The 113,127-nt window shown below is 67.1% G+C and carries 100 protein-coding genes (1 of these 100 only partly in view); 45 read left to right on the top strand and 55 right to left on the bottom strand.

Features of this window, described 5'->3' with window-relative positions:
• Positions 1-176 carry the beginning of a DUF4274 domain-containing protein gene (locus C1926_RS19675; RefSeq protein ID WP_108760372.1) on the bottom strand. Its footprint begins 928 nt before the window's first position, so only the first 176 of its 1,104 coding nucleotides appear in the window; its start codon is at positions 174-176; its stop codon lies off the left edge, out of view.
• Positions 177-400: 224 nt separating this feature from the next.
• On the opposite strand from C1926_RS19675, the gene tssI reads away from it, so the two are divergent.
• From tssI to C1926_RS19630, 9 genes are all read left to right on the top strand, one after another.
• Positions 401-2,914, top strand: coding sequence for a type VI secretion system Vgr family protein (tssI, locus tag C1926_RS19670; protein ID WP_159095165.1), 2,514 nt, complete (start codon positions 401-403; stop codon positions 2,912-2,914).
• Entirely contained in the window at positions 2,911-3,744 is an 834-nt protein-coding gene (locus tag C1926_RS19665; RefSeq protein WP_108760370.1) for a DUF4123 domain-containing protein, read from the top strand. The genes tssI and C1926_RS19665 overlap by 4 nt, the downstream gene beginning before the upstream one ends.
• Before the next feature lie 100 nt (positions 3,745-3,844).
• Positions 3,845-4,279, top strand: a complete 435-nt coding sequence (locus C1926_RS19660; RefSeq protein WP_108760369.1) for a hypothetical protein — start codon at positions 3,845-3,847, stop codon at positions 4,277-4,279.
• A gap of 200 nt (positions 4,280-4,479) precedes the next feature.
• Complete coding sequence (locus C1926_RS19655; RefSeq protein ID WP_108760368.1) at positions 4,480-5,058, top strand: DUF3304 domain-containing protein; 579 nt, start codon at positions 4,480-4,482, stop codon at positions 5,056-5,058.
• Positions 5,051-7,078 (top strand): DUF2235 domain-containing protein, encoded by a 2,028-nt coding sequence (locus C1926_RS19650; protein WP_159095164.1) that lies wholly within the window; start codon positions 5,051-5,053, stop codon positions 7,076-7,078. Before C1926_RS19655 ends, C1926_RS19650 begins: the two co-directional genes overlap by 8 nt.
• Entirely contained in the window at positions 7,075-8,577 is a 1,503-nt protein-coding gene (locus C1926_RS19645; RefSeq protein ID WP_108760366.1) for a DUF2875 family protein, read from the top strand. Before C1926_RS19650 ends, C1926_RS19645 begins: the two co-directional genes overlap by 4 nt.
• Positions 8,574-9,086 (top strand): META domain-containing protein, encoded by a 513-nt coding sequence (locus C1926_RS19640; protein ID WP_108760365.1) that lies wholly within the window; start codon positions 8,574-8,576, stop codon positions 9,084-9,086. The genes C1926_RS19645 and C1926_RS19640 overlap by 4 nt, the downstream gene beginning before the upstream one ends.
• Before the next feature lie 4 nt (positions 9,087-9,090).
• Positions 9,091-9,360, top strand: a complete 270-nt coding sequence (locus C1926_RS19635; RefSeq protein WP_108760364.1) for a PAAR domain-containing protein — start codon at positions 9,091-9,093, stop codon at positions 9,358-9,360.
• A 61-nt stretch (positions 9,361-9,421) separates the two neighbouring features.
• Complete coding sequence (locus C1926_RS19630; protein ID WP_159095163.1) at positions 9,422-10,135, top strand: hypothetical protein; 714 nt, start codon at positions 9,422-9,424, stop codon at positions 10,133-10,135.
• Positions 10,136-10,272: 137 nt separating this feature from the next.
• Here C1926_RS19630 and C1926_RS19625 read toward each other — a convergent pair whose 3' ends face one another.
• The 3 genes from C1926_RS19625 to rsgA all read right to left on the bottom strand — a co-directional run bounded on the left by C1926_RS19625 (position 10,273) and on the right by rsgA (position 15,945).
• A complete protein-coding gene (locus C1926_RS19625) occupies positions 10,273-12,561 on the bottom strand; it encodes a TonB-dependent receptor (protein ID WP_108747334.1) in 2,289 nt (762 codons plus the stop codon).
• A gap of 473 nt (positions 12,562-13,034) precedes the next feature.
• Positions 13,035-14,288 (bottom strand): flavohemoglobin expression-modulating QEGLA motif protein, encoded by a 1,254-nt coding sequence (locus tag C1926_RS19615; protein WP_108760361.1) that lies wholly within the window; start codon positions 14,286-14,288, stop codon positions 13,035-13,037.
• Between the two features lie 556 nt (positions 14,289-14,844).
• Positions 14,845-15,945: a ribosome small subunit-dependent GTPase A gene (gene rsgA / locus C1926_RS19610; protein ID WP_234458277.1), complete on the bottom strand. Its 1,101-nt coding sequence runs from the start codon at positions 15,943-15,945 to the stop codon at positions 14,845-14,847.
• A 123-nt stretch (positions 15,946-16,068) separates the two neighbouring features.
• On the opposite strand from rsgA, the gene C1926_RS19605 reads away from it, so the two are divergent.
• Genes C1926_RS19605 through C1926_RS19595 form a run of 3 tightly spaced genes read left to right on the top strand, consistent with a single transcriptional unit; the run spans position 16,069 to position 18,683 of the window.
• Positions 16,069-17,343: a pyridoxal phosphate-dependent aminotransferase gene (locus C1926_RS19605; RefSeq protein WP_108760359.1), complete on the top strand. Its 1,275-nt coding sequence runs from the start codon at positions 16,069-16,071 to the stop codon at positions 17,341-17,343.
• Positions 17,344-17,345: 2 nt separating this feature from the next.
• On the top strand, positions 17,346-17,963 hold the full coding sequence (locus C1926_RS19600) for an SGNH/GDSL hydrolase family protein (protein WP_108760358.1): 618 nt from the start codon (positions 17,346-17,348) through the stop codon (positions 17,961-17,963).
• A gap of 3 nt (positions 17,964-17,966) precedes the next feature.
• Positions 17,967-18,683, top strand: coding sequence for a class I SAM-dependent methyltransferase (locus C1926_RS19595; protein ID WP_108760357.1), 717 nt, complete (start codon positions 17,967-17,969; stop codon positions 18,681-18,683).
• A gap of 76 nt (positions 18,684-18,759) precedes the next feature.
• Here the strand turns inward: C1926_RS19595 and C1926_RS19590 are convergent, their stop codons facing one another.
• Positions 18,760-19,539 carry a polysaccharide deacetylase family protein gene (locus C1926_RS19590; RefSeq protein ID WP_108760356.1) on the bottom strand — a complete coding sequence of 260 codons (780 nt, stop codon included), beginning with the start codon at positions 19,537-19,539 and terminating at the stop codon, positions 18,760-18,762.
• A gap of 60 nt (positions 19,540-19,599) precedes the next feature.
• On the opposite strand from C1926_RS19590, the gene grxD reads away from it, so the two are divergent.
• Positions 19,600-20,526 carry a Grx4 family monothiol glutaredoxin gene (grxD, locus tag C1926_RS19585; RefSeq protein ID WP_079223271.1) on the top strand — a complete coding sequence of 309 codons (927 nt, stop codon included), beginning with the start codon at positions 19,600-19,602 and terminating at the stop codon, positions 20,524-20,526.
• Positions 20,527-20,632: 106 nt separating this feature from the next.
• On the opposite strand, the gene C1926_RS19580 is transcribed toward grxD, so the two are convergent.
• Together C1926_RS19580 and C1926_RS19575 are read right to left on the bottom strand one after the other, a co-directional pair.
• Positions 20,633-21,172 (bottom strand): DUF924 family protein, encoded by a 540-nt coding sequence (locus C1926_RS19580; RefSeq protein ID WP_108747341.1) that lies wholly within the window; start codon positions 21,170-21,172, stop codon positions 20,633-20,635.
• A gap of 43 nt (positions 21,173-21,215) precedes the next feature.
• Positions 21,216-21,992, bottom strand: a complete 777-nt coding sequence (locus tag C1926_RS19575; protein WP_079223275.1) for an AMP nucleosidase — start codon at positions 21,990-21,992, stop codon at positions 21,216-21,218.
• Between the two features lie 151 nt (positions 21,993-22,143).
• On the opposite strand from C1926_RS19575, the gene C1926_RS19570 reads away from it, so the two are divergent.
• From C1926_RS19570 to C1926_RS19550, 5 genes are all read left to right on the top strand, one after another.
• On the top strand, positions 22,144-23,550 hold the full coding sequence (locus C1926_RS19570) for an amidohydrolase (RefSeq protein WP_108747342.1): 1,407 nt from the start codon (positions 22,144-22,146) through the stop codon (positions 23,548-23,550).
• Positions 23,550-24,812, top strand: a complete 1,263-nt coding sequence (locus C1926_RS19565) for an amidohydrolase family protein (RefSeq protein ID WP_108760355.1) — start codon at positions 23,550-23,552, stop codon at positions 24,810-24,812. Before C1926_RS19570 ends, C1926_RS19565 begins: the two co-directional genes overlap by 1 nt.
• A 19-nt stretch (positions 24,813-24,831) precedes the next feature.
• A complete protein-coding gene (locus C1926_RS19560; RefSeq protein WP_108760354.1) occupies positions 24,832-25,464 on the top strand; it encodes a DsbA family protein in 633 nt (210 codons plus the stop codon).
• 92 nt (positions 25,465-25,556) lie between these two features.
• Positions 25,557-26,498: a DegV family protein gene (locus C1926_RS19555; RefSeq protein WP_079223283.1), complete on the top strand. Its 942-nt coding sequence runs from the start codon at positions 25,557-25,559 to the stop codon at positions 26,496-26,498.
• Between the two features lie 69 nt (positions 26,499-26,567).
• Positions 26,568-26,906 (top strand): hypothetical protein, encoded by a 339-nt coding sequence (locus C1926_RS19550; RefSeq protein ID WP_079223285.1) that lies wholly within the window; start codon positions 26,568-26,570, stop codon positions 26,904-26,906.
• Between the two features lie 147 nt (positions 26,907-27,053).
• On the opposite strand, the gene C1926_RS19545 is transcribed toward C1926_RS19550, so the two are convergent.
• The 4 genes from C1926_RS19545 to C1926_RS19530 all read right to left on the bottom strand — a co-directional run bounded on the left by C1926_RS19545 (position 27,054) and on the right by C1926_RS19530 (position 32,211).
• Positions 27,054-28,475 (bottom strand): efflux transporter outer membrane subunit, encoded by a 1,422-nt coding sequence (locus C1926_RS19545; RefSeq protein WP_108760353.1) that lies wholly within the window; start codon positions 28,473-28,475, stop codon positions 27,054-27,056.
• Complete coding sequence (locus C1926_RS19540) at positions 28,472-29,509, bottom strand: HlyD family secretion protein (protein ID WP_108760352.1); 1,038 nt, start codon at positions 29,507-29,509, stop codon at positions 28,472-28,474. Before C1926_RS19540 ends, C1926_RS19545 begins: the two co-directional genes overlap by 4 nt.
• Positions 29,510-29,535: 26 nt before the next feature.
• A complete protein-coding gene (locus C1926_RS19535) occupies positions 29,536-31,050 on the bottom strand; it encodes an MFS transporter (RefSeq protein WP_108760351.1) in 1,515 nt (504 codons plus the stop codon).
• Positions 31,051-31,302: 252 nt separating this feature from the next.
• Complete coding sequence (locus C1926_RS19530; RefSeq protein ID WP_108760350.1) at positions 31,303-32,211, bottom strand: LysR family transcriptional regulator; 909 nt, start codon at positions 32,209-32,211, stop codon at positions 31,303-31,305.
• Positions 32,212-32,352: 141 nt separating this feature from the next.
• Here C1926_RS19530 and C1926_RS19525 point away from each other — a divergent pair, with 141 nt between their 5' ends.
• Together C1926_RS19525 and C1926_RS19520 are read left to right on the top strand one after the other, a co-directional pair.
• A complete protein-coding gene (locus C1926_RS19525) occupies positions 32,353-32,793 on the top strand; it encodes a universal stress protein (RefSeq protein ID WP_108760349.1) in 441 nt (146 codons plus the stop codon).
• 69 nt (positions 32,794-32,862) lie between these two features.
• The gene (locus C1926_RS19520; RefSeq protein ID WP_108760348.1) at positions 32,863-33,204 is read left to right on the top strand and encodes a hypothetical protein; all 342 of its coding nucleotides are present in this window, start codon (positions 32,863-32,865) and stop codon (positions 33,202-33,204) included.
• A 62-nt stretch (positions 33,205-33,266) separates the two neighbouring features.
• Here C1926_RS19520 and C1926_RS19515 read toward each other — a convergent pair whose 3' ends face one another.
• A complete protein-coding gene (locus C1926_RS19515) occupies positions 33,267-34,712 on the bottom strand; it encodes a GGDEF domain-containing protein (RefSeq protein ID WP_108760347.1) in 1,446 nt (481 codons plus the stop codon).
• A 234-nt stretch (positions 34,713-34,946) separates the two neighbouring features.
• Here C1926_RS19515 and C1926_RS19510 point away from each other — a divergent pair, with 234 nt between their 5' ends.
• Positions 34,947-35,810, top strand: coding sequence for a PA4780 family RIO1-like protein kinase (locus C1926_RS19510; protein WP_108760346.1), 864 nt, complete (start codon positions 34,947-34,949; stop codon positions 35,808-35,810).
• A gap of 195 nt (positions 35,811-36,005) precedes the next feature.
• Here C1926_RS19510 and fghA read toward each other — a convergent pair whose 3' ends face one another.
• The 5 genes from fghA to C1926_RS19485 all read right to left on the bottom strand — a co-directional run bounded on the left by fghA (position 36,006) and on the right by C1926_RS19485 (position 39,644).
• Complete coding sequence (fghA, locus tag C1926_RS19505) at positions 36,006-36,836, bottom strand: S-formylglutathione hydrolase (RefSeq protein WP_108760345.1); 831 nt, start codon at positions 36,834-36,836, stop codon at positions 36,006-36,008.
• A gap of 21 nt (positions 36,837-36,857) precedes the next feature.
• Positions 36,858-37,202 (bottom strand): YqcC family protein, encoded by a 345-nt coding sequence (locus C1926_RS19500; protein WP_108760344.1) that lies wholly within the window; start codon positions 37,200-37,202, stop codon positions 36,858-36,860.
• Between the two features lie 8 nt (positions 37,203-37,210).
• Positions 37,211-38,320 carry an S-(hydroxymethyl)glutathione dehydrogenase/class III alcohol dehydrogenase gene (locus C1926_RS19495; protein WP_079223296.1) on the bottom strand — a complete coding sequence of 370 codons (1,110 nt, stop codon included), beginning with the start codon at positions 38,318-38,320 and terminating at the stop codon, positions 37,211-37,213.
• Positions 38,321-38,378: 58 nt separating this feature from the next.
• A complete protein-coding gene (locus C1926_RS19490; protein ID WP_079223297.1) occupies positions 38,379-38,654 on the bottom strand; it encodes a metal/formaldehyde-sensitive transcriptional repressor in 276 nt (91 codons plus the stop codon).
• Positions 38,655-38,735: 81 nt separating this feature from the next.
• Positions 38,736-39,644, bottom strand: coding sequence for a LysR family transcriptional regulator (locus C1926_RS19485; protein WP_108760343.1), 909 nt, complete (start codon positions 39,642-39,644; stop codon positions 38,736-38,738).
• A gap of 128 nt (positions 39,645-39,772) precedes the next feature.
• On the opposite strand from C1926_RS19485, the gene C1926_RS19480 reads away from it, so the two are divergent.
• On the top strand, positions 39,773-40,876 hold the full coding sequence (locus C1926_RS19480) for an alkene reductase (protein ID WP_108760768.1): 1,104 nt from the start codon (positions 39,773-39,775) through the stop codon (positions 40,874-40,876).
• 100 nt (positions 40,877-40,976) lie between these two features.
• On the opposite strand, the gene C1926_RS19475 is transcribed toward C1926_RS19480, so the two are convergent.
• Positions 40,977-41,654: an SMI1/KNR4 family protein gene (locus C1926_RS19475; RefSeq protein ID WP_108760342.1), complete on the bottom strand. Its 678-nt coding sequence runs from the start codon at positions 41,652-41,654 to the stop codon at positions 40,977-40,979.
• Between the two features lie 115 nt (positions 41,655-41,769).
• Between C1926_RS19475 and C1926_RS19470 the strand changes: the two genes are divergently transcribed.
• Both C1926_RS19470 and C1926_RS21630 read left to right on the top strand, forming a co-directional pair.
• On the top strand, positions 41,770-42,186 hold the full coding sequence (locus C1926_RS19470) for a VOC family protein (protein ID WP_108760341.1): 417 nt from the start codon (positions 41,770-41,772) through the stop codon (positions 42,184-42,186).
• 241 nt (positions 42,187-42,427) lie between these two features.
• Positions 42,428-43,324, top strand: a complete 897-nt coding sequence (locus C1926_RS21630; RefSeq protein WP_159095162.1) for a hypothetical protein — start codon at positions 42,428-42,430, stop codon at positions 43,322-43,324.
• 116 nt (positions 43,325-43,440) lie between these two features.
• On the opposite strand, the gene C1926_RS19460 is transcribed toward C1926_RS21630, so the two are convergent.
• Positions 43,441-44,325 carry a LysR family transcriptional regulator gene (locus tag C1926_RS19460; RefSeq protein WP_108760339.1) on the bottom strand — a complete coding sequence of 295 codons (885 nt, stop codon included), beginning with the start codon at positions 44,323-44,325 and terminating at the stop codon, positions 43,441-43,443.
• A 107-nt stretch (positions 44,326-44,432) separates the two neighbouring features.
• Here C1926_RS19460 and C1926_RS19455 point away from each other — a divergent pair, with 107 nt between their 5' ends.
• Positions 44,433-45,485 carry an NAD(P)-dependent alcohol dehydrogenase gene (locus C1926_RS19455; RefSeq protein ID WP_108760338.1) on the top strand — a complete coding sequence of 351 codons (1,053 nt, stop codon included), beginning with the start codon at positions 44,433-44,435 and terminating at the stop codon, positions 45,483-45,485.
• Positions 45,486-45,572: 87 nt separating this feature from the next.
• On the opposite strand, the gene C1926_RS19450 is transcribed toward C1926_RS19455, so the two are convergent.
• Both C1926_RS19450 and C1926_RS19445 read right to left on the bottom strand, forming a co-directional pair.
• Positions 45,573-45,980 carry a hypothetical protein gene (locus C1926_RS19450; RefSeq protein ID WP_159095161.1) on the bottom strand — a complete coding sequence of 136 codons (408 nt, stop codon included), beginning with the start codon at positions 45,978-45,980 and terminating at the stop codon, positions 45,573-45,575.
• A 48-nt stretch (positions 45,981-46,028) separates the two neighbouring features.
• Positions 46,029-47,393 (bottom strand): glutamate--cysteine ligase, encoded by a 1,365-nt coding sequence (locus C1926_RS19445; protein ID WP_108760336.1) that lies wholly within the window; start codon positions 47,391-47,393, stop codon positions 46,029-46,031.
• 151 nt (positions 47,394-47,544) lie between these two features.
• On the opposite strand from C1926_RS19445, the gene C1926_RS19440 reads away from it, so the two are divergent.
• The 3 genes from C1926_RS19440 to C1926_RS19430 all read left to right on the top strand — a co-directional run bounded on the left by C1926_RS19440 (position 47,545) and on the right by C1926_RS19430 (position 50,774).
• Positions 47,545-48,249, top strand: coding sequence for a VIT family protein (locus C1926_RS19440; protein ID WP_108747358.1), 705 nt, complete (start codon positions 47,545-47,547; stop codon positions 48,247-48,249).
• Complete coding sequence (locus C1926_RS19435; protein WP_108760335.1) at positions 48,246-49,070, top strand: helix-turn-helix transcriptional regulator; 825 nt, start codon at positions 48,246-48,248, stop codon at positions 49,068-49,070. Before C1926_RS19440 ends, C1926_RS19435 begins: the two co-directional genes overlap by 4 nt.
• A gap of 729 nt (positions 49,071-49,799) precedes the next feature.
• Complete coding sequence (locus tag C1926_RS19430) at positions 49,800-50,774, top strand: MBL fold metallo-hydrolase (protein ID WP_108760334.1); 975 nt, start codon at positions 49,800-49,802, stop codon at positions 50,772-50,774.
• 98 nt (positions 50,775-50,872) lie between these two features.
• On the opposite strand, the gene yihA is transcribed toward C1926_RS19430, so the two are convergent.
• Positions 50,873-51,475, bottom strand: coding sequence for a ribosome biogenesis GTP-binding protein YihA/YsxC (gene yihA, locus C1926_RS19425; protein WP_108760333.1), 603 nt, complete (start codon positions 51,473-51,475; stop codon positions 50,873-50,875).
• Between the two features lie 157 nt (positions 51,476-51,632).
• On the opposite strand from yihA, the gene C1926_RS19420 reads away from it, so the two are divergent.
• The 4 genes from C1926_RS19420 to C1926_RS19405 all read left to right on the top strand — a co-directional run bounded on the left by C1926_RS19420 (position 51,633) and on the right by C1926_RS19405 (position 54,913).
• Entirely contained in the window at positions 51,633-52,433 is an 801-nt protein-coding gene (locus C1926_RS19420; protein WP_108760332.1) for a c-type cytochrome, read from the top strand.
• Between the two features lie 106 nt (positions 52,434-52,539).
• Positions 52,540-53,184 carry a thiol:disulfide interchange protein DsbA/DsbL gene (locus C1926_RS19415; protein WP_079223321.1) on the top strand — a complete coding sequence of 215 codons (645 nt, stop codon included), beginning with the start codon at positions 52,540-52,542 and terminating at the stop codon, positions 53,182-53,184.
• A 106-nt stretch (positions 53,185-53,290) separates the two neighbouring features.
• Entirely contained in the window at positions 53,291-54,121 is an 831-nt protein-coding gene (locus tag C1926_RS19410; protein ID WP_108760331.1) for a thiol:disulfide interchange protein DsbA/DsbL, read from the top strand.
• Positions 54,122-54,175: 54 nt separating this feature from the next.
• Positions 54,176-54,913, top strand: coding sequence for an endonuclease/exonuclease/phosphatase family protein (locus C1926_RS19405; protein WP_174208737.1), 738 nt, complete (start codon positions 54,176-54,178; stop codon positions 54,911-54,913).
• A 106-nt stretch (positions 54,914-55,019) separates the two neighbouring features.
• Here C1926_RS19405 and C1926_RS19400 read toward each other — a convergent pair whose 3' ends face one another.
• Positions 55,020-55,895, bottom strand: coding sequence for an EamA family transporter (locus tag C1926_RS19400; protein WP_108760330.1), 876 nt, complete (start codon positions 55,893-55,895; stop codon positions 55,020-55,022).
• A gap of 72 nt (positions 55,896-55,967) precedes the next feature.
• On the opposite strand from C1926_RS19400, the gene C1926_RS19395 reads away from it, so the two are divergent.
• From C1926_RS19395 to fhuE, 3 genes are all read left to right on the top strand, one after another.
• Positions 55,968-56,450, top strand: coding sequence for an Lrp/AsnC family transcriptional regulator (locus C1926_RS19395; RefSeq protein ID WP_108760329.1), 483 nt, complete (start codon positions 55,968-55,970; stop codon positions 56,448-56,450).
• A gap of 137 nt (positions 56,451-56,587) precedes the next feature.
• Positions 56,588-57,139 (top strand): M23 family metallopeptidase, encoded by a 552-nt coding sequence (locus tag C1926_RS19390; protein WP_108760328.1) that lies wholly within the window; start codon positions 56,588-56,590, stop codon positions 57,137-57,139.
• Between the two features lie 218 nt (positions 57,140-57,357).
• Positions 57,358-59,520 carry a ferric-rhodotorulic acid/ferric-coprogen receptor FhuE gene (gene fhuE / locus C1926_RS19385; protein ID WP_108760327.1) on the top strand — a complete coding sequence of 721 codons (2,163 nt, stop codon included), beginning with the start codon at positions 57,358-57,360 and terminating at the stop codon, positions 59,518-59,520.
• A gap of 214 nt (positions 59,521-59,734) precedes the next feature.
• Here fhuE and C1926_RS19380 read toward each other — a convergent pair whose 3' ends face one another.
• Together C1926_RS19380 and C1926_RS19375 are read right to left on the bottom strand one after the other, a co-directional pair.
• Positions 59,735-62,521, bottom strand: a complete 2,787-nt coding sequence (locus C1926_RS19380; RefSeq protein ID WP_254057424.1) for a TonB-dependent receptor — start codon at positions 62,519-62,521, stop codon at positions 59,735-59,737.
• A 360-nt stretch (positions 62,522-62,881) separates the two neighbouring features.
• Positions 62,882-63,289 carry a biopolymer transporter ExbD gene (locus tag C1926_RS19375; RefSeq protein ID WP_079223334.1) on the bottom strand — a complete coding sequence of 136 codons (408 nt, stop codon included), beginning with the start codon at positions 63,287-63,289 and terminating at the stop codon, positions 62,882-62,884.
• A gap of 162 nt (positions 63,290-63,451) precedes the next feature.
• On the opposite strand from C1926_RS19375, the gene C1926_RS19370 reads away from it, so the two are divergent.
• Positions 63,452-65,425: a transglycosylase SLT domain-containing protein gene (locus C1926_RS19370; protein ID WP_108760325.1), complete on the top strand. Its 1,974-nt coding sequence runs from the start codon at positions 63,452-63,454 to the stop codon at positions 65,423-65,425.
• A 93-nt stretch (positions 65,426-65,518) separates the two neighbouring features.
• The gene (locus tag C1926_RS19365; protein WP_108760324.1) at positions 65,519-66,739 is read left to right on the top strand and encodes a multifunctional CCA addition/repair protein; all 1,221 of its coding nucleotides are present in this window, start codon (positions 65,519-65,521) and stop codon (positions 66,737-66,739) included.
• Between the two features lie 44 nt (positions 66,740-66,783).
• Here the strand turns inward: C1926_RS19365 and C1926_RS21895 are convergent, their stop codons facing one another.
• From C1926_RS21895 to C1926_RS19290, 15 genes are all read right to left on the bottom strand, one after another.
• Positions 66,784-67,530, bottom strand: a complete 747-nt coding sequence (locus C1926_RS21895) for a putative type VI secretion system effector (protein WP_108760323.1) — start codon at positions 67,528-67,530, stop codon at positions 66,784-66,786.
• A gap of 69 nt (positions 67,531-67,599) precedes the next feature.
• Positions 67,600-68,352, bottom strand: coding sequence for a putative type VI secretion system effector (locus tag C1926_RS21890; protein ID WP_159095160.1), 753 nt, complete (start codon positions 68,350-68,352; stop codon positions 67,600-67,602).
• Positions 68,349-71,240 (bottom strand): T6SS effector BTH_I2691 family protein, encoded by a 2,892-nt coding sequence (locus C1926_RS19350; protein WP_254057333.1) that lies wholly within the window; start codon positions 71,238-71,240, stop codon positions 68,349-68,351. Before C1926_RS19350 ends, C1926_RS21890 begins: the two co-directional genes overlap by 4 nt.
• Before the next feature lie 26 nt (positions 71,241-71,266).
• Positions 71,267-72,196 (bottom strand): DUF4123 domain-containing protein, encoded by a 930-nt coding sequence (locus C1926_RS19345; protein ID WP_108760320.1) that lies wholly within the window; start codon positions 72,194-72,196, stop codon positions 71,267-71,269.
• Positions 72,186-74,942, bottom strand: a complete 2,757-nt coding sequence (locus C1926_RS19340) for a type VI secretion system Vgr family protein (protein WP_108760319.1) — start codon at positions 74,940-74,942, stop codon at positions 72,186-72,188. Before C1926_RS19340 ends, C1926_RS19345 begins: the two co-directional genes overlap by 11 nt.
• Positions 74,943-75,164: 222 nt before the next feature.
• Positions 75,165-75,599 carry an SseB family protein gene (locus C1926_RS19335; protein ID WP_079223343.1) on the bottom strand — a complete coding sequence of 145 codons (435 nt, stop codon included), beginning with the start codon at positions 75,597-75,599 and terminating at the stop codon, positions 75,165-75,167.
• A gap of 50 nt (positions 75,600-75,649) precedes the next feature.
• Entirely contained in the window at positions 75,650-75,985 is a 336-nt protein-coding gene (locus C1926_RS19330) for a hypothetical protein (protein ID WP_108760318.1), read from the bottom strand.
• Positions 75,986-75,988: 3 nt separating this feature from the next.
• Positions 75,989-77,032: a S41 family peptidase gene (locus tag C1926_RS19325; RefSeq protein ID WP_108760317.1), complete on the bottom strand. Its 1,044-nt coding sequence runs from the start codon at positions 77,030-77,032 to the stop codon at positions 75,989-75,991.
• A 13-nt stretch (positions 77,033-77,045) separates the two neighbouring features.
• On the bottom strand, positions 77,046-78,077 hold the full coding sequence (locus C1926_RS19320; RefSeq protein ID WP_108760316.1) for a S41 family peptidase: 1,032 nt from the start codon (positions 78,075-78,077) through the stop codon (positions 77,046-77,048).
• 91 nt (positions 78,078-78,168) lie between these two features.
• Positions 78,169-81,189, bottom strand: a complete 3,021-nt coding sequence (locus tag C1926_RS19315) for an autotransporter domain-containing protein (RefSeq protein WP_108760315.1) — start codon at positions 81,187-81,189, stop codon at positions 78,169-78,171.
• A gap of 186 nt (positions 81,190-81,375) precedes the next feature.
• Positions 81,376-82,443, bottom strand: coding sequence for a heparan-alpha-glucosaminide N-acetyltransferase domain-containing protein (locus C1926_RS19310; protein WP_108760314.1), 1,068 nt, complete (start codon positions 82,441-82,443; stop codon positions 81,376-81,378).
• Positions 82,443-83,591 carry an N-acetylglucosamine-6-phosphate deacetylase gene (gene nagA, locus C1926_RS19305; protein ID WP_108760313.1) on the bottom strand — a complete coding sequence of 383 codons (1,149 nt, stop codon included), beginning with the start codon at positions 83,589-83,591 and terminating at the stop codon, positions 82,443-82,445. Before nagA ends, C1926_RS19310 begins: the two co-directional genes overlap by 1 nt.
• Positions 83,591-84,619 carry an SIS domain-containing protein gene (locus C1926_RS19300; RefSeq protein ID WP_108747373.1) on the bottom strand — a complete coding sequence of 343 codons (1,029 nt, stop codon included), beginning with the start codon at positions 84,617-84,619 and terminating at the stop codon, positions 83,591-83,593. The genes nagA and C1926_RS19300 overlap by 1 nt, the downstream gene beginning before the upstream one ends.
• 7 nt (positions 84,620-84,626) lie before the next feature.
• The gene (locus C1926_RS19295; RefSeq protein ID WP_108760312.1) at positions 84,627-85,694 is read right to left on the bottom strand and encodes a LacI family DNA-binding transcriptional regulator; all 1,068 of its coding nucleotides are present in this window, start codon (positions 85,692-85,694) and stop codon (positions 84,627-84,629) included.
• A 39-nt stretch (positions 85,695-85,733) separates the two neighbouring features.
• Positions 85,734-87,023, bottom strand: coding sequence for a sugar MFS transporter (locus C1926_RS19290; RefSeq protein ID WP_108760311.1), 1,290 nt, complete (start codon positions 87,021-87,023; stop codon positions 85,734-85,736).
• 375 nt (positions 87,024-87,398) lie between these two features.
• Here C1926_RS19290 and C1926_RS19285 point away from each other — a divergent pair, with 375 nt between their 5' ends.
• The 3 genes from C1926_RS19285 (at position 87,399) to C1926_RS19275 (ending at position 93,666) form a co-directional block, all read left to right on the top strand.
• Complete coding sequence (locus C1926_RS19285; protein WP_079223355.1) at positions 87,399-88,415, top strand: glucokinase family protein; 1,017 nt, start codon at positions 87,399-87,401, stop codon at positions 88,413-88,415.
• Positions 88,416-88,565: 150 nt separating this feature from the next.
• Positions 88,566-91,190 carry a TonB-dependent receptor gene (locus C1926_RS19280; protein WP_108747374.1) on the top strand — a complete coding sequence of 875 codons (2,625 nt, stop codon included), beginning with the start codon at positions 88,566-88,568 and terminating at the stop codon, positions 91,188-91,190.
• Between the two features lie 127 nt (positions 91,191-91,317).
• On the top strand, positions 91,318-93,666 hold the full coding sequence (locus C1926_RS19275) for a family 20 glycosylhydrolase (RefSeq protein WP_108760310.1): 2,349 nt from the start codon (positions 91,318-91,320) through the stop codon (positions 93,664-93,666).
• An 85-nt stretch (positions 93,667-93,751) separates the two neighbouring features.
• On the opposite strand, the gene C1926_RS19270 is transcribed toward C1926_RS19275, so the two are convergent.
• Together C1926_RS19270 and C1926_RS19265 are read right to left on the bottom strand one after the other, a co-directional pair.
• Complete coding sequence (locus tag C1926_RS19270; protein WP_108760309.1) at positions 93,752-94,144, bottom strand: hypothetical protein; 393 nt, start codon at positions 94,142-94,144, stop codon at positions 93,752-93,754.
• Complete coding sequence (locus C1926_RS19265; protein WP_108760308.1) at positions 94,141-95,325, bottom strand: SAM-dependent methyltransferase; 1,185 nt, start codon at positions 95,323-95,325, stop codon at positions 94,141-94,143. Before C1926_RS19265 ends, C1926_RS19270 begins: the two co-directional genes overlap by 4 nt.
• 58 nt (positions 95,326-95,383) lie before the next feature.
• On the opposite strand from C1926_RS19265, the gene C1926_RS19260 reads away from it, so the two are divergent.
• Entirely contained in the window at positions 95,384-96,121 is a 738-nt protein-coding gene (locus tag C1926_RS19260) for a pteridine reductase (protein ID WP_108760307.1), read from the top strand.
• A gap of 58 nt (positions 96,122-96,179) precedes the next feature.
• Here C1926_RS19260 and folK read toward each other — a convergent pair whose 3' ends face one another.
• Positions 96,180-96,665, bottom strand: coding sequence for a 2-amino-4-hydroxy-6-hydroxymethyldihydropteridine diphosphokinase (gene folK, locus C1926_RS19255; RefSeq protein ID WP_079223367.1), 486 nt, complete (start codon positions 96,663-96,665; stop codon positions 96,180-96,182).
• Between the two features lie 93 nt (positions 96,666-96,758).
• Here folK and C1926_RS19250 point away from each other — a divergent pair, with 93 nt between their 5' ends.
• Entirely contained in the window at positions 96,759-97,508 is a 750-nt protein-coding gene (locus C1926_RS19250; RefSeq protein WP_108760306.1) for a 20S proteasome subunit A/B, read from the top strand.
• Between the two features lie 48 nt (positions 97,509-97,556).
• On the opposite strand, the gene C1926_RS19245 is transcribed toward C1926_RS19250, so the two are convergent.
• From C1926_RS19245 to C1926_RS19230, 4 genes are all read right to left on the bottom strand, one after another.
• Positions 97,557-99,068, bottom strand: a complete 1,512-nt coding sequence (locus C1926_RS19245; RefSeq protein ID WP_108760305.1) for an ATP-binding protein — start codon at positions 99,066-99,068, stop codon at positions 97,557-97,559.
• A gap of 4 nt (positions 99,069-99,072) precedes the next feature.
• Entirely contained in the window at positions 99,073-99,513 is a 441-nt protein-coding gene (locus C1926_RS19240; RefSeq protein WP_079223373.1) for a response regulator, read from the bottom strand.
• Entirely contained in the window at positions 99,510-101,324 is a 1,815-nt protein-coding gene (locus C1926_RS19235) for an ATP-binding protein (RefSeq protein WP_108760304.1), read from the bottom strand. The genes C1926_RS19240 and C1926_RS19235 overlap by 4 nt, the downstream gene beginning before the upstream one ends.
• 124 nt (positions 101,325-101,448) lie before the next feature.
• Complete coding sequence (locus C1926_RS19230; RefSeq protein WP_079223377.1) at positions 101,449-101,820, bottom strand: BON domain-containing protein; 372 nt, start codon at positions 101,818-101,820, stop codon at positions 101,449-101,451.
• A gap of 172 nt (positions 101,821-101,992) precedes the next feature.
• Here C1926_RS19230 and C1926_RS19225 point away from each other — a divergent pair, with 172 nt between their 5' ends.
• Positions 101,993-103,036 carry an oxidoreductase gene (locus tag C1926_RS19225; RefSeq protein WP_108760303.1) on the top strand — a complete coding sequence of 348 codons (1,044 nt, stop codon included), beginning with the start codon at positions 101,993-101,995 and terminating at the stop codon, positions 103,034-103,036.
• Between the two features lie 539 nt (positions 103,037-103,575).
• Positions 103,576-103,911 (top strand): hypothetical protein, encoded by a 336-nt coding sequence (locus C1926_RS19220; protein WP_108760302.1) that lies wholly within the window; start codon positions 103,576-103,578, stop codon positions 103,909-103,911.
• A gap of 139 nt (positions 103,912-104,050) precedes the next feature.
• Here C1926_RS19220 and gnd read toward each other — a convergent pair whose 3' ends face one another.
• From gnd to C1926_RS19185, 7 genes are all read right to left on the bottom strand, one after another.
• Complete coding sequence (gnd, locus tag C1926_RS19215) at positions 104,051-104,956, bottom strand: phosphogluconate dehydrogenase (NAD(+)-dependent, decarboxylating) (RefSeq protein ID WP_079223380.1); 906 nt, start codon at positions 104,954-104,956, stop codon at positions 104,051-104,053.
• 10 nt (positions 104,957-104,966) lie between these two features.
• Positions 104,967-106,175 (bottom strand): hypothetical protein, encoded by a 1,209-nt coding sequence (locus C1926_RS19210; protein ID WP_254057423.1) that lies wholly within the window; start codon positions 106,173-106,175, stop codon positions 104,967-104,969.
• Positions 106,176-106,222: 47 nt separating this feature from the next.
• Positions 106,223-106,891 carry a DUF2242 domain-containing protein gene (locus C1926_RS19205; RefSeq protein WP_108760301.1) on the bottom strand — a complete coding sequence of 223 codons (669 nt, stop codon included), beginning with the start codon at positions 106,889-106,891 and terminating at the stop codon, positions 106,223-106,225.
• A 178-nt stretch (positions 106,892-107,069) separates the two neighbouring features.
• Entirely contained in the window at positions 107,070-109,247 is a 2,178-nt protein-coding gene (locus C1926_RS19200) for a carboxy terminal-processing peptidase (RefSeq protein WP_108747386.1), read from the bottom strand.
• Between the two features lie 202 nt (positions 109,248-109,449).
• Complete coding sequence (gene lipA / locus C1926_RS19195) at positions 109,450-110,460, bottom strand: lipoyl synthase (protein ID WP_108747387.1); 1,011 nt, start codon at positions 110,458-110,460, stop codon at positions 109,450-109,452.
• An 18-nt stretch (positions 110,461-110,478) separates the two neighbouring features.
• Complete coding sequence (gene lipB / locus C1926_RS19190) at positions 110,479-111,189, bottom strand: lipoyl(octanoyl) transferase LipB (RefSeq protein ID WP_079223387.1); 711 nt, start codon at positions 111,187-111,189, stop codon at positions 110,479-110,481.
• Positions 111,177-111,455, bottom strand: coding sequence for a YbeD family protein (locus C1926_RS19185; RefSeq protein ID WP_079223389.1), 279 nt, complete (start codon positions 111,453-111,455; stop codon positions 111,177-111,179). Before C1926_RS19185 ends, lipB begins: the two co-directional genes overlap by 13 nt.
• A gap of 260 nt (positions 111,456-111,715) precedes the next feature.
• Between C1926_RS19185 and C1926_RS19180 the strand changes: the two genes are divergently transcribed.
• Complete coding sequence (locus tag C1926_RS19180; RefSeq protein ID WP_254057332.1) at positions 111,716-112,777, top strand: lipid A deacylase LpxR family protein; 1,062 nt, start codon at positions 111,716-111,718, stop codon at positions 112,775-112,777.
• Between the two features lie 93 nt (positions 112,778-112,870).
• Here the strand turns inward: C1926_RS19180 and C1926_RS19175 are convergent.
• Positions 112,871-113,127, bottom strand: a 257-nt coding sequence (locus tag C1926_RS19175) for an integrase core domain-containing protein (RefSeq protein WP_159095159.1), incomplete at its 5' end; no start/stop codon positions are given.

The following is a 113,127-nucleotide window of genomic DNA, read 5'->3' as shown; positions in this document are numbered from 1 at the left end:
ATCAGCAGGGCCGTCGCGCGATCCAGCTCGCTGCGCCCTGCCAGCCAGGCCAGCAGCTCGGGGCTGTCGTCGTAGTTGCGGCGCGCAACATAGATGTGGCGCTGCTCGGGAGATGCCTGCAGCAGGTAGTCCTGCAGCAGCGCGCGGGAGGCGCGGTCGTACTCGTCGGGGGTCAAGGGGGGACTTCCATCACAGCGGGACCCGCGCAGTTTAGCCGCCCCTCCCCTCTGGCGTGGAATCAGTAGATCCACGCCATGCGTGGATGCACCCGCCACGATCCACGTCACCCTTACAGCGCACCCAGCCAGAAACCAGCTTCATTTTTCGTAATCGTCTTATAGACCACGGCAGTCAGCGGACCGCACCCTGTACCAACACTCTGCCAGGGAGGCACGCTGTAATGCACACGATTGCGAAACCCGTCAGTGGCGATCGCCTGATCGATGCCTGCTGGGGACCGGGCGCTACTGAACCATCGGTATTCGTCCAGTCGCTCGACTACCGGGATGCGTTCAACGAGGATTTCGCTCTCACCGCCCACGGTCTGGTGCAGGCTAGCCTTGAAGACGTACAGGCACTGCAGGGCCGCGTTGTAGGCGTCGGCGTGACCCGCCCCGGCAACGGTCGTCGCTGGTTCTGCGGCATCGTGGATGCCATCCGGTGTACAGCACAGCACGGCGTGTGGCAGAACGTCACATTGCGGGTCGTGTCAGCGCTGGCCCTGCTGGACCGACGGACGGCCTGCCGCGTCTTCCAGGACATGAGCGTGCCGGATGTCGTGGCATGCATCCTGGACGAGCACCGCCAGGGTAACGCCAGCATTGCCCTGGCGTTCGACCACCGGCGCTCATTGCTGGCGCAGCATGACGTGCGCTCGTACTGCGTGCAGTTCAACGAATCGGACAAGCAGTTCATCGAACGCCTGCTGGCCGAAGAAGGCATCAGCTACCGGTTCGAGTTCGATCGGGTGGACGGCACGCCGCGCCACGTGCTTGTTCTGAGCGACCAGCCCCTGTTTGATCCTGACGGCGCCGTCGCCCTGCCGCACCGCGCCGCCGGTACGGATGACGGCACGCCCCATCTGCAGGGGTGGCAGCTGCTGCACAGGCTGATTCCCTCGCGCCACACGCTGTCCAGCTTCGACTATGCGAGCGCACAGCGCCTGCGCGGCAGCGACGATCTCGCGCTTTCGGCAAGTGCCGATCTGGCCCGGAGTGTGCAGGGCCTGGAGAGCCATCAGGCACGCACCCTCTATTACGGCAGCAACACCGCGGACATGAACCGCTACGCGCGCCTGCAGATGCAGGCGCAGGAGCTGAGGTCGAAGACGTGGCTCGGCGAAGGCGACTTCCGCGGGCTTGCCACCGCCGACAGCGTGCTGGTGGAAGGACGACCTGGTACAGCCGGGGCACCGGCGCCTGCGGGCTTCCTCATCAGTGGCGTGCACGTGCTTGCCACCAACAACCTCCCTGATGCGATGGCCTCCCTCGCTCCGGCAGCTGGGCACCTGCCTCCGGCAGGCCAATGCCTCACCCGGTTCCGCGCGGTGCCGGGCGATATGCCGCTGGTACCCATGCACACGCGCCCTCTGTTGCGTCCCAATGCGCCCGGCATGCAGACCGCGACGGTGGTGGGGCCGGAGGGCGAGACCGTGTACACCGATGCCTTGGGGCGCATCCGCATCCGCTTTCACTGGCAGCGTGACCAGGATGAACCGGCCAATCGCGATGGGCAGGACGCGTGGTCATCCACCTGGGTGCGCGTGGCCATGCCCAGTGCAGGTGACGGTTTTGGCCACCAGTTCCTGCCACGGGTGGGGCAGGAAGTGGTCGTCGCCTTTCTTCACGGCGACATTGATCGCCCTCTGGTCATTGCTGGCGTCTACAACGGGCGCCACGCAACGCCACGCTTTGGTGGCATGGGCAGCCTGCCGGCCAACCGCGCCGTGTCGGGCATCCGCAGCCACGAGCACGGTGGTGACGGATTCAATGAACTCTCGATGGACGACACCGGCCAGGCACTGGGCACGACGCTGCGATCCAGCCCCTTCGAAAGTGCACTGCACCTGGGCCATGTGGCAACACCACGCCGCGATGGCAACGCGCAGGCACGCGGCCAGGGTGCGGAACTGCGCACCGATGCGGCATTGGCGCTGCGCTCGGCCAAAGGCCTGCTGGTAAGCAGCCATGCGCAGACCGGTGGAAACGGCCCGCAGATGGCGTTGCCGGAGCTGCTGGACGTACTTGGCACCTGCCGCCAGCTGTTCGGCACCCTGGCCGAGATGGCCACGCGCCTGCAGGCCGGCACACCGGACGCCGATGCCCAGGCAGCGTTGGATACCGCACTGCAGGGCTGGTCGGGGGATGCCGTCGCAGCCAACGAGCCGGTCATTGCTCTGGCGGCATCTGCGGGCCTGGTCAGTGCCTCGCCTGCCAGCCAGCTGCATGTCAGCGGCCAGCACCACGACGTGGTGGCGCAGGGACGGGTGCAGCACACCAGCGGTGAACGCATGCAACTGCTGGCCGGCAAAGGCCTGTCGATGTTCGTGGCCGAGGGCGGCGTGCAGGCCGTCGCCAACCAGGGTGACCTGCAGCTGCAGGCCCGTGACGGGCTGCTGGACGGTCATGCGCTCGCCGGCATGCAGCTGAGCACGGAGAAGGGGGAGATCGTGCTGTCCGCGCCCAGCATCCGCCTGGTGGCCGCCGATGGCAGCTTCATCCGCATCGGTGATGGGGTGACGGTCGGCAGCAAGGGGGCTCTGGCGTTCCACGGTGCAGAGCACCGCTGGGAAGGCCCGGCAAGCGACCACTGGAGCCGCACGTTGCCGACCGAACTCCCGCCGATCTGCCTGCCCTGCCTGGCCAGAGCGGCGGCCGCAGGCAGTGCCCGCGTGCAGCTGGCGGGCGCGGCATGAATCCGCTGCCCCCACGGTGGAATGACTGCAGCACGCAGCCCGGTATCGAGCCGCTGGTGCTGGTGGACGGCGCAATGCAGCGCGACGTGGGCGCACGCCTGGCAGACCGAGCAGGCGACGCCGTCTCGCTGTTTTCAGATCTGCCCGGGGCGGCACAGGCGCTCGGCCCTTGGCTGATGCTCCCTGCCCACGCCGTGTCGTTGGGGCTGGACGGCAGCGGCCCGGGAATGAACTGGCTGGCCAGCCGCTGCACCTTCGGAGAGACGCTCGTGCACCTGCGCCATTGGCTGCGCGACGGCGACCCAGCCGGCATGCAGTACACCCGGCTGGCAGATGGCCGGGTGCTGCGTGCGGCGATCCAAGTGTGGCGTCCCGCTCAGCTTATCGCTTTCAGCACGCCGTGGGCCGGGTGGTGGCTGTCAGACCGCGACGGACGGGCGATGCCCCTGGCGATTCCCCCGCTGCATGCCATGGCTGCTGTGGGGGATGCGTCTCCTGGCTGGGACGCGGACCAGACGGCGGCGCTCGCTGAATCGGGATTGGCTGATGCGTTGCTGCAGTCACTGAAACCCACGCTTCGCTCCATGCCGTCAGCTACATCCCGGGAAGCGCGCCACGCTCTGGCGACAACACTGATTGCCGCAGCACGGCAGCACGGCTATGTCGAACCCAGCGATCTGGCCAGCTGGGTTGCCTGGGGTATGCGTTGCAGTGAGGACGCCGACGCGCTTCGCGCGCATCCGGTGCATGCACAAGCACTGCGAGGCGCGGATCTGTGGATGGCCCTGGGGAATGCGGAGGTCGTTCGACCTTCATCCGATTCAATTTGACAACGGAGAACACACCTTGAACGGCACAGATCGAAAGGGCGCCTCCCCGGACGCACCGAAGGCCGACGATGGCGACGGAAGTCTGCGGGAGGAAACCATCATGCTCGACTGGATCCTGCTGGACGTGCTGGTGTCCCTGGCCCTGGTCACTCTGGCGGTCTCGCTGCTGCCCGCCTTCCAGCCCGATATCGCTGGCAGCAGGCCCTACGCAAGCGAGGAAAGTCCGGTTGGCTTCGCGCTGGTACTGGCAGTGCCCGTATTCCTCATCGTCAATGGCATGCGCCGGGGTTTCCTCAACCACGCCGTCGCAATGCGGCATGCACGTGCACTCGATCAGATGGCCGTGGGATCCGCCGCCGCCGTGCTGGTGATGGCGTTCGGCTATGCGCAGTACGGCGACGGATATCTGCGGATGCTGCTGCCCCTGTACCTGCCCGCGGTCATGGTGCCGGCCGGCCTGGTGATCTTCGGCCTGCACTTCCGCGCAAGACGGGAAGAAGCGAGATGGGCCCGGGAGCTGGAAAAAGCGGACTAGCGCTCGGCGGCTGAACGTGCCATTGAGGCCCGATCTGCAGGCCGAGCGTGGATCAGCGTAGCGCTGTTGACGACCGCAGCGTCGGCCGCGTTTGGCATATCCACGCTTGTCCCAAGCCGCGGTGGCGCAGACGAAGAGAAAGAGGATGCGCCGCTCCATTACCCGATGCATGCGGTGACCGGAGCCGTTGAGGAGGAGTGATGCACGACCGATCTCGTTCGCCGGGAGGTTCGCTTCTGCAGAAGCTGGCTTCGCTGCATCCCGTGGCAAAAGCAGCGCTACTCATTGTGTACGTTGCCCTGTCCGCCGTGCTGCTGGTGATCTGGAAGACCCGGGAAGTACCGCAACCCGTGCCGACCTGGATAGGCAGCAATCTGACCTCGATGGATTACGAACCAACCGATACGTTTGTTCGGCCGGTCTATGTCAATGGCCAGGGAGGGGACAGCGCGGGCACGGGAGGCAGCACCATGCTGGGTGTCCTGACTCTTCCAGCGCGGTGGCATCCGGGCCTTACCGTTCGCGTGAAGTGGCGGCGCTGCGAGGCAGGTACAGAGTACGTACCCGGTGAATCAGAGGATGAAGGCTGCCGCTGGATAGAAAAGGATGTTGCAGTCCAGCCCTATACCTATGTGGCCGAGACCTGGCTGCACATCTTTGAGGACGATGAGGTTCTGGTTATTCCCAGTGCGCTCTCCCCACGCGACCCCGACTATCCCGGCGCGAGACATCCATACAAGAGCTTCGATAAGAAGAGGGGCATCGGTGAACATGAGTAAGCAGGAAATCGAGTTTGCGTGGGCGCCCAGCGGTGCGCCTGCCACACTGCAGTTCAATCCGGTGGCACCGCAACCCGGCAACAGTTCAGTGTCGTGCCAGATCGTTACACAGTTCTCCATCTTCTTTGATGGCACGCGTAATCATGCGGAGGAGGACGAGCCCTCTGGATCGCAGAGCAACATCGCGCGCCTGTTCGGAGCCTGCCTCGGCGAGGATCGGGACGGGCAGTTTCGTCTCTACATCCCGGGCGTTGGCACCCCATTCCCACCCATTGGAGAACCTGTCCCCCATCCTCTTGGTGCCCGCGATGGCGCGTACGGCGACCGCCGCTTGCGCTACGCTTACCTGTTCATCGCGAATCGGATTGCAGAGCTTAGTGGCTACCCGCTCATCGTCGAGGAAACTGACCAGGCACTGGCTCGTGCCATCGAGGATGAAGCGCAAGTAGAAGTCTGGACCCGCAAGCTGTGCGAGATCTTCGCCAGCCCCAAACCGGCAGCACCGCAGATTGTCGGTGTCACCCTGGACCTGTTCGGCTTCTCCCGCGGAGCCACCGCAGCGCGCGCCTTTCTCAACCAGCTGCTGGAATGGACTGGCACACGGGCCTCTCACATGCCGCCCAACCTGTTCGGCGCGCCACTGCGCGTGCGCTTCATGGGGCTGTTCGATACGGTGGCCTCGGTACACATAGCCGACTCGATGCCGCTGCCCGGCGATGGTCACTTGAAGTGGGCGGAACCACGTCTGATGGTCATTCCGGCATTCGTAGAGCAATGCGTGCACCTGGTGGCCGCCCACGAGGCGCGCAACTCCTTCCCGCTCACCACCATCTCCGCCAGCCAGCAGGACGCACCACGTCGCCTGGAAATCATCTATCCCGGCATGCACTCGGACGTGGGTGGTGGTTATGGCCCCCGTTCGCAGGGCAAAGGCACATTGGCCGCCGGCCAGGTACGGCAAGGTGAGGCCGACATGCTGTCGCAGATTCCGTTGAATGACATGTACGATCGCGCCCGAGTTGCCGGAGTTCCATTGATGGAACGCAGCAGGCTTGCCCGACAAAGGATAGCAAGCCAGTTCACCGTATCACCCGAGCTGCAACGGGCCTATGACACCTATCAGCGCACGTTGAACGCCTCCTCCAGCGGCGCGCCGCTGCTGACGCAGATCCACATGCACTACCTGCATTATCTCGGCTGGCGCAAGCACGTGTTGCAGCGGGACACTCTCATTGCGATGCCCTTCATGCAGCGCTGCAGGGATGGCGAGCCCCAGGACTTCGTCAACCTGGACCAGGCCAACGTAGAGTTCCAAGCCTACATCGTGCCGTTCATGCGCCCCTCCGATCGTGCCGTCATCCAGGCCGGCAAGGTGCTCGTCGTGCGCGACTATCTGCTGCGGCAGTACGACTGCATGAAGCTCTATGACCGTTACTGGGCCGGATTGCCAACGCCCGGGGAACCGCTGCGTGCGCTGCTGGAGGGATATGCGCACGATTCGCGCGCGGCGTTCGTGCTGACCGATCCCCAGTGCGAGCGCGACTACCAGACCATGCACGCGGATCTGGAACGCTTGGATGCTCAGCACCTTGAGAGCCTGCGCCTGCACGAAGCAGAGCGGGTCCACAAGATGCAGCAGTATGAAGAGGCCCTCGACCGCCACGACAACGAGGTGTTCGTACCGGGTGGCTGGATGGAGACGAAGCCACCTCGGCCCAAGCCACCGCTCATCCGACCGGTGCCCGAGGACCCGCTGAATGAGGCCGATCGCAAGGCACTTGAAACCTACAGGTCTGGCAGGAAGCCGATTTTCAGCGATGCACATCCGGGCTCTTCCATGGATGGTAAAGAGGATGCGCTGGATCTGATCGCCAGGTTCTCCCGCCGTGAGGTGCGCTGGAGCTACCTGCGCCGACGCCAGGTGTTCCGAGCCGTGAAGGGCATGACTGACAACCCTCGAGGCGAGGTCAGTGACAACTCGAAGATGAGACGCCTGACCTATGCGGATGGCCTTTCATGAGCATGGGGCATCGATCGGTAGCGCGTGCCGTTCTGGCAGTGGCCGGGGTTCTCCTGTTTGCGTGGACCAGCGTTGTAGCCTGGTCTGCACTGGATCCCACCGAGAGCTTCAGCGCCCGCGAGATCATGCACGGATGGATGATCGGAGGTTTTCCGCTGTTGGCTGCAGGCCTTGCCGCTGCGCTCATTCACTGGCGGTTGCAGCCCGCAGAGCCAACTCCGGCCACCTCCCAGGAAGCGAGCCACGCTGAGCCAGCTGCGCTTGGCGTTGCCTCCCTGCAGATACGTGCGGCGTTTTCGCGTGTGGACAGCCATTCGATCGAATCGCTGTTGGCAATGCTTGCAGAGAAGGATGGCAGATCGGCGCTCGCCGCAGACCTTCCCGATCCACAGACATCCCTGGCACGAGCAGGAATGATCGTACAGGCTCGGTTCGGGCTGGCGATGGATTGGCTGGCACGAACCCTCCCTGACGCTGCAGTGCTGCCCGTGTACACGCTGGCGCCCGAGTTGACAGTTGAAAGCCGCTTCGCTGCACGACAGTGGCTTGGATTGATGGTTGCACAGACAAGCTTGTCCTTGCCTCTTCTGCTGCGCGAGAAGGACCAGGACGGTGGCGACATGGCGGCCCTGCTGCAGCAGGTGCACGCACATTTCGAACGATCGCCGACGCTCAGCCGTGCATTGCTGGTCTGCCTTGACGGACATCTCGTGCGCGGGCATTACCCGGGTCCCCACGCACCTCCGCGTGAGGAACTGCACGACAGCGTGGTGGTGCTACTGATCAGCCGAAGCATCCTTCCTCCACAGGTCCGCAACGAGGCGGTAGTCGTGGACGGCCCCACTGGCAGACGACGACAGGAAGCGTGGGCGTGGTGGCGGGATCGCGTGTCGGCAGTCGCTTCTATTGCGTCCGACGAACCCGAAGGCAGAGCGATTTCCAGCGAATTTGCTGCGGCGTACCTGCGCGAACTGCAGAAGACAGAGGGCATGGAGCGCGCCAGTGATCTTTCAGCCGACCCCTGCTACCCCCTGCCGTGGACCACGACTGAGGTGGAATCGTTCGACGACGAGTCATTACTGGCTCAGCTGCCTGCACCCGTACAGGTCGAGCTGCAGGACACCAACGGAACCGTTCTTCCGCGTCTCCAGCGCCAGCAACGCATTACCGAGGCGTGGTGTGCGCTGCGTGCTTGCCTACCGGCCGGTCCATTAAGGGTTTGGCACGACAGCCAGCTATACCCCCAGACCACAATGGATCTGCGCATCGCGCTGGCGAGGCTGCCCCAGCCTCTGGATCTCGATGACACCGATTTCGGCACGGATCTCTATCACCGCCTCGGCCCTCTCGGCAGCAGTACCGGTGCCATCGGGGTGGCGCTAGCCGCGCGGTCACCCGGCAGCCACGTGGTAGTCCTGCCCAGCGTCAATGGACTACTGCTGCAACCGGTGCTGGCGCCACTCCCATCCTCTCCGCTCGCCTCACAGGAGCCTGCATGAAGCCATACCTGTCTTTTACGATGCTCTCATTGGCACTGGCGCTGGCTGCCTGCACAGAGACGGAATCGCCCCCAGCCCGCCCCTGGTACGCCCCGGAGCCCTGGCAGGGTCCCGAAGCCCCGCAGCCTTTGCTTCATACCGTCTGGAAACTGAGCCACCTTCCGGTTGACGACCATCACCCTGCCGTCCAGCTCGTCCCCCGCTCCCAGGCGGGCTTCGTCATCTTCGAGGCGGACGGCCACCGCCTCACCGGGTTCGCGGGCTGCCAGCCGCTGAGCGGCGTCTACCACCTGCAAGGCAATGAAGGGTTGGCCATCGAGGCTGTCGCCCGCACAGGTGCGAGGTGCCACAAGGCAACGTTCGACACGATCGGTGACCGCTTTGCCACCGCACTCAGCACCGCAACCGGCTACCGCCTTGGCAAAGACGATGCGGTGCTGGAACTGCTGGACGGCGAGCGCGTGACCGCGACATTGATCTACCGCACACCTCCTCCGGGCCGGTGGTGATGCCATGCCTTCCCCCATCTGCCAAGGCGATTCCACCACGGGCGGCGGCGAGGTCACCCGCTGCCAGCATGCTTCCACCCATCGCATCAATGGGCATCCAGTGGCGGTGAAGGGTGACTACGCCAGCTGTTCCCTGCACCCCGGCGAGCACAGTTTCGTCGAGGGCAGCAGCACCCATCTGGCCAACGGCCTGCCGATCGTGCTGGAAGGCCACCTGCTCAGCTGCGGCTGCCATGCCATCGCCGGCAAGGCCGCGCACGTCAAAGTGGGATAAGTCGTGCGGCAGAAGACACGTCCCATTTTTCAGCTCCGCTCAGCAACAGAAGGACTCGTCCATGAATGATCGACAGCCAAGTACTTCCCCACCGGAAGAGCCCCATCAGCCACGTGAGGTCATCCAGGAGGCAGCAGATTCCGTTGTGCTTGCCTGGGCCGCCTTGGACCTGCTCGTCGCCCTCTGCCTGGCCTTCTTTGTCGTCGCGCTGTTCCCCGCGTTCCAGGAGGGCCCCGACCATGCGTACCGCTACGCATCTGATGAAAGCCCGATCCCGTTTGCGATGATGCTGTTCATACCCTTGTTTGCAACGGTCAACGGCATGCGCCGCGGCTTTCTCGACCAGTGGATAGGGAAGCGGTACGCGGGGCAGCTGGACCAGATCGCATTCGGCGCTGCAGGGTTCATGCTGGTGCTCACCGTGGGCTACATCGAGTATGAATCTGTCAATGCCCGCTTGATCTATCCTGTCGTACTGATTGCCGTAATGTTGCCAGCCTGCCTGCTGATCGGCATGATCCGCTCGGCCGCATTGAAGGAAGAACACAACGCAGCGCAGTACTGGGATTACCACGGGCGACCTGGCGAGGTGCTGGCGGCCCAGATGTCCCGGACTGCAGCCAAGGTGTGGCTGTGCGGCGCATTGGTTGCTGCCGTTCTGGCGGTGAGCTTGGGCGTCGCCGCGCAAAGCGCTGCGAGAGAGCGCCCCCCGCGCATTGGTCAGCCAGCAGCACCTACGCCCCAGGAAGCAGCAGCGCCGACGGAGACGCCGTGAATGCCCGGTGCCCCTTGACTGCACAACCCCATCCACGCGCGGCGTGGATCTACCGGTCCAACACCATCCGCGCGCGACGTGGAGGCACCAAGACCCAGTAGATCCACGCCACGCGTGGATGCGTCATCCCTACCCGATCAAAACTCCGCCGCCACCGTCATGAACACCTGGCGCGGTGCACTGGCATGGATGGCATAACGCGTGCCGGTCGGATCGGTCGGTGCGAACGAACTCAACTGGCCGGCGTAACGCTTGTTGGTCAGGTTGGTCGCGTTCAACGACACGCGGATGTTGCGCAGGCCCATGCCCGGGCCAAAGTCATAGCCTGCACCGGCATCGAAGGTGGTCACGCCCGGCACCGACTGGTCGTTGGTGTAGGTGTAGTAGCGCTTGCCGGTGTACTTGGCGCGCAGGCTGGCGAAGAAGCCATCGCGGTTCCAGCTGATCTCGCTGGACGCCATGCGCTGCGGCGTATCCACGGTGATCTTGCCGGCCACCGGCACGATCGCGCCACCGGAGGTGTAGTCATCCTCGTAGGTGGTCTTGTTCCAGGACAGCGCGTTGTACCACTGCAGCCCATCAACCGGCTTGAGGATGAAGGTCAGCTCGGCGCCATGGCTCTTCACCGAACCCACGTTGATGAAGCGCGTCACGCACTCAGGGCGCGTACCGACTTCGATGCTCGAACACGGGTTGAGCGACAGCAGGCGGTTGTCGAACTTCACGTTGTACGCGGCGATGGATGCCTGGTACTTCTCGCCAAAGGTACGGAAGCCGGCTTCCAGGCTCTTCGACTTTTCCGGTTCCAGCCCGGCGCTGGCCGCGAACGATTCCGGCGAGACCTGCAGCGGGCCGCCGCTGCCGCCGCCGACGAAGGCCGCGATGTTCTCGGCGTACGAAGCAAACAGCTCGTTGTTGGCGTTGAGCTTGAAGCCCAGGCCGACCTGCGGCAGCACCGATTCCTTGGCGGTCAGCGTGCCCGAGGCAATGCTGGTCTCCACACCGGATTTTGCGGTGGCGCGCATGCGCGTGTTCGGGCTCTTGATGCCCACGTCCACGGTCAGGCGCTGGTCGAGGAAGCGCATGCGGTCCTGCACGTAGAACTGCTGCGTGCGGATGTCGAAGTCCTGGTTGAACAGCAGGCGGTCCGGATTCTTCAGGTACAGATCATCCAGGAACGGACCACTGATGTAGTAGAAATTGCGCGACACGTTGTGGTCGTTCTGCTCGTACCACAGGCCGGCTTCCAGCTCGTGGATGCCCACCTGCCACGACAGCGCAGCGGTCAGGCCATCGCGGTTGATGGTGTAGTTGGTGCTGCGGATGGAGATCGGCAGCATCTGGTCGGTGCCCGGATAGGACGGCTGGCCCGGCGCCCACCAGTGGCCCTGGCCACGGTTGTCATGGTGGTAGGCCACCAGCTTCAGGCGGCCCTGCTCGCCCAGGCGCAGGTCGGCATCGACCGAGTACAGGTTGTCATCGCGCAGCGCGCGGCTCTGGTAGTAGGCATCGTCGATGCTGTTGACACCGCCGCTGAACTGGCACTTGGCCGGATCGCGCGTGCCGGGTGCGCACCAGGCGGCCGCGACGGCACGGTCCCAGTCCGGCGCGTAGATGTTCCAGTCCCAGCCCAGGCCGCGGTCCAGCATGTCCTTGGAGAGATAGGCGTAGTTGGCCTGGCTGGCGCGCGAGGTGGCGACGAACGCGCCGAAGCGGTGGTCGCCCACGTTCCACACGGCCTTGGCGTTGAACTGGCGGGTGGTCTGGTTCTGGTACGGCGCGGCCCACATGTCCTGGTCCTGGTGCACGCCGGAGACATAGGCCGAGAAGCCGTTGATGTCGCCGGTATCCACGCGCAGGTAGCCGCGGCGCTGGTTGTCATCGCCCACGGTGACGCTGGCACGGCCGCCGAATTCGGTGGAGGGGTCCATCGAGAAATACTGGATGGTGCCGCCCAGGTTGCTGGTGGAGGCGACGCCCAGTGAACCGATGCCCTGCGACAGTTCAGCACCAGCGAGGTTTTCGGCGATCAGTGCGCGGGCGATGCTCAGGCCGTTGTAGTTGCCGTAGCTGTTGTCGCCCAGCGGGATGCCATCGAGCGTGTAGCCGAGGCGGCTCTTGTCGAAGCCGCGCAGGCTGATGGTCTGCGATTCTTCATTCGCACCGAAAGCATCGTTGGACTGCACCGACACGCCCGGCAGGCGGTCGAGGATCTTCTGGCCGCTGGTGCCAGGCGGCAGCACCTGCTTGTCCACGGCGGTGATGCGCTGCACCTGGCGGGTTTCGCCCTGGCCGATGACGGACACGGTGTCGAGCGTCTGTGCGCTCAGCGCGGCGTCGGCGGTGGCATCGGTGGTTTCAGCGGCATGCGCGCTGGCGGCGGAAAGCGCGATCGCCACGGCGATCGTGAGGTGTCGGGTCTGCATGTGGATCCATTGCATGGGGGGAGTCCGCCGCGACTCGGCACGGCGCGCCGCCACTATGCGAATGGAAGATGAAATGTTTTTTACGAAGTGGCGCGGGTGTTGCGGGCAGTGACGCGCGTCTCGTTCGTGGGGTTTTTCGGCAGGGCTGCGCCCTGCACCTGCCGAATCAACGTCAACGTCAACGTCAACGTCAACGTCAACATCAAAGGCAAGAGCGGCATTCCGTGGGATGGCGGGGCACTGTGGGTGTGCGGGGACGCCGTAAACCCATCCATGGGGGCTTGGTCGCCGCATCCATGCGGCTCACACCCCGCAAACCCACAGTGCCCCGCCTTCGACAGTTTCACGCGGCTGTTGGTGGGTGCCGACCGTTGGTCGGCACGGGGTCGGATCCCGTTGCTACGCAACGGGCTCTGACCCCGGTTCTGTTTTTGATTTGGCGATTACTTCCGGCGGACTTTCCAACGCGCCTTTCACTCCGGCGCCAGCTGGTCCATCCGAATCCGGTTGGCGAACAACGAGAACGCCAGCATGCCCGCCAATCCATTCGCCCGGCTCACCCAGTGCGGCAGCCAGCGCGGTGGCTTCAACACGCCACTTTCGAACAACGGTGCGAAGGCAATCGCATCGGTCAGGCTCATCTTGCCGGCAAACAGCCAGCGGCAGACCTGCAGGCGATCCTCGGCCAGCATGTGCCGGAAGAAGGTATGCACCGACACCAGCCCGCGCAGGTACACCGTGTCCTTGGTGAAGGCCAGGCCTCCACTCGGCGGCACGCCGCGGAACACGCGCTGCGCCGAGGCGAAGCTCTCTTCCGGGTTCTGCCCGGCCTCGCAGAAATAGCGGTACACCTCGATGAAATCCGCGCCTTCGCGTGCCATTGCAATGGCTTCGGTGCGCAGGCTGATGCGCTTCAGCCGTTCGATGTCGATGCTGCCGGTGATCTGCTCGGCGAACGTGGCCAGGCCTTCCTGGGTGGCGGTCACCCGTGGCGAGGACAGGGCCAGGCTGGGCAGCACCGGTTGTTCGCGGCCATTCAATGCGGTGAGCGAATGCACCAGCGCTTCGTGATGGAACAGCTGCGCGCGGTCATAGGCGCTGAAACGCGCGCTGGTGCGCAGGCGGATGCGGGTCGGGCCAGCGGCCGCCTTGGACACCAGTTCCGGGTCCAGCTGCACCTGGATGATGCGCGATTCAAAGAAGCCGTCGAGGTCGTTCTGCAGCTGCAGCTGCAGGGCGATGGCCGACACCGGCACCTGTTCTTCCGGCGCCAGCAGTTCGCTGTCCAGTTCGCTGGCGATCTGGATGAAGTGGCGGGCGGCCTCGCGCGTGCTTGGGCCGTTGCCCGGCAACGGTTGTTCCGGCGCACCGAACAGCTGCACCGAACAGCGGTCCACGGCGGCAGTGCCCAGGCCTTCCAGCAGCTGCGCGGCCAGGTCCCAGCTCTGCGCGGACTGCTGCACGTAGTGGCCCAGCGGATGGCTGGGATCACACTCGGCGGCGATGGCGGCCAGCGCGCGGCGCTCCTCGCTGAAATCCAGCTTCGGGTACTCCACCTTCGGCAGCACCGGCTGTCCGCGGGCCACGCTGTCCAGGAACGGTGCCTGCACCGTTGCCGGCCAACTGGTCAGCCCCAGCAGGCGGATGCCGCCCACGGCCTCGACCAGTCGTGCGTCGAGCGCCGCATGGTGGGCCACGTCATGGTCCAGCGTCGCGGTCGTTTCCATGGGCGGACTATAGCGCCCTGCCCGCGAGATGGTAGTTGCCAACCTTGGTTGGCATCCGCCGCAGGCGGGGCTTCGGACACCTCCGTGCCAACCAAGGTTGGCACCTACCAGAGCAGAGGCGCGCATCCCGGTAGACGCCAACCTTGGTTGGCATCCGCCGCAGGCGGGCTTCGGACACCTCCGTGCCAACCAAGGTTGGCACCTACCAGAGCAGAGGCGCGCATCCCGGTAGATGCCAACCTTGGTTGGCATCCGCCGCAGGCGGGGCTTCGGACACCTCCGTGCCAACCAACGTTGGCACCTACCAGAGCAGAGGCGCGGAACCCGGTAGTTGCCAACCTTGGTTGGCATCCGCCACAGGCGGGGCTTCGGACACCTCCGTGCCAACCAAGGTTGGCACCTGCCAGAGCAGAGGCGCGCATCCCGGTAGTTGCCAACCTTGGCTGGCATCCGCCGCAGGCGGGGCTTCGGACACCTACCAGAGCAGGCAGAGGCGGGGCCATTGCAGGGGTCAGAGCCCATTGCAGCGCAATGGGATCCGACCCCGCGATACCCATCAGCGCCTGCGCGGCTTGCCCGCCGGGCGGAACTGCTGGCCCTTGCCCTTCTTGCCGCCGCGCTCCTGCGCGGTTTCGGCCTGGCGCACGGCCAGCTTGGCGGCGGCGGCAGCCACTTCTTCCTTCAGCTTGAAGTAGTTCTGCAGCCGGCTCTCTTCGATCTCACCGGCATCGATGGCAGCGCGCACGGCGCAGCCCGGCTCCTGCTGGTGCATGCAGTCGTTGAAACGGCACTGCGCCGCCAGTGCCTCGATGTCGGCGAAGCCGCCTTCGGACAGTGTTTCTTCGCCGGTCGGCTTCAGCTCGCGCATGCCCGGCGTGTCGATCAGGCACGCGCCCATCGGCAGCGGCATCAGCGCGCGGTGGGTGGTGGTGTGGCGGCCGCGCGAATCGTTGGCGCGCACGGCATTGGTCTTCATCCGCTGCTCGCCCAGCAGGGTGTTGGTCAGCGTGGATTTGCCGGCACCGGACGAACCGACCAGCACCACCGTGCGGCCCGGGCCCAGCCAGGGTTCCAGCACGGACACGCTGTCGGCATCCAGGCCATTGATCGCGTGCAGCGCGATGCCCTGCATCTCCAGCTCCTCCAGCACCGCCAGCGCGTCTTCGCTGTACTCGGTCTGGTCGGCCTTGGTCAGCACCACCACCGGTTCGGCACCGCCGCCGCCGACCAGCAGCAGGTAGCGCTCGATGCGGCGCGGGTTGAAGTCGGCATCCAGGCCACAGACGATGAACACCGTATCGATGTTGGCCGCGATCACCTGCTGGTGGTAATGCTCGCCAGCCGCGCCGCGCTTGATGGCGGTACGCCGTGGCAGCAGCGCAACGATGCGGATGCCGTCCAGCAGCACCCAGTCACCCACCGCCGGCCGCTCGTGGCTGGGGAAGCGCGGGCGCTGCCATTCCGGCAGCGACTCGGCCTTGATCGAGGCGTCCGGGCCGTCGGCCACCACATAGTGGGTGCGGTGCTGTTCGATCACGCGCGCCGGGCGGGCCTGCGGGTGCGCGGCCATGGCGGCCTGCCAGTCGGCCTGCTGCGGCGGGCCCGGCCAGGGCCAGCCGATGGTCTGCAGGGCGTTGAAATCGGGGGTCTGGGTCATCGCCGCCATTCTAACCGGCCCGATGCCCTGCCAGCCCAGCAACGGCAGGCCCTGGGGCCTTGCCATGCACTGCAGCAATTCCGGTAGGATGGAAACCCCATGCCTTTTGACGGCCCAGCCCCCATGTCCACCACGTCGCACAAGCCCCTGGCCACCCGCGAGCGCCTTTCCGAAGTGCGCTACGAAATCCGCGGAGAACTGGCCCGGCGAGCGCGGGAGCTGGAAGCGCAGGGCCGCAAGCTGATCAAGCTGAACATCGGCAACCCCGGCAACTTCGGCTTCCGCGCGCCCGAGCACCTGCAGCACGCGATTGCCGATGACATGGGCCGCACCGACCCGTACACCCACCAGCAGGGCCTGCCGGTGGCCCGCGAAGCCATCGCCGCCGCCTATGCGCGCCGTGGTGCGCCCGATGCCCACCCGGACCGCGTGTTCGTCGGCAACGGCGTCAGCGAGCTGATCGACCTGTCGCTGCGCGCCCTGCTGAACCCGGGCGACGAAGTGCTGGTGCCCTCGCCGGACTACCCGCTGTGGTCGGCCGCCGCCATCCTCAACGACGGCCGCCCGGTGTACTACCGCTGCGCGCCGGAGAACGGCTTCCAGCCCGACCCGACCGAGATCGAGACGCTGGTGTCCTCGCGCACCCGTGCCATCGTGCTGATCAACCCGAACAACCCCAGCGGCGCCAGCTACCCGCGCGAGCTGCTGGAACGCGTGGTCGAGATCGCACGCCGCCACAACCTGCTGCTGCTGGTCGATGAAATCTACGACCAGATCCTCTATGACGATGCGGTGTTCCAGCCGGTCGCGCCGCTGGCCGGCGACCATCCGTGCCTGACCTTCAGCGGCCTGAGCAAGGTGCACCGTGCCTGCGGCTGGCGCGTGGGCTGGGCCCACCTCAGTGGCGACGATGCGCGCCTGGGTGAGTTCCGCGCGGCACTGGACCTGCTCAGTGCGCTGCGCCTGTGCGCCAACGTGCCGGGCCAGTACGCCATCGACGCCGCGGTAAACGGCCCGGACACCATTTCCGAACTGTGTGCCCCCGGCGGCCGCCTGTATGAAACCCGCCGCGCGGTGATCGAGGCCTGCAACGCCAGCGAGCACCTGTCGCTGGTCGCCCCGGCCGGCGCCCTGTACGCGTTCCCGGCCGTGGTCGGTGCTGCCGCCAAGGGCTTCGACGACCACAATTTCGCGCTGGACCTGATGAACGACGAAGGCGTGCTGGTGGTACCGGGCTCGAGCTTCAACGTGCCCTACCGCCACCACTTCCGCGTGACCCTGCTGCCGGAAGCCTCGGTGATGCGCGATGTGTTCGCGCGCATCGACCGCGTGCTGGCCCGCCGCGCCGAGGACGCCACCAAGGTCGTGCCGCTGAAGCCGCGCCGCTCGGTGGCCTGAGCGTGGCGCTGTCCTTCCTGGCGCTGGGCGATTCGTACACCATCGGTGAGGCGGTCGCGGTCGAAGGCCGCTGGCCGCACCAGCTGGCCGCGGCGCTGCGCGCGCAGGGCGTGGACCTGGCCGACCCGCAGACCATCGCCACCACCGGCTGGACCACCGACGAGCTCGATGCCGGCATCGATGCGGCCGCACCGCAGGGCCCGTTTGGGTTCGTCAGCCTGCTGATCGGGGTCAACAACCAGTACCGCGGGCGCCCGCTGGACGAATACCGCCACCAGTTCGAGGCGCTGCTGCAGCGTGCGATCGGCTTTGCCGGTGGCGATGCCGGCCGCGTGCTGGTGCTGTCCTTCCCCGACTGGGGCGCGACCCCGTTCGGCGCCGGCAGCGGTCGTGACCTGGCCAGCGTCGAGATCGAGACCGACGAATTCAACGCCGCCGCCGAGGTGATCAGCACCCAGCGTGGCGTGGCCTTCGTCGACATCACCGACATCAGCCGCACGCACGGCACCGACCCGGCGATGATCGCCGGGGATGGCCTGCATCCGTCCGCGCGGATGTATGCGTTGTGGGCCGAACGCGCCCTGCCCGTGGCCACGCAGCTGCTGCAGCGCACGGACTGAGCGATGGATGGCCTGCCAGGGAACGGCACACCGCTGGAATGTTCGCCGCTGGAGCGCGGCCACGCACGGGCCATTGCCGAGGCGTTCCGCCCGGTGCAGGCCTGGGGCAACCGCCGCGACTACTACTACACGCGCGGCAAGCTGGGCAGCGACCCGTTGTACGACGGCGTCCTGCAGCACCTTCCCGACGATGCCCTGCCGCTGCTCGACCTGGGCTGCGGGCTGGGCCTGTTCGCCCACGTGCTGCGCCAGCGCGGCCGCCGCCAACCTTACCTGGGCGTGGACGTGGATGCCGGCAAGATCGCCCGCGCGCAGCGGGCCGGCGCCGGCCTGGACGATGTGCGTTTCGACTGCCTGGACGTGCAGGCGCCGCTGCCTGCGCAGGCCGGGCACGTGCTGCTGCTGGACGTGCTGCAGTATCTGGACGCGCAGCCGCAGCTGGCGCTGCTGAACGCCGCCAGCGCACGGGTGGCCCCCGGGGGCAGCCTGTTGCTGCGCACGCCGCTGGCCACCGGCGACCGCCGGGACCGCACCACGCGCGTGGCCGATCGCCTGGCCTGGCTGGTGGGCTGGATGGGTACGCGGCCGCGGCATTACCCCGACCCCGCACGGCTGCGGGCGACGCTGGCCGAGGCGGGATTGCAGGTGGGTCAGGTGCGGCCGCTGCATGGGCGCACGCCGTTCAACAGCTGGTTGCTGGTGGCACAGCGGGCGCGGTAGCGCCGGGCCATGCCCGGCGGATTCCAGAAGCAGGCCGCGCCATGCGCTCGCCGAGCGCAGGCCCGGCGCTACCGCACTACAGGGACGGCAGCCGCGCCTTCAGGCCACGCTGGTCCAGCACCTGCAGCACGCGTTCGATGATGGCCAGGTTGTGGCCGTGTGCGGCACCTTCATGCAGCAGCACGATGGCACCGGGCCGCAGGCCGGGCAGCAGGCGCGCCATCACGCCGTCGGGCGTGCAGCCCACGCCGTCATAGCCGCGCGCGGTCCAGCCCACGCGCACCAGGCCCAGCGCCGCCAGCACCGGCGCCACGAACGGGTTGGTCATGCCCACCACCGAGCGGTACCAGCGCGCCGGGCGGCCGCTGACCGCTTCCAGCGCCTGGTGGCAGCCTTCGATCTCGGCACGCATCGCCGCCGGGCCCAGCCGCCAGAACCGGGTCTGCGGGTGGGTGTGGCTGTGGTTGCCCAGGTCATGACCGCGGCGCAGGATCTCCCCCACCAGGGCCGGGTGCGCCAATGCGCGCTCGCCGACCAGGAAGAAAGTCGCCTTCGCCTGGTGCCGGTCCAGCAGGTCCAGCAGCGCCGGGGTCTCCGCGCTGGGGCCATCGTCGATCGTCAGCCAGACGCTGTCACCGGCGTCGGCCAGGCGGTCCAGCACCGGCGTGTAGAAACGGCTGTTGGGCAGGAACACCGGCACCATGAACAGCGCGTGGGTGGCCACCATCAACGGCAGCCCCCAGCGCCAGCCGGCCAGCACCCAGACCAGGATCACCGCCACCTGCGACGCCACCAGCCAGGGCAGCCAGCGCCACGGCCGGGTCGGGATGCGATGCAATGTTCCTGCGTTGGTCATGCCCCATGATGCCATGGGGCGTAGAATGGGTGATTCGAATTTACGGACCCTAGACTGCCCATGTCCCTCGATCCCGCCCTGCGTTCGCGCATCGAATCCCTGCTCAACGACAACCGCGTCGTGCTGTTCATGAAGGGCCAGCCGTCGATGCCGCAGTGCGGCTTCTCGGCCAAAGCCGTGGGCGCCCTGCAGGACCTGGGCGTCGACTTCGCCCACGTCAACGTGCTGGCCGACCAGGAAATCCGTGAAGGCATCAAGGCCTACGGCGACTGGCCGACCATCCCGCAGCTGTACATCGACGGCGAACTGGTCGGTGGCAGCGACATCATCCTGCAGATGGCCGCCAGCGGCGAACTGAGCAGCGTGCTCGGCCTGGCCGCGCCGGACCGCACCCCGCCGCGCATCACCGTCACCCCGGCCGCCGTGGAAATGCTGAAGGGTGCGCTGGCCGATGCCCCCGGCGCTTCGCTGCAGCTGACCATCGATGCGCGCTTCCAGCCGAACTTCCAGCTGGCTCCGCACGATGACAGCGCGATCGCTGCCGAATCCAACGGCCTGCGCGTGCAGTTCGACCTGTCCAGCGCGCGCCGCGCCGACGGCATCACCATCGACTGGGTCGATGACATCCGCGGCAAGGGCCTGGCCATCGACAACCCGAACGCGCCCAAGCCCGTGCAGGAAATCAGCGTGCGTGACGCCGACGACCTGGTGCGCGCCGGCAACGTGACCCTGGTCGACGTGCGCCCGGCCGACGAGCGCGCCATCGCCGCGGTCGGCGTGCCGTTCAAGAGCTTCGACGGCAACGGCCGCGCCGAGCTGGAAGGCCTGCCCAAGGACACCCCGCTGGCCTTCCTGTGCCACCACGGTGGCCGCAGCGCGCAGGCCGCCGAGCAGTTCCGCACCCTGGGCTTCACCAAGGTGTTCAACGTCACCGGCGGCATTGACGCCTGGTCGGACGAGGTGGACAACGGCGTGCCGAAGTACTGATCGGCCAGCCCACGGGGTCAGAGCCCTTTCCTGCGGGAAGGGATCTGACCCGGCACGAAAAACGCCGGCGAACGCCGGCGTTTTTTTATCCACGCATGGCGTGGACCTACCCCGCAAACCCGCCTTCGGCGAGGAAATCCAGTTCTTCCGGGCTGGGAATGCGGCCCAGCACGGCGTTGCGGTGCGGGAAGCGGCCGAAGCGGCGGATGACGTCACGGTGCACTTCGGCGTACTGCAGGTATTCCTTGTCACCCAGCACGTCGAACATGGCCACCGAACGATCCTGGTCGAACGGATCTTCGGAATGCTCGAACGGCAGGTAGATGAAGGCGCGCAGCTTGGGCACCAGCTGCAGGTCCAGGCCTTCCTCGATGGCACGCATGGCGTAATGCCGGGCCAGGCCATCGGTGGCGAAGGAATGGGCAGTGCCACGGAAGCAGTTGCGCGGGAACTGGTCCAGCAGCAGCATCAGCGCCAGCGCGCCTTCGGCACTGCCCAGCCAGTGTTCGCGCCCGCGCGAGGCCGCCGCATGGTGTTCCTCCAGGAACAGCTCGCGGAACCGCGCGTCGAACGCATCATCGCGGGCGAACCACTTCGCCGGGCCCGCCTCTTTCCAGAATTCCACCACTTGCGCGGCAACGTCCATCACCTGCTCTCCAGGGCCGGCGCGCCGCGCCAGGCCGTCATCATCATTCGTCAAAGCGCAGGTGGCGGACCGACTTGCCGTTGCGCCGGATAAGCTTAAGCGCCTCGATGCCGATCTGGATATGGTTTTCCACGAACTGGGAGCTGACCTTGGCATCGGAGGCCTCGGTCTTGACCCCGTCGGGGATCATCGGCTGGTCGGACACCAGCAGCAGGGCGCCGCTGGGGATGTGGTTGGCGAAGCCGGCGGCGAACACCGTGGCCGTTTCCATGTCGATGGCCATGCAGCGCATTGCCCGCAGCCGCTCCTTGAAGGCCTCGTCATGCTCCCAGACCCGGCGGTTGGTGGTGTACACCGTGCCGGTCCAGTAGTCGTGGCCCAGGTCGCGGATCATCGTGGACACCGCCCGCTGCAGGGCGAATGCCGGCAGCGCCGGGACTTCCGGCGGCAGGTAGTCGCCGGAGGTGCCCTCGCCACGGATGGCGGCGATCGGCAGCACCAGGTCGCCCAGCTGGTTCTTGCGCTTGAGCCCACCGCACTTGCCCAGGAACAGCACCGCCTTGGGCATCACCGCCGACAGCAGGTCCATGATGATCGCGGCATTGGGGCTGCCCATGCCGAAGTTGATCATGGTGATGTCGTCGAAGGTGGCACTGGCCATCGGCCGGTCCAGGCCGACGATGGGCGCCCCGGTCAGCTCGGCGAAGGTGTGCAGGTAGCCGCCGAAGTTGGTCAGCAGGATGTGCTGGCCGAACTGGTCCAGGGGCACGCCGGTATAGCGTGGCAGCCAGTTGTCGACGATTTCCTGCTTGCTCTTCATGGCGCATCCGGTACGGCGTGGGGGTGCCATTGTAGGCGCGTGCCTGCCGCCCTACACCTGGGGCCGCCTGCGGGGTGCCCAAGGTCACTTGGCAAGCGCCCCCGGCGCCGGATAGCGTCGGCGGATTCACGTGCCTGCCAGGGGAATCTGCATGCCATCCACGCTGTTGCGCGCCGGGCTGGGCCTGGCACTGGCCTCACTGGGCACCGCCCCCGCGGTGGGCGCCTCGCGCTTCGTCGCCGACCCCTACCCCAGCACCTACCAGGCCCATCCCGATGGCCCGGTGCTGATCCAGAACGCCACCGTGCTGACCGGCACCGGCCAGCGCCTGGAGCACGCCGACGTACTGCTGCGCGACGGCCGCATCGTCGCCGTCGGCCCGCAGCTGCAGGCCGATGCCGGCATCGCCCGCATCGATGCGCAGGGCAAGTGGGTCACCCCCGGCCTGATCGACGTGCATTCGCACCTGGGCGTGTACCCCAGCCCGGGGGTCAGCGCCCACAGTGACGGCAACGAGATGACCGCCCCGGTCACCGCCAACGTCTGGGCCGAGCACTCGGTGTGGCCGCAGGATCCGGGCTTCACCGCCGCACTGGCCGGCGGCGTGACCAGCATGCAGGTGCTGCCCGGTTCGGCCAACCTGGTCGGTGGCCGCGGCGTGGTGCTGAAGAACGTGCCGGCCACCACCTACCAGGCGATGAAATTCCCTGGTGCGCCCTGGGGCCTGAAGATGGCCTGCGGCGAGAACCCCAAGCGCGTCTATGGCGGCAAGGGCACCGCCCCGGCCACCCGCATGGGCAACGTGGCCGGTTACCGCGCCGCCTTCATCGACGCGGCCGACTACATCGCCAAGAACAGCCCCAAGCCGGCCAAGCGCAAGGGCTGGTTCGGCAGCGACAAGGGTGACAGCGCCGGTGATGCCGGCGGCAAGCGCGACCTCAAGCTGGACACGCTGGCCGGCGCCATCCAGGGCGACATCCGCGTGCACATCCACTGCTACCGCGCCGACGAGATGGCCACCATGCTCGACCTGGCCAAGGAATTCGGCTTCAAGGTGGCCGCCTTCCACCACGGCGTGGAAGCCTACAAGCTGGCCGACCGGCTGGCTGCCGACGGCGTCTGCGGCGCGCTCTGGGCCGACTGGTGGGGCTTCAAGATGGAAGCCTTCGACGGTATCGCCGAGAACATCGCGCTGGTGGACCGGCCGAAGAACAGCTGCGCCATCGTCCATTCCGACTCGCCCGAGGGCATCCAGCGCCTCAACCAGGAGGCCGCCAAGGTGATGGCGGCGGCGCGCCGCGCGCGCATGCCGGACATCGCCCCGGAACATGCGATCACCTGGATGACCGCCAACGCCGCCAAGGCGCTGGGCATCGAAGGCCAGACCGGCACCCTGGAGGCCGGCAAGATGGCCGACGTGGTGGTGTGGAACGGCAATCCCTTCAGTTCGTATGCGCTGGCCGAACAGGTGTTCGTCGATGGCCGCCGCCTGTACGACCGCACCGCGCCGGAATCGCTGCCGCGCTCGGATTTCCAGCTTGGCCAGGAGGTGCGCTGATGGGCGTGTTGAACAACAGCCGCCGAGCATGGCTCGGCGCTACCGTCATGGTGCTGGCAGGTATCGCTGGCACTGCATCGGCGCAGGACCTGCTGGTGCGCAATGCCACGGTGCACACCGCCAGCGCGCGCGGCAGCCTGCAGAACACCGATGTGCTGGTGCAGGGCGGCCTGGTCCGTGCCGTCGGCCCCGGCCTGGCCGCTCCGGCCGGCGTGGCGGTGGTTGAGGCCAACGGCCGCCCGCTCACTCCGGCGCTGTTCGGCGGCATCACCGAGATCGGCATCGAGGAGGTCTCCGGTGAATCGAGCACCGTGGACAGCACGCTGAAGCTGGGCGAGCAGCCGCTGCGACCGGAATTCGACGTCACCCTCGCCTACAACCCGGCGTCGGTGCTGATTCCCGTGGCGCGCCTGGACGGCATCGGCTTCACCGCGCTGGGGGCCGCCACCGGCGGCGGCTTCGTGGCCGGCCAGGGCGGGGTGATGCGCCTGGATGGCAGTGCCGACCCGATCGGACCGCGTGCGCTGTTCCTGCGCCTGGGCGCGGCCGCTTCGGAACTGACCGGACAGTCGCGTGCGGCGCAGTGGATGCTGCTGCAGCAGATGGTGGACGAAGCGCGCGGCCAGGTCGCCGCCGATTCGCCGCATGCCCTGCTGACGCCCGCGGGCCGCCGCACCCTGGCCCGCTACCTCGCCGGCCAGGGCCGCATCGTGGTGGAAGTGGACCGTGCCGCCGACATCCGCCAGCTGCTGCGCTGGGCCGCGCGCGAGAAGGTGAAGATCGCCATCGCCGGTGGCGCCGAGGCCTGGCAGATGGCGGCGGACCTGGCGGCCGCGCAGGTACCGGTGTTCGTCGATGCACTGGGCAACCTGCCCACCAGCTTCGACCAGATCGGCGCCACCCTGGAAAACGCCGCGCGCCTGCAGCGTGCGGGCGTGCCGGTCAGCTTCGCCCAGCGCGACGATGCCTCGCACAACGCGCGCAAGATGCGCCAGCTGGCCGGCAACGCGGTGGCCAATGGCCTGCCGTGGGCCGATGGCCTGGCCGGCCTGACCCGGGTGCCCGCCCAGGTGCTGGGCGTGGCCGACCAGATCGGCACCATCGAACCGGGCAAGCGCGCCGACCTGGTGCTGTGGGAAGGCGACCCGCTGGATGTGGCGCACTATGCCGAACAGGTCTGGCTGGGCGGACGCGCCATGCCGATGCGCTCGCGCCAGACCGAACTGCGTGACCGTTACCTGCAGCACAACGCGCACCCCTGACCGCCCGAGGAATCCGCCGATGCCGACCCTGCGCTGGTATTTCGATTTCGTCTCGCCCTATTCCTACCTGCACTGGCAGAAGGTCAAGCAGCTGCCGCAGTTCGCGGCCATCCAGCCGGTGCCGATCGCCTTCGGTGCGGTGCTGCACCACCTGGGCAACCTGGGCCCGGCCGAGATTCCGGCCAAGCGCCGTTTCATCTACCGGCAGCTGCTGTGGACCGCACAGGCCGAAGGAACGCCGCTGCGCTTCCCGCCCGCCCATCCGTTCAACCCGCTGGCCGCGCTGCGCCTGTGCCTGGCCGCCGGTGCCAGCCCCCAGGCGGTGGACGTGCTGTTCGACTGGATCTGGCGCGATGGCAACGCCGGCGACAGTGCCGAGATGCTGCGCATTCCGGCGGCGCGGCTGGGCATCAGCGACGTGCAGGCGGCCTGCGCCGAGCCTGCGGTGAAGGAGCAGCTGCGCCGCAATACCGAAGCGGCCATCGACGGTGGCATTTTCGGCGTACCGACCCTGTCCATCGATGGGGAACTGTTCTGGGGCAACGATGCCCACCCGATGATGGCCGCCGTGCTGGCCGACCCCGGCCTGCTGCAGCGCCCGGACTGGCAGGCCGTGATAACGCTTCCAGTGGCGGCGCAGCGCAGTCGCTGAACAGGACGTGGCGTGATTCCCTCGCGCGCCCCGGATAAAATTGCGATAGCTTTCACATTCCGAACCTACAACCGCCCTGGAGGGGGAGCCGGATGCGCATCGGAATCGTCGTCGATTCGGCCTGCGACCTGCCGCAGGATTTCATTGCCGAGCACAACATCGTGCTGCTGCCGATCACCGTGCGGATCGGCGAAGCGGTGCTGGCCGACCACCGTGACGAGCAGGCCACCCTCAGCTTCCTGCACGCCCACGTGGCCGAGCATGGCGCCGAAGCCGAAACCATCCCCTTCAGCGTCAACCAGATCCGCGATCTGTTCCTGCAGCAGCTGGTGATCGATTACGACCACGTGTTCTGCATGACCATCACCAAGACGCGCAGTCCGATCCACGACAACGCGCTGCAGGCCAGCTTCGCCATCCTCAACGACTACAAGCCGGTGCGCCAGGCAGCGGGCTACAACTCGCCGTTCGCGCTGCGCGTGCTGGATACCCAGAATCTGTTCGCCGCCCAGGCGGTCACCGCAGTGGAAGCCGTGCGCCTGCGCGACAGTGGCGCCAGCGTGCAGCAGATCCGCGAGCGGCTGGAAGAACTGTCCGGCAACGTGCACGGCTACATGGTCACCCGCGACCTGTATTACATGCGCGCCCGCGCCCGCCACAAGGGCGACCGCAGCGTCGGCCTGCTCAGCGCGGCGCTGGGCAGTGCGCTGGACATCAAGCCGGTGCTGCACGGCTACCGTGGCGAGACCGGCCCGGTGGCCAAGATCAAGGGCTTCGACAACGCCGTGCAGAAGCTGTTCGGCGTGGTCAGCCAGCGCGTGCGCAGCGGGTTGATGACCCCCACCGTCTGCGTCAGCTACGGCGGCGAGCTGGAGGAACTGCGGGCCCTGCCCGGCTATGCGCAGATGAAGGAGGTCTGCGCCAGCCACGCGGTGGCCGTGTACGAATCGGTGATGAGCCTGACCGGCATGGTCAACGTCGGCAAGGGCGCGGTGACGGTGGGCTTTGCCGACGGGCCGCATCGCTTCGAATAAGCCGTTGTGGCGTACACAAGCATTGCACTGCGGCTGTGCCAGCCTTGCCGCACCTCAAGGAGACGAACCATGCCTGCGCAGTACCACATCAGCCTGCCCGACCCGTCCAAGGCCCGCGGCAACGACCCTGACCTGTCCTTCCATTCGCAGAGCGCCGGCGGTTTCGCCGAGGAGCTGCAGGACGCCCTGCGCAGCGGCACCCTGTTCGAACGCTGGAAGGCCAAGCAGCCCGACCCGGATGCGGTGGAACCGCAGTGGGGCGTGACCGACCCGGACGCCACCGTCACCGGCGAGCAGAAGGACCTGCGCATCAATCTGGTGGCCACCACCCGCATCGACAGCGACGTGTTCAAGCAGCGCCTGCGCCTGCTGGCCGGCCACCACTGGGAACTGCGCGACGTGCGCTGAGGCCACGTTCTGGTAGTGCCGGCCGCTGGCCGGCAACCGCGGCATCCACCGAGATGCCGGCCAGCGGCCGGCACTACCGAGCCGCCGGGCATGGCCCGGCGCTACCGCCTTGATGGGTAGCGCCGGGCCATGCCCGGCGTTTCCATGTCATTGCCAGCCACCGCCCAGCGCGCGGTACAGCTCCACCCGGGCGATGGCCGCCGTGGCCTGGCTGTTGGCCAGCGCGGCCTGGTTGTCCAGCGCGATGCGCTGGGTACTCAGCACATCCAGCATGTCCACCACGCCGGCCTGGTATTGCCGGCGCGCCGCGCCCAGGGCGGATTCGCTCTGCGTCACCGCCACCTGCAGCTCTGTCGTGCGCTGCTGCTCGGCCGCGTAGCCGTCGATGGCATCGTCCACTTCATGCCAGGCCTGCAGCACCGTGCGCTGGAACTGCAGCGCCGACTGCTGCTGTTGCAGGCGGCTCAGCGCCAGGTTGGCCTTCAGGCGCCCGCCCTGGAAGATCGGCAGGCTGATCGACGGCCCGATGCTGAAACGGTGTGCATCCCAGCCGTCCAGGTCATCCAGCTGCTTTGCCTGGAATCCGGCATCGCCATTCAAGGTGATGCGCGGCAGGAAGCTGGCCTTGGCCACGCCGATGTTCGCGGTGGCCGCATGCAGCGCTGCTTCGGCGCGGCGGATGTCCGGTCGGCGTTCGGCCAGTTCGCTGGGCAGCCCCACCGCCACCGGCGGCAGCACCGGCCAGTCGGCACGCACGTCCTGCAGCTGCGCATCCACTGCCTGCGGTGGCCTGGCCAGCAGGAAGGCCAGTGCATTGCGCAGCTGCGACTGGCGGTGCCGCAGCGGGGCGATGCGCGCCTGCAGCGCGGCCACCTGCGCCGCGGCGCTCGAGACCTGCAGCGTGCTGGCCACGCCCTGGCGCTGGCGCGCCTCGGTCAGGCGCTGGATGTCGGCGGCGATGCGCAGGTTGTCCTCGGTGATCGCCAGCAGCTGCGCGGTCGCACGCAGCTGCAGGTAGGAGCGCGCGGTTTCGGCCAGCAGCGCGATGCGCACCGCATGCGCGTCCTCCTCGGCCATCTGCACGCGGGCGTCGGCCGCTTCCACCTGGCGGCGCACGCGGCCCCACAGGTCCAGCTCCCAGCTCAGGCCGATGCCGGCCTGGAACAGGCCGAAGTCCTCGCGGCCCGCATTGCCGGAGGGATCGCTCAGGCCGACCTCGCTGTTGCGTGCGCGCACACCGCTGGCGCTGGCCGCCACCGAGGGCAGCCGGTCGGCCGCGCTGATGCCACGCGCCGCGCGGCTCTGCTGCACCCGGTTGGCGGCCAGCTGCAGGTCCAGGTTGGACTGCAGCACCTGTCCGGCAAGCTGGCCCAGCAGCGGATCATGGAAACCGGCCCACCAGGCTGCATCGTCGTCGAGAGGCGTTGTGGTCACGGTCACGGCCTCGCCCTGCCACTGCGCCGGCAGCCCGGCCTGCGGCCGCACGAAGTCCGGCCCCATCGTGCAGGCCGCCACGGCCAGGCACAGGACCGCACTGGCAAGCGTCTTCATTGCGCAACGCGTGCTCATGCGCCCTCCCCGCCCTGCAGGTCCACGCGCGCTTCCACCGACATGCCGGCGCGCAGCTGCTCCAGCAGCGGCTGGCCCGGTTCCAGCACGATCTTCACTGGGATGCGCTGCACCACCTTGGTGAAGTTGCCGGTGGCGTTCTCCGGCGCGACGGCGGCGAAGGTCACGCCCGTGGCCGGGGCGATGCTGTCGATGTGGCCGTGCAGGCGGGTGCCGGGGAACACGTCCACCGTCAGCTCCACCGGCTGGCCGGCGTGCATGCGGGTCATCTGCGTTTCCTGGAAATTGGCGACCACGAAGGCACGCTGCAGCGGCACCACGGCCGCCACCGCCGTGCCCGGCGTCAAGTAGGCACCGACGCGTACCGCGCGGCGCCCGACCACCCCGTCGATGGGTGCACGCAGTTCGGTATGCGAAAGATCCAGTTCCGCCCGCGCCTGCGCCGCTTCGGCGCGCTGCACGGCAGCCTGCGCCGACTGCACGCCAGCAGCGAGGATGCCGGTGCGCTGGCGTGCGGTGCTCAGTGCGGCCTGGCCCTGCTGCAGGTGCGCGCTGGCCACGGCCTGCTTCGACTGCGCCTGCTGCGCGTTCTGCACCGTACCGGCGCCATCGCGGGCGAGTTCGCGGTAGCGCTGCTGGTCGGCGCTGGCCAGGGTCAGCTCGGAACGGCTGACATCGACGCTGGCGCGGGCCTGTTCGATCAGCGAGCCCTGCTGTGCCAGCGCGGCCTGCGCATTGGCCAGCTGCGCGCGCGCATTGGCCAGGTCGGCACGCGCCGCCTGCAGTGCCACCTGGTAGTCGCGGTCATCGATGCGGGCCAGCACATCACCTGCTTTTACTTTCTGGTTGTCCTGCACCTCGACGCTGCTGACGAAGCCGGCCACCTTCGGTGCGACCACGGTGAAATCAGCATTGACGTAGGCGTTGTCGGTGCGCTGGTAGCGCCCGTCGCGCAGCAGCAGCCAGCCGCCGAGGGCCAGCGCCAGCACGCCCAGCGCAAGGCCGGTATTGAGGGTTGTCCTGTTGAGGCTCATGCGGGGGAGTCCTTGAAAAGTGGGGGTCAGGCCACGGCACGTGGCGGATGGACGCGGGTCGCCCACGGCAGCAGCGGCAGGCAGCCCAGGGCCACCAGCGCCACCAGCCAGTACAGGTCGGCCGAGGTCAGCGCCTGTACCTGGGCGTGCAGCCGCGCGGGCAGATCGGCGCTGGCCGGCAACCACGGCTGGTTGCCCAGGTGGTCCACCAGCGCGGTGGAATGCAGGTGGCGCCGCGACTGCCCGACCGCATCGAGCACGCCGCCGGCGAACACCGCGGAAAAACCCTTGACGGTGTTGAACCAGGCCGAGGCGAACGGACCGTCCTGCGGTGCCAGGCCGGTGGTCGCCAGCAGCAGCAACGGCAGCACCGCCATCGGCTGTGCAACCACCTGCAGCAGCTGCACCCACAGGAAGTTGTCGCGGTTCCACTGCACGTCCAGGTGCGCGCCGAGGAAGCAGGCCGCGGCCAGCAGCAACAGCCCTGCCGCCTGCACCCAGCGGCAATCCACCGCACGCTGGTTCATCAGGGTGGCCACCAGCGGCAGCGCGATGACCTGCGGCAGCGCCACCCACAGCAGCATCGGTGCGGTCTGCAGCGGGCGGTAACCCTGCACGCTGGCCAGGTAGCCGGAGGGAATGGAAATGACGGCCAGCAGCACGAACAGCACGCCCACGCAGGTCACCAGCGCGTAGCTGAGGTTGCGGTGGGCCAGCAGCTGCAGCTTGAAGAACGGCAGCGGGTGGAACCATTCGTTGATGAGGAACAGCACCAGCAGGCCGCTGCCGCCGCCCAGCATCACCGTGATCAACGGCGAATCGAACCAGTTCAGGCGCGCGCCCTGGGTCAGGCCCAGCACCAGCATGACCAGCGCGGGCAGCCCCAGGGCCAGGCCCACGCCGTTGAACTGGGCAAAGCGCTCCAGCCGCAGTGGGTCCTGCGGCAGGCCCCAGCCGACCATCGCCATGCCAGCCACGCAGAACGGCACGATCTGCCAGAACGCGAACTGCCAGCCCGCGTGCTCGACCCACAGCGCGGCCAGCGGCGTGCCCATGCTTGGCCCGAAGGTGGCGGTCAGTGCATAGCCGGCCAGGCCGTACAGCTTGATGCCAGGTGGCAGGAAGCGCAGCGCCACGCTCATCAGCAGCGGCGGCAGCGCGCCACCGGCCAGGCCCTGCAGCGCGCGCAGCAGCAGGAAGGTGGGCAGGTCCGGTGCCAGCGGGCACAGCACGCCCAGCAGCATGAAGGCGGCAATCATCACCAGGGCGAAGCGGCGCAGCGAGAACGTCACCGCGCACCACGGCGCGAATGCCATCGCACTGACCGACATCGCGCTGTACACGCTGATGATCCAGCTGCCGTCATCGACGCTGAAGCCCATCGCGCCGCGGATGTCGGCCAGCGCGACCTTGGTGATGTTCTCGTTGAAACCCGACACCAGCACGACCAGCAGCACGCCGCACAGGCCCACCACGATGCGGCGGTCGAAGGCGGAGCCAGATGGCGCGGCGGGGGCCCGGGGCAAGGCGACCGCGCTCATCGGTGCCGGCCGATCCGTGCAGCGCACGGCAGGTGAAGCGACATGGCGTGCGCTCGGTGACGGTGGGGAGCGCAGTCTAGGCAGGCCCACTGCTGCGAAAAATGGCGTGGGTGCGATGCCACCCGTGCGTGGGACGCACGTATCCGGGCGGATGTCGATTCTGGTAGGTGCCGACCGTTGGTCGGCACAGGCTTCTGGTGGGTGCCGACCGTTGGTCGGCACATCCTCTGATGCAGTCGAGCAAGCTCGACTCTACACGGCGTCAGCGTCGCACATCGCCTTGATCGCGCGGCGCAGCCAGCGGTGTGCCGGGTCGTTGTCCATGCGCGGGTGCCAGGCCTGCACCAGGGCAACCGTGCGCACCGATACCGGCAGCGGGAACATGCGCAGCGGCAGCCCCATGTAAGCGATGCGGTCGAGCATGACGCTCGGCATCTGCGGCAGCACCAGGTCCGACGCGGCCGCTGCGAAGATCGCGCCATGGAAGGTGGGGATCACCATCGCCACCCGTCGCGCCAGGCCCATCTGCGCCAGCTCATCATCGATCGGACCATGGGCGATGCCGCGCCGCGAGACGGCGATGTGGTCGCAGGCGGCGAAACGCTCGGCGGTGATGTCCCCTTCGAACAACGGATGATCCTCGCGGGCCGCGCCCAGCAGCGCCGTGGTGAACAGGTTCTGCACCTTGGTCTCCGGTGCATGCTTGCCGGCGGTGCTGATGAACAGGTCGATCCGGCCCTGCACCATCGCATCATCGTCGGTATCGCCTTCAGGCATGAAGCGCAGCGTGCAGCGTGGCGCCTGCTGGCGGAACACCTCGCGCAGGCGACCGCCGTAGCTGCCGATGAACACATCGTTGGCGCGGATGCTGAAGGTGTGCTCCAGGGTCTGGATGTCCACTTCGCGGCCATCATGGAACACCCGGTGCGCCTGCTCGATCACATCACGCACCTGCTCGCGCAGCTCCAGCGCGCGCGGGGTCGGCGCCAGCCCGCGGCCGGCCCGAACCAGCACCGGATCGCCCAGCGCCTCGCGGATCCGCCCGAGGGTACGGCTCATGGCCGGGGCGCTGAGGTTCATCCGGCGTGCCGCACCGGCGACGCTGCCTTCGTCCAGCAGGACATCCAGGGCGAGCAGCAGGTTCAGGTCAGGCAAGGGCATGGCAGTCTCCAGCAGATGGAATGACTCTACGACACCCTTGGCCAAAGTCGATTGCATCCCGTGCAGGTATTGCCTGCGCCGCACGGCATGGGTGCGCGGCGCGGCATGGGCGACCATCACCGCCTGCCAAGGAGCCTCCCCATGTTCACCACCCTGCTGGTCGCCCTCGATGGCGGCCCCCAGCACGACGCCCTGCTGGACCTGGTCACCCACGTTGCCGGGCCGCGCAGCCGCATCCACCTGCTCTGCGTGATCGACCCGGAGTTTGCCCTGCCCGCCGATGCCGGCGACGCCGATCGCCGCGAATACCCCGCCGCGGCGCGCCAGCAGGCAAAGGCCGAGGGCCTGCTGCAGGACGCCATCGCACAGCTGCGCGAGCGCGGCATCGATGCCCGCCCGCTGCTGCCGGCGGGCGATCCGGGCGAAGTGATCAGCACCCAGGCGCGCGACTTGGGTGCCGACCTGATCGTGATCGGCCATCGCCACCTGTCGCGGCTGCAGCGGCTGCTCGACAGCTCGGTGGCGCAGTGGACACTGGACCACGCGCCGTGCCCGGTGCTGGTGGAAACGCGCGGCGGCTGACATCGCGCTCGTTGCCCGCACGGGGCCGGGTCGCTATTGTGATCCAATCAACCGAGACAAGGATCTGTCATGCGCAAGACCCTGATGTGTACCGGCCTGCTGCTGGCAATGTGTGCCGGCAGCGCCATCGCCAAGGAAGTGCCGCGCATCGACGCGAGCAGTGATGAAGCGGCCACCAGCAGCTTCGCATCCATGATCGATGCCCTGCCTGCTGCCGAGCAGGCGGAGCTGGCCGTCGCGATGCTCAAGCTCAACATGCGCGGCGTGAATAGCGCTTACGATCTCGTCGGCAGACCGGATCCGTCCATCGTGCCGATCAAGGACGATGTGAGCGGCATGACCGCCGCGGAGATCATCGCGCTGGCGCAGGATGCAAACGACGTCAAGATTGTCGACGTCACTGCCGACTGACACGCCACGCACGGACCCGGCGTCGTCGCCGGGCCTGTGCTGACCGCCAGGCCGGCAACGCCTCAGCAGTCGATCACGCCTTCTTCGCCACTCTCATCGTCCAGCACCCGGGCGTGCAGGGTCACCTGGTTGCGGCCGGCACGCTTGGCGGCGTACAGCCCGGCATCGGCGTCGGCCAGCAGCTGGTCGGCGCTGGCCGTGGCCGGCGGGTGCAGGTAAGCCACGCCGATGCTGATGCTGACCGGGCCTTCGGGCAGGCTCAGCGCTTCCACTGCCAGGCGCAGCCGCTCGGCCAGCGCCAGTACGCCGGACAGCGAACTGCCCGGCACGATCACCGCGAATTCCTCGCCGCCATAGCGCGCCACGCTGTCAGCCGCGCGTCCGGCGGTGGCCTGCAGCACGGCCGCCACGGCACGCAGGCATCGGTCGCCGGCCGGGTGGCCGTGCTGGTCGTTGAACGCCTTGAAGTGGTCGATATCCACCAGCAGCAGGGCCAGCTCGGTGCCGCTGCGGCGGGCGCGGTTCCACTCGGCCTGCAGCACCGTGTCGAACTGGCGCCGGTTGGCAACGCCGGTCAGGCCATCCTGCCGCGCCAGCTGGTCCAGCCCGGCCTGGCGTTCCAGCAGATCGATCTGCAGCAGGGTGCTGCGCAGGCTGAAGCCCAGCGTGGCCACTACGAACCCGGCCAGCGCCAGCGGCCGCGCGTGGTCCACCACCAACGTGCCGACCACCAGCAGCAGCAACGGCAGGATCATCGGCCCACCCGCCTGCACCAGCCGCGACAGCCGCGGGTGCAGCACCACGCCCCGGGCCGGCGCCTGGCGCAGTGCAAGCAGTGCCAGCAGCAGGAACGGCATGTCGATCAGCAGGTCGTTATAGGCGCCGAAGGACTGCTCGGCGGTGTAATGGTTGATGTAGAACGCCACCAGCAGGTAGCCCAGCGCGTACAGGGCCAGCGCACGGAAGAACACCCGCCGCTCCGGCACATCGCCGGCAAGCCAGCGCACCACGGCGAAGGCGGCGATGCACAGGTTCTGGATGTCGAACATGTGCTGCATGTTGGCCAGCGCGCGCACGTCGACGTCGATGCGGTCGGCGAAGGACTGCGTGTGCACGAAGAACAGCACACCCAGCAGGGCGGCCATCAGGCCGTCGATGAGGCTGATGGTCCAGCGCTCGCGCCGGGCCCGGGCGAGGATGAACACCAGCGGCACGCCATACAGCACATACAGCAGGAGGCTTACGCTGGGGGTGATGTTGGCCCGCCCGGCACTGAGCGCATCGAGCATGTTGAAGCCCATGCCGCCGGCCCAGAGCAGCAGGGCCAGTGCCGTGGCACGCCACCCCAGCGCCGCCCGGTCACGTTGCGCCCGCCACAGGCAGGCGGCCGCGGCCAGCAAGGGGGCCGCGGTCAGGAAGCCAAACGAACCGCCACCGGCCGTCCCAGGCCAGAACGCCACGACCAACCCGTGGCAAAACAGGTACAGCAGCGCCAGCACTACCGGCATGCACTACCCCCATCCGCAAGGCCGTATGCGCGCACCATACCGCAGCACACGGCCACCGCGGCGTGATCCGCTTTGGAAAAGTCGGATCCGCGACGGTGGCCGCCGTCTCCTGGGGCGGATGCCAGGCGACTGCCGCGGGCCACCCCGGGAAGCCGCTGGGCAGCCGCGACCTGTAAATGCGAAAATCCCTCCCCATCCCAGCAAGCGCCTCCGCGCCGGCCGCCCCGAGACCCCGTGAAAACTCCTGAAGGACTGCGTGCGCTGATCGACGACGGCGTGATCGATGAAGTGCTCCGCCCGCTCAAGAGCGGCAAGGAAGCGGCCGTGTACGTGGTACGCAGCGGCAACGAGGTGCGCTGCGCCAAGGTCTACAAGGACATGGCCCAGCGCAGCTTCCAGCAGCGCGTGCAGTACCAGGAAGGCCGCAAGGTGCGCGGCAGCCGCGAGGCACGTGCGGTTGGCAAGGCCAGCAAGTACGGCCGCAAGCAGCAGGAAACGGCCTGGAAGAACACCGAGGTGGACGCGCTGTACCAGTTGCGCGATGCCGGCGTGCGCGTGCCCGAGCCGTACGGCTACTACCACGGCGTGCTGGTGATGGAGCTGGTCACCGATGCCGACGGCTTCTCCGCCGCCCGCCTGGGCGAGGTGGTGCTGGAGCCGGAACAGGCCCGCCAGTTCCACCAGACCCTGGTCCGCCAGGTGGTGCGCATGCTGTGCTGCGGCCTGATCCATGGCGACCTGTCGCCGTACAACGTGCTGGTCGGTCCCGATGGCCCGGTGGTGATCGATTTCCCGCAGGTGGTCAGTGCCGGCGGCAACAATGCCGCGCGCAGCATGCTGCTGCGGGACGTCAACAACCTCACCGCCTACCTGGGCCGTTTCGCCCCCGAACTGCTGGACACCTGGTATGGCGAGGAAATGTGGGCGCTGTTCGAGGCGGGCAACCTGCTGCCGGACAGCGAGCTGACCGGCACCTTCGTGCACGATGAATCCACCATCGACCTGGACAGCGTGCGCCACGCCATCAACGATGCGCGCGAGGAAGCCCTGATCCGCCAGCAGGGCCGTGAAGCGGCGGAAGAAGACGACGACAGGTAGCGCCACGCCATGCGTGGCGGCTGGACGCCTGATTCCGTAGAGCCGAGCCTGCGCTCGGCTGCTGCTTCCGTAGAGCCGAGCCTACGCTCGGCTGCTGCTTCCGTAGAGCCGAGCCCACGCTCGGCTGCTCTGCTGCCCAGTCGAGCAAGCTCGACTCTACCGAAGGCCAGCCGAGCATAGGCTCGGCTCTACAGGTCAAGCCTTCAGCGCGCGGGCGTGGTGGGCGATGTGCTCGCCGATGAAGCTGGCGATGAAGTAATAGCTGTGGTCATAGCCCGGCTGCAGGCGCAGGGTCAGCGGGTGGCCGACGGCCTCGCAGGCCTGCTGCAGGCGTTCGGGCTGCAGCTGGTTCTGCAGGAACTCATCCGCATCGCCCTGGTCGACCAGCAGCGGCAGGCGCTCGCTGGCATCGGCCACCAGCGCGGTGGCATCCCACTGCGCCCAGTCGGCCGGGTTGTCGCCCAGGTACGCGGTGAAGGCCTTCTGGCCCCACGGCACCTGGCTGGGCGCGACGATCGGCGAGAACGCCGACACGCTGCGGTAGCGGCCCGGGTTGCGCAGCGCCAGCACCAGCGCGCCATGCCCACCCATCGAATGGCCGCTGATCGCACGCGCATCGCTGGCCGGGAAGTTGGCTTCGATCAGCGCCGGCAGTTCGTGCACCACGTAGTCGTGCATGCGGTAGTGCTTGGCCCACGGCTGTTCGGTGGCGTTGAGATAGAAACCGGCACCCTTGCCCAGGTCGTAGCCTTCGGCATCGGCGACGTCATCGCCGCGCGGGCTGGTATCCGGCGCCACCAGGATCACACCGTGCTCGGCGGCGTAGCGCTGCGCACCCGCCTTGGTGATGACGTTCTGTTCGGTGCAGGTCAGGCCGCTCAGCCAGTACAGCACCGGCAGCGCCTGCGTGGCCGCCTGCGGCGGCAGGTACACCGCGAACTGCATGTCGCAGCCCAGGGTGGCCGAGTGATGGCGGTAGACGTCCTGCCAGCCGCCGAAACAGGCGCGGTGTTCGATGCGTTCCATGGTGTTCTCCTGCGCGGCGCGTCAGCGCACGCCTGTGTTGATCGTTGCATCCAGCCGGGACAGCAGGTGCAGCAGTGGTTCGACGCCGGGCTGGCCCTCCAGGTTGCGCCAGGCCGCCACCGCCACGTCGCTGCGCGGCGGCCAGTGGCCATCGGCGCGCGCCTCGTGCAGGCGTGGCAGGAACACCTGCGCCAGCCAGTGCTCGAACGGCATCTCATCGATGCCGAACGGCGAATCCACCGCACGCGGCGCGCCGACCTCGCCCTCGACCCAGCCCAGCGCGCGCAGCGCCTGCTCGATCGGGGCGACCAGGGCCGCGCGCGGGTCTTCCGCACGCGGCCGGCGCAGGGCGTCCAGCCAGCCCATGCCCAGGCTCAGTAATGGACGACCGAGCGGATCGACTTGCCTTCATGCATCAGGTCGAAGGCTTCGTTGATCTTGTCCAGGTCCATGGTGTGGGTCACGAACGGGGCCAGCTCGATATCGCCCTTCATCGCGTCTTCCACCATGCCCGGCAGCTGGCTGCGGCCCTTCACGCCGCCGAAGGCGGTGCCCATCCACTTGCGGCCGGTGACCAGCTGGAACGGACGGGTGGAGATCTCCTGGCCGGCACCGGCCACGCCGATCACCACGCTCTGGCCCCAGCCACGGTGCGCGCATTCCAGCGCCGCACGCATCACGCTGGTGTTGCCGATGCACTCGAAGCTGTGGTCCACGCCCCAGGTGGTCATTTCAACGATGACCTGCTGGATCGGCTTGTCGAAGTCCTTCGGGTTGATGCAGTCGGTGGCGCCGAATTCACGGGCCAGCTCGAACTTGGACGGGTTGGTGTCCACGGCGATGATGCGGCCGGCCTTGGCCTGGCGCGCACCCTGGATGACCGCCAGGCCGATGCCGCCGAGGCCGAACACGGCCACGCTGTCGCCTTCCTGCACCTTGGCGGTGTTGTGCACCGCGCCGATGCCGGTGGTGACGCCGCAGCCGAGCAGGCAGACGTGCTCCGGGTTCGCGTCCGGGTTGATCTTGGCCAGCGAGACTTCGGCCACCACGGTGTACTCGCTGAAGGTCGAGCAACCCATGTAGTGGTAGATCGGCTCGCCGTTGTAGCTGAAGCGGCTGGTGCCGTCGGGCATCACGCCCTTGCCCTGGGTGGCGCGCACCGACACGCACAGGTTGGTCTTGCCGCTCTTGCAGAACAGGCATTCGCCGCACTCGGCGGTGTACAGCGGAATCACGTGGTCGCCCGGCTTGACGCTGGTCACGCCCTCGCCCACTTCCACCACGATGCCGGCGCCTTCATGGCCCAGCACCACCGGGAACAGGCCCTCCGGGTCGTCGCCGGACAGGGTGAACGCATCGGTGTGGCAGACACCGGTGTGGGTGATCTTGACCAGCACTTCGCCAGCCTTCGGCGGGGCGACGTCGATCTCGACGATCTGCAGCGGCTGGCCGGGACCAAAGGCGACGGCGGCACGGGATTTCATGGCGGACTCTCCAAAGACAGGCAGTAACAGGATGGGCGGCGCTATGTTGCGCCGTTGTTTATTTCAGGTACGAGCGGATCAGCCCGCTCATCTCGCGCACGCGTTCGGCGCGTTGTTCGTCGGATGTGGCCGGCTGGCCGAATTCCTCGCGCAGGTGGGCTTCCATCACCTCGGACATCAGCCCATTGACCGCGCCACGGATGGCGGCGATCTGCTGCAGCACGGGCCCGCAGTCGGCACCCGCCTCCAGCGCACGGTCCAGCGCATCGCACTGGCCGCGGATACGGCGCACGCGGGCCAGGACCTTCTTCTTCTCTTCGGGGGAATGCGGCATGGCGGCCACCTGCGGAACTATACTGGGGGATAGTATACACAGGCGGCGCTGGCACTCAATCCAGCAGGCGATCGAAGGCGTTCAGTCGAACGCACCGGTGCTGGCCAGCCGGGTCAGCTCATCCACCACGTAGCGCACCTTCGGCCGCAGGTGGCGGGTGGGCGGCCACAGCGCGTGGATCTCGATGTGCCGCTGCATGCAGTCGTCCAGCACCGACTGCAGCGCGCCGGACTGCAGGTGCCGCCGCACCAGCGAGACCGGCATCTGGCAGATGCCGAGCCCGGCAATGGCACCGTCGATCACCGCGTCGCCATCGTTGAGCTGGTGGGTGGCCGAGGGAATGAAGGTGCCACCCTCCCCGTCCGGGCCGATCCGCCATGCCATCGGCTGGCCGTGGCGGTAGCCGACGATGCTGCGGTGCTGGCGCAGCTCGTCCACGTTGCGCGGCACACCGTGCGCCTGCAGGTAGGACGGCGCCGCACAGGTGACCAGGCGCTGGCTGCCCAGCCGGCGCGCCACCAGGTGCTCGGCCTGCTGCAGGCCGCCGAAGCGGATCAGCAGGTCTATGCCCTCCTCGATCGGGTCGACGAAGTGGTCGGTGAAGGTCACCGTCAGCTGCAGGTCCGGGTACTGCTGGCAGAGCCTGAGCAGTACCGGCATCACCACCAGGCGGCCGAACGACGAGGGCATGTCGATGCGCAGGCGCCCGCTGGGCAGGTGCGCGGCCGAGCCCAGGCAGGCCTCGGCGGCGGAAATCTCATCCAGCGCGGCCGCGCATGAGGCGTAGTAGGCCTCGCCGTCGGTGGTCAGCGAGATGCGCCGGGTGGTGCGGTGGAACAGGCGGACGCCCAGCCGCGCCTCCAGCCGCGCGATGGCCTTGCCCACCGCCGAGCGCGAGATGCCCAGCGCCTCGGCCGCTTCGGTGAAGGTGCTGGCACGGGCCGTGGTGACGAAGGTCGCCAGGCCGTTCAGGGATTCCACGGGCAGCATCTGCAGCCTCCATTGGGGACACCATGTCCCGCCAAATGGGAAATCGAAGCTCTTTATGTGCCTCGATGTCAACTCCATCCTGTGTGCATGGCGCCGCGGGCGCCCTCCCCCACACCGAGATGACCGAGATGACCGACCTGCTGTTCCGCCCCTTCGACCTGGCGGGAACCCCGCTGCACAACCGCGTCGCCATGGCGCCGATGACCCGCGCGCGCAACCCCGGCGCCGTGGCCAACGCGCTGACCGCCGAGTATTACCAGCAGCGCGCCAGTGCCGGCCTGATCATCAGTGAAGGCACGCCGGTGTCGCCGCAGGGCCAGGGCTACGTCGATGTGCCCGGCATCTGGTCGGACGCACAGGTGGCGGGCTGGAAACAGGTGACCGACGCTGTGCATGCGGCGCAGGGCACCATTTTCGCCCAGCTGTGGCACGTCGGCCGCATGTCGCACAGCTCGCTGCAGCCCGACGGCGGCCAGCCGGTCAGCGCCGGTACGCGTGCGGTGGGCAGCGATCCGAGGTACTTCGCGTTCGTGTACCTGGACGATGGCAGCCGCGGCCGCGTCGACCCGACCCCGCCGCGCGCCCTGCGCACCGAGGAAGTGCCGGGCATCGTCAGCGACTTCGTGCGCGGCGCGGAAAATGCCATCGCCGCCGGCTTCGATGGCATCGAACTGCATGCTGCCAATGGCTACCTGTTCGAGCAGTTCCTCAACCCGCTCACCAACGATCGGCAGGACCTGTACGGCGGGTCGCTGCGCAACCGCGCACGGCTGATCCTGGACACCGTGGATGCGATGGCCGCGCGCATCGGTGCGCACCGCGTCGGCGTGCGCCTGGCGCCGAACAGCCAGGTCTTCGACATGCCGGCCTATGCCGAGAACGAGGCCAGCTACCTGTACCTGGCCGAAGAACTGGGCAAGCGCGGGCTGGCCTACGTGCATCTCAATGACAACTACCTGCACGGCGAGCGCGCCATCGGCGAGGCGTTCCTGAAGGCCTTCAAGCAGGCCTACGGCGGCACCGTGCTGCTTGCCGGCGGCATGACCCGTGAGTACGCGCTGCGCCTGGTCGATGAAGGCACCATAGACATCGCCGCCTTCGGCCAGCCCTTCATCTCCAACCCGGACCTGGTCGCGCGGCTGCAGCAGGACATCGCACTGGCCGCCCCCGATCGCGATACCTACTACGGCGGCGGCCGCGAAGGCTATCTGGATTACCCGGTCGCGGTCTGACCAGGCATGGGGTCAGATCCCTTTCCAGGGGAAAGGGCTCTGACCCCTGGTTCGAAGAAGGGGTCAGAGCCGCGCCAGGCGCGGATCTGACCCCATGCCTTCAAGCGTCCTCGCGCACGTAGGCGAACGACTCGTCCAGCCGCGGGAAGCCGATCACCTGCTGTACCAGCGCCTGCGCGTCGTCATCGGTGATGTCGCCTTCAGCGATTTCGCCCTCGCGCGCGAACAGCGCCGCCACTGCCGCGTACTGGTCGGCGCGCAGAACCGGCTGGTGGTTCTGCAACCAGCGCTGCAGGTTCACGGCCAGCTCACCATGCGACAGCAGCGAGTACGGCCGCTCATATTCGGCCACGGCTTCAACCATCTTGCGGAACACGAAGTCCTGGTAATTGGCGGCCAGTACATCGGCACGATCATCGTCATGCCACACCAGCACGACCGGCGGCTCGTCAAAGCCGGGGGCATTGGTCCAGAAGCAGTAGCTGTCACCTGCCCCGGTGCGTGCGAACGGCAGCAGCTGCAGGTCCGCGCGCAGGGGATTGTAGTGATCTTCGGCCGTGAGCTCCTGCCACGCCTCGAGCAGCTCGTCGTGCTCCAGCGGCTCGTATTCCTGCGCATACAGCAGCACCGGCGGGTCGTCCTGCAGCGTGGGAAACACCGTTTCGGACCACTGCGGGTGGCTGCCGCCCCAGCTCAACCGACCTGCGTCATGCAGCTGCTGGAACAGCGGCGGGAATGCCTGGCCGGTCGCCTGTTCGATGTCGCTCAATCTGCTCATGGATGTCCTTGTCATGGGGAGCCACCTACCTTGCCTGAATTCACCCGGCAGATGAACCCGCAGCCTGCTCCAGCAGGTCTAGACTGCGTGCAACCGGCCTCCGCAGACCCCTGCCATGGACTCCCCCGCCCGCACCTTCATCGTCAACATCGATGTACCCGACCTGGCCGCTGCCGAAGCGTTCTACGTTGCAGCGTTCGGCCTGCATGCCGGTCGCCGCCTGGGGGCGGGCGCGCTGGAACTGCTCGGCGGCCCCACCCCGCTGTACCTGCTGCAGAGCGAAGACGGCAGCGTGGCTACCGATGAGGGCGACGTGCGCGATTTCGAGCGGCACTGGACGCCGTTGCACCTGGACTGGGTGGTGGAAGACATCAACGTCGCACTGTCACGCGCGGTGGCTGCAGGCGCGGTGATCGAACTGCCGGTGAGCGAGCGTCGCTGGGGACGGCTGGCGGTGCTGGCCGATCCCTTCGGGCACGGGTTCTGCCTGATCCAGTTCGTCGGGTTGGGGTACGACGCGCTGGTGGAGTGAACGGGAAATCAGCCCAAAATCGGCGCAGGAAAATTTGCAACTATTCGCATTGAATTGCCGACCCTGCCAGCCAACCATTGGCGCTTTGACTCCTGCATTCCTCATGCGTTTCTCATTTATCGAACTCTGCGAACTCCTCGGACAACGCATCGATTGCAATGCTGTCTTGTCCACAGCCAACCGGATAGGGGCAAAACCACCCCGACCAACTTCATTGAAGTGCTCGAATTCCAGCGGAGTCATGTCCCACGGCGCAACCGGTCTTGAGATTGCCTGGACGCACGAGATACTGGCTCCGCAGTACTACCCGCCGCGCAGATCTGGAACAGACTTTGTTTGCTGGATCGATTCGATCTGGTTCGATCCGACAACAGTCGACAATCTGCCGTTGCAACTTTCTCCAGATGCTCTCGCTTCGGATCTTTTTCAAGCGACTCCTCGACTAATTGCGGAAGATATACCAGCGCGTACAGCTGCAAAGCTCACGGACCATCCAGGTTGCATCCTTGTTCTCCCCAGCACACCTCGCCGCTGGCAGATCAAGCTTGCACAGATGCACCGTTACTCGATGCCTGGCCACGATGCCGTTGGAAATGACCGCCTCGAACGGGATGGAAATTCATCCAGATGGAAACACGTGGATCAAGCCGCAGCCTTCTTTCTCTACTGGTGCATTCTCAGAGGCTTCGCAAGCGAACGGCACACGGGTGATCACACCGCAGACCTCCAGGACCTGCGTCAGCATCGTCTGTCACTGACGGAGTACATGCATGCAAGCTGTTTTGAAGGCGAGTTGTGGAGCTGGGATATCCGCGAATCGGCGCGCGACTTCGCGTACACCTATTTTCATGCGCTCTGCCATCGGAACTCGGCGCATCCCAGGATTGGAAAGTTGAATAGGTGCCATCCCAATGACGACCTGAACGCAGTGGTGGACCATCTGTCCAAGTGCGGAGTGCCGAATGCGAACGATGAGTGGCGATTGTTTCATCACTTCGCCACGATGCTCGACGCGCGCTGGCAAGACTACCTGCTGACAGGACTGCAGACAGAAGTAAGCCGCCGCCGGGCTGTCCAGCTCACGGCAATGTATCGGAAAATGGTGGAAAACCTCTCAGCGGTTTCCGAACTGCCGTAGAAATTCGAGTGCTTTTCGACCTCCAGGTGTGCGGAATTTTCTCGAGAGGACATCCACGCATGGCGTGGATCTACCTGCCGCATGCGGGTGGGTGCCGACCGTTGGTCGGCACGGCATCACTCCCGCAGCATGTCCACGAATGCACGCAGCGCCGAGGCCATCTGCCGCTGCTTCGGGTAATACAGCACGAAGCCGGGAAACGGTTCGCTCCAGTCCTGCAGCACCGCCACCATCGTCCCGGCCTCGAGGTGCGGGCGCGCGGCATCTTCCAGCACGTAGGCCAGGCCGAACCCATCAAGTACCGCGCGGATGATGGTGGTCTGCTCGCTCAGCGTCAGCCGCCCGCGCACATCGATTTCCAGCGACTGCCCATCGCGGTCGAACTGCCACTTGTACAGGTGCCCGCTGGCGAAGCGGAAACGGATGCATTCGTGCTGCAGCAGGTCGCGCGGATGCTGCGGCGCCGGGTGCCGGCGCAGGTACTCCGGCGAGGCCACGATCATGCCGTGCAGCGCCGGCCCCAACGGCACCGCCACCATGTCCTCGGGCACGAACTCGTGCAGGCGCACGCCGGCATCAAAACCTTCGGCCACGATGTCCACCAGCCCGTCGTTCTCGGTCAACTCCAGGCGCACGTCCGGGTGCGCGCGCAGGAAGCGGGTCAGCCGCGGGCCAAGCTGGTTCGGCACCGCCGAGCGGGCCGCATTGATGCGCAGCAGGCCGGTCGGGCTGTCCCTGAACTGGTTCATTTCTTCCAGCGCGTCATGCACCTGGCCCAGCGCCGGCTGCAGCCGGTCCAGCAGGCGCTGCCCGGCCTCGGTCAGGGCCACGCTGCGGGTGGTGCGGTGGAACAGGCCCACCCCCAGCCGCTCTTCCAGCGCGCGGATCGCATAGCTCACCGCCGAGGTCGACAAGGTCAGCTCGCCGCCAGCCTTGCGGAAGCTGCGATGGCGCGCCACCGCAGCAAAGGCCGCCAGGTGCGAAAGATTGTCAGTGGCCATGATTGTGCAGTCTGCCTTGATGAATCATGCCGATATCCGGGCTTTGTAGGCCGGTACGAGGGGCGTATTGTAAAGCGCCTTTCGACAAACCCCGCCAAGGATTCCCCATGTCCCTCGCCCATGGTTATGCGGTACGCACCAACACCGCCCCGCTTGAGCCCTTCACCTTCGAACGCCGCGCCGTCGGCGCCAACGACATCCGCATCGAAGTGCTGTACAGCGGCATCTGCCATTCCGACCTGCACCAGGCCCGCGACGATTGGGGCGGCGCCGAATACCCGATGGTGCCCGGCCACGAGATCATCGGCCGCGTGGTCGAGGTCGGTCCGTCCGTCACCACCCTGAAGGTCGGCGATTTCGCCGGCGTCGGCTGCATGGTCGATTCCTGCCGCCATTGCGATGCCTGCAACCACGACCTGGAGCAGTACTGCGAAAAGGGCCCGACCTACACCTACAACAGCCACGACCGCAACACCGGCGAGCTGACCATGGGCGGCTACTCCGACCACATCGTGGTCGAGCAGCGCTTCGTGGTGAAGGTGTCCGAGAAGCTGGACCTGAAGGCCGCCGCACCGCTGCTGTGCGCCGGCATCACCACCTACTCGCCGCTGCGCCACTGGAAGGTCGGCCCGGGCCAGAAGGTGGGCGTGATCGGCCTGGGTGGCCTCGGCCACATGGGCGTGAAGTTCGCCAAGGCGATGGGCGCCACCGTGGTGATGATCACCACCACCCCGGAAAAGGGTGCCGACGCCAAGCGCCTGGGCGCCGACGAAGTGCTGGTCTCGCGCGACGCCGAACAGATGAAGGCCCACGCCAACAGCTTCGACTTCCTGCTCAACACGGTGCCGGTCAGCCATGACACCAACCCGTACATGAGCCTGCTCAAGCGCGATGCCACCATGTGCCTGGTCGGCGTCATCACCGAACTGGACCCGCCGCTGATGGGCGGCACGGTCATCTTCGGCCGCAAGCACGTCACCGGTTCTGCGATCGGCGGCATGGCCGAAACCCAGGAAATGATGGACTTCTGTGCCGAGCACGGCATCGTCAGCGATGTTGAAGTGATCAACATCAAGGACGTGAACCAGGCCTGGGAGCGCATGGCGAAGAACGATGTGCGCTACCGCTTCGTGATCGACATGGCCACCATCAAGGCCTGATCGCCACAGTCATGGAACGAAAAAACCCCGGCAATGCCGGGGTTTTTTCATGGCGCACAGCCGGCTGACACGGTCAGCCCAGTCAAATCAACCGACACGATGCGGAATCCATTTCATGAAGACGTCAACGGGCTGTTGCTCAGCCTGCTCCGCCAGCGCCTGCAGAAAGTCCGCATAGGACCCTATGGCGGGTAGATCCCTGTAGTCCGATCCAGCCCAGAACACGAACCCGATGTTCATCCCGAACGCACGCTTCACCAGCCGGGCGATACGCGAGCTTTCCACATCTGAGTTGGATCTGATGCGCAGGTAGACGTCGTTGATCAGATCACTGCCATCCCCGGCAACTGCGGCGCAACTGACTACCTGTTCCGCCCCAGGGAAGTAGAGGTCGGCAACTTCAGCCAGGAAGTCACTGTTCCGCGCTGGCGCCATTTCATCCCGCCCTGTTCCCTCTGCGGCAGGATTCTGCTCGAACAAGATGAACTGGCTCATGGCAAGGGCCGGTAGCGCCGGGCCATGCCCGGCGGCCACGCAACACGATCAATAAGCAAACTCGCGGAACACCGGGTCCACGTCGCCATGCCAGCGGCCATGGAACAGCGCCAGCTTGCGCTCGGCCGGGGTCAGGCCCGACTCGACGATTTCCTGCAGCACGTCCAGGAACTTGCTTTCGTCCTGGCCATCGGCATTGCGCGCACCGCGGCGCTTGAGGCCTTCCACGGAGATCTTCACCGCTTCGCGGGCCAGGTCGCGCACGGTGCCGTTGCGGAACGGCAGGCCCATGGCATGCTTCGGTACGCCGTCACGCAGTGCGTGGCGCTCGGCCAGGCTGAAATCACGCACCAGGTCCCAGGCGGCATCCAGCGCGGTGTCGTCGTACAGCAGGCCCACCCAGAACGCCGGCAGTGCACACAGACGGCTCCACGGGCCACCGTCGGCACCGCGCATTTCCAGGTACTTCTTCAGGCGCACTTCCGGGAAGGCGGTGGTCATGTGGTCCGACCAGTCGCGCAGCGTCGGCAGCGCACCGGGCAGCACCGGCAGCTTGCCCTGCATGAAATCACGGAAGCTCTGCCCGCTGGCGTCGTGGTAGATGCCATCGCGGTAGGAGAAATACATCGGCACGTCGAGCAGGTAGTCGACATAGCGCTCGTAACCGAAGCCATCCTCGAACACGAAGTCGAGCATGCCGGTGCGGTCGGCGTCGGTGTCGGTCCAGATGTGCGAGCGGTAGCTCAGGTAGCCGTTCGGCTTGCCTTCGGTGAACGGCGAATCGGCGAACAGCGCGGTGGCGATCGGCTGCAGCGCCAGCGACACGCGGAACTTCTTCACCATGTCCGCTTCGGTGGCGTAATCCAGGTTCACCTGCACGGTGGACGTGCGGGTCATCATGTCCAAGCCCAGCGAACCGACCTTGGGCATGTACGAACGCATGATCTTGTAGCGGCCCTTGGGCATCCACGGCATTTCATCGCGGCGCCACTTCGGCTGGAAGCCCATGCCGAGGAAGCCCAGCTGCAGTTCGCCGGCCACCTGTGCCACTTCATTCAAGTGGGTGCCGGTTTCCACGCAGGTCTGGTGGATGGTTTCCAGCGCCGCGCCGGACAGCTCCAGCTGGCCGGCCGGCTCCAGCGTCACCGAGGCGTTGTCACGCAGCAGGGCGATGGTGTTGCCGTTCTCCTGCACCGGCTCCCAGCCGAAGCGGGTCAGGCCGTTGAGCAGGGCTTCGATGCCACGCTCGCCTTCGAAGGTCGGCGGGCGCAGGTCGTCCAGGCGGAACCCGAACTTCTCGTGTTCGGTACCGATGCGCCACTGCGCACGGGGCTTTTCGCCGGAGGCAAGCACCTCGACCAGCTCCGAGCGGTCGGTAATGGGCGTATCGGCGACGTGGCTGGGACTCGACAAGGGGAGGACTCGCTGGACAGTGGCAGGGGATGTGGGGCTGGGAGCCTTCCATCGCAAGGGCGCACTATAGCGTGGCGGCCCTTCGCAGCATGCGACGGTGACGGGTTTCAGCATCCTACCGACGACCTCTTGACCCCCGTACACTCAGGCCATGAGCCGCCATTCACGACACCCGGAACTGCACCGCGCCGATCGCGTGGGCTGGCTGCGCGCCGCCGTACTGGGAGCCAATGACGGCATCGTCTCGGTGGCCGGCCTGGTGGTGGGCGTGGCCGCCAGCGGCGCCTCGGCCAGCACGATCCTGGCCACCGGCGTGGCCGGCACCGTCGCCGGTGCCATGTCGATGGCCGCCGGCGAATACGTGTCGGTGCAGACCCAGGCCGACACCGAAGCGGCCGACCTGGCCGTGGAAATGCGCGAACTGCACGAAGACCCGCACAGCGAACTGGACGAGCTGACCGCGATCTACCGCCATCGCGGCCTGGAGCCGGCACTGGCCCGGCAGGTGGCCGAACAGCTGACCGCACACGACGCGCTGGGCGCGCACGCGCGCGACGAACTCGGCATTACCGACACCCTGCGCGCGCGTCCGCTGCAGGCCGCCCTCGCCTCGGCCGGCGCCTTCACCTGCGGCGCCGCGCTGCCGGTGCTGACCGCCCTGTTCTCCAGCGCGGCGCAGGTCACCGTGGCCACCACCGCCAGCACCCTGCTCGGCCTGTGCCTGACCGGCGCGATGGCCGCCCGTGCCGGTGGTGCGCCGCCGGTGCGCGGTGCCGTGCGGGTGATGTTCTGGGGCGCGCTGGCAATGGCTGCCGCCGCCGGCATTGGCAGACTGCTGGGAGCCCACCTGTCATGACCGCGATGCTGCCACCGGCCGTCGCCCTGCTGGCGGAGATGGCCAGCCTGGCCGGCTGCGACCGCGCCGAAGGCTATGCCTGCATCACCGCGCGCCGCGAACACGGCGCCAGCTCGGTGGACATTCCACAACCGCAGTTCGTGATCCTGCTGGAAGGCAGCAAGCAGGTACGCACCGCGCACCAGTCGCTGACCGTGCACGCCGGCGACATGCTGTTGTTCACCCAGCGCTGCCGGATCGATGTGGTCAACACGCCCGATGCGGGCACCGGCCGTTACCTCAGTGCCATCGTGCCGTTGTGTGCGGAAGTGCTGGGCGCGGCGCGCACGTTGTGGAGCGAAGCGTTGCCGGCCGCTGGCGATGCGATCGCACAGCCACGCCTGGACGACCACGGCGCGGTGCTGCGGCGCTGGCGCCAGGCGCTGCAGGATGGGCATTACAGCGACGCACGGCTGGCCCTGGCCGAGCTGGTACTGGCGTGGTGCCGGCAGGGCCACGGCAACCTGCTGCTGCCGCAGGCACCGAGCCTGGGCGAACAGATCCGCGACCGCATCGCGGCCGAGCCGGCGCGTGACTGGCAGTCGCGCGACGTTGAAGACCAGTTCGCGCTGAGCGGCGCGACCCTGCGCCGTCGCCTGGCGGCCGAGCGCACCAGCCTGCGGCAGTTGCTGACCGAAGCGCGGTTGGCACATGGCATGACGCTGCTGTACACGACGGACCTGCCACTGAAGACGGTGGCCGCACGCGCGGGGTATCGGTCGGCGGCGAGTTTCAGCAAGCGCTTCGCCGAGCGGTACGGGTTGGCTCCGACAGACATCTAGGGTGGGGTTGTCTGGCAGGGCTTGCAGCCCTGCACCTGCTGCGAGCCAGAGCAACGTCAACGTCAAAAGCCGGAGCGGCATTCCGTGGGATGGCGGGGCGGTGTGGGTGGTCAGGACACGCCGTAAACCCGTCCATGGGGGCTCGATGGCGCCATCCATGGCGCCAACGGTCCTGCCCACCCACACCGCCCCACCTCTGACAGTTGGCCGGTGCTGTTGGTGCCAACTGCTGAGGGTGGGTGCCGACCGTTGGTCGGCACATCTGTCAGATATCGAATGAATTCATCCACGCATGGCGTGGATCTACTGGTAACGGCGGCTTTTGGTAGGTGTCGACCTTGGTCGACACATCTCTCAGATATCGAAATCCTTCTGGGGTCAGAGCCCGTTGCGCAGCAACGGGATCCGACCCCGAGCTCTGGCAGATCGCGGCCAACTGTCGAAGGCGGGGTGGGTCCGGTGGCAGGGGTGTGAGCGGCATGGATGCCGCGACCAAGCCCCCATGGATGGGTTTACGGCGTCCCCTGCCACCGGACCCACCCCGCCTACCCTCAGGAGACCAGCTTCTGCCGTTGCTTCGGCAGTTGACGTTGCTTCTGCGGGTGCAGGGCTGCAAGCCCTGCCGCACACACCCCCCCTGAGCATTCCACGCAGTGGTTTGAGCGCATCGCGCACGCGCCACCCGGCACGCTGCACGGCAACGGAATCCCCCGCCTTGCCGAGCCCCTCATGAACCTCCATCACATGCCCCTGCACGCCGCGCTGCTGCTGGCACTGTCCTCCCTGCCGCTGGCTGCCATGGCCGAAGCCACCTCGCCGCCCCCCGCCCAACAGGTGCCGGGCGTCTACCACCAGCGCGTCGGCACCCTGCAGGTCACCGCCCTGTTCGATGGCGTGGTCGCGCTGGGACGGCAGGAAGTGGTTGGTGTCGCGCCCACCCTGGTCACCCGCCTGCTCGATGGTCGCTATGTGCCGGAAGACAGCAAAGGCCTGCAGACCGCGGTCAACGCTTTCCTGGTCCGCCAGGGCAACCACCTCACCCTGGTCGACACCGGCACCGCACAGTGCTTCGGTCCCGGCCTGGGCCAGGTGCTGGGCAACCTGCGCGCGGCAGGCGTGGACCCGACCGAGGTGGACGACGTGCTGCTCACCCACGCCCACCCGGACCATATGTGCGGCGTGCTGGATGCGCAGGGCCAGCCGGCTTACCCCAATGCCACCGTGTGGCTGTCCAGGGCCGATGCCGATTACTGGCTGGACCCGGCCAGCGAAGCCCGGGCGCCGCAGGGCGTGCGCTTCGCCTTCCCGCTGGCGCGCAACGCAGTGGCGCCGTATCAGGCCAGCGGTCACCTGCGCACCTTCAGCCCCGGCGATGCCCTGCCCGGTGGCGCGGTGGCGATGGACAGCCACGGCCATACCCCCGGCCATGTCTCCTACCGGTTCGACAGCCAGGGCCAGTCATTGCTGGTGTGGGGAGATGTGCTGCACTTCCACGCGGTGCAGTTCGCACACCCGGAAGCGGCCTTCGAGGCCGATGCCGACCGCAAGGCGGCCATCGCCAGCCGTCGCGCCCTGCTTGAGGAGGCCACCGCCCAGGGCTGGTGGGTGGCCGGTGCCCACCTGCCGTTCCCCGGTCTGGGCCACGTGCGCCGCGAGGGCGAGGCCTATGCGTGGGTGCCGGCGGAGTATTCGCCGTTGAAATGAAGTGCCGCCGGGCATGGTGCCGTTGCCGGCCAGCCGCCGGCACTACCAGAAGGCAGGTCGGTAGCGCCCGGCTGCCAGCCGGGCGACCAGCAGACGCCTTACGCCAGCCCCAGCCAGCCGCCGATCACGCCGCGGGCTTCATCCACGCCGGTGCGGTCTTCACCGGAGAACACCTGCACGCTGACGCTGTCGCCGTAGGCCGAATGCAGGTCCTTGCGCACCTTCTGCAGGGTCTGCATCTGCTGGCTGCGGCTGAGCTTGTCGGCCTTGGTCAGCAGCGCGTGCGCGGGCATGCCACGCTGCACGGCGTAGGACAGCATCTGCCGGTCGTAGTCCTTCAGCGGGTGGCGGATGTCCATCACCACCACCAGGCCCTTCAGGGCTTCGCGGGTGCGGAAGTACCGGTCGATGAAGGCCTGCCAGTGCGCCTGCAGGTCCAGCGGCACCTTGGCGTAGCCGTAACCGGGCAGGTCGACCAGGTGCGCTTCCGGGGTGATCTGGAAGAACACCAGCTGCTGGGTGCGGCCGGGGGTCTTGGACACACGGGCCAGGGAGTTCTGCCGGGTCAGCGCGTTGAGGGCGCTGGACTTGCCGGCGTTGGAGCGGCCGGCGAAAGCCACTTCGGCCCCTTCATCGGGCGGCAGCTGCCGCACGTTATGGGCCGAGAGGTGGTAACGGGCGCGTTCGATGAGCAATGACATGTGCCTAGGATCGCATGTTGCGGCGCCGCGCGCCCGTTCCCGGCGCCGCTGGCCGGGAAAATGCTGCACTGCTGCGTTGACCGTGCGCGGAAACGGCGTTGATAATCCGGGCGATGCCGGCGGCCACCGCCCGGCCCGGTCCATACGGAGCTTTAGCATGCGCCACGCTCGCGTTCTTGCCGTATCCGCTCTTGCCACTGCCGTCGTCGTTGCCGCTGCTGCCTTCGCGCAGACCACGCTGACCCCGCTGCCGGACAACGGGCCGATCCGCACGGCCTCGCTGGAGGTCGATTTCAGCAAGACCACCTGGGGCGACGCCAAGGCCGGCCAGACCAAGGCCTCGGCCTGCGCGGCCTGCCACGGGGCCGACGGCAATTCCACGGTGGAGATGTACCCGTCCATCGCCGGCCAGAGCGAGCGCTACGTGGCCCAGCAGATGGCCCTCATCGCCAACGGCCAGCGCAGTTCCGGCGCATCGGTGGCGATGGTGCCCTTCGTGCAGAACCTCACCCCGCAGGACATGCGCGATATCGGCGCGTTCTTCGCCACCCAGAAGGCCACCGCCGGCATCGCCGACGATACGGCCGTGACCGATGGCCCCTACAAGGGCATGAAGTTCTACGAGATCGGCCAGCAGCTGTACCGCGGCGGCGACGCCACGCGCGGCCTGCCGGCCTGCATGGCCTGCCACGGCCCCAGCGGCGCCGGCAACCCCGGCCCGGCCTATCCGCACATCGGCGGCCAGCACACCAGCTATGTCGCTCGCCGCCTGCAGGAATACCAGGCCGGCCAGACCAACGAGACCGACAAGGCGCACTTCCAGATCATGGCCGCGGTAGCCCAGAAGCTCAGCGAACAGGAAGTCCAGGCCCTCTCCAGCTACCTGCAGGGCCTGCACAACAAGGCCGATGACATCGCCGCCGAAGCCGCCGCCACGCAACCGGCCGCCGCCCCCTGACCGCCACTGGTCGGCCCGGGTCGCCACGGCGGCCCGCGGCTGCGGTATGTTTCCTTCACGCCGGCGGCTGCGCCGGCGTTGTTATTTTCAATGGAGATGCGTGTCGATGAGGTTGATTCCCCGCCTTCTGCTGTCCCTGCTGGTGATGCTGCCGCTGGCCGCTTACGCCGCCACCCCCGCCAATGCCCCGCTGGTTGAAGGCAAAGACTACGAACGCATCGCCAAGTCCGGCCCGTTCCAGCCCCTGGCCGGCAAGATCGAAGTCGTTGAAGTCTTCGGCTACACCTGCCCGCATTGCGCCCATTTCGAGCCGCAGCTGGAAGCCTGGGCCGCCAAGCTGCCGGCCGACGTGCGCTTCACCCCGGTCCCGGCCGCCTTCGGCGGTGCCTGGGATGCCTGGGCCCTGGCCTATTACGCCGCCGATGAAGTGGGCGTGGCCAAGCGCAGCCACGCCGCCGTGTTCAAGGCCCTGCACGAGCAGGGTTCGCTGCCGATGCAGAACGTCTCGGCCGATGAGCTCGCCACCTTCTACAGCGCCTATGGCGTGAGCGCCGACCGCTACAAGCAGGCCCTGCGTGGCGATGCGGTGCAGAAGAAGGTCGCCGAGGCCCGTGCCTTCGCCCAGCGCACCCAGGTCCCGGGCACGCCGGCCATCATCATCAACGGCCAGTACCTGGTGCGTGGCAACAGCTTCGAGGACCAGCTGCGCATCGCGTCCAAGCTGATTTCCGAAGCCCGCGCCCGCCGCTGAACCAATCCCGACCATCGACACGGCGCTGTCGCCGCCGCATGTCATCATTTCCCCCTGGCCGGCGCCCGCCGCCGGCCCCACCTTTCCAGATGCTGGAGACGTTTCAATGAAGACCCGTATCGCTGCTTTCGCACTTGCAGCCCTGCTGCCGATCCTGGCGGCCTGCAAGGCCGACGATGGCACCACCAACACCACCGCTCCGGCTGAACCGGCCGCGACCCCGGCTGCCGCCGAGCCTGCCGCCGAGCCTGCCGCGACCCCCGCCGCCGAGCCCGCTGCCGGCGCCGAAGGCGCTGCCCCGGCCGCCACCGACACCGCTGCGGCCCCGGCCCCGACCACCACCGCGCTGACCGGCCCGGCCCCGGTGGAAGGCGCCGACTACCAGCTGATCAGCAACGGCCAGCCGTTCCAGCCGGCTGCCGGCAAGGTCGAAGTGGTCGAGATCTTCGGTTACGTCTGCCCGGCCTGCGCCGCCTTCCAGCCGCTGGTCGGCCCGTGGAAGGCCGGCCTGCCCAGCGACGTGAACTTCGTCTACGTGCCGGCCATGTTCGGCGGCACCTGGGACAACTACGCCCGTGCCTTCTACGCCGCGCAGACCCTGGGCGTGCAGGAGAAGACCCACGAGGCGCTGTACGCCGCCATCCACTCGCAGCAGACCCTGAAGGGTGAGCGCGGCGCCGACTCGGTCGACGACATCGCCAAGTTCTACGCCGGCTACGGCGTGGATCCGAAGCAGTTCGCCGCCACCATGGGCAGCTTCGCGGTGAATGCCAAGACCAACTCGGCCAAGCAGTTCGCCCAGCGCAGCCAGATCAGCGGCACCCCGTCGATCATCATCAACGGCAAGTACCTGGTGAAGGGCAAGACCTTCCCGGACATGCTGCGCATCGCCGACCACCTGATCGCCCGCGAACGCGGTGCGGCCCAGGCGCACTGATCCCGAGAGAAAGCATTGCCGGCCGTGACTTCCCCCCACACACGGACCCTGCGCTTGCTGACGGCCAACATCCAGGCCGGCTCGAGCACCCGCCGCTACAGCGACTATGTGACCCGCAGCTGGTCACATGCGCTGCCGGCGGGACGCAAGCGCAGCAGCCTGGACGCGATCGCCACCCTGGCGCGCGGCCATGACATCGTCGGCCTGCAGGAGGCCGACCCGGGCAGCCTGCGGTCGGGCTTCACCAACCAGACCCACTACCTGGCCCAGCGCGCCGGCTTCAACTACTGGAGCCACCAGCCGAACCGGCGCATGGGCGGGGTGGCGTCCAGCGCCAACGGCCTGCTGAGCAAGCTGGAACCGGTGGAAGTACAGGACCACGCCTTGCCCGGCCGTATCGGCGGGCGCGGCGTACTGCTGGCCAAGTTCGGCGATGGCGAGGACGGCCTGGCCGTGGCGGTGGCCCACCTGTCACTGGGTGCGGGTTCGCGGATGTCCCAGCTCGGCTTCATCGCCGAGCTGCTGTCCGACCATCCCAACGCCGTGCTGATGGGCGATTTCAACTGCCTGGCCGAGCGCCCGGAAATGCAGGTGCTGTACCAGAAGACCCGGCTGCAGCCGCCGGGCTGCGTGGTGCCGACCTTCCCCAGCTGGCGCCCGGACCGGGCCATCGACCACATCCTGGTCAGCAGCAACCTGCAGACCCGCAGCGTGGAAGCCGTCCCGGCCGCGTTCTCCGATCACCTGGCCCTGGCCATGGCCATCGACGTTCCCGCCGACGCCCTGCGCTGACCCGTTTGGTAGGTGCCAACCTTGGTTGGCGCGGTGGGTGCGCACCTACCGTTCTGGTGGGTGCGGACCGTTGGTCCGCACGCTCTCCGACGGGCACACCCCGGCGCTACCCCGCCTGCACCACCGGCGTTCTCAACCGCCGCGCGGTCATCGTGCTGCCTACCGAAGCCACCACCGTGCAGCCGATTGCCAGCCACTGAACGCCGGCCAGCTGCTCGTGCAGCAACAGCATCGCCCACAGCGCGGCCACCGCCGGTTCCATGCTGATCAGGATGCCGAAGGTTTCTTTGGGCAGGCGCTTGAGCGCCATCATTTCCAGCGACATCGGGATCGCGCTGGACACCAGCGCCACCAGCAGGCCCGCCAGCAGGATCTTCGGCTCCAGCAGCGCCATGCCGGCGTGGGCCACGCCCACCGGCACCACCACCAGTGACGCGGCCAGCAGCCCCAGCGAAACCGTATGGCCGGCATGCAGGTGGCCGGCGCGCTTGCCGAAGACGATGTACAGACCCCAACACGCTGCGGCGCCCATGGCGTAGAGCACGCCGGCAGGATCCAACGCCGGCCCGCCGCCCAGCGGCAGCAGCAGCAACAGGCCAACCAGCGCACAGCCTACCCAGAGGAAGTCGATCGGCCGCCGCGAGGACAGCATCGCCACCGTCAACGGGCCGGTGAACTCGATGGCCACGGCGATGCCGAAGGGAATGGTGCGGATGGCCATGTAGAACAGCAGGTTCATCAGGCCCAGGGTCAGCCCGTAGCGGAGGATGGTCATCGCATCCACGCGGCTGGTTTTCCAGCGCCACGGCCGCCAGAACAGCAGCAGCAACAGGGCCGAGAAGCCCACGCGCAACGCGCTGGTGCCCTGCGCGCCGACCAGGGGGAACAGGTGTTTGGCATAGGAAGTGCCGATGGCCAGCGCGGTAACCGAGCCGAGCACCGCCAGCGCCGGCAACATCGGCGCGAATCGGGAAGTCTGCATGCGCCCAGTCTATTGCGCTGGCGGCGAGCACTTGGCTCAATTGAGGGCCCGTCCGCGCAATTTCTGCTCGCCATGGCCACCGCCCCCGTGCTGGACAGCTTCGACCACGCCATCCTCGACCTGCTGCAGCGGGACAACGCCCTGCCGCAGCGGCAGATTGCCGAGGCCGTGCACCTGTCCACGCCCGCCGTGCAGCGGCGCATCAAGCGACTGCAGGACAGCGGCGTGATTTCCGCCAACGTGGCTGTGCTCGACGCGGCCAGGGTCGGGCGCCCGCTCACGATCATCGTCGAGGTACGTGTGGTGAGCGAGCAGCGCGAGAAGGTCGCCCCGTTCCGCCGCCGCGTGCAGGATGACCCGGCCGTGCAGCAGTGCTACTCGATCACCGGCGACGGCGATTTCCTGCTGCTGCTTTCGGCGGCCTCGATGGAAGAGTACGAAGCGATCACCGAGCGACTGTTCGGCGGCGACGACAACATCGAGCGCTTCCGCACCTCGGTGGCGCTGGGCACGTTGAAGCGCAGCTTCTCGGTCCCGATGCCACCGGTTGTGTAGAGTCGAGCCATGCTCGACTGCTGTTGCCTGTGCCGTTGTAGAGTCGAGCCATGCTCGACTGCTTTTCCATGCAGTCGAGCATGGCTCGACTCTACATTGCCGCCAGTCGAGCAAGCTCGACTCTACATCCGGAAACCATGAGCACACCGCCCTCCCCTGCCCGACGCCTGCGCCGCTGGCTGCTGCGCGCCACGCTGCTGCTGATCGCCGGCATCGCCGCGCTGTCCCTGTGCAACAGCCCCTGGGCGGCGGCACCGAAGATGCTGTGGACACTGGGACGCATGCCTGTGGCCACTGAACTGCCGGTACCGGTAGACGGCGTGCGGCCCAGGCAGATCGCCGACACCTTCGGCGCGCCCCGCGGCCGTGACCGCACCCACGCCGGCATCGACATCTTCGGCAAGCGCGGCACGCCGGTGCGCAGTGCCACGGTGGGCGTCATCGCCGATGTGCGCGAAAGCGGGCTGGGCGGGCGCCAGGTATGGGTGATCGGGCCCGGCCGTGAGCGTTACTACTACGCGCACCTGGAAGACTGGGCCGAGGGCCTGGCGCGAGGCCAGGTGGTGCAGGCCGGCCAGCTGCTGGGCTACGTGGGCGACAGTGGCAATGCCAAGGGCACGCCGCCGCACCTGCACTGGGGCATCTACGGCACGGACGGCGCCCGCGACCCGTTGCCGCTGCTGCGTTGACGCCGCCATACGCGCCCTGCGTCATTTGTAAATAGAAACAATTCGCATTACCATATTTGCGTTTTCCGGGCAGCCAGGATGGTTCGCCCTCCTCGCATTGCCCAGCCACCGCCCTGCAGCGCAGGGCCCCGCCAGCGGCGTGAGACCCCCACCAGCCGCGGCGCCAGACCATCCGGGAAGCCGGTCGGACGCACGCACGTGCCCGTCCAGGAAACCCAATGATCCGTTCGACCCCTGCCCTGCTGCCGCATCGCCTGTCCGCGGCGATGCTCTCCGCCCTGTGCCTGGCCGCCGCGCCCGCCGCCTTCGCTGAAACCGCCGCCGACCCGACCACGCTCGACAAGGTGGTGGTGAAGGGTGAGCGCGCCGAAGGCTACTCGGTGCGCAAGACCTCGGCCGGCACCCGCTTCGACCTCGCCCCGCGTGAGATCCCGCAGTCGATCAGCATCATCAGCCACCAGCGCATCGAGGACCAGAACCTCGACGACATCATCGACGTGCTGGGCAACACCACCGGCGTGAGCAGCACCCAGTCCGATACCGAGCGCACCGAGTTCTATGCACGCGGTTTCTACATCGACAGCTACCAGTTCGATGGCCTGCCGACGCAGATGGTGCAGAACTGGAGCTACGGCGATTCCGGCCTGGACCTGGCCCTGTACGACCGCGTGGAAGTGGTGCGTGGCGCCACCGGCCTGCTCAGCGGCGCCGGCAACCCGTCGGCGTCGGTGAACCTGATCCGCAAGCACGCCGACAGCGCCGAGCTGGCCGGCAGCGTCTCGGTCAACGTCGGCAGCTGGGGCCGCACCCGCACCACCGTGGACGTGGGCAGCGCACTGAATGCCAGCGGCACCGTGCGCGGTCGTGTCATCGGCAGCTACCTGGACACCGATGCGCAGATGGACCGCTACAACCAGCACAAGACGCTGGGCTACATGGTCATCGATGCCGACCTGACCCCCGATACGCAGCTGAGCGTGGGCTACGACTACCAGCAGAAGCGCGCCAACGGCGCGACCTGGGGCGGCTTCCCGATGCTGTTCTCCGATGGCACCAGCACCGGCTACGACGAATCGTTCAATGCCAGCCCGAACTGGACCTACTGGGACACCACCAGCAAGCGCGCCTTCGCCACCCTGGAGCACGGCTTCGCCAACGGCTGGAAGTTCAAGATCGGCGCAACGCATGACGAGACCAAGGCCGACGACAAGCTGTTCTACCCGGCCTACAACGACTGGGTTACCGGCGCCTCGTTCTTTGACAAGAACACTGGTGCGGGCATCTCGCCGTCGGCCGGCTTCTACAACACCGAACGCAAGGTCGACGCGATCGATGGCTTCGTTGACGGTCCGTTCCAGCTGTTCGGCCGCGAACACCAGTTCATGGCGGGCCTGAGCTACAACAAGCGCGACTACGCCAACTACGGCGACTACCAGGTCGGCGGTGCCGGCCTTGCCTGGGATCCCTTCTCCAGCTACCTGAACTGGACCGGCAACATCAGCGAACCGAACTGGAACCCGCTCAGCCTGGCCAGCGAAGGCACCATCACCCAGAAGGCCGGCTATGCCGCCACACGCCTGTCGCTGGCCGATCCGCTGAAGCTGATCATCGGTGCGCGCTACACCGACTGGAAGAGCGAAGGCGAAGGCGCCGATCGTTCGCACAAGGTGACCACGCCGTATGCCGGCCTGGTGTTCGACATCAATGACACCTACTCGACCTACGCTTCGTACACCGAAATCTTCCAGCCGCAGATGCTGAAGGACCGCAACGGCAGCTACCTCGATCCGGTCGACGGCAAGAGCTACGAAGTGGGCGTGAAGGGTGCCTGGTTCGACAACCGCCTCAATGCCTCGGTGGCCGTGTTCCGCATCGAGCAGGACAACGTCGGCCAGTCGACCGGCGAACCGGTGATCGGCGGAACCGGCGGCGAAACGGCCTACATCGCCGCACGCGGCACGGTCAGCCGCGGCTTCGAGTTCGAGCTGAACGGCGAACTGGCACCGGGCTGGAACGCGACCTTCGGTGCATCGCGCTACGTGGCCAAGGACATCAATGACGCGGACATCAACACCAACCTGCCGCAGACCACGCTGAAGCTGTTCACCAGCTACACCCCGCAGTCGCTGACCGCATTGACCGTGGGTGGCGGTGCCAACTGGCAGAACCGCATCTATTACGCGGTACCTGCATACGGCCGCATCGAACAGGACGGCTACGCGCTGGTCAGCGCCTTCGTGCGCTACCGCATCTCGCCGGAGTTCAGCGTGCAGGCCAACCTGAACAACCTGCTGGACAAGAAGTACTACTCGCAGATCAACGGCTACGGTGCGTTCGGCGACGGCCGCAATGGCTCGCTGACCTTCACCTGGTCGTTCTGATGCAGAGGGCGCCGGGCAACCCCCGGCGCCGTGCCTTGTAGAGTCGAGCTTGCTCGACTGGCGTTCGACCAATGCAGCCGAGCATGGCTCGGCTCTACAAGGGCGTGGAGCAGCCGAGCATCGTTCGGCTCTACAGAACAGCGAAAAGCCGCCGGGCATGGCCCGGCGCTACCAGTGAAACGCAGGTGCCGTTCCCTGGCACCTGCCTGTCAGCCTAGAACCGCAGGTCCGCGCGCATGTACCAGTAGCGGCCACGCGGAATGTCATAGGTCGAGGCGTCGTAGCCGTTCAACGAGCACGACAGGCAGATCGGCGGATCCTTGTCGAACACGTTGTTCAGGCCCGCGGTCAGCTGCAGCCCCTTCATCCAGTTGATTTTGTAGCCCACCTGCACATCGTGGTAGGTGGTGGCGGACAGCGTGTTGGTACCGGCGGTCTGGTTGCTGCACACCGGGAAGGCCACCGCATCACCGCAGTCTTCGGTCAGCTCGGAGATGTGGCGCACCGTCCAGTTGGCACTCCAGTTGTCCAGCGTCCAGCCAATGCTGGCGTTGCTGGTCCATTCCGGAATCGAGCTGTCGGCCACTTCCACGCCCGGCTTCTGCGGCTGCCGCTGGCCGGCCGCACCCGTGGCCTCGTAGCGGCCGACGAACGTGTTCTTCCAGCCCAGCTTGAACTGGCCGATGTCGCTCTGCGGCAGCGTCCAGAACATGTCCACGTCCCAGCCATCGGTCTTGATCGAACCCAGGTTGGTCAGGCGGTTGTTGAAGCTGCTGACCGCACCGGTGCTGGCGCGGGTGATGCCATCACAGTAGATCGGGTCCAGCGTATCCACGCACAGGTCCAGCTGGGTCTGTGCGTTGATCGCCTGGATCGCGCCGTCGATGTTGTGGCGATAGAAGGTCACCTCCACGTCGAAGCGCTCGGACCACGAGGTGTCATTGCCGAACCACGGGCTCCACACGAAGCCGGCGCTGAAGCTGCGCGAACGCTCCGGCTCCAGTTCACGGTTGCCGCCGGTGGTCACCGAGATCTGCGAGTTGGCCTGCTGGAAGCCGGTCGGCACGCCCAGCGCGGCGCAGTTGGCAGGGTTGCCGCGCGGTGCGGTGCCGCCCAGGCCCACCGAGCAGGGATCGAACAGCTGCAGGTCCGCACGCGCGGCCGAACCGTACAGCTCGCCGATGGACGGCGCACGGAAGCCCTCGGCGTAGGTCGTGCGCAGCACGAAGTCATCGGTCACCTGCCAGCGCAGGCCGTACTTGGGGGTGAACTCGCCACCGAAGGTGGAGTAGTCCGAGTAGCGCCCCGCCAGGCTCAGGTCCAGCTTCTTGCCCAGCGACGAGTCGGCGAAGATCGGGATGCTCAGCTCCACGTAGGCCTCGTTGACGTCGTACGAACCGGACGTCGGCTGCGAGGGCACGCCGTTGTAATGGCCGATCACCGTCAGCGGATCCGGCTGGTACCAGCCTTCATAGCGGCGGTGCTCCAGGCCGGTGGCGAAGGAGACCGGGCCGGCCGGCAGCGTGAACAGATCACTGGACAGGTTGGCGGTGACCAGGCTCAGCTCGTTCTGGCTGCGGTCGCGCACCACCGGCTGGATCCAGCGCAGCATGTCCGGGGTGATCGAGCCGACGCCGCCGAAGATGTTCAGCGGCACGCAGCCGGGGGTTGCCGCGCACAGTGCCGGATCACCCAGCGCCAGGTTCACGTTGTAGATGTTGTAGCTGCCGTAGTTGGTCTGCTCGGCCTTGTTCTTGCTGTACATGCCGTTGACGTCCCAGTACCAGCTGCGGTTCGCCGCCTGGAAACTGCCCACCAGGCCGGTGGCGAAGTAGGTCGTGTTGACCTCCTGCTCGAACACGCGCGCGCCGCCCTCCACCGGGCGACGGCCGATCAGGGTCATGTTGTCGCCGGACGCCAGGTCGAAGCCGAACGGGTTGTACGGGTTCAGCGCCGACACCACGATGTTGTCGGCCAACGGATTGCCGGTGGCGCCGTCAGGGCCGAAGAACAGCGGTTCCGGGCCCGCCTGGTTGGTCGATTCGCGGCGGTTGCCCAGCGCTTTGACGTACCACTGCACGTCGTCGGTGATGTCGAAGCGGAACTGGCCGAACACGCCTTTGCGCTCGGACGGGGTCAGCACCATGTTGTATTCGGCGAAGTTGAAGCGATCGGCACTGGTGAAGCAGTGGTAGTCATCGCTGCGGTTGCAGCCGGCACTGCCGTCATAGCGCGGGTTGCTCACGCCGGTGTTGGGCACGATGTCCTGTTCGGCGCCGGTGTTGGGATCGACGAAGGCGAAACGCCCCTGCGGGATGCCACCGCTGCCGAAGGCCAGGCCCGTACCGGGAATGGGAAAGCGCGACTGCTCGCGGTCGCGTGCGTACACCGCGTCCTGCCGGGTCCAGCTGGCGCCGAGGAACAGGCTGTAGCGCTCGCCGCTGGTGCCCCAGGCCAGGTCCACGCCCTTCTGCGTGCCATCGCCCTTGCTGTACTCACCGTAGTTCAGGGTCACCTGCCCGCCATCGAAATCGCGCCGGGTGATGATGTTGACCACGCCGGCGATCGCATCGGAGCCGTACAGCGACGACGCACCGTCTTCCAGCACTTCGATGCGTTCAACGATCGCCAGCGGAATGGTGTTCAGGTCGGTGGCCGCGCCCACACCGGAGGCCGATGATTCATTGACCCAGCGGATGCCGTCGACCAGCACCAGTACGCGCTTGGCGCCCAGGTGGCGCAGGTCGACCTGTGCCGAACCCGCGCCGACACCGCTGCCATCCGGCGGGAAGCCGAAGTTGCCGGACGAATTGAACTTGGCGTTCAACGCCGAGCCCGAACCGGTGAGCTGCTGCAGCACTTCGCCGATCGAGCTCAGGCCCGTGCGCTCGATGTCGCCACGGCTCAACGTCTGGATCGGCACCTGGCCTTCCACTTCAGCGCGCTTGATACGCGTGCCGGTGACTTCGACGGCATCGAGGGTGGTGGCCGTCTGGGCCATTGCCCCCAGCGGTGCCAGGGCCGTCACGCACAGCGCAACAGCGACCGCCAAGGGGCGGTAATGCAGGTGATTCATTCGCTCTCTCTCCAAAGGAATGTCGGGACATGGACTGCCGCGCTCCCCCCTGCATGGCGGCAGCGTCTCCTTTGTAAACAAGCGGTAAAAATCACGACGTGACGACGGACACCATTTCACGTGGAATTGACGGAACAGACCGGAGATCGCGTCAATTAATGTCTTGAAATGAGCGAAAGGTGCGGCAACGCACCATCAAGAGCGCTGAACGGATGCGGGCCAAAACGACAGCCACGCCCAGACGAAGGACGGCCCCCACGGATGCCGGGCCGTCCTCGCCAGCGGTCATCGCACGAACGCGATCCGCTCCATCCCCGTCGCCTCGGCCGCCGCCAGGATCTTCGCCATGCCTTCGTACTCGGCAGACGGATCGGTGGCGATGCGCAGCTCCGGCAGGTTGCCGGCGTGTTCGCTGGCCTGGCCGCGCAGGCGGGCCTGCAGATCGCCGATGGCCATCGGCTGGCCATTCCAGCTCAGCTGGCTGGAGGCATCCAGGCGCAGCTCGATCGGTGGCGGTGGGTCGGGACGATCGACCACCCGGTCGGTGGCCTGCGGCAACTGCACCGCGATGGGCCGCGACAGCATCGGCGCGGTAACGATGAAAATGATCAGCAGAACCAGCATCACATCCACCAGCGGCGTGACATTGATCTCCGCCAAGGGGCCGCTTCTTCCTGCGCTGTTGAACGCCATGTGCCACTCCTTGCACCCGGGCCGTTCGCCCAAGCCGACAGTACGCCGCCGCCATGTGCCGACGGCAGTGGGCATCCACGAAGCATTCAGCTGCCGTTGCCCGCGCTGCGACGTGCACGCGGCGAGAAACTGAATTCAGCCAGCGCCCGCTATGCTGGCGCCATGACCCGACGCTCTTCGACCGCCCTGTCCCTGCTCCCGCTGTCCGCATCGCTGCTGATCGGCTGCGCCAGCGCCCAGTCACTCGACGCCCAGAGCGGCCAGCTCAAGGCCGCCATCGACGCTGCCGAACGCGGCCAGCTCGGTCCGGGCCAGGCCGCCGCACTCAGCCGCCATCCGGCCTATGGCTGGGTCGAGTTCGCCCAGCTGCGCCGCAACATCGATACGGTCGATAGCGGCCAGGCGCAGGCCTTCCTCAAGCGCTATGACGGGCAGGCCGTGGCCAACAGCTTCCGCAGCGTCTGGCTGCCCTCGGTGGCCCGCCGCCAGGACTGGCCTACCCTGCTGGCCAACTGGGCACCGACCGACAACCTCGGCCTGCGCTGCGCGCAGCTGACCGCGCGCCAGGCCACCGGCAAGGTCGACCCGCAGTGGATCAGCGAGGCGCAGGACCTGTGGCGCAAGAACGGCAAATCACTGCCCGACGCCTGCGATGCGGTGTTCGCCGTGCTGCAGGCACAAGGCGGCATGAGCGATGCACTGCGTTGGGAGCGCGTCGACGCCGCTGCCGACGCGCAGCAGCCCGCGGTGATGCGCAGCGCCGCGCGTGGCCTGCCCGCGGCCGATCTGACCCTGGCCAACACCTATGCCGCCTTCGTCGACAAGCCCAATGCCAGCGCACTGAACTGGCCGCGCAACGAACGCAGCCGGCGCATCGCCACCGATGGGCTGGAAAAGCTGGCCAAGGCCGACCCCGGCGCCACCGAACAGCAGCTGCCGCAGTACGCGCAGGCGCTGGGCCTGAGTGCCGAACAACAGGCCCAGGTGCGGTACCAGATCGCGTTGTGGACAGTGGCCTCCTACCTGCCCGACTCCGCGCGCCGCCTCAACGCGGTGCCCGAATCGGCCTACGACGAGCGCCTGCACGAATGGCGCGTGCGCGAGGCGATGTCGCGTGGCGACTGGCCGGCCGCACTCACCGCCATCCGCAAGATGGGCAGCAAGCAGCGCACGGATTCGCGCTGGGCGTATTTCGAAGGACGCATGCTGGAAAAGACCGGGCAGGCGCAGCAGGCCCAGTCGCTGTTCCGCAGCGCCGCGCGCGCGCCGACCTTCCACGGTTTCCTCGCCGCCGACAAGCTGCAGCAGAACTACACGCTGTGCCCGTGGAAGCCCAATGACAGCGCCCAGGCGCAGGCCGCCGTCGCCCGCGACCCGGCCATCCAGCGCGCGATGGCGTTGTACCAGATCGATCGCAACGGCTGGGCCGTGGCCGAGTGGAACAGCGCGCTGGCCCGCTTCGATGACACCCAGCGCCGCCTGGCGGTGCGCGTGGCACAGGACAACGGCTGGTTCGACCGCGCCGTGTTCGCACTCGGCAAGCAGCCGCAGGAACAGCGCCTGTACGACCTGCGCTTCCCGCTGCACCACGACAGCACCATCCGCCGCGAATCCTCGCGCAATGCCATCGACCCGGCCTGGGTGGCCGCGGAGATCCGCGCCGAGAGCACCTTCACCCCGCGCGCGCGCTCGCCTGCCAATGCCATGGGCCTGATGCAGGTGCTGCCGGCCACGGGCGCAGGCGTGGCGAAGAACATCGGCCTGACCGCATACGGCGGCGCCGATAGCCTGTACGACCCGGACACCAACATCGCCATCGGCACGGCCTACCTGCGCCAGCTGATGAACAAGTACGACGGCCTGCCCTACGTCACCATCGCCGCCTACAACGCCGGGCCGACCCCGACCGCACGCTGGCAGTCCCAGCGCCCGGGCTTCGACCCGGACCTGTGGATCGAGACGATCAGCTACAAGGAAACGCGCGAGTACGTGGCCCGCGTGCTGGCTTTCAGCGTGATCTACGACTGGCGCCTCAACGGCAACGCGCTGCCGCTGAGCGACCGCCTGATGGGTCGCCTGGTGGACAAGCGCAAGGCTTTCACCTGCGCGGCGGATGCCGACCAGGGCGGGGATTGATCGACGCGGGGTCGTGCCTTCCGACCCGGTAGCGCCGGGCCATGCCCGGCGAGCGCGCAGCGCAGCGACACATGCCCGTGCGATCATCCCCCCATGAAGATCTATCTTGTCGGCGGCGCGGTACGCGACCGCCTGCTGCAGCGCCCCGCCGGCGACCGTGACTGGGTGGTGGTCGGCGCCACGCCCGCGCAGATGGAAGCGCAGGGCTACACCGCCGTGGGCCGCGATTTCCCGGTATTCCTGCACCCCAAGACCGGTGAGGAGTACGCGCTGGCGCGCACCGAGCGCAAATCCGGCCGTGGCTACCGCGGTTTCGTGGTGGACGCCGATCCGGCCGTCACCCTGGAAGAAGACCTGCAGCGCCGCGATTTCACCATCAATGCCATCGCCTGCGATGAAGCCGATGGCACCCTGGTCGACCCCTACGGCGGCGCGCGCGACATCCAGCAGCGCGTACTGCGCCACGTCGGCCCCGCCTTCGTCGAAGACCCGCTGCGCGTGCTGCGCGCGGCGCGTTTCATGGCGCGCTTCGCACCCCTGGGTTTCACCGTTGCCGAAGAGACCCTGGCCCTGATGCGCGAGGTGGCCGCCAGTGGCGAGCTGGACGCCCTGGTGCCCGAGCGCGTGTGGCAGGAACTGCGCAAGGCACTGGCCTGCGAACGCCCCTCCGCGTTCCTGCGCACCCTGCACGACGCACATGCGCTGGGCCCGATCCTGCCCGAACTGGAAGCGCTGTACGGCGTACCGCAGCGTGCTGAGTTCCACCCCGAAGTGGATACCGGCATCCACCAGGAAATGGTCAGCGACATGGCCGCCCGCCTGGCACCAGGCGATGATCTGGTCGGCTTCGCCGCACTCACCCACGACCTCGGCAAGGGCCTGACCCCGCCGGACGAATGGCCGCGTCACATCATGCACGAGCAGCGTGGCCTGAAGCCGCTCAAGGCGATGTGCGCGCGCCTGAAGATTCCCACCGAGCACCAGCAGCTGGCCGAAGCAGTCTGCCGTGAACACTTGAACGTGCACCGCATCGACGAACTACGCGATGCCACTGTGCTGGAGCTGCTGGGCCGCTGCGATGCACTGCGCCGGCCAGAGCGCGTGGCCCGCATCGCCCTGTGCTGCGAGGCCGACAAGCGCGGCCGACTGGGCTTTGAAGAAGGCGATTACCCGCAGGGTGAAACGCTCAAGCGCCTGCACCAGGCCGCGCTGTCGGTACAGGCGCGTGATCTGGACCTGAGCCACTTGAAGGGCCCTGCGGTGGGCGAGGCGCTGGCCAGAGCTCGGGTGAAGGCGATTGCTGGGGCACGGTAGGGATGTGCGGCTCGCTGGGGAAGCGTGATGTCAGCCGCTGATGGTCAGTACCTGAAATAGGTATCACCCAAGGCGGGGTGGTCGCCCGGCTGACGCTTCTGCTTGGTGATGCGTCGCAGATTGATGCGCTTTGCATTGGGCCAACCCAGCGTTCCGAATATCGCATCGGCCATCTTTGCGAACCGCGTGAAATAGCGGCCAATTCTGTATCCAAGGTAGAAGCAGACCAGAACGCATATCAAGTACGCATCCGCGATCATCTCCAGAGGTGCCAGCCCGTCTCCCGTGAGAGCGTCGATCAGGAAAAAAGCGATTTGGATCATGTACAAGGGCACAGATAGCGCCAGCGAGTACTTGGCCACCGCGATCCAGTGGGCCCAGCTACCTGAACTGACATACGGATAGGAAACGATGAGCCTCTTCTGCTCATCGAGCACGGACAAGGCAATGAAGTTCCCCGCCTTGTCCCGACGCCCGACCACCCGCACGGAGTCACCCTCTTTGAAGGGCCAATTCCAGAACAGCCCCTTCACCAGCATTTCGCCGAATCGAAACTCCACCCTCGTCGCTGGTTCTTCCGTTTCCTCATTGGACATCATCGCCATGCCAGCGGCGGGCCCGCTAAGGCCCAGAGCCGCGGCAGCGGTGCCCGTGGCGGCCATTTTTTCGCGATCCCCGTCGCGCCAGAAGACGTTCTGCACCACATGTCTCACCCGCAGACTGGAAATGATGCCGGTTTCCGTCTCGAACAGCACCTTGCCGGTCGAGCCCTGCTTACGTTTACGATTCACTGCAAATCCACCTAGGAAATGCCACACGCCGACCGGTGCGTATCCGTCATCGAAATCATCAAAAGATTCTCAGTATCTGAAATAGGTATCACCAAGCGCAGCAGGATCACTCGGGCTTCTTTTGAGTTTTGTAATACGCCTTAGATTCACACTCCTACTGTCGCCCCAGCCAAGCGACCCAAATATGCCGTCAGCAAGCCGGGCAAACCGGTGAAATCGATAGCCAATACTGACCCCAACAGTGGCAGCGATGAACAGGAGCCCGGCAAATATGCAAAGCAGCAACTTCAACAACAACCATCCGTCCTCCAGGATGCCGAGAGAATTCAGGCCAATACCTACGGTAAAAAATGTGCATATCGGCAACGAAATCAATGACGTGTACTTCCAGACCGAGATCCAGTGAGCGCGAGTGCCAGCACTGACGTGTGGGTAGGAGACAATCAATCTCTTGCGCTCATCCAATACCGAGAACGCGATAAATACTCCGTCCGGGTCTCGGCTTCCGACCACTCGCACGAGATCTCCTTCCTTGTAGGGCCAGTTCCAGAGCAGGCCTTTCACGATCAAATCGTCTAGTCGGAACTCAACTCGGACAACTGGCTCCTCCATCTCCTCGGCGGACATCATCGCCATGCTGGCCGCAGGACCACTGAGACCGAGTGCAGCAGCAAAGGCTCCAGTGGCGGCCATACCCTCGCGATCGCCACTACGCCAGAACACATTTTCTACACTACGCTTGATTCGCAAATTGGAAATCACGCCGATCTCAGTATCGAAGGGCGCGCACGCGCTTTGTCTTGCCTTCACTTTAGCGGTCATCGCGGCCTCACAGACACTGAGCCAATGGCCTTGTAGAAGGCGATCTGCTGATCTTCGGCTGCGGTGAAGCGCTTCTCGTTTGAGTTATCTTTACGGATTCCGCCATCAGAACTTCTTCCAAAAGCACTACTTCTGGCCCACTTCTCCAGATCATTAGGACTAAGAGCCCAGATAAGCACCTCTGCAGCTAGAAGTGCCAAGCCGACCTGCCATCCACTCAGTCGTAGTACCCACACGCCAACGCGTTTCATTGCTTGCGATGCAACTACTTCCGCACCGTCCACAGCAGCTGCCGCTTCCAGTCCGGCGCTCAATCCCCTTAGACCCAAACTCAGTGAGTTACGTCCAAACGTTCGCTCAATCACAGGGGCCGAGTAGGCAAGCGCAGTCAGGAACTGTGCACTACCTACAGCGCCCCCCGTGGCTCCGCGAATATTGAGCAAGACGTAGGTCGCATAGCTTTTTCTTTCGAGCGCAACCGTTGCATCCGCAAAACTGTAAGCCGCCCCAATAAAACTACCCGCTCCCGCCAGCACACTGCCGGCAGCTTTCATCCGAATGGCACTGACACTGCCCGCCCCGAAGAACTCCTTGGCTACCGTTTCATGCACACTGGTATACACAGCCACAAGCGACATGCCGGACGCCAATAACGTCGCATAGTCGCGCGTGTCCTTATCCACCTTTGTTGCCAGATGGATGAAGTTCACCATCTCCAGCACGCCCGTAAGGGAATTCAGACCAACGACATTACGGCTGCTTTCCGCCGCAGCTTGCCAACGCTTGCGCATCGCCAGCGCGCCGTGGTGCAGCTCCAGATCGCGAAGCGCGAACTGCATCGGCAGCGCACTCCCCTTCTTGCGATAGAACTGGATGCGCTCCAGGAAATAGCGCTTGCCCTGCTGGCCACTGCTCAGCTCTTCGGCCACCAGGCTGATCGCCTCATCGCGCTCCATCAATGCCCGCGTCAGGAGCACAACGCGGACCATGGCATTGCCGACAGTATCCTGGATGCCCTTCATCGGGAATCGATTCAGGAGGTACGCACCTGCGGTAGTGACGAAGCGATCAACGCCACTGTCGCGAAGGATGCGGGCACTGGCGGTGGAGGGCGCAGCCTCCTTCTGCGCCACCTCCAACTTGCGGTAAAGGGTCAAGAAGGACTTCAGATGTGCGGTGCCTGCGACAAATGCTGCCCAGCTTGCGCCGCCCACCTCAAGAATTGTGTCGGAACCGACCTGCGCCGCCGAGAGTGTCTGCTCCAGCTCCTTGCGAGCCTCTTCCTGGTTCTTCGCGATAGCTCGCCAGAGCAGGGATCCTCTTCCGGTAACTTTTGTGTCGTTGGCCGATTCAGTCAAAAATGCACGGCCGATCTCGTGCATGCCGAGCGCCGCGATGGCATCGGTGATTACTTCTTCAAACCACACGCCTTGCGCCGGAGACTGGCCGTCAAAATCCTCCAGCGTCGCCAGAAACAGATCATGGCGGAGCCAGGCAACCAGCACAGCCATCTCTGGGCCCAACCGGTCGAGTACCATCTGCGCCATTGCATCCATGTTTTTCTTGAACGCGGTAAAGCGAGGCTCATCAATCAGCGGCCAATACTTGTTCTTCCAGGCTTCCTGCGCATCCTGCAGATAGAGCGGCAGAAACATGTCCTTGTATGCCTGCTCGCGCTTCCGTTTTTCCTCCTCGGAAATCTTCACTCTCGGGTCCCATGACGGAATTGAGGGATTCCCGAGGCGGAGCTGCCGTTCCTCCTCCCGCACGGTCTGCGCTGCATAGTTCCCAGCCATCACCGCGCCGTTGAGCTCCAGCAACTTCGAGATCTGTTCGATCTGGTCAACCGCTGAAACCTCCAGCTCGCGCTCCCGCTTGAACTGGCCGATGCAGGCAGCGAGGTCATTGCAGTAGCCACTGAGCTCATGCACAGCGCCCACCGCATCCCATAGTCCCAGCAGCATGGGCGGGTACTCGTGGCGATCACTGCCGATTCGCCCGTTGCTGCTATGTTGCTGCAGCAGCTTGAAGCGCTGTTCGAGAGGGCCGATACCGCTGTTACGGGGGTAGTCCCGCCGTGACCATGGGTAACGCGTGCCGTGCTTTCGCAGCCGTGCGACGTTGAGTGCGCCATCCAGCGTGGAAGCCGCCGGGAGCGCGCTGATGTGAGGGAGATCCGGCGGATCGCCCGAGGGACTGTCCAGTAGCCGATATTCCATGATGGAGGCCAGCCCAGCGGCGTCCTTCAACGGTGCTTGGTCGCCCTCCGCTCTCGCCGACCTGATCCATCTGGCAGGCTCGATCGACTGCATCCGCTCGGCGCGCAGGACCGGGTCGGACCCATAACGATCCAGCGTCGCGGGTGTCCATGGGTGTTGGGAGTAGGCAAGCCAGACCGTCCCGCACACATCGGGCCGCGGTATGGTCATGAACTCGGTGCGCATGTAATCGTGACCGCTGCGCCCACAGCTCGGCAGCCCTGCTCCGACGATGGGGCGGGCGCTCATGGCGGTAGGCTGCCGCCACAACGTACCGTTCTCGGCGATGGCATAGCATTCCCAGTACCGAGGGCCGTAAGGCCCCTTCTCGTAGTACAGGTACAACATGCCTTGGCGCATGGTCCTGAGAGCATGCGCAAGTCCCGCTGCACTCATGTCAGCGTCGGGCACATGTGAGGGTGATAGGCCGCCCAGGTCGACGTCACAACTGTCGGGTACCAAGGTATAGCGCACCGGCAGAATGGCGAGGCCGGTGGAGCGGCAGATGTCACAGACCGCGCGGCTCTGCGACTCCGGCGGTGCGGCGGTAACAACAGGAAGGTCAGATACGGTTTGGCTGTCCTTGCCGCGAACTCCCCTGTTGCTGCTGCCGGTATAGGAACCGCTCACGTCGTTTCCTTCCTCACCATGCTGCGTCATGTGTGCAACCCTCCCCTTGTCGCAGCTGCGTGTCCCAACGCTGCCGCGCGTATGTCCTGCCACTCTGCGTCTTCAATGCGCCATGCCAGTTCGTCGTACCGTTCGCCCTTCTCCACCTGCGCCAGCAGCCTCTGAACGGTGGGATGCCTGTGGAAGTGAGGGCCAAGCGAGATCGCATGCCTTGCAAACAGATCCAGCTCATGTCCATTGGCCACACCACGACGGTGCGCTTCTTCGACACAGCGTTGTACGTGGGCGAAGGTGGAACGGTCGGGCACGTCGCCGGTCTGCAGCGCTCCGATCCATGCCTGATTCAATGCGCCAATGCACTCCACCTCTGGCCAGGACACGGCCGGGTCACCGGGCAGCGCAGGCGCGACCATGTTGTTGATGGCCAAGTGTCCCCAGCGATCCAGGAACATCCACGTTGTGGCACCCGCGAACCGGTACGCCCGTTGCGAACGCGATGAGGTGTGCAGGAACAGGTCCGTCACCATCGGATCGTAGAAGCGCAGCCACCGCTTTCGACCTTGGGCGTGCGGGCAGTGAGCGACCGCTTGCGCGGCTAGCTGGTTGGCCAGTTGCCGGGTCAGCAGCGGCGTCCATAGCCACGCACACGCACGTTGTGGGCGTGCGGTCAGCAGCGATGCCAAGGAGCGCTGCGCCAACGCCATTGCCATCGCCTGGCCCGACAGCAGGGAATGCATGCCTCTGCTCAGGTCGAGCGGGATCAGGGACGGCCACATGGCAGCCGGTATCTGCCGAATGGCGATCGGGACCGCTTGGACTCCAGCCGAGTCCAGCAGCGCGTCGAAGGCCTCGTCCCTCTCACATCGTTCTACCGCTGGCTGCATCAGCAGGTGGCATTGCCCCGGGCTGCTGCGGTCGATACCGATCAGCTGTTCGCACAACGACTCAACCGACATCGGCGCATCCTTCGTGCCGGCACACTGCAGCGGTCAAGTGCGGCTCGCAGCCCTTGAACCGCCCAGCAGGTACGTCTGCCGCGTCCGAACTGGTTGCCGGCCCCACCCACTCCCGCTGGCTCGCCTTGAACTCCACCTTCCCCGGCGCTCCCAGCTCGATGTTGTCGCCCTCGATCCGGATGTAGGCCCCTGCTGCCGTCGCCAGCAGGTGCTTGCTCGGCGCCGACAGCATCACGTCTGCTTCGGTGCTGGCAATGCGCACCTGGGTCTTGGCCGCGACGATCGCCTGGTTCTTGTGCGCGCGTGCGCTGACCTTGCCCTGCGCGGCGTGCAGTGCGATGCCGCGTTCCTGGTTCGGGCTCTCGCCGCTGGGCTGCACACCGGCGGTGTACAGCACCAGGCCGCCGGCAACCGCCAGCGTCAGCGAGCCCTGCGTCATCCAGTTCAGTGCCACGCCGCTGGCCAGGGTGGTGTGCGTGCCGCTCACCCAGACCTGGTCGGCCGGGGTCAGGCTCAGTACGCCGGCCACGCCACTGCCCAGCAGAATCGGGGCACTCCAGCCGGGTGCTTCGCCATCGCCCCCGGTGATGCTGCCGGCCGTGCTGCCGCTGTGGGTCGCACGCAGGTGTTCCTGCAGCTCGCCCAGCGTGGTGTCCGCGGGCAGCTCGGCCGGGTCGCTCGGCAGCTGCGCCTGCTGGTTGGCGGCCGATTCGGCCAGCTGCTGCAGCAGCTGCTGCCCTTCCTGCAGCTGGGCCAGCGCCTGCGGCGCGGCCATCTGTGGCGTGCCCTGCTCGGTGGTCAGCAGCAGGCCGCGGCCGGCGCGCAGTGCGCCCTGTGCCTGCGTGGCCAGCTCCACGCCAAAGCCACGCTCGCCGTCGCGCACGTTGTCCTGGCCGCCCTTCAGGTGACCCAGCGTCAGCGTGGTTTCGTGCTGGGTGGTGGACAGCTGGGCACGGCCCTGCCCGGGCGTGTCGTCGAAGCGCAGCTGCTGGTAGCCGCCGGTGCCGCCCTGGCTGTCGGCCAGCGCCTGGCTCTTGAAGCCGGTATACACCGCCGCGTGGTCATTGCCCTCGAACCATGCCGCCGCGTTGCCGGTGGCGTTGCCGCCACCGCCGTTGATCTGGTTGTGCTGCGCATCCTGCTGGCCACGGCCGTTGTAGACCGCGCCGACCACCACGGGGCGATCGATGTCGCCTTCCAGGAACGCCACCAGCACTTCCTGCCCGCGCCGTGGCAGCACCACGCCGCCCCAGTTGTCACCGGCCCACGGGGTCATCACCCGCACCCAGGTCCAGGCGCCGCCGTTGGCCGGGGCGTTGTCGTCCCCACCCGGGTGGGCCAAACCGTTGCTGGCGTTGCCACCGCGCTGCCACGGAAACTGCACCTTGATGCGGTGATCGCGGTCGGACAGCAGCGGGTCGCCATCGCTGACCACGATCGCGCTGAGCGTGCCGGTGATCGTCGGCCGCGGATGCAGGTGCGCGCCATGGCCATCCTCGGTCTGCGGGCGATAGACCACCTCAGCCGGAATGGCCACGAAGCGGTTGTCGTAGAACGCGGTGGACACCTCGCCGGGTGCATCGCCATAGGCCAGCCCGGACAATGCGCCGGGCAGTGCCGGGGCCGCGACGCTGGCCGGGCCCAGGGTCTTCTCCAGCGCATCAAACACCTCGGCATCGAGGTTGTTGCGCGCCTGGTGCCGCACCGACAGGCACAGGAAACGGGCGTCCTCGCCCACCTGCGGGTGCTGCGACAGCCCGAATCGTGCGCCGGGCGCCAGCACGCGCCACTGGCCGGCACCGTCGATGGTCTGCGCGCGCACGCGCAGTGCATCCAGGTGCTGCTGTGCGCGGCGCTGGCCGCGGGCGTTGTCCTGCCAGCCGTACGGACCGCAGGTATCACGGTCGACGATGCCCAGGTCGTTGCCCTGCCCGGCCTCGGCACTGGCCTGGCGGCGCTCCAGGGTGCGGTAATCCCAGGTGGCACGCTCGACCTTGCCCGGCCGCCAGCGGTTGGCGGTGGACCATTGCTGCACGCTGTCGCTGCGCTCGCTCTCGTCGCGGCGGTGGAAACGCACCACGCCCAGCTCGGCGGTGTCGTGGCTGTGGTCGGCCAGCACCAGCGTGTGCGTGCCGAAGTCCGCGCCGCCGGGCTCGCCGGCATGCTCGAACCAGTAATAGATGCCTTCTTCGGCCAGCAGGCGCTGGATGAAGGCCAGGTCGCTTTCCTGGTACTGGGTGGTCAGGCTGCGCCGCGCGTACTGGCTGGCATCGCCCAGCGACCAGCGCCAGGCCGGCGCCAACGTGCCGTAATCGGCAAAGAGATCTTCGACGATCTCGACCACGGTCTTGTCATGGAAGACGTAGCTGTCCACCCGCTGCGACAGGAAGGCCAGCCAGGGCTGCAGTCGCAGCCGGTAGCGCGCCAGGCCGCCATTGCTGCCCAGCCGCTCGGCGGCGGTGATGCGTCCATGCAGCGGCCGCACGCTGCCATCGGCCTGTTGCAGCTGCAGCAGCGCGCCCTGCCCGATCAGCGGTGCCAGCGACAGGCTCGCATCCAGCGAGAGCGCCGTGATCGTCCACTGGAAGCCGATGCCGTCGATCTGCTCGACGCCATCGAGGGTTTCGGCCACCAGCACATCGGGGCCGCAGGTCGTATGCAGCCTGAGGAAACGATGCACATCGTGCGGCTTTGCCAGCGCCGAGCGCAGGGCAAGCCAGTGCAGACGAGAAGCGGAGCCATCCATGGAGCAACGCGCGCAGAGCCAATGAGCCATGAGCGTGTTGCGGGAAAGAGGCTCGTTGAAGAGGCAAATGCGACACGGGAGGCATACCCCCCGCGAAACGCTGACACCATCAGGCCTTTGAGCGCTTTACAAAAAGTACGAAACACCCATGGCGGGCCCAGCAACCGGCGCGCAATCGCCCACGCCGGTCTGAAAACGACAGTGGGCGGATCAGGCCCTCGGTCAGTGCGCCATCCCGCGGGTAATCGCCGCAGCGCGATCCTTCAGCTGGGCCACCGCATCGGGAATCATCTCCATGCCCACATCCAGGCCCGGGTTCAGCACCAGGCCGACGCCCTCGCCGATGCCCGCCAGCAGCGCGTGCACGGCGATCGGCATGGCATGGGCGAACTGCGGCAGCTGCTCGTGCCAGAGCCCGGCGCGCTCGGGCGCGGTGAATACCGCGAACATCGGCTCGCCACCCTCGCTGGTCAGCACCAGCGGCGAAATGGTCTCGTCCCAGGCGCCATCCTCACCGATGGCCTTGTCCAGCAGCACGAACACCGGCGCGGTCAGCAGGCCATCGAGGAACTGCGACGCGGTCAGCGTACCGTCCTGTGCCTGCAGCAGGCGGACCTCCAGGTCGTTGAGGGGTTCGAACGGCGTGTCGTGGTCCATGGTCGCTTCCGGTACGTGATTGCAGGCTGTCACTTTAGCAGGACGGGGCCTCAGGCCAGATAGCCCTGCCGCCACATCCACCCGGCCACCCCCAGGCCAGCGACCACCACCAGCATCACCGGCAGGCCGAAGCGGTGGCGGAACGGGATCGGCACCCCGCCCAGCTGCTGGTCCATGGTGTCGGTATCCAGCAGCCAGCCATGCCCGCAGCCAGTGCAGGCCAGCTCGTAGCGGCGCTGGTAGACGAAGCCGAACAGCAGATCGATGCGCGCCATGCGGTAGCGCAGCCGCGGGGCGAAGCCGGTTTCGGTCTGGCAGCGCAGGCAGTGATGGGCCTCGGTCGGGCCGACCACCACCACCCGTTCCTGCTGGCCGATCATCATCATCGGTCAGCCGTCCTTGCAGGCGGGCTGGGCCAGCAGCCAGGCCTGGGCGGCAGCCAGGGTTGCCGGTCCGGTGGCCGTGGTCTCGTCGGGCTGCAGCTTGGCACCGTCACCCTGTCCGTTGCGATCAGCCATCACATTGTGGGTCAACAGCAACGTGGTGCCATCCACCAGTGTCACGGGCCGGTTGCCGGTGGAGAAGCCTGCGCTGGGTTGGCCGAAACTGCGGCTGCCCGCCTGCCCGCGGAATGCCAACGCGACGGCTTCACCTGAACTCGCGGTGCGTGGACCGATCAGCACTGCGACCGGAGCGCTACCTGCACGCAGGCGATAAGCGGCCTGCCGCGAGCGCAGCCCCTGCGTGCCGTCCTGCCGGACCTCACCTTCCCCTTGCCGCCACCACTGCAGGCCATCGGCACCGCGGAAAGCGCCGATCAATGCCCCCTGGGCATCCGGTGTTCCCTGCAGCAACGGCAACAACCCCAGCAGCATGGGCCACATGTTGCCGCCACCGTTGCTGCCTGCATCCACCACCCAGGCGCAGCGCGTGCCGTCATCCAGATCGACGATGCGCTGCTGCAGCGCCAGCGCGTAGGCCTTGCGCGCGTCATGACGCTCCTGCTCGCTTCGCTGCAGATCCTCCACGAACGGGCCGACCTTCAGCACGCCAATGCGGGCATTGACGGCCGGGGATTCTGCCAACGCAGCGCCCTGCCCGGCATTCAGGCGCCGGGCGCGGCCGGAGCGTTCGCGCTGCTGGCTGGGCGATATCCATCGGCCATGTCCACGGCTGCTGCGCGTGGCCGCTTCATCCAGCACGCGGCGCTGCTGTACACGGTCATCGCCTGCGGCGGCCAGTCGCGCGCGCACATCGTTCCAGTCCACGCGATCGCGGTACAGGGCCTGTGTTTCCAGCAGGTGCAGCATTTGTTCCCGCGCTTCGGCGGAAGGCAGTTCCACGCTGTCAGCCGGAGCCGCGAATGCCGCGCCCATGCAGGCGATCAGGAGGGCGGCGCCGACGACAGCGCGCGCGGGGAAACGTGAGTTCATTGTTGAATCCTTGTCAGCGTATGGCGCACGCCGGCTGTGCCAGCAGCCAGGCCTGTGCAGCGGAAATGGTGGCGGTGTCGCTGCGGGTGCGCTGATCCGGCGTGATCTTCAGTCCATCGCCGCGGCCGTTGCGGTCCTGCATCACACTGGTGGTCAGCACCAGCGAACTGCCGTCGACCAGAGGACGCACCACGTTGGCGGTGGACACGCCTGCGGTCGGCTCGCCGAAACTGCGTGTCTGCGGCCGGCCCCGGAAGGCCAGCACCGTCGCTTCGCCGGCACTGGCTGTGAGCGGCCCGACAAGGACAGCCAGGGGCGCACCCAGCTGCTTCGCTTGATAAGCAGACTGGCCGAGGTCAACGATCACATCCGCACCAAGACGTACATCTGAAGGCGTGGAATGCCAGAGCATCGGTCCATCTGCTTCAGCGAACGCGCCCACGATCTCGTCGGCGACGGCGGTGCTCCTCAGCAGCGGCGCGACGCCCAGCAACATGGGCCACATGCTGCCACCGGTGTTTCCACGCAGATCCACGATCCACCCGCAGCGGCTGCCGTTGTCCTGCTCACGGATGGTCGCCTGCCAGCGCGCTGCGCGATCCTGCATCTGCTGCTGCGCGACCGGGCCAGGAACAACGGAGAATCCGCCGACGTCCACCCAGCCAATGCGCGGATCCAGGCGCGGTGCAGGGACAGGGGCGCCCACTGCACCAGGCGCGGCAGTGCGGGCGGCGTTGACGCGACCAAGGCGCTTCCCTTCCGCCTGCATCCGCTCCGCGCTGATCCAGGCGCCATGCCCTCCCGAGCTGCGTCCGATGGCTTCCTTGAGCACGTCTCGGATCTTTTCCGGGTTGCCCTGTGCGGCACTCAAGCGCGCTCGCATCTCTGGCCAGTCCACGCGGTCGCGGTACAGCGCCTCGCGTTCCAGCATGTCCAGCAGTTCGATGCGCGCCTGTGCGGTGGGCAGTTCGATGGCTGCTGCGGGGGCGGCCAAGGCCATGGCGCAGAACAGTGCCACAGCCATGACGCGCAGATCGACGTGCATTCGACGTTCCTTCGTCGTGGGTTACCGAGACAGCATACGCGCCTGCGGCGGGTGTTGCGTGCATGCCACCACCGCCGGGCAAGGCCCGGCGCTACCAGTCCGCGCGCAGGCCGATGTTGCCTTCGATGATGCGGCGCTTTTCGTTCCTGTCGCCGCCCAGTTCGCGCGTGTAGTCGGCCACGGCGTAGGCGCTGATCGTGCGGTTGAAGCGCGCGACCACACCGACACCGGCTTCCAGCGCGCGTGAGCCCTGCGAATTGATGATCGTGTCGCTGTCAAACTGGATGCGATCCTCGCCCGCGCGGCCATGCCAGTAGTTCACCTTGAAGTACGGCTGCCAGCCGTTGTCGGCCAGCTGGTAATCGCCGGCCAGGCGCAGGCCGATGCGGCCGGTCCAGGCGTTGTCATTGTCGAAGCGCACGGCCGACACCAGGTCGCGCTGGTCATCCAGCGAACTGCGCTGCCAGATCACCTGTACCTGCGGCTCCAGCCACCAGGACGACTGCCCGAACTGCAGCAGGGGCTTGCCCGCTTCCAGCGACAGCGTGGTGCCGTCGCCCTTGACGTCGATGCCGAGCCCGCGCGAGGACCGCGTGCGGCCGTCGTAGCGGCTCTGCATGGCCACGGCGTCGAGGTAGCCGCCTTCGCTGCCCGTCAGGGTCCAGTACAGGCCCACGTGCTTGTCATCCAACCGGCTCTGCCCGACCTCCACGTTTTCCCAGCCCAGCGCCGTGCCGAGGGTCTTGCCCTGCGCGCGCGTGCGGCCGACGAACACGCCGATCTGGTTGCGATGGTGGTCGCCCGCGCTGGCCCACAGGTCCAGGCCGGCCTGCACGCCCATCACATCGCCATCGAAGCCCGGCTGGGCGTCACCCTTCCACTGGATGTCGCTGCTCTGTCCCACCAGCCGCCCCCAGGCGGTGCGGAAGGCGCCGTTGCTGTAGAGCAGGCGCTGTTCGCCCTGGCGCTCGTGGAAGGTACCGAGGCTGGCCAGCGAGGTCTCGCGCAGCAGCGGGGGCACGACCGCGTAGGCGGCGGTTTCCAGCCGGTATAGCGGCACCACGTCGCCCTGTGCCGGGCGCGCACCGGGGCTGGGCGGGATGGCGCCAGCGCCCGGCAGACTGCTGCCGGCCACCGGTACGTCGGGCACGGCCGGGTCGCTGGGCGGCGCTACAGGCGCGGGCTCGGGCGGCGGTGGCGGCGGTGCGGCTTCGCCCGCAGTCAGGTCCGGATCAACCGCGCCCTCTGGCGGCGGCGGAGGTGCGGGCGTGATCGGCGGCGGCGGGGCGACATCGGGCGTGGGCGGTGGCGGCGTGGCGGTGCCGCTGCCGTTCGGGGCCGGGGTCGGGCCCGCCACCAGGGTCGAACGCAGGTACCAGTTCTCGCCGGTACCCGCGCTGACACCACCCTTGAACAGGAAATATTCATAGGCGCCCGCCGCGACCGGCGCGAACAGCGAGAACGCATTGGCCGCAGTGGTCCCCCCATTAAGCGCCTGCACCACCAGGATGCCGTCGGCCAGCGTGGCTGCGCCGCCCCCGCCAGCATTGAGGATGCCGATGCCGGTGGTGCCGCTGGCACTGCCGCCGTCGATCACCAGGCGGTCGCTGGTCGATCCATCCCCCGCCAGCACCGTGCGCAGGTACAGGCCGCCGCCCTCGCCGCGGTAGTTGCCGCGGATGCTGAAGACATCACCGGCACCGCTCCCGGTCAGGTCGATGCGGCCGGCGTTGACCACATCTACCAGCGCGCCAGCTGCGAACGACCGCAGCGCATGCGTGCCGTTGCCGGCGTAGAGCGTGCTGGTGTCGTCCAGGGTGAGCGTACCGGTGCCTGTGCCGCTGTCACCCAGCACCAGGTCGCCATCGAAGGTCAGCTCGGTGCTGCTGGCCAGGCTGATCGCCTCCCAGTTCTGGAAGCGGGCCACGCCGGTGGTCTTGACGTTGTCGAAGCTGAGCCGGTCAGTGCCGCTGCCGCCATCGAACAGGGGCACGGCGCCCAGGTTGGCCTGGTTGAGGTTGCTGAGGTTCGCCACGTCGTCGTCGGGCCCGCCATCGATGGCGCCGTAGACGATGCCGCCGCCATTCCAGTTGAAGGTATCGTTGCCGGTGCTGAGCAGTACCTGGCCGCGCACGGTGCCATCGGTGATGGTCACGCTGTCGTTGCCACCACTGACGCTGATGTTGCCGCCGATGTAGGCGGTGCCGGAAATGATGATGGTGTCGGTGTCGAAGCCGGTGACGACGTTGCCGTCGACGGTGCCACCGGACTGGTCCCACAGGTTCTTGTCCAGCTTCATGTTGACCCGGCCGATGCGGCCACCGGTCATCCAGGCCTGGTCGCCATCCTCGAAGGCGCCGATGATGCGGCCGCCGCTCATGCGGAAGGTATCGATGTTGTCGCCCTGCTGCAGGGCGCCCAGCGTGCCGCCGGTCATGACGAAATCATCGCGGCCACTGCCCTGCGTCACCAGCCCGGTGACCGTGCCGCCACTGACGGTCATCTGGTCATCGCCACTGCCCTGGTCGACGCGGTCGACGGTGCCGCCGCTGAGCAGCAGCACGTCGTTGCCGTCGCCCTGCAGCACGCCGCCGCTGATGCTGCCATCGAGCATCTCCAGGCGATCGTTGCCGGCACCGAACTGCACGCCGGTAAGGCCGGTGAGCGTGCCGCGGTTGACCAGCACGCTGTCACCGGCGCCGACGAACTGCAGCGCGGTGTTGTTGCCGGCGCTGATGCTGCCGAGGTTGTCGACGCGGCTGCCGCCGCCCAGTTGAACGGCAACGCCGCCTGCCGAACTGATCGCCCCCTGGTTGCCGAGCTGGTGGCCACCGGCACCGACCAGGGTGATGGCACTGCCGCCGCCGCTCTGCTGCAGCTGGGCGCCACTGGCGACGGTGACGGTGATACCGGATTCGCCGCTGGCGCTGACCGGCACGGTCTGCGGGTTGGGTGCAGCTGCACTGCAGGTGACGGTCTGCCCGGTGAGCGGAGCGACGCTGTCGCAGCCTGCCCAGGCGATGGGCACGGTGGCGGCCAGTGCGGCGGGAACGGCCAGGGCCTGCAGCAGGCAGCGGGTCAAGCGGCGCGGACGCGGTGCGGCAACGGACATACGGCACTCCTGGATCGGGAAGTCAGGAATTGCGGATATGGACACTGCGGGCGCCGCTGGGGCGCCATGAAGGGTTCAGGTGTGAAGTTATGCCGGAAGCATCACAGTGCGAGTGTGAAATCGCGCGGGCATCACGTGGCGTGCATGTGCATGAAGGCGTTCAGGCCAATCCAAGGACAGGTGCCCTCAGATCTTCAGGTAGATGCGACGCCGGTCCAGCCACCACGCCACGCCCCACCACAGGGCGACGAACGCCAGCGCCTGCAGCATCGACGCCAGCGCCAGCGCCTGCGGCAGCGCGGTGGCCAGCTGCTGCCACACCCAGCCCCAGGCGCCGGTCGCCAGCAGCAGCACCGACATCACCGAGGCGCCAAGGTAGGCCGTGATGGCATTCACGCCGAAGCGGCGGCCCAGCGCGGGCCAGCCGCGGCGGTCGATCAGCAGGTGCGCCAGCCACAGCGCCAGCGCGGCCAGGCCGCCGGTCCACAACACATAGCTCGGCGTCCACAGCTGCTTGTTGAGCGGAAGTACGCTGGCCAGCAGCAGGCCCAGCACGGCCGTCGCCACGCCCAGGCCGGCCAGTGCGCCCGCACGCCCATGGCGCAGCAGGGCCCCGGCCAGCAGGCCCAGCACGGTGCTGGCCAGCGCGCCGAGGCTGCTCAGCAGGCCTTCCGGGTCGTGGCCGAGGCCGGTATCGGCGTGCCACTGGTAGATGAAGGGCGCGAACAGCGTGGTGTCCAGGCGGCTGGTGGGGTTGGTCCACGGTGCCAGATCGCCGATGCCCAGCAGCAGCACCGTATAGCCCACCAGCAGCGCCACCAGCAGCGCGGCCTGCACGCGTGGCCGCGCATACACCGCCACCACGCCGACCACCGCCGCACACAGCGCAATGCGCTGCAGGACGCCCCAGATGCGGAAGTGATGCGTGTGCAGCGCCCACCACACCAGCAGGTGCAGCAGCACGCCGGCGATGGCGATGCGCAGCGCGCGTTCGAGCACGCCCTTGGCCAGCGCCGGGCGTGCCAGGGGATCCTGCGCACGCGGTGCCACGCTGAAGGCCATCGACACGCCCACCAGGAACAGGAAGAACGGGAACACCAGGTCGGTGGGCGTGCAGCCATGCCATTCCGCATGGCGCAGCGGCGCGAACACCGCACTCCAGTCACCGGGATTGTTGACCAGCAGCATCGCCGCCACGGTGAGCCCGCGCAGGGCGTCGATCGAGCCCAGCCGGCGTGGCGGCGCAGTGTTCATCAGGCCGCCTCGTACTGTCCGGCGATCCAGGTGCCACGCACCTGCAGGGCATCGTCCAGCAGCACCAGGTCGGCCTGGTAGCCTTCGGCAATATGGCCCAGGCGGTCATCCACGTTGAGGAACTGCGCCGGGTAGGTCGATGCCATGCGCGCGGCCTCGGCCAGCGGCTGGCCGAGCAGCTGCACGGTGTTGCGCACCGCGGTGGCCATGTCCAGCGCCGAGCCCGCCAGTGCGCCGGCGGCATTGCGCACGACACCGTCAACGGCGGTGATGGTTTCGCCGTACAGCACGTAGCTGGGGTCATCGGCACCGACCGGCGGCATCGCGTCGGTCACCAGCAGCAGGCGGCCGCGCGGCTTGGCGGCCAGCGCCACGCGCAGGCTGGCCGGGTGCACGTGCACGCCATCGACGATGATGCCGATCCAGCTGTCGCGGTCTTCCAGCGCTGCACCGACGGCACCGGGCTCGCGCCCCTGCAGCGGCGACATCGCGTTGTACAGATGGGTGAAGCCGCGCACGCCAGCATCCAGGCCATCGCGGATTTCTTCGTACGTGCCTGCGGTATGCCCGGCCGCGACGATTACCCCGCGCTCGACCAGCGCGCGGATGGTCTCAAGTGGCACGCGTTCCGGCGCAAGAGTCAGCAGGGTCACGCCGTTGTCCAGCGACGCGGCCAGGGCGATTTCCTCGGCATCGGGCACGCGGAACTTGCTGGCGTCATGGGTGCCCTTGCGCGCCGGGGCGATGTACGGGCCTTCCAGATGGATGCCGATCACGCCCGGCACCTTGCGTGCGATCGCCTCGCGCATCGCCGCGATCGCTTCGCGCATCACCGCCACGTCGTCGCTGATCAGCGTCGGCAGCAGCGCCGTGGTGCCGAAGCGCCGGTGGGCCTGCGCGATGGTGCGCAGCGAGGCGACATCCGGGGTGTTGTTGAACAGCGCACCGCCACCGCCGTTGACCTGCACGTCGATGAAGCCCGGCAGCAGCCAGCCGCCGCCGAGGTCCACCTGCTCGTCGGCCTGGCCCAGCTGCGGGGCGGCATCGGGCAGCAGCGCGATGATGCGGCCGTCTTCGATCACCACCGCCAGGTCGTCGCGGAAATCATCGCCGGTGAGGATGCGGGCGTTGCGCAGGACCGTGGCCATCAGACCGTCTCCGTGACCTTGTTCAGGTGCGGCGGCAGGTCGGGATTGAAGCCACGGCGGATCGCCAGTGCATTGATGGCGCGATAGAAGCTCTGCACGGTCAGCAGCGGTGCGCACAGCGGGTGCGGCGCAACTGCCACCGGCAGGTCGCCACCGGCGCCGGCCAGCCACACCTGGGCACCGCGCGCACTGAATTCCTCGACCACCGCGCGCGTACCGGCACCGGTTTCATCAGGCTGGGCGAAGGCCAGCACCGGGAAGCCGCGGCCGACCAGCGCCATCGGGCCGTGCTTGACCTCGGCCGAGCTGTAGGCCTCCGCATGCAGGCTGCAGGTTTCCTTGAACTTCAGCGCCGCTTCCTGCGCCGCGCCGAGGCCGAGGCCACGGCCAAGCACGAACAGGTTGGTGGCATCGACCAGGCCATCGGAGACCGCGCTCCAGTCGCACTGCCACGCGGCACGCAGTGCATCGGGCAGCAGGTCCAGTGCGGCGCGCAGGCTGCTGTCCTGCTTCCAGTAGGCGGCCAGCTGCAGCAGCGCGGCCAGCGAGGCCAGGTAGCTCTTGGTCGCCGCCACGCTCTTTTCAGCACCGGCATGCAGCGGGATGACCGTGTCGGCCAGCTGCGCCAGCGGCGAATCCTCGACGTTGACCAGGGCAACCACGCGCGCGCCGGCGGCCTTGGCGGCCTCGGCATTGCGCAGCAGGTCCGGGCTCTTGCCCGACTGCGAGATGACGATGAACAACGCACCGCGCAGCTGCAGCGGTGCGGCGTAGACCGAACCCACCGACGGCGATGCCGAGGCAACCACCAGGCCCAACTGGGTTTCCAGCAGGTACTTGCCGTAGGTGGCGGCATGGTCGGAGCTGCCGCGCGCGCAGGTCACCACGAACGGCGGCGGTGCCGCGCGCAGGCTGGCGGCCAGCGTTTCCAGGGTGGCGTGGTTGCGGGCGAACTGGCGGGCAACCACGTCGGCCGCTTCAGCAGCCTCGGCGAACATCAGGGTGGCAGTGGGGTCGGACAGCGACATGGCGGACTCAGGCGGGATCGGAAGGAAGGGGGCGCACGCCGGCCGGGCGCATCGGTGCGGTGGAACCGCGCACCACCAGCTGCGGCACGAAGCCCTGGTTCTGCAGGGCGGCGGGAGCATCGTCGTAGGCATCGCTGCGCAGCTGCGCGATCAGCAGGCGCGCGGCATGGCGGGCGATGTCCTCGGTGGCCTGCTTGGCGGTGGTCAGCGGCGGCCACGACTGGCGCGAGAACGGGCTGTCCTCGAAGCCGGCGATGGACAGGTCGTAGGGCACGTTCATGCCGGCCGACTTGGCCGCCGCCAGCACGCCGGCAGCGATTTCATCGTTGGACCCGAAGATGGCGGTGGGCGGTTCGCGCAGCGCCAGCAGGCGGCGCGCGCCCCGGAAGCCATCGTCGAAGGTGTAGTCGCCCTGCACCACCAGGTGCTTGTCCACGGTCATGCCGTAGTCCTTCAGCGCGGCTTCGTAACCGGCATAGCGCTCGCCCGAAGACCGGTGCGAGGAGCCACCCCAGAGGAACCCAATGCGCTGGTGGCCGAGCTGGATCAGGTGCTCGGTGACTTCGTAGGCGGCCTCGCGGTCGTCGACGAACACGCAGGCGCCATCGGCCGGATCCTCGGTGGCGGCGATGATGCGCACCAGCTTGATGCCGCGCGCGGTCAACGTCTGGATCAGGTCGCGGCGCTCGGACATCGGCGCGGTCAGCACCAGCCCGGCCAGGCGCGAACGCTGCACCCAGTCGGCCAGTTCATCGGCCAGCATCGGCGAGCTTGAATCACACGGATGGATCTGCAGGCCGAAGCCGGTTTCGCGGCAGGCGGCGAGTACGCCGTTCTGCACGCCGATGATGTGGTACGGGTTGGGGTTGTCGTACACCAGCCCGATTACGAACGTGGTGCCGCTGCGCAGGTTGCGCGCCGACGGATCGGGTTCGTAGTCGAGTTCGGCGATGGCCCGCAGCACCCGCGCACGGGTGGCCTGCATCACCGACGGTTCGTTGTTGATGACCCGCGACACCGTCTTCAGCGAGACCTTGGCCTTTTCGGCAACGTCCTTGATGGTCGCTCTGCGCATCGGCTTTTCCTGGGGTTGGCTGCCGTCCATCATCGCCGATCAGACCTTGTCCTGCGGCAGGCCGGCGCGATGGCCGATCACCGAGTAGAACAGGATGTACAGGTAGCACGGCACCATCAGCAGGACGAACACCAGCTGGAAATCGATGTGCTGCTTGAGCACCGCAAACAGCTGCGGAATGATCGCGCCGCCGGCGATGCCCATCACCAGCAGGGCCGAGCCGGTTTCGGTGAAACGGCCCAGGCCGCGGATGGCCAGCGGGAAGATGGCCGGCCACATCATCGCGTTGGCGAAGCCCAGCAGCGCCACGAAGGCCACCGAGACATAGCCGTGGGTGGCCCAGGCGCCCAGGCAGAACAGCACGCCCAGCACCGCCGAAACAGTCAGGTAGCGCGACTGCGACACCACTTTCGGAATCAGCAGCAGGCCGACCACGTAGCCGATGAGCATGGCGAACAGGGTCAGCGAGGTGAACATCTTGGTCTGGTCCAGCGGCAGGTTGAAGCCGTGGCCGTAGGTACCGATGGCATCGCCGGCCATCACTTCCACGCCGACGTAGACGAACAGGCACAGCACGCCCAGCCACAGGTGCGGGAACTGGAAGATGCTGCGGCGTTCGGCAGCGCCCGCTGCCTTCGGCGTGGCATTGGCTTCGGACGGCTTGATTTCCGGCAGCGGCGAGAACAGCACCGCCACCGCCAGCACCACCAGCACACCGGCCATGGCCAGGTAGGGCGCGTGGATCTTGGCGGCGAATTCGTTGAGCAGCTGCGCCTTGGTGGCCTCGTCGGCAGTGGCGACGGTGGCCGACAGATCGCCGATGCCATGCAGCACCAGCGTGCCGATCAGCACCGGTGCCAGCATGCCGGCGATCTTGTTGCAGATGCCCATCAGCGCGATGCGGCGCGCGGCCGTTTCGATCGGGCCGAGGATGGAGATGTAGGGATTGATCGCGGTCTGCAGCAGGGCCAGGCCGCTGCCGATCACGAACAGGCCACCGAGTGCGCCCGGGTACCAGCGCTGCGTGGCGAATTCACCGAACAGTGCCGCGCCGCCGGCCATCACCAGCAGGCTCAGGCTGAGCCCCTTCTTCATGCCGGTGCGGCGCAGGATCCACGACGACGGCAGGGCCAGGAAGAAGTAGGACAGGTAGAACACCATCAGCACCAGGAAGGCACCGACTTCGCTGAGCTCGAAGGCCAGCTTGACGAAGGTGATCAACGGGCCGTTGAGCCAGGTGAAGAAGCCGATCAGGAAGAACAGCACGCCGACGATGGCGATGGAGGCGGCAACGTTCGGGCGCGCGCTTGCAGCAGTGACGGCGGACATCGGGTGGGCTCCTGCGGCGACCACCGCAGAAGGCGGTGTCGGAGAGTGGCTGGGAACAACGTTGTCACATTCTTTCGATGGACCACAGCGGTTTGTCAACTTGATTGCACGGGCCCGATGCGGCCGTGCTGCACTGCGCAAGGCAACACCCGCGCTCCGCGCTGAATGCGCTCTGGCCCTAGAGGCCCATGGCGCAAAGGCTTTCGGGTTAACGCCAGGTCAAGACCATGTAAACGTTTACCGTGTCTCTCATTCGTTGCGGCGCAGCAACGAAAGTGTCACGAACTCGTTGACATCGTTGTCAGCGCAGTTACAGACTCCGCCCAATCGCCGGGCCTTTCGTGGGTCCGGCCCTCACCTGCAGCAGGAGCCCGCGTGACCGCCAGCCACCCCGCCCCGGCCCATGTCCTGTCCCGAGTCGCGCCCTCGTTCCTGGCCGCCGACGTCGGTGGCACCCATGTGCGCGTGGCCCGGGCCCAGGCCAGCGGCGACGAGGCACATCCGGTGCAGCTGCTGGAATACCGTAAGTACCGCAACGCCGACTACGCCGGCCTCAGCGCGATCCTCACCGACTTCCTCGGTGACAGCGCGCGGCCCAGCCAGTGCGTGGTGGCCACCGCCGGCTTCGCCCGCGAGGACGGCACGGTGATCACCGCCAACCTGCCGTGGCCGCTGTCGGCCCGCCAGGTGGAAGCGGACGTCGGGCTGCAGCACGTGCACATCGTCAACGACTTCGAAGCGGTGGCCTATGCCGCGGCGCAGGTGGATGCCAGCGGCGTGCTGCACCTGTGCGGCCCCGAGACCGCACCGCGCGGCCCGACCCTGGTGGTCGGCCCCGGCACCGGCCTGGGCGCGGCACTGTGGATCCCCACCCCGAATGGCCCGGTGGTCCTGCCTACCGAAGCCGGCCAGCCGACGCTGGCGGCCAGCACCGAACTGGAAATGGCAATCGTCCGCCACATGCAGCGCGACCGCGCGCACGTGTCGATCGAACACGCGCTGTCCGGCCCCGGCCTGATGAACCTGTACCGCGCCATCTGCGCGCTGCAGGGGCAGGCGCCGGTACTGGCCAGCCCGGATGCGGTGACCGCCGCAGCGATGGCCGGCACCGATGCCCTGGCGCGCCAGGCGCTGGATGTGTTCTGCGGCCTGCTCGGCAGCACCATCGGTGACATGGCGCTGTTCTATGGCGCACAGGGCGGTGTCTACCTGGCCGGCGGCATCCTGCCGCAGATCCGCGAATACCTGCATGCCAGCACCTTCGTCGAACGCTACCTGCAGAAGGGGCCGATGGGCGAAGCGCTGGCACGCATCCCGGTGAAGGTGGTCGAGCACGGGCAGCTGGGCGTCATCGGCGCCGCCAGCTGGTTCCTGCTCCACGCCAACGCCTGAACCGCAGTACGCAGCAAGCAGTACGCAGCACCGCAGTACGCACGACGCACTGGAATCGCACCATCGCGCCCGGCAGCCCCTGCTGGCGCCAGGCATGACCTGCCATTCGTTCGCCGCCGACAACGCACATCAGTGATGAGGAGAGACATCATGAACACCCGCAAGACTCTGCTTTCGGCAGCCATCGTCGGCTGCCTCGCCTTCTCGGCGCACGCCCAGCAGGCCACCCCGCAGGACCTGGACACCGTGCAGGTGGTGGGCATCCGCGCCAGCCTGGAAAAGTCGCTGGACACCAAGCGCAACAACGTCGGTGTGTCCGAAGCGATCACCGCCGAGGACATTGGCAAGTTCCCCAGCACCAACGTTGCTGAAGCGCTGTCGCAGATCCCGGGCGTCACCCTGGACCGCCGCTTCGGCCAGGGCGAGCGCGTCAGCATCGACGGCACCGACCCCAGCCTCAACCTGTCCTTCCTCGACAACCACCCGGTGGCGCAGGCCATCTGGCTGTATGGCGAGCAGCCCAACCGCGGCTTCGACTACACGCTGCTGGCCCCGCAGATCCTGGGCCGCGCCGAGATCATCAAGTCGTCCGAAGCGCGACTGACCGAAGGCAGCCTCGGCGGCACCGTGCTGATGCACACCCGCCAGCCGCTGGACCTGAAGCAGAACGAAGTGGCCGCCTCGGTGGGCTACAGCTACAGCCAGCAGGCCAGCGAAGGCAAGCCGAACGCTGCCGTGCTGTACAGCTGGAAGAACAACGACGAGACCTTCGGTGTGGCCGTGTCGGCCCAGCATTACGAAGAAGCCGTCGACCGCCAGGGCAAGGAAGTGTTCGGCTACACCAAGGCCAGCACCTTCCCCAACGCCACCGGCGTGGCCGCCGACGTGGACGTGCCGAACTCGTTCAACGCCGCCTGGTTCCAGCAGGAACGCAAGCGTGACAGCGCCGTGGTCAACCTGCAGTTCAAGCCGACCGACGAGCTCGAGTTCAACCTGAGCGGCATGTACATCAAGGAAAAGTTCGACAACTACAACCAGTCGCTCTATTCCTTCCTGACCTGGAACCCGGGCACCGTCAACGCCGTCAACCAGCTCGGCGACGTGCGCAATGGCGTGGCCACCAGCGGCCACTCCAACCCCAGCGCCATCGCCAACAGCGGCACGCTGATCTATGACAACAACGTGCGCCTGTCCGAAGTGGTCACCAAGGGCGTGGACCTGCGCGGCGCCTGGAAGGGCGAAAGCTGGGGCGTGACCGGCCAGGCCGGCCAGAGCAAGTCCGACAACAAGAACCTGGCCCAGTACTTCATCGAGCCGTTCTACAACGGCGGCTACAGCTGGAACATGGACAAGGGCATCACCTTCGATGACCCGGCAGGCGCCCGCGACCCGGCCAACTGGGGCTCGGCCGGTGGCTGGTTCGGCAACAACGGCGTGTTCTCCACCGAGAGCAAGGACACCTACGCCCAGCTTGATTTCAACGTCCAGTTCGACAGCATCTTCAACCAGCTGCAGTTCGGCGTGCGCCACGGCAAGCACGATGAGGCCTTCACCCTCAACGTGTACGGCGGCGTCACCCCGGGCACGCTGGCCGACGTGGGCACCATCGGCCTGACCGACATCCAGGGCTTCACCAACGACCAGGGCCACCACGTGCAGGCCGGCCGCAACAACGTGCTGAACTGGGTGCGCAACAGCCCGATCGACTACAGCAACCCCGATCCGGCCAGCTACCTCAACAACAGCTGGGCGCTGACCCAGACCAACAACGCGGCCTACGCGCAGCTGAACTTCTCCAACGGCCCGCTGCGCGGCAACCTGGGCGTGCGCTACGTCGATTCCAAGACCGAAGGCAGCGGCTTCGTCTACGGCGGCACGCCCACCCTGACCGACCTGGACAGCAAGTGGCAGACCCGCACGAAGAAGGAAGACTTCGTGCTGCCGTCGTTGAACGTGGCCTGGGACACCGACAACGACTGGGTGTTCCGCTTCGCCGCGGCCAAGGTGATCGCCTGGGCGCCGTACAACCAGATGGTCAACAACACCTTCCTCAACGACACCACCCTGACCGGTTCGGGCGGCAACGCCGATCTGTCGCCGTATGAGTCGTGGAACTTCAACGCTTCGGCCGAGTACTACTACGCGCCGCAGGCGGTGGTGGCCTGGTCGGTGTTCTACAAGAAGATCGACAACTACATCGATACCTCGGCCACCATCGAGCGCCAGTACAACTCGATCCGCGATACCTCGCCGGCCACCTGGGCGAACATCGTCGGCACCAACGGTTGCACCGCCGACGGCTACTGCGATTACAGCATCCAGCGCCCGCGCAATGCCGGCAGCGGCCACGTCAAGGGCTTTAACATCAGCTTCCAGCAGCCCTTCGGCGAAAGCGGCTTCGGCCTGACCGCCAACTACACCTACGCCAATGGTGAGAACAACACCGGCGATCCGCTGCCGTACCAGTCGCGCAATGCCATTGCCTTCAGCCCGTACTACGAGAAGGGCCCGATCAATGCGCGCCTGACCTACAACTGGCGTGACAGCTACCTGGCCGGTGGTTACGTGGCCGGTGCCGCCCCGTCCAGCGTGGACGACTACGCGGAACTGGGTGCCAGCTTCGGCTACACCTTCAACGACAACTGGTCGCTGACGGTGGACGCACAGAACCTGCTGGACGAGACCTACTTCCAGTACCTGGGTGACAAGGAACACCTGGCTGGCAAGTACAAGAGTGGCCGCCGCTACATGGCCACCCTGCACTTCAAGTTCTAAGACTGCACCAGCTGCACATCGCGACGGGCCCGGATTTCCGGGCCCGTCGTACGATGGGAGACCGGAATCGCCGCCTGCGCGGCGGCAACGCGCGGCACAGCGAGCCGCCCACCACAGGAGTGAGACGATGCGACCCTTCCCCCTTGCCAGCATGCTGCTGGGCCTGGCGCTGCTTCCCGCCGCCGCCCAGGCTGCCGATGCCCCGGCACTGGATACCGGCCCCGGCCCGCAGCTGCGCGCCGGCAGCCTGATGCTGATCCCCGCGCCGGCCAACGTGCAGCGTGGCAGTGGTGCCGGCATCACCGTGGCCGCAGGCACGGCCCTGCGCGCCGACAGCGAAGCCGAGCAGCGCGTGGCAGCCCAGTTCGCCGACCTGCTGGCGCGCAGTGGCGGCCCGCGCCTGGCGCTGGCCAGCGGCAAGACCGCGGCCCGCACCGCTGGCAAGGGCGGCAGCATCCGCTTCCAGATCATTCCCACCTTCCGCGACAGCGGCGAGGGCTACACGCTGGAGAGCACCGCCCAGGGCGTGCTGGTGCAGGCCGGCAACGAGACCGGCCTGTTCTACGGCGCCACCACCCTGGCCCAGTTGGCCACCGGCGGCAGCCAGGGCGTGCTGCCGGCCGTGCAGATCCAGGATGCGCCGCGTTTCAGCTGGCGCGGCTTCATGCTCGACTCGGCACGCCACTTCCAGAGCCTGGATGAAATCAAGCGCGTGCTCGATGCCATGGCCGCGCACAAGCTCAACACCTTCCATTGGCACCTGACCGATGACCAGGGCTGGCGCATGGAGATCAAGCGCTACCCGAAGCTGACCGAAGTGGGCAGCTGCCGCCTGCCGGCCGGCGATGGCGGCATCGATCCGGTGACGAAGCAGGAATACCCGTACTGCGGTTTCTACACGCAGGAGCAGATCCGTGAAGTGATCGCCTATGCTGCCGCGCTGCATATCCAGGTGATTCCGGAAATCGACGTGCCCGGCCACGCCACCGCGGCGATCGCGGCCTACCCGGAACTGGGCTCGATCAGCACTCCGCTGAAGCCGATCAGCGAATGGGGCGTGTTCCCGAACCTGTTCAATGTCGAGGACGGCACCGTCACCTTCCTGGAGAACGTGCTGGAAGAAGTGATCCAGCTGTTCCCCGCCAAGTACGTGCACGTGGGTGGTGACGAGGCGGTGAAGGACCAGTGGATCGCATCGAAGCAGGTGCAGCAGCGCATGCGCGAACTGGGCATCAAGGATGAGATGGCCATGCAGAGCCACATCATCAAGCGCCTGGAGACCTTCCTGGAGGAACACGACCGCCGGTTGATCGGCTGGGACGAGATCCTCGAAGGCGGCCTGCCGCCGCAGGCCACGGTGATGTCCTGGCGCGGCACCGAAGGCGGCCTGGCTGCAGCCAGCAGTGGCCATGACGTGGTGATGTCGCCGGTCAGCCACCTGTACCTGGATTACCTGCAGACCGGCTCGCCGAACGAGCCGCCGGGCCGCCCGGCGCAGGTCAACCTGGCCAAGCTGTACGCCTTCGAGCCGGTGCCGGCCGAGCTGGCCGCCGACAAGCGCGGGCACATCCTGGGCCTGCAGGCGAACATGTTCACCGAGCACACGCGCAGCTACGCACGCCTGCAGCACAACCTGTTCCCGCGCCTGGCCGCCGTGGCCGAAACCGGCTGGAGCACGCCGGAGCAGCGCGACTTCCGCGATTTCCTCGCCCGCCTGCCCGCGCAGCTGCAACGCTACCGCGCCTGGGGCCTGGCCTATGCGCAGACGCCGTTCGAAGTGGGCGTGGGCCATACCGACGAGCGCGCCGCGAACACGGTGACGGTATCGCTGGCCAACCCGCTGGGCTATGAAGTGCGCTACAGCACCAACGGCAGCCCGGTGACGGCGTCCTCGCCGCTGTACCAGCAGCCGCTGACCCAGCCGGTGCCGGCCACCGTGCAGGCGGCCGCGTTCTTCCAGGGCCAGCCGCTGGCCGCCGCACCGACGGTGGCCTCGTTCACCGCGCAGTCGCTGCTCAGCCGCCACAGCCAGGAACTGCGCAGCTGCGTGGGCGAAAAGGGCCTGGTGCTGCGCCTGGAAGACGACGGCCCGCGCGAAGGCGCACGCACGGTGTTCACCGTGGACATTTTCCAGCCGTGCTGGCGCTGGCCGTCGGCACAGCTGGACGGCATCGGCAGTGTTGAAGTCCGGGCCGGGCGCATTCCGTACTACTTCCAGCTGGCCCACGACGAGCCCGCGCGCAAGTTCGAGAAGGCCAGGAGCCGCAACGGCGAGATGCTGGTCCGTCGCGGTAACTGCACCGGCAAGGTCGTAGCCCAGGTGCCGCTGCCGGCCAACACCGATGCCGATGGCTTTGTCACCCTGCGCGCGGCGCTGCCGAAGGGGATCTCGGGTCGCGACGATCTGTGCATCAACTTCACCGGCGATACGCGCCCGGCGATGTGGGTGCTGGATGAGATGACGCTGCAGAAGTAACGCCATCCACGCATGGCGTGGATCTACTGGCCCGGGGTCGGATCCCTTTCCGTAGGAAAGGGCTCTGACCCCAAGCGCGGTTCCCTCAGCCCCGCCAGCGCAGCAGGATGTCGCGCAGCGGGGTCAGGGCGGTCGCCAGGCCCGACAACACGCCGATCGTGTTGGCCAGTGCATCCATCGGGTCGGCGCTGCGGTTGCTGGTCAGCGCGCCCTGCGCAAGCTCGATGCCCACGCCCATCAGCACCAGGCCCACGCCCGCCCACAGCAGCGGCGTACCACGGCGGAACAACTGCACCGCGCTGCCGGACAGGATGAAATAGGCCAGGAAATGCTCGACCTTGTCGCCGTTCTGCGGCAGGTCGATCGGCGGCGGCGGAATCAGGCAGACCACGATCACCACCAGCACTGCCAGCAGCCACAACGCCGTCCACAGCCGTGGGCGACGCAGCGGCTTGATCACCGGCAACGCCGCACTCACAGGCGCCAGCTCAGGTCACCCAGCTCGAAGGCCGGTTCGAAATCCACCTCGCGCTGCAGGCCGATCACCTGGAAGCGCTCGCCCATCTCGGTCGGCAGGGTCAGCTTCTTCACCTGGTCGCGCAGCTGGATGCGGCCCACTTCATCGGTACGCTCCTCGGCCAGCACCAGCACCTGGTCCAGCCCGTTGCCAAGCAGGAAGCTGGTCTGGCTGCAGTAACCGGCCAGCTCGAAGCCACCGTGCAGGCCCGCTTCGGCCATGGCGGTGAAATCCACCGACGCGGTGATGTCCTGCAGCCCCGGCCAGCGGTACACCTCGTTGTGCACGTGGTGGCGGTAGAACGCGCGCACGGTGCCATCATCGCGGTCGTGCTGGTAGAACTCGCCGCGGTTGTAGCCATAGTCGACGAACAGCATCGCGCCGCGCTGCAGGCCGCCGGCCACCGCCTGCAGCCAGTACGGCAGCTGCGGCAGCACTTCGGAGCGGTAGCCATCGGCAAAGGGCTTTTCCAGATAGCGTTCCAGGTGCCGCACCGCGCCGTTGAGCAGCACGTCGGCCGGCTGCGCGCCGCGCATGAAGTTGCCATCGCCATCCAGCTCGACGGTTTCCTCGTAGACCTCGCCGTCCTTGATGAGGAAACGCGGGGTCGGCAGCGCGTCGATCACCTCGTTGGCAAACACCACGCCGTCCCAGTCATCGTCGAACGGGCGGTCGACCCATTCCACCCGGCCGGCCAGCTCGGCCGGCAGGTTCTGCTGCAGGCGCTGCTGCTGGCGCTGGCGCAGATCGGCACTGGGCTCGAGGATGGCGTAGCGCGCCGGCAGCGCGTCCAGCTCGGCCAGGCGCAGCAGCACGGCCTCGGCGAAGGCGCCGGTGCCGCCGCCCAGTTCCAGCATGCGCGCGTGCGCATCCAGCTGGGCGAACACCGGGGCCAGCGCGTTGGCCACGCTGCCAGCGAACAGGCTGCCGAGCTCGGGCGCGGTGGTGAAATCGCCACTGCCGCCGAACTTGCTGGCGCCGGCGCTGTAATATCCCCAGCCGGGGGCGTACAGGCACAGCTCCATGAAGCGCGAGAACGGGATCGCCCCGCCCTGCGCAAGGATTTCGGCACGCAGGGCGGCCGTCAGCTGGTCGCTGTGGGCCAGGGCGTCGGCTTCGGGCAGGGGGAAGGTGGGCTGCATGGTGTCTTCGAATGCGGTGACAATGGTGCACAGGATAGCCGAGCCTTGGAGGACCCTCATGAGCGACACCGCCCCCGTGGCCCTGATCACCGGCAGCGCCCGCCGGATCGGTGCGGCCATCGCCCGCCAGTTCCACGCCTGTGGCTGGTCGGTGGTGCTGCACGCCCACACGTCCAGCGCAGAGCTGCAGCAGGCCGCGTTCGACCTGGAGAACATCCGCCCCGGCAGCGTGCTGGCCCTGCAGGCCGACCTGCGCGACGCCGATGCCCTGTCCGATCTGGTGGAACAGGCCGTGGCCCACTTCGGCCGCCTGGACGCACTGGTCAACAACGCCTCCAACTTCTTCCCCACCCCGCTGGGCCAGGTCACCGCCGCGGCCATGGACGAGCTGTACGCGGTCAACGCCCGCGCGCCGCTGCTGCTGTCACAGGCAGCCGCACCCTACCTGCGCCGGCAGCAGGGCTGCATCGTCAACCTGACCGATCTGCACGGCACCGACCCGATGCGCGACCACGTCGCCTACACCATGGCCAAGGCCGCGCTGGAAATGGCCACCCGTTCGCTGGCACTGGAACTGGCCCCGAAGGTGCGGGTGAATGCCGTGGCGCCGGGCGCGATCCTGTGGCCGGAACAGGGCAAGGACGATTTCGCCCGCGAGGCACTGCTGGCGCGCACGCCGCTGGCCCGCATCGGCACCGTCGAGGAGATCGCCGAGGCGGTGTATTGGCTGGTGGCCGAGGCCAGCTTCGTCACCGGCCACACCCTGCGCGTGGATGGTGGGCGTACGGTCAGCTGACATGTTGCCGGCCAGCGGCCGGCACTACCGGTAGCGCCGGCCGCTGGCCGGCAACCCTTCATTCCAGGTCCACGACCTCGAAGGCTTCACCATGCTGCTTGTGCGCCCGCCACAGCGTGGCCAGGTCCTGGCCGCTCACCGGATCGATGAAGTCCGGCGCGATGTCCGCCAGCGGCTTCAGTACGAAGGCGTGCTTCAGTTCCGGGCGCGGAATGCGCAGATGGCCGGGGCCTTCCACCACCAGGTCGCCGTAGAACACCACGTCGATGTCCAGCGTACGGTCGGAGAAGCGCGGCCCGCTGCGGTCGCGGCCATGCGCGTCTTCCAGCGCATGCAGCCAGTCGTCCAATTCCTGCAGCGGCAGATCGGTCTGGATCGCCACGCCATTGTTGAGGAAGGCCGGGCCATCGAAGCCGACCGCGGCAGTGCGATAGGCCGGTGACACCTGCAGCGCGCCGAAGCGCTCGCGCAGGGCCGTCACCGCGGCGTGGAGGTAGCGGCGGGGCTGGACGTTGCTGCCCAGGCTCAGGAGCACGGTGGTCATGCGGTTCCGGTGACGGCGATCAGGTGGGGGGTGGGCATGCCGTCGTCACGGCGGCCTGCCTACAATCCGGGATGTACATGATAGGACACCCACATGACCTATTGCGTTGGAATCGAGGTGGACGAAGGCCTGGTCTTCGCCGCCGACACCCGGACCAATGCCGCGCTGGACGATGTCCGCGTGCACCGCAAGCTGCACGTGTTCGAGTACCCCGGCGAGGCGACCTTCGTACTGATGGCCGCCGGCAACCTGGCCACCACCCAGCTGCTGGTCTCTCGCCTGCAGCGTGATGCCGCCGAAGCGCGCACGCCCAACCTGCGGCAGATGCGCCATCTGTTCGAAGCCGCCGCCTACGTTGGCGCGCTGCTGGTGGACAGCCAGGTGAAGTGCCAGCACACCGAACACGGCCACGACGGCGTCAACACCCAGGCCACGCTGATCTTCGGCGGGCAGATCGACGGCGAGCAGCCGGGGCTGTACATGGTCTACCCGCTGGGCAACGCCATTGCCGCCTCGCCGGAGACGCCGTACCTGCAGATCGGTGAATCCAAATACGGCAAGCCGATCCTCGACCGCATCGTCAGCCCGGCCACGCGGCTGGAAGATGCCGCGCGCACCGCGTTGCTGTCGCTGGATTCGACCATCCGTTCAAACCTCTCAGTGGGCCTGCCGATCGACATGGTGCTGCTGCGCAAGGGCGAACTGCAGGTGGGCCAGCAACTGCGCTTCACCGCCGATTCGCCGCTGTATGCCGATATCCACAACAACTGGTCGCGGCGGCTGGAACAGGCGGTGGCGAGCCTGCCGCGGTTTCCGTGGGAGGCGCCCGGCTCCGACGCGTGACACCGCCGGGCATGGCCCGGCGCTACCGGATTGCGGTGAGCGACGGCCTCAGCCGAGCGCTTCAGCCACGGCGCGGAACACCTGCTGCATCTGCAGCGGTTTGCGCAGCACGTGTACATCGATGCCCGGCGGGAAGGCGCGGGTATCCAGCTCCACCGCCGCCTCTTCCAGCACCAGGGCCGGGCCGGCGTACCCCAGGGTGGCCATTTCGCCCAGCAGCTGGCTGGCCGGCAGCAGCTTGGAGCCGGCATCGGCAATGACCAGCGCCGGCATGGCTTCCTGCTGCATCCAGCGCAGCGCGGCCGGGCCGTCGGAAGCAAGCTGCAGCTGGTAGCCCTGGCTGGACAGCGCGTTGCCCAGCAGCGACAGGCGCGTGGCCTCGCCATCGACCACCAGGATCGACTGGCCACTGCCCAGCGCCACCAGCTGTTCGACCGGTTCACCGCCCTCGGCCCGCTCATGCATCGGCAGCCGCAGCTCGAAGCGCGTGCCCTGCCCCAGCTGGCTGTTGACGTGGATGCTGCCACCGGCGCCTTCGACGATGCGCTTGCAGGAAATCAGGCCCAGGCCGGTGCCATCGGCCTTGGTGGTGAAGAACGGATTGAACAGGTGCGACAACGTGTCGGCATCCATGCCGATGCCTTCGTCGGCCACCACGATGCGCAGCCAGTCCACGCCGTCGCGCTCGCCGGCATGGTCGGCGGTCAGGCCCAGGCGGCCGCCCTGCGGCATCGCCTGGATCGCATTGAGCGCCAGGTTGAGCAGCACCTGCTGCAGTTCGGTGTAGTTGGCATCGACCACCAGCCCCTCGTCCTGCACCTCCAGTTCCAGGCTCACCGTTTCCGGTACGTTGCTGCGCAACAGCAGCGCCACGGCCTGGAACAGGTCGTCGATGAAGATGCGCTCGCTAGGCGTGCGCGAACCGCGCACGAAGGACAGCATCGACTCGGCCATCTCGTGGCCACGGCGGCCGCACTCGGCGATGACATCGGCCAGGTGGTGCAGCTGCGGATCTTCGGTGCGCGCCTTCAGCAGCTCCGGCATGATCAGCAGCGGCTGCAGGATGTTGCGCAGGTCGTGGCTGAGGCCGGCGGCAAGCAGCGAGAGGCTTTCCAGCCGCTGCGCGCGCATCAGCTCGGTTTCCACGCGCAGGCGCTCCACCGCGCTGCGCGCATCGCGCACCGCGCGCGCCACCGCCGACGGCAGGCGCGCCGGGTGGTGCTTGATGATGTAATCGTTGGCGCCCTTCTGCAGGGCCTCCACCGCGTTCTCCTCGCCCATCGTGCCGGAGACGAAGATGAAAGGAACATCCGGCGCGGTCTCGCGCACGATGCGCAGCGCTTCATCACCGGAAAAGCCCGGCATGCTCAGGTCCGAGAGCACGATGTCCGGCACGAACCCGGCCAGCGCCTGGCGCAGTTCGGGCTCGCTTTCCACGCGCTCGAAACGGGCATCCAGGCCCGCCTCGAGCATCTGTTCGCACATCAGCTCGGCATCTTCCGGTGAATCTTCCACCAGCAGGATGCGCAGCGCCCCGAGGGCCGGACCGATCAGCGGCATGGCCTTACTCGACCTCCGGTGCCTGGTTGATCAGCGCCCAGAACCTGCCCAGGGTCTGCACCGCGCCGAAGAACTGGTCCACGTCCACCGGCTTGACGACATAGGCGTTCACGCCCATGTCCCAGCTGCGCGCCAGATCGCTTTCCTCGCGCGAGGACGACAGGATGACCACCGGCAGGCGCTTGAGCTCCTCGTGCTCGCGGATCTGCCGCAGCACTTCCAGTCCGTCCATGCGCGGCATCTTGATGTCCAGCAGCAGCACTGCGGGCAGGCCCTCTTCGCGGGTGGCATGCGCACCACGGCGCAGCAGGTAATCCATCACTTCCACGCCGTCCTCGACGTGCACGATGGGATTGGCCAGGCGGGCTTCCTGCAGTGCGTCGATGGCCATTTCGGCGTCGGCCGGGCTGTCTTCGGCCAGGAGGATGGTGCGCAGCGTGGTCATGCGGAGGGCCCTTGGTTGACTGCGTCCAGCGCAGGAGGCAGGTGGAAGTGGAAAGTGGCGCCGGCATCGGGCACGGCTTCGGCCCAGATGCGGCCACCATGGCGGGTCAGCACGCGGCGTACGCTGGCCAGGCCGATCCCGGTGCCGGGGTAATCGCTGGCCTTGTGCAGGCGCTGGAACACGCCGAACAGCTTGCCGGCGTAGGCCATGTCGAAGCCTGCGCCATTGTCGCTGACCGTGAACTGATGGCCGCCATCGGCCTGCTGCTGGTAGTCCACGCGGATGCGCGCCGGCGCGCGGTTGGCCGAATACTTCACCGCGTTGCCCAGCAGGTTCAGCCACACCTGGCGCATCATGTTCTCGTCGGCCACCACGATTGGCAGCGGCGCGATGGTCCATTCAACGTGGTGGGCCACGCCGCTGCCTTCGGCATCGGTCTTCAGGTTGGCATCGAGCATGGCGCGGGTGTCGGCCACCAGCGTCTGCATGTCCACCGCCTGCTGGCGCATCGCAGCGCGCCCCAGCCGCGAATAGACCAGCAGATCGTCGATCAGCGCGGCCATGCGCCGTGCCGAGCCGGAGATCACGTCCAGGTAGTGGCGGCTCTTTTCATCAGCGCCCTCGCCCAGGTGGCGTGACAGCTTGTCGGAGAAACCGGCGACATGGCGCAGCGGCGCGCGCAGGTCGTGCGACACCGAATAGCTGAAGGCCTCCAGCTCGCGGTTGACCTCCGAGACCTGGGCCACCTTGCCTTCCAGCTGGCGGTTCAGTTCTTCCACGCGCCACTGCACCGCACGCTGCACGGTCACGTCGCTGATGGTCATCAGCACCACTTCGTCATCGGTGTCCGGCAGCGGCATGCGCCGCGCGTTGATGAGCATGTAGCGCACCGTGCCGTCGGTGCGCTGTTCAAGCTCGAAATCCCACAGCTCGCGCCCGCGCAGCAGCACGTCGGACAGGCGCTGGCGCACCACCGGGTCCTGCCAGGCGCCCTCGCCGACATCGGCCAGCAGGGTGCCATCGGCACGTTCGTCCTGCAGCCCGTACAGCTCGGCGAACGCCGTGTTGTGCAGCTGCACGCGCAGGTCGCGGTCGAGCAGCACGATGGGCTCGCGCACCGTCTGCAGCACCGAGGCGGCACGCGCGGCGGCGCGCAGCGATTGCCGCTCGGCCTGCAGGCGGCGGCCGATCTGCCGCTGCAGCAGCCACAGCACCAGGGCCAGCAGGCACAGCTGCACCACCAGCGAGCTCCAGGACACCAGTTCCGTCTGCCTGCGCTGGCGCGCGGCCTGTTCGGCACGCGCCGCCAGCAGCGTCTTTTCGCTGGCCTGCAGTTCCTCCACCAGGCCGCGGATCGGGTAACGCGTGCTCATTTCCTCAACCAGCCGCCGCTGGTCCGTATTGGGCATGGACGCTGCCAATTGCCGGGCCAGTGCCATGCGTCCATCCAGCATCGACTCGATGCGCCCGATGCGGATGAGCTGGTCGGGGTTGTCGCGCGTCATCCTGGCCAGCGCGGACAGTTTTCCGGGTATTTCATCGGCCTTGGCCATGCGTTCGCGCAGGCCGGGCACATCCACTCCCTTGGACAGGGTCAGCGCGGCGGACTCAACGTCACGCACATCGGCCTGCAGCTGCTGTGCTGCCACGCCCACTTGCTGGGTGTGGGTGACCCAGGCCATTGCGGCTTCGCTTTCCTGCTGGAGGTGCCGCTGCGTCAGCCATGGCACGACGATGATGGCGGCGGCGGCCAGTGCAAGTGCAGGCAGACGCCAGCGATCCCCGATGTCATCCTCGAACGCCAGCCCCATGGTCCTGTCGTCAACGAAAGCGATGCATCCAATATAGCGCAGCGGGTGGAGCCGGGAGAATACAACGAGTACGACGAAGGGCGCCCCTTGCGGGACGCCCCTGTCCACTTCAGGCCAGCGCCGATCAGCGCTTGGCGGCAGCGTTGACCTTCAGCGCGGCGGCATCGACGCGGGTCACGCCCTTGATGCCCTTGGCGGTGGTCACCGCCTTGTCCTTCTCGGCCTGGGTGGCGACGGTGCCGCTGAGGCTGACCACACCATTGACCGTTTCCACCTTCACTTCGGTGCCCGGTACGTTGCTGCTGGCCAGCAGGTCGGCCTTCACCTTGGTGGTGATCCAGCTGTCGGTCACCGGCTCGTTCGAGTCGTGGCGGTCGGCGTGGGTCATCGCGGCATGGTCGGTCTTCGGCGGATCCTTGGCCATGACGGCCGAGGAAGACAGGGCCAGGCCCAGGGTGAGGGACGAAGCAATCAGGGTACGGGTCAGGTTGCTCATCGTGCGGTGCTCCTTCTGGATGTGCTGCCAGTCTGGACAGTCGCCTGTGTTGCAGGCGTCGGGCTTTGGTCACGCTGCCGTGAACCCGCCGGCTGCAACGGTAACGGTTCAGTTTTGCCTCGCCCGGAGCCACGTTCTACGCTTTGTCTCCCCCACCCTGCGGAGCCCCCCCATGCGCCCCGACCTGCAACTGGCCCTGATCGGCTACGGCCTCGCCGGCCGCGTCTTCCACGCACCGCTCATCCAGCACACGCCCGGGCTGGCCCTGCACAGCATCGTCAGCTCGCAGCGCGACACCCTGCTGCGCAGCTTCAGCGATGTGCACGTACGCGCCAGCGCGCAGGAAGTATTCGATGACCCGGCGGTGGACGCGGTGGTGATCGCCACGCCGAACGAGCAGCACGCGCCGCTGGCCATTGCCGCACTGGCTGCCGGCAAGCATGTGCTGGTGGACAAGCCCTTCGCGCTGGACGTGGCCGAAGCGGAAACCGTGCTGGCCGCCGCGCGCGGTGCCGGACGCATCGCCACGGTGTTCCAGAACCGTCGCTTCGATGCGGATTTCCTCACCCTGCAGGCGCTGCTTGCCGAGGGCGCGCTGGGCGAGGTGGCCGAATGCCACGCGCACTTTGATCGCTACCGGCCGCAGGTGCGCGATCGCTGGCGCGAACAGGAAGGGCCCGGCAGCGGCCTGTGGTACGACCTTGGCCCACACCTGCTGGACCAGATGCTGGTGCTGTTCGGTTGGCCACAGGCCATCGATGCCGATCTGGCGGTGCAGCGCGAAGGTGGCAGCGGCGTCGACTATTTCCATGCCGTGCTGCATTACCCGCGGCACCGCGCGATCGTGCATGCCGGTTCGCTGGTGGCGGCGCCGACGCCGCACTTCGCGGTGCATGGCCGCGAGGGCAGCTGGATCAAGCATGGCCTGGACGTGCAGGAGGCGCAGCTGCGTCGCGGCGTGGCACCGGGTGCCCCCGGCTGGGGCATCGACCCGCGGCATGGCGAGCTGTTGCGCTGCGATGCCGAGGACAACGTGCAGCGCACGACCGTGGACAACCTGCCAGGGGACTACCGGCGGCTGTATGCACAGTTCGCGGCGGCGATGCGTGGCGAGGGCGAGGCGACGGTGAGTGCGGTGCAGGCGCTGCAGTTGATGCGGTTGCTGGAGGCGGGGATGGTGAGTGCGCGCGAGGGACGGCGGGTGGTGTTGGGGTGATCGGCAGGGCTGCGCCCTGCACCTGCTCAATGCAACGTCAACGTCAACGGCAAAAGCCTGCATTCCGTGGGTTGGCGGGGTGGGTCCGGTTGAGGGGGACGCCGTAAACCCGTCCATGGGGGCTTGGTCGCGGCATCCATGCCGCTCACACCCCCTCAACCGGACCCGCCCCGCCTTCGACAGATTTCCGCGATCTGTCGGAACGGCGTTCTGCTTTGGTGGGTGCCGACCGTTGGTCGGCACGGGCTCGGGTGACGCTGAAACGATCGGCATGGGCTTCATGGGGTCGGATCCCTTCGGCAACGCCGAAGGGCTCTGACCCCGTCCTGCATCGGCTGGATTCACGCCATGCGTGGATGACGTGGAACGATTGGAATAGGCTTCTGTAGCGTCGAGCCATGCTCGACTGGCTTCATGGCCGATATCGAGCGGTCGGTGAATGGATTGGATTCGCGGGTAGATCCACGACATGCGTGGATGCTTTGGTCACGAGGAGTGGGACTGCGAAAATATCCCGACCGGAATACAGAGGAGGCGCCATGAGGGCCGAAGCAACTGAGATTGACCATGTCGTCAGCGACGATGACGGCCTTTCCTACATCTATGTGACGTGGGGAGAACAAGGAAGCTATATCGACATCACGAAGTCAGATGACGAAGACGGTATTTACTGTGAACTGTTCGATCAATCGAACGGAAGAACACTAAAAACCATTGCATATGAGCTATGCGATCAGTTGCTGACTATTTCCGTAGAGAGCCCTGAATCACTCGCACCACACCTCGCTCTGACGCAGATCCAGCTTGACCTTGCGGGAGTGGAATATGACAACGCGGAACTAAGCGAAACCCTGGATTTCATATTTTCAAGTTGATGACGCGGCATCGGAATCGACGCATATCCTGCTCACTCCAGCCAGTCGCAAGCCCGCAGCGCCACCTTGACACCTTCCGTCGGCGCAAATGGGGTCAGAGCCCTTTCCTGCGGAAAGGGATCCGACCCCATCGCGGTGCTTACGACTTCTTGATGGCGTGGCCGCCGAATTCGTTTCGCATCGCCGACAGCAGGCGGTCGGTGAACGAATTGGATTCGCGCGAGCGCAGGCGTTCCAGCAGCGACAGGGTGATCACCGGGGCCGGCACGTCCAGGGCAATGGCTTCGGCGACGGTCCAGCGGCCTTCGCCGGAATCCTCGACGTACGGAGCAATGCCATCCAGCGAGGGATTGCGCTTGAGCGCTTCGGTGCTCAGGTCCAGCAGCCACGAACGCACCACGCTGCCGTGGCGCCAGACGTCGGCCACCTGGGCCAGGTCCAGTTCCATCTCCTGCTTGCGCTCCATCAGCGCAAAGCCTTCGGCGTAGGCCTGCATCATTCCGTACTCGATGCCGTTGTGGACCATCTTGGTGAAGTGGCCGGCGCCGGACGGGCCGACACGGCCCCAGCCGCGGTCTTCGGCCGGTGCCAGGGTGCGCAGCAACGGCGCGACCTGCTCCACCACCGAGGCGTCACCGCCCACCATCAGGCTGTAGCCTTCCTGCAGGCCCCAGACGCCACCGCTGGTGCCGCAGTCGACGTAGCCCAGGTCATCCTCGGCCAGCGCCTTGGCGCGGCGGATCGAGTCCTGGTAGTTGGAGTTGCCGCCGTCGATGACGATATCGCCTTCGGCCAGGTGCGGGGTCAGCTGGCCCAGGGTCTGGTCGACGGTCTCGCCGGCCGGCACCATCAGCCACACCACGCGCGGCACCGGCAGTGCGGCAACCGCCGCGGCCAGCGAATCGACGACCTCCAGGCCGGCCTCGGCGGCGCGCTGGCGGGCGCCTTCGCCCGGATCGTAGCCGACCACGCGGTGGCCGCCGCGATGCAGGCGCTGGGCCATGTTGGCGCCCATGCGGCCGAGGCCGATCATTGCAATGTCCATTGTTTCACCTTCAGTTGGGGTCTAGGGTCAGGCTGCCTGGCCGGCCGGTCGCCGCGCAGTGGCGCAGTTGCGCTTCGCGCCAGCGCCGATAGAGCGTGGTATGCAGATTGTGCAACGCCAGGTCGATGGAAAACGACGTGCGTGGGTTGCGGTCGAGCAGGCGGATGATGTGGTAACCGATGGGACGTATACCGCGTGGGTGCACATAGATCACGAACTGCTGGTAGAACGGATCGTCCAGCAACTGGTCCATGCGTGCCAGCGTGGCCTGGTAGCGGGGCTCCAGCTGCGCGCGCAGGCCGGGATCACGTTCGTACAACAGGCGCTCGAAGTAGCGCCGGCCGAGCCGCGGAATACCCTGCGCAAGCGTCCACAGTTCGGCATTGCGCTGGTCGTACCAGGCCAGCCCGCCGTGTGCGGCCAGCGCCTGCGCGGCGTCTGCGCCGACATCGACGACGATGAAGTTCTCGGCCTGGTTGCTCAGGTCGTCCAGCGTCGAACGGTCGCCGACGTGTTCGATGAAACCGGGCACGCCGAGGAACGCGCTGCGCCCCCGTGCGGCAGTGCGCACGGCCTTGCCATCGGCGAAGAACTCACCAGCCCCGGCGCCCAGCAGGATGCTGTCGGTATCGTGCAGGCCCCGCAGGGTACCGATGGAAAGCTCATCGGCAGAGAATTCACCATCGAAGGCGGCATCGCCGTACAGCTCGCGCTGCGTGGCCAGCTGCGCGACCTGACGACCGACGCCACATTCGGCGCGCACGTTGCCGTTGTAGAACGTCTCCAGCGCGCGGCTGTTGCCGGCCAGCGGCGTATAACCGCGGCCGAAGCTGCGGGTGTTCCGCCAGCCCTGCGCGGGTGCACCGCCCGCGCCGAAGCCGATCCAGCCCAGCTGCAGGCCGCTGAAACGGAAACCGGGGTTGTCCTGCAATGCCCGCGCGGCGCGCTGCGCAGCCGCACCCAGTTCGAAGGTGTAGGCGCAGAGCGTGGCCGGGTCGTCCAGCAGGCGCTGCAGCACGGCCTGCCGCGCCTGCTCGGTCATGGTGGCGGGCCAGCGCACCTGCAGGTCGCCGGCCTGCTGCGCAGCCTGCAGCGAGGCACGCGTGCAGACCGGGCCGCCATGGATGCGGGGCGCCTCGACTGCCGTGGTTTCGAAGCGCCAGCCCAGCCGCTGCAGCAAGCCCTGCTCGCAGCCACTGCCCGCGGCATTGCCGAGCATGGGCCAGCCCAGCAGCAGGGCCAGCCCCAGCGCCCTGCCCTTCACCGTCAGCCCTGTTCGGCCGCCGGTTGCGGGGCGGGCTCGGGTACGGGTGTCGCGGGTGCGGCGGGAACCGGCGGAGCCGGTACGGGTGCCGGCTCCTGCACCTCCGCCGGTGGCGGGGCCGGCGCAGGCGTCGGCTTGGCCGCAGCGGCCGCCGGCAGGTACTGGTGCAGGCGGTCGAAGAAGCGACGGTAGAAATCAGAATCTGTGATCGTGCTGCTGGCAACCTTCACCAGCGAATCATCGTTGCTGCCGAACGGCAGCGACACCGAGCCCAGTGCGCCCACGCCGACGCTGGCCGAGGTCGGGCTCTTCTTCAGTGCATAACGGTCCTGCACGGCGCTGACGAACACCAGCGCCTGCTCGCTGCCACGTGGCGCGCAGGAAATGCGCAGCACCAGCTGCTCGTGATCGTCCTCGCGCACCTGGAAATTCTTGTTGCCTTCCACCTGCCCATCGTCGGCGCGCGCGATGGCGTAGCCCTGGCTGAGCAGGGTACGGCGGGCCGCTTCACAGGCCTCGGCCGGGCGCCCATCGACGGTGCGCGAGAAGGTGTCGCCCGAATCGAAGGACTCGCGCAGCAGGCTGTTGTCGGCGGCCCGGCCACCGCAACCGGCCAGGACCAGGGTGCTGGCCACAGCCAGCAGGGACAGCGAAAGACGGGAGGCCCGCATGGGTACTCCTGCGAGAACGGAGCCCCAAGGGTAGACCTGGGGCCGTGTGCGGCAGGTCGATGCGCCCGCCCCCGTTGCTCCCGGTTCATGGACATCCGCCGGGCATGGCCCGGCGCGACCGGAAAACAAACGGGGCCGGCAGTGCCGGCCCCGTGGGGAACTTCACATCAGCAGCGGATCAGTCCGCCCAGCGGCCTGCGCCGGTGGACTGCGGCAGCACCTGGGCCGACAGCGGGCGGTCGGTCTCCAGCAGGTTCACCGCATCGGACAGGATCGAGGCGGATTCACGCAGCAGCGGGTCCGGACGCTTCTCGGCGGCCTTCTCGCGGGCGGCATCCTTGACGATGTCGCGCTCGTTGCCGGTCAGGCCGTCATCGCTGCTGTCATCGGCCAGCGGGTCCAGGGCCAGGCCCAGTTCCTTGCGGACGACCTGGCGGTCCTTGCGCTGCTTGTCCTGGCGCTCACGCTCGGCCAAGCGGGTCGCCTCGTTGAGCGAGACGTACTTCTTGGCCGCTTCGGTACGGAACTGCTGCACGTCCTCGTTCCACCACTGGAATTCCTTGTCGGTGGCGATGCGGGCTTCGTGGCGCGACTCCAGCTTGGGCAGCAGCGGTGCGAAGTTGCCGTACTGGGTGTGCGGCACGGCAGCGATGCGGGTCCACGGCAGCGCGTTGTCGTAGGTGCTTTCACCGAACTCGGTGGCATCGACGCTGGCCGGGAACGCCAGGTCCGGCACCACGCCCTTGTGCTGGGTGCTGCTGCCGCTGATGCGGAAGAACTGGGCGATGGTCAGCTTCACCTGGCCAAAGCGCTGGGTCTCGCCACTGGGCCAGCGGTCCAGGTCGACGATGTTCTGCACGGTGCCCTTGCCGAAGGTGGTTTCACCGATGACCAGGCCACGGCCGTAATCCTGGATGGCACCGGCGAAGATTTCCGAGGCCGAGGCCGAACCACGGTTGATCAGCACGGCCAGCGGGCCATCCCAGGCAACACCCTGGTTGCGGTCGCTGTTGACGGTGACGCGGCCACCGGATTCGCGCACCTGCACCACCGGGCCCTGCTCGATGAACAGGCCGGTCAGTTCGATGGCTTCATCCAGCGAACCACCACCGTTGCTGCGCAGGTCCAGCACCACGCCGTCCAGCTTGTCGGCCTTGAAGCCGGCCAGCAGCTTGGCGACGTCGCGCGTGGCCGAGGCGTAGTCGGCCGCGTTGCGGCGACGGCCTTCGAAATCCTGGTAGAAGGTCGGCAGCTTGATCACGCCCACCTTGCGCTCGGGCTGGCCATCCTTGCCCGGGATGGTCATGGTTTCGCCCTTGGCGGCCTGTTCGGCCAGGCGCACCTTCTGACGGGTCAGCAGCAGGGTGTGGTGCTTGCCGTCCACGCCGTCCTCGGCGGAGATGAACTCCAGCCGGACCTGCGTGTCCTTGGCGCCACGGATCTTGGCCACCACGTCATCGATGCGCCAGCCGATCACATCGTCCACCGGCCCGGACTTGCCCTGGCCGACGCCGACGATGCGGTCGCCCGGCTTCAGGGTGCCGTCCACGGCGGCCGGGCCACCGGCGATGATCTCGCGGATCACCACCATGTCGTCCTGGCGCTGCAGCTGCGCGCCGATGCCTTCCAGCGACAGCGACATCGCCTGGTTGAAGTTCTCGGCAGTGCGCGGGGTGAAGTAGTCGGTATGCGGGTCGACGGCGCTGGTGTAGGCGTTCATGAAGAACTGGAAGACATCCTCGCCCTTCAGCTCGTTGACGCTCTTTTCCAGCGTGGCGTAACGCTTGTCCAGCGTCTTGCGGATGTCGTCGGACTTCTTGCCGGCCAGCTTCAGGCGCAGCCAGTCGTTCTTCACCGACTTGCGCCACAGCTCATCGAGCTCGGCGTTGCTTGCCGCCCACGGCACGTCCTTGCGGTCGTATTCGAAGCGCTCGTCGGCGGTGAAGTCCGGCTCCTGCTTCAGCAGCTTGCGCGCATAACCGACGCGCTCGCCCACGCGCTGCTTGTAGACCGCGAACACTTCAAAGGCAGGCTCCAGTTCGCCGCCGCGGATGGCGTTGGCGATGCCGGCCTGGAACGGCGCGAAACGGGCCACGTCGGCCTGGGTGAAGTACTGCTTGCCGCCGTCGAGGGTTTCCAGGTAACGCTTGAACACGTCCTTGGAGGTGGCCTCGTCCAGCGCGCGCGGCCGGTAGGCGTAGCGGCTGTCGGACAGCAGGCCGTAGACCAGCTTGGAGGTGGTGACCTGGTCGGCGGTCGCGGCCGCCGGCAGCGCCGGCGAGTCGGCCTTGGCCGCCAGCGCCAGCGGCGCGACCAGCGCCAGGGCCATCAGGAATGCGGGGGCTTTGAATTTCATGAACGTGCTCGAAGGCGCCTTGCCAAGGGGGAGACTGCAGGGTGTTCAGACACCACGACAGTGCCGAAAGTTGCCGTGTTTGTCACCCGGCCGCGTTCGGTGGAAAACCAGCCTAGCGGGGCCGGTGTAGCAAATTGTGAATGCAGGCGAAGGCGTGCGGACCAACGGTCCGCACCCACCAGTGCGGAGGTCCGCACCCACCTCAGGCGACGCCGGCGCCCTTGGCCTGGACGTCGGCGTGGTACGACGAGCGCACCATCGGGCCGGAGGCCACGTGGCTGAAGCCCAGCTCGTAGCCGTAGTCTTCCAGCGCCTTGTAGTCCTCGGGGGTCCAGTACTTCAGCACCGGGTGGTGGTGCGCGGTCGGCTGCAGGTACTGGCCGATGGTAATCATGTCCACGTCATGCGCGCGCAGGTCGCGCATGGTGGCCTTGATCTGCTCGAACTCCTCGCCCAGGCCCAGCATGATGCCGCTCTTGGTCGGCACCGACGGGTGCTGCGCCTTGAAGTTCTTCAGCAGGTTCAGCGACCACTGGTAATCGGCACCCGGGCGCACGTTGCGGTACAGGTCCGGTACGGTTTCGATGTTGTGGTTGAACACGTCCGGCGGGTTCTGCGCCAGGATCTCCAGCGCGCGCTCCATGCGGCCCTTGCCACGGAAGTCCGGGGTCAGCACCTCGATGCGGGTGCCCGGCGACTTCTCGCGGATGGCGGTGATGCAGTCGACGAAGTGCTGGGCACCGCCGTCGCGCAGGTCATCGCGGTCGACGCTGGTCACCACCACGTACTTCAGGCCCATGTCGGCCACGGTCTGGCCGAGGGTGGCCGGCTCGTTGGCATCCGGCGGCTTGGGGCGGCCGTGGGCCACGTCGCAGAACGAGCAGCGACGGGTGCAGACCTCGCCCAGGATCATGAAGGTGGCGGTGCCGTGGCTGAAACATTCGTGGATGTTCGGGCAGCTGGCTTCCTCGCACACGGTCACCAGGCGGTTCTCGCGCAGCTTGGCCTTCAGGTTCTGCACGGCATTGCCCGAAGGAATGCGCACGCGGATCCAGGACGGCTTGCGCAGCACCGGTGCGTCGGCGAACTGCACCGGCGAACGGTTGATCTTGTCCCCGCCCATCTGCTTGACGCCCACCTGCAGCGGCGCGGCGGACGGAAGCTCGGCCTGCACGATCTGCAGGGGGATGGTGCGGGCGGTGGTCTCAGTCATGGCAGTTCCGGGGGGCGGTCAGGCGGCCGCAGAAAGATCGGGCAGTTCGGGCGTGGGCTGCAGCAGAAGGCCAAACTGGCGGGCCAGATGGTCCAGCAGCACCGGCTTGACGGCGTCCATCCCGGACGGGCCACCCAAGTCTACCACCGAGGTCACCTGCAACCCCTGGTAGCCACAGGGGTTGATGCGGTGGAAGGGTTCCAGGTCCATCGACACATTGAAGGCCAGGCCGTGGAAGGTGCAGCCGCGGCGGACGCGGATGCCGAGCGCGGCGATCTTGGCATCGCCCACGTAGACGCCCGGCGCGCCGTCACGGCGCTCGGCGCCGATGTTCCATTCGCCGAGGGTGTCGATCAGGGCCTGTTCGATGCGGCAGACGTAGTCGCGCACGCCGATGCCCAGCCGCGGCAGGCGCAGCAGCGGGTAGACCACGATCTGGCCGGGGCCGTGGTAGGTCACCTGGCCGCCGCGGTCGACGTGCAGCACCGGGATATCGCCCGGCGCCAGTACGTGCTCGTCCTTGCCCGCCTGGCCGAGGGTGAACACCGGATCGTGTTCGACCACCCACAGCTCGTCGGCATCGTCGTCGGTCCGCTGGTCGGTGAAGCGCTGCATGGCGCGCCAGACCGGTTCATAGGCCTGGCGACCGAGGTCGCGCACCACTGCAGGGCGGGCCGGACGCTGCCCGGGGGCAGGTTCGGCCGCGCAGCTGGTGGCTACACCGTCCACTTCACTTCCGGGTGGTCGCGCAGGGCCTGGTGGGCCACGTCGTACTGTTCACGGTTCTCGGCCCGGAACACCAGGCGCACCGAAACGTACTTGCCGTTGGACGAATGCTTCCAGCTGATGCGCTCGTTCACCACATCGACGCCTGCAGCAATCAGCAGGCTGGGGAGTTCCTGCTCCAGGCCACGGTTGGCTGGGCCCATTGCGCTGAGCTCGAACTGACCGGGGAACTGGAAGCCGTGATCGGGGTTGTCGGACTTGATTTCCATGCCCCCCATTATCGGGCCGCAAGGCAACAAACCCAAGAGTATTCATCAAGGTCGAACGCCGCACCGGCAGCCCGCTGCGTTGCAGGCTGCGGCCCGGTTCAGGCTGCGCCGGGCCCGCCTCCAGTTTCGCTGAAGGGACAAGTGCGTTTTACGGAACAGACAAGTGAAGGCGGGAGGCTCGTTCCCTCACGGCGACGGGAGTAACGTGTTGTTGCATAAATCGACCTTCACACGCCAACGACCTGATGATCATTCCATCCATGCGTACTGCCGCCACCCTCGGCCTGACCGGCCTGCTGGCGGCGGCCGCCCTGCCCCTCACTGCCCACGCCGCGCAGCAGTGCGGCCCCGATGCGATGCGGGAGCACCCGCCACAGGTCAATTTCCGCGTCGACAACGACCTGTTCGGCGCCAAGGACCAGGACCAGGGCTACACCAACGGCGCCCAGCTGACCCTGGTCTCGCCCAACCTGGTGGACTACACCGATGATCCCTGCCTGCCGCGCCTGGCGCGCTGGGTGAACCGCCACCTCGAGCGCCTGCACCCGGGTGAGTTCGAGCAGCAGAACATGATCTTCAGCCTCGGCCAGGGCATCTACACGCCCACCGATTTCACCCGCAAGGACGTGATCGAGGACGATCGCCCGTACGCCGGCGTGCTGGTGGCCAGCTTCGGCTACAACGCCCGCCGCGGCGATCGCCTGCAGACCACCCTGCTGACCCTGGGCGTGGTTGGCCCGTGGGCGCAGGGCAAGCAGGTGCAGAACGCGGTGCATGACCTGCTGGGCGACGAAAAATTCCAGGGCTGGGACAACCAGCTGCACAACGAACCGGTGGTGATGTACACCCACGAGCGCATGCGCCGCTGGCCGGGCGATGCCAGCGTGAATGCCGGCGGCTGGGGCTGGGATGCGATCAGCCACTACGGCGGCTCGGTCGGCAATCTGGAAACCAAGGCGAATTTCGGCGGTGAAGTGCGTTTCGGCTGGAAGCTGCCCGACGACTTCGGCAGCACCCCGCTGCGCCCGGCCGGCGAGAACACCGCGCCGACCCGCGGTGGCAAGCCCAGCGGCTGGTCGTGGCACCTGTTCGCCACCACCGATGCGGCCTGGGTGATCCGCGATATCACCCTGGACGGCAACACCTTCCGCGACAGCCACAGCGTGGACAAGCGCCACGTGGTGGCCTACGGCGGCTACGGCATCGCCGTGATGCGCGGCCGCTGGAAGTTCGCGATGGCCCGTTACCACAGCACCCGCGAGTTCAACGGCCAGCGCGAAGCCCCGGTGTTCGGCAGCTTTACCATCAGCCGCTCGATGTAGGTGCCCTTTGTAGAGTCGAGCCATGCTCGACTGTCGTTGCGTGACCCGTCCTGCCATAGGTTGACACCCATGGGGTGGATGAACCGGCCGCCTTCAGGCGGCCAAGGACGCCCGATGCATCGCATCGGGCGTCTGCATTTTAAGGGACAGGTGGGGTCGCTCGGCGTTGTAGATTTCTACTGCCTCAGCCACCATCTGGCGGGCCTGCCCAAGGTCCCGCGGGCGATGGAGCAGAAACTCGCATTTCAGGATCCCGTTGACTCGTTCTGCCAGAGCATTCTGATAGCAGTCATAGCCGTCGGTCATCGAGCAGACCAAGCCATGCTTGGCGTGGATATGCTGGTAGTTGT

It is taken from the genome of Stenotrophomonas sp. ZAC14A_NAIMI4_1 (genome assembly GCF_003086915.1).
In the GTDB taxonomy this organism is placed as follows: Bacteria; Pseudomonadota; Gammaproteobacteria; order Xanthomonadales; family Xanthomonadaceae; genus Stenotrophomonas.
The sequence above is the reverse complement of the archived record's forward strand: the minus strand, read 5'-3'. Positions and strand labels throughout refer to the sequence as shown.

What these genes read in the sequence shown, in the direction of transcription:
- C1926_RS19300 (WP_108747373.1), bottom strand. Translation starts at nt 84,619, where the DNA reads ATGTCGCTGTCCGACCCCACTGCCACCCTGATGTTCGCCGAGGCTGCT.
- C1926_RS21630 (WP_159095162.1), top strand. Translation starts at nt 42,428, where the DNA reads ATGTCCCACGGCGCAACCGGTCTTGAGATTGCCTGGACGCACGAGATA.
- C1926_RS19325 (WP_108760317.1), bottom strand. Translation starts at nt 77,032, where the DNA reads ATGAACTCACGTTTCCCCGCGCGCGCTGTCGTCGGCGCCGCCCTCCTG.
- C1926_RS19260 (WP_108760307.1), top strand. Translation starts at nt 95,384, where the DNA reads ATGAGCGACACCGCCCCCGTGGCCCTGATCACCGGCAGCGCCCGCCGG.
- C1926_RS19265 (WP_108760308.1), bottom strand. Translation starts at nt 95,325, where the DNA reads ATGCAGCCCACCTTCCCCCTGCCCGAAGCCGACGCCCTGGCCCACAGC.
- C1926_RS19475 (WP_108760342.1), bottom strand. Translation starts at nt 41,654, where the DNA reads ATGAGCAGATTGAGCGACATCGAACAGGCGACCGGCCAGGCATTCCCG.
- C1926_RS19365 (WP_108760324.1), top strand. Translation starts at nt 65,519, where the DNA reads ATGAAGATCTATCTTGTCGGCGGCGCGGTACGCGACCGCCTGCTGCAG.
- C1926_RS19185 (WP_079223389.1), bottom strand. Translation starts at nt 111,455, where the DNA reads ATGGAAATCAAGTCCGACAACCCCGATCACGGCTTCCAGTTCCCCGGT.
- C1926_RS19535 (WP_108760351.1), bottom strand. Translation starts at nt 31,050, where the DNA reads ATGAGCGCGGTCGCCTTGCCCCGGGCCCCCGCCGCGCCATCTGGCTCC.
- yihA (WP_108760333.1), bottom strand. Translation starts at nt 51,475, where the DNA reads ATGTCATTGCTCATCGAACGCGCCCGTTACCACCTCTCGGCCCATAAC.
- fghA (WP_108760345.1), bottom strand. Translation starts at nt 36,836, where the DNA reads ATGGAACGCATCGAACACCGCGCCTGTTTCGGCGGCTGGCAGGACGTC.
- C1926_RS19450 (WP_159095161.1), bottom strand. Translation starts at nt 45,980, where the DNA reads ATGAGCCAGTTCATCTTGTTCGAGCAGAATCCTGCCGCAGAGGGAACA.
- fhuE (WP_108760327.1), top strand. Translation starts at nt 57,358, where the DNA reads ATGATCCGTTCGACCCCTGCCCTGCTGCCGCATCGCCTGTCCGCGGCG.
- C1926_RS19205 (WP_108760301.1), bottom strand. Translation starts at nt 106,891, where the DNA reads ATGCGGGCCTCCCGTCTTTCGCTGTCCCTGCTGGCTGTGGCCAGCACC.
- C1926_RS19320 (WP_108760316.1), bottom strand. Translation starts at nt 78,077, where the DNA reads ATGCACGTCGATCTGCGCGTCATGGCTGTGGCACTGTTCTGCGCCATG.
- C1926_RS19485 (WP_108760343.1), bottom strand. Translation starts at nt 39,644, where the DNA reads ATGCTGCCCGTGGAATCCCTGAACGGCCTGGCGACCTTCGTCACCACG.
- C1926_RS19245 (WP_108760305.1), bottom strand. Translation starts at nt 99,068, where the DNA reads ATGCCGCTGATCGGTCCGGCCCTCGGGGCGCTGCGCATCCTGCTGGTG.
- C1926_RS19595 (WP_108760357.1), top strand. Translation starts at nt 17,967, where the DNA reads ATGGATGGCCTGCCAGGGAACGGCACACCGCTGGAATGTTCGCCGCTG.
- C1926_RS19525 (WP_108760349.1), top strand. Translation starts at nt 32,353, where the DNA reads ATGTTCACCACCCTGCTGGTCGCCCTCGATGGCGGCCCCCAGCACGAC.
- folK (WP_079223367.1), bottom strand. Translation starts at nt 96,665, where the DNA reads ATGACCACCGTGCTCCTGAGCCTGGGCAGCAACGTCCAGCCCCGCCGC.
- C1926_RS19430 (WP_108760334.1), top strand. Translation starts at nt 49,800, where the DNA reads ATGAACCTCCATCACATGCCCCTGCACGCCGCGCTGCTGCTGGCACTG.
- C1926_RS19200 (WP_108747386.1), bottom strand. Translation starts at nt 109,247, where the DNA reads ATGAAATTCAAAGCCCCCGCATTCCTGATGGCCCTGGCGCTGGTCGCG.
- C1926_RS19395 (WP_108760329.1), top strand. Translation starts at nt 55,968, where the DNA reads ATGGCCACCGCCCCCGTGCTGGACAGCTTCGACCACGCCATCCTCGAC.
- C1926_RS19250 (WP_108760306.1), top strand. Translation starts at nt 96,759, where the DNA reads ATGACCTATTGCGTTGGAATCGAGGTGGACGAAGGCCTGGTCTTCGCC.
- rsgA (WP_234458277.1), bottom strand. Translation starts at nt 15,945, where the DNA reads ATGACCCAGACCCCCGATTTCAACGCCCTGCAGACCATCGGCTGGCCC.
- C1926_RS19565 (WP_108760355.1), top strand. Translation starts at nt 23,550, where the DNA reads ATGGGCGTGTTGAACAACAGCCGCCGAGCATGGCTCGGCGCTACCGTC.
- tssI (WP_159095165.1), top strand. Translation starts at nt 401, where the DNA reads ATGCACACGATTGCGAAACCCGTCAGTGGCGATCGCCTGATCGATGCC.
- nagA (WP_108760313.1), bottom strand. Translation starts at nt 83,591, where the DNA reads ATGGCCACGGTCCTGCGCAACGCCCGCATCCTCACCGGCGATGATTTC.
- C1926_RS19490 (WP_079223297.1), bottom strand. Translation starts at nt 38,654, where the DNA reads ATGCCGCATTCCCCCGAAGAGAAGAAGAAGGTCCTGGCCCGCGTGCGC.
- C1926_RS19650 (WP_159095164.1), top strand. Translation starts at nt 5,051, where the DNA reads ATGAGTAAGCAGGAAATCGAGTTTGCGTGGGCGCCCAGCGGTGCGCCT.
- C1926_RS19515 (WP_108760347.1), bottom strand. Translation starts at nt 34,712, where the DNA reads ATGCCGGTAGTGCTGGCGCTGCTGTACCTGTTTTGCCACGGGTTGGTC.
- C1926_RS19290 (WP_108760311.1), bottom strand. Translation starts at nt 87,023, where the DNA reads ATGTCCGCCGTCACTGCTGCAAGCGCGCGCCCGAACGTTGCCGCCTCC.
- C1926_RS19335 (WP_079223343.1), bottom strand. Translation starts at nt 75,599, where the DNA reads ATGGACCACGACACGCCGTTCGAACCCCTCAACGACCTGGAGGTCCGC.
- C1926_RS19665 (WP_108760370.1), top strand. Translation starts at nt 2,911, where the DNA reads ATGAATCCGCTGCCCCCACGGTGGAATGACTGCAGCACGCAGCCCGGT.
- C1926_RS19340 (WP_108760319.1), bottom strand. Translation starts at nt 74,942, where the DNA reads ATGGATGGCTCCGCTTCTCGTCTGCACTGGCTTGCCCTGCGCTCGGCG.
- grxD (WP_079223271.1), top strand. Translation starts at nt 19,600, where the DNA reads ATGTCCCTCGATCCCGCCCTGCGTTCGCGCATCGAATCCCTGCTCAAC.
- C1926_RS19580 (WP_108747341.1), bottom strand. Translation starts at nt 21,172, where the DNA reads ATGGACGTTGCCGCGCAAGTGGTGGAATTCTGGAAAGAGGCGGGCCCG.
- C1926_RS19280 (WP_108747374.1), top strand. Translation starts at nt 88,566, where the DNA reads ATGAACACCCGCAAGACTCTGCTTTCGGCAGCCATCGTCGGCTGCCTC.
- C1926_RS19375 (WP_079223334.1), bottom strand. Translation starts at nt 63,289, where the DNA reads ATGGCGTTCAACAGCGCAGGAAGAAGCGGCCCCTTGGCGGAGATCAAT.
- C1926_RS19520 (WP_108760348.1), top strand. Translation starts at nt 32,863, where the DNA reads ATGCGCAAGACCCTGATGTGTACCGGCCTGCTGCTGGCAATGTGTGCC.
- C1926_RS19455 (WP_108760338.1), top strand. Translation starts at nt 44,433, where the DNA reads ATGTCCCTCGCCCATGGTTATGCGGTACGCACCAACACCGCCCCGCTT.
- C1926_RS19560 (WP_108760354.1), top strand. Translation starts at nt 24,832, where the DNA reads ATGCCGACCCTGCGCTGGTATTTCGATTTCGTCTCGCCCTATTCCTAC.
- lipA (WP_108747387.1), bottom strand. Translation starts at nt 110,460, where the DNA reads ATGACTGAGACCACCGCCCGCACCATCCCCCTGCAGATCGTGCAGGCC.
- C1926_RS19635 (WP_108760364.1), top strand. Translation starts at nt 9,091, where the DNA reads ATGCCTTCCCCCATCTGCCAAGGCGATTCCACCACGGGCGGCGGCGAG.
- C1926_RS19575 (WP_079223275.1), bottom strand. Translation starts at nt 21,992, where the DNA reads ATGAAGAGCAAGCAGGAAATCGTCGACAACTGGCTGCCACGCTATACC.
- C1926_RS19655 (WP_108760368.1), top strand. Translation starts at nt 4,480, where the DNA reads ATGCACGACCGATCTCGTTCGCCGGGAGGTTCGCTTCTGCAGAAGCTG.
- C1926_RS19210 (WP_254057423.1), bottom strand. Translation starts at nt 106,175, where the DNA reads ATGCTCGGCAATGCCGCGGGCAGTGGCTGCGAGCAGGGCTTGCTGCAG.
- C1926_RS19225 (WP_108760303.1), top strand. Translation starts at nt 101,993, where the DNA reads ATGCGCCCCGACCTGCAACTGGCCCTGATCGGCTACGGCCTCGCCGGC.
- C1926_RS19625 (WP_108747334.1), bottom strand. Translation starts at nt 12,561, where the DNA reads ATGCAGACCCGACACCTCACGATCGCCGTGGCGATCGCGCTTTCCGCC.
- C1926_RS19180 (WP_254057332.1), top strand. Translation starts at nt 111,716, where the DNA reads ATGCGTACTGCCGCCACCCTCGGCCTGACCGGCCTGCTGGCGGCGGCC.
- C1926_RS19460 (WP_108760339.1), bottom strand. Translation starts at nt 44,325, where the DNA reads ATGGCCACTGACAATCTTTCGCACCTGGCGGCCTTTGCTGCGGTGGCG.
- C1926_RS19295 (WP_108760312.1), bottom strand. Translation starts at nt 85,694, where the DNA reads ATGCGCAGAGCGACCATCAAGGACGTTGCCGAAAAGGCCAAGGTCTCG.
- C1926_RS19420 (WP_108760332.1), top strand. Translation starts at nt 51,633, where the DNA reads ATGCGCCACGCTCGCGTTCTTGCCGTATCCGCTCTTGCCACTGCCGTC.
- C1926_RS19660 (WP_108760369.1), top strand. Translation starts at nt 3,845, where the DNA reads ATGCTCGACTGGATCCTGCTGGACGTGCTGGTGTCCCTGGCCCTGGTC.
- C1926_RS19545 (WP_108760353.1), bottom strand. Translation starts at nt 28,475, where the DNA reads ATGAGCACGCGTTGCGCAATGAAGACGCTTGCCAGTGCGGTCCTGTGC.
- C1926_RS19370 (WP_108760325.1), top strand. Translation starts at nt 63,452, where the DNA reads ATGACCCGACGCTCTTCGACCGCCCTGTCCCTGCTCCCGCTGTCCGCA.
- C1926_RS19590 (WP_108760356.1), bottom strand. Translation starts at nt 19,539, where the DNA reads ATGACCAACGCAGGAACATTGCATCGCATCCCGACCCGGCCGTGGCGC.
- gnd (WP_079223380.1), bottom strand. Translation starts at nt 104,956, where the DNA reads ATGGACATTGCAATGATCGGCCTCGGCCGCATGGGCGCCAACATGGCC.
- C1926_RS19605 (WP_108760359.1), top strand. Translation starts at nt 16,069, where the DNA reads ATGTCCACCACGTCGCACAAGCCCCTGGCCACCCGCGAGCGCCTTTCC.
- C1926_RS19235 (WP_108760304.1), bottom strand. Translation starts at nt 101,324, where the DNA reads ATGGGGCTGGCGTTCGAGGATGACATCGGGGATCGCTGGCGTCTGCCT.
- C1926_RS19390 (WP_108760328.1), top strand. Translation starts at nt 56,588, where the DNA reads ATGAGCACACCGCCCTCCCCTGCCCGACGCCTGCGCCGCTGGCTGCTG.
- C1926_RS19330 (WP_108760318.1), bottom strand. Translation starts at nt 75,985, where the DNA reads ATGATGATGATCGGCCAGCAGGAACGGGTGGTGGTGGTCGGCCCGACC.
- C1926_RS19230 (WP_079223377.1), bottom strand. Translation starts at nt 101,820, where the DNA reads ATGAGCAACCTGACCCGTACCCTGATTGCTTCGTCCCTCACCCTGGGC.
- C1926_RS19570 (WP_108747342.1), top strand. Translation starts at nt 22,144, where the DNA reads ATGCCATCCACGCTGTTGCGCGCCGGGCTGGGCCTGGCACTGGCCTCA.
- C1926_RS19380 (WP_254057424.1), bottom strand. Translation starts at nt 62,521, where the DNA reads ATGGCCCAGACGGCCACCACCCTCGATGCCGTCGAAGTCACCGGCACG.
- C1926_RS19240 (WP_079223373.1), bottom strand. Translation starts at nt 99,513, where the DNA reads ATGACCACGCTGCGCACCATCCTCCTGGCCGAAGACAGCCCGGCCGAC.
- C1926_RS19220 (WP_108760302.1), top strand. Translation starts at nt 103,576, where the DNA reads ATGAGGGCCGAAGCAACTGAGATTGACCATGTCGTCAGCGACGATGAC.
- C1926_RS19435 (WP_108760335.1), top strand. Translation starts at nt 48,246, where the DNA reads ATGACCGCGATGCTGCCACCGGCCGTCGCCCTGCTGGCGGAGATGGCC.
- C1926_RS19310 (WP_108760314.1), bottom strand. Translation starts at nt 82,443, where the DNA reads ATGAACACTGCGCCGCCACGCCGGCTGGGCTCGATCGACGCCCTGCGC.
- C1926_RS19615 (WP_108760361.1), bottom strand. Translation starts at nt 14,288, where the DNA reads ATGGAAACGACCGCGACGCTGGACCATGACGTGGCCCACCATGCGGCG.
- C1926_RS19470 (WP_108760341.1), top strand. Translation starts at nt 41,770, where the DNA reads ATGGACTCCCCCGCCCGCACCTTCATCGTCAACATCGATGTACCCGAC.
- C1926_RS19640 (WP_108760365.1), top strand. Translation starts at nt 8,574, where the DNA reads ATGAAGCCATACCTGTCTTTTACGATGCTCTCATTGGCACTGGCGCTG.
- C1926_RS19555 (WP_079223283.1), top strand. Translation starts at nt 25,557, where the DNA reads ATGCGCATCGGAATCGTCGTCGATTCGGCCTGCGACCTGCCGCAGGAT.
- C1926_RS19410 (WP_108760331.1), top strand. Translation starts at nt 53,291, where the DNA reads ATGAAGACCCGTATCGCTGCTTTCGCACTTGCAGCCCTGCTGCCGATC.
- C1926_RS19275 (WP_108760310.1), top strand. Translation starts at nt 91,318, where the DNA reads ATGCGACCCTTCCCCCTTGCCAGCATGCTGCTGGGCCTGGCGCTGCTT.
- C1926_RS19345 (WP_108760320.1), bottom strand. Translation starts at nt 72,196, where the DNA reads ATGTCGGTTGAGTCGTTGTGCGAACAGCTGATCGGTATCGACCGCAGC.
- C1926_RS19495 (WP_079223296.1), bottom strand. Translation starts at nt 38,320, where the DNA reads ATGAAATCCCGTGCCGCCGTCGCCTTTGGTCCCGGCCAGCCGCTGCAG.
- C1926_RS19530 (WP_108760350.1), bottom strand. Translation starts at nt 32,211, where the DNA reads ATGCCCTTGCCTGACCTGAACCTGCTGCTCGCCCTGGATGTCCTGCTG.
- C1926_RS19500 (WP_108760344.1), bottom strand. Translation starts at nt 37,202, where the DNA reads ATGGGCTGGCTGGACGCCCTGCGCCGGCCGCGTGCGGAAGACCCGCGC.
- C1926_RS19440 (WP_108747358.1), top strand. Translation starts at nt 47,545, where the DNA reads ATGAGCCGCCATTCACGACACCCGGAACTGCACCGCGCCGATCGCGTG.
- C1926_RS19480 (WP_108760768.1), top strand. Translation starts at nt 39,773, where the DNA reads ATGACCGACCTGCTGTTCCGCCCCTTCGACCTGGCGGGAACCCCGCTG.
- C1926_RS19415 (WP_079223321.1), top strand. Translation starts at nt 52,540, where the DNA reads ATGAGGTTGATTCCCCGCCTTCTGCTGTCCCTGCTGGTGATGCTGCCG.
- C1926_RS21890 (WP_159095160.1), bottom strand. Translation starts at nt 68,352, where the DNA reads ATGACCGCTAAAGTGAAGGCAAGACAAAGCGCGTGCGCGCCCTTCGAT.
- C1926_RS19315 (WP_108760315.1), bottom strand. Translation starts at nt 81,189, where the DNA reads ATGTCCGTTGCCGCACCGCGTCCGCGCCGCTTGACCCGCTGCCTGCTG.
- C1926_RS19400 (WP_108760330.1), bottom strand. Translation starts at nt 55,895, where the DNA reads ATGCAGACTTCCCGATTCGCGCCGATGTTGCCGGCGCTGGCGGTGCTC.
- C1926_RS19645 (WP_108760366.1), top strand. Translation starts at nt 7,075, where the DNA reads ATGAGCATGGGGCATCGATCGGTAGCGCGTGCCGTTCTGGCAGTGGCC.
- C1926_RS19540 (WP_108760352.1), bottom strand. Translation starts at nt 29,509, where the DNA reads ATGAGCCTCAACAGGACAACCCTCAATACCGGCCTTGCGCTGGGCGTG.
- C1926_RS19550 (WP_079223285.1), top strand. Translation starts at nt 26,568, where the DNA reads ATGCCTGCGCAGTACCACATCAGCCTGCCCGACCCGTCCAAGGCCCGC.
- C1926_RS19630 (WP_159095163.1), top strand. Translation starts at nt 9,422, where the DNA reads ATGAATGATCGACAGCCAAGTACTTCCCCACCGGAAGAGCCCCATCAG.